Origin of the sequence: Streptomyces sp. NPDC005811 (assembly GCF_040630405.1) — a bacterium.
In the GTDB taxonomy this organism is placed as follows: Bacteria; Actinomycetota; Actinomycetes; order Streptomycetales; family Streptomycetaceae; genus Streptomyces.
The window spans coordinates 1-111,843 of record NZ_JBEXXK010000009.1; the positions used below are offsets into that span (position 1 = coordinate 1).

The following is a 111,843-nucleotide window of genomic DNA, read 5'->3' on the forward strand; positions in this document are numbered from 1 at the left end:
GCCGAGCCCCGGCACCGTGACCGGTGCGGGCCGGGTGCCGACCAGGTGGGGACCGGCGTGGACCCGGGTGGGGACGGGGTGGGGACCGGTGGGGACTGGGTGCGGACCGGTGCGGACCGGTGCGGGCCGGGTGCCGACCAGGTGGGGACCGGCGTGGACCCGGCTGGGGACGGGGTGGGGACCAGCGCGGACTGGGTGGGGACTGGGTGGGGACCAGTACGGGCCGGGTGCGGACCGGTGCGGGCCGGGTGCCGACCAGGTGGGGACCGGCGTGGACCCGGGCGGGGACGGGGTGGGGACCAGTGCGGACTGGGCGCGGACCGGGTGCGGACGGGGCACGGACCGGCCGCGGACCCGGCCGCGGACCCGGGTGCGGACCGGGCGTGGACTCGGGTGCGGGCCGGCCGCGGATCCGGGCGCGGACCGGGTGGGGATCCGGGTGCGGACCGGGTGGGCCCGCATAAGGTCGGGTGTGTCGGGTGTGACCGACTTGGTCGAGTGGGTTCGGAAGGATCCGAAGGAGTCGCCGGATGGCCGATCGTGATCAGCAGCCCGTCCCCGTGATCATCGACTGTGACACGGGGGTCGACGACGCCCTCGCCCTGCTGTTCGCCGTACGGCATCCGGGGCTGGATCTGCGGGCGGTGACCTGTGTCGCCGGGAACACGGACGTCGACGGCGTGGTCCGCAACACCCTGACGGTGCTGGACATGGCGGGCGCCGGGGACGTCCCGGTGGCGCGGGGCGCCGAGCGGCCGCTGATCGAGCCCGCCCGCTCGGCGACCGTGCACGGCAAGGACGGCATGGGCGACATCCCCGGCCTGCCCGCCCCGGCCCGCCGGCCCGTCGACGTGGACGCGGTGACCCTGCTGCGCCGCGAGATCCTCGCCTCGCCCCGCCCGGTCACGCTGATCCCCACCGCGCCCCTGACGAACATCGCGCTGCTGCTGCGCACCCACCCCGAGGTGACCCGCAACCTCGAACGGATCGTGTTCATGGGCGGCGCGGTCGCCGTCGGGAACGCCACCCCGGTCGCCGAGTTCAACGTGTGGCACGACCCGGAGGCGGCCGCGGTCCTGCTGACCGCCGGGGTCCCGATCACGATGTACGGGCTCGACGTGTTCCAGCGGGTGGTGGTCCCCGGGGAGGACGTACGGCGGCTGCGCGCGAGCGCGGAACCGGGCACGCGCCTCGCCGGTGACCTGCTCGCCCACCGCCCCTCCGCGCCGGAGGCGGGCGCCGACGAGTCCGCCGGGGGGCTCGGTGACGCGGGCGCGGTCTGCGCGGTGGTGGACCCGGCCGGACTCACCACCCGCCCGCTCCCCGTGGAGGTCTCCCTCGCCCCCGGCCCGACCCGCGGCCAGACGATCGTCGACCGCCGCCCCCGCCACGGCGAGTCCGAGACCCACCACGGGGTGAGGGAACAGGCCCTGGTGGACGTGGGGTTGGACGTGGACGTCGAGCGGTACGTGCGGCTCTATCTGGAGACCGTGGAGCGGGGCGCGGACAGGCCCTAGGGGTGGCCCTCGGGTGCCGACGAGGCGTGGGCGAGGGCGGTGAGGGCCGGGATCAGGGCGGCCAGTTCCTCCAGGAGCGCGTCCATGCTCGTCACGTCGGGCATCGGGTGGACGAAGCACACCCCGTCCGCCGAGACCGAGACCGCGGGTCCGGCGAGCCGGATCAGGCGCCGGGGCAGCCCGGAGGCGTGGAACCGCTCGGCCGTCCCCGCCGGGTCCGCGCTCACCGGGAGGTACGGGACGCCGTCGGGGGCGCGCAGGCCGAGCTTGGCCGCGCTCCAGGCGCGTTCGAGGCGCAGGGCGGGGCGGTCGCCGGGCGCCTCGAAGCACACGATCAGCCAGTGCCGTACGTCCCGGCGCCCGGAGGTCTCCCAGCGCCGGGCGACGGTGACCCGGTGCCCGTCGAGGGGGCCGGTCGCTCCGGTGCCGTGCCGGGTGCGCAGCAGCCAGGGGAAGTGGCCCGCGTAGCCGGCCCACTCCGCTCCGTCCGGGCCCCGTTCCAGTCGGCTCCAGCCGGGATCTCCCGCCAGGACGGTGATCGCCCGGTCCGCCTTGCGCGCCCGGCGCAGGGTGCGGGCCGCGAGCGTGCCGCCGACGACGAACGGCGCCAGCACGATGACCGACCACATGATCCAGGGAAGCATCGAGGCGATGTCCTTTCGCTCCGGCCGGGAATGCACGGGAACACGCATCCTCGCCCGGGCGGTCGCGTCACGGCATCGTGGCAACTACGTAGCGGACTACGGAAAACGCACGTCCGCCCCGGCACCACGAGGGTGCCGGGGCGGACGTACCGGAGAAGCCGGAGCGAGCCTGCGTCAGGCGCGGGTCGCCTTGCGGCGGCGGGTGGCCACCACGATCGCGGCGCCGCCGGCCAGGAGCGCGGCGGCTCCGCCCGCGACGAGCGGGGTGTTGCTGCTGGCGCCGGTCTCGGCGAGGTCGCCGCCACCGCCGGTGCTGCCGCCCGTGGCGGGGGTGCTGCTCGACTCGGAGCCGGACGGGGTCGGCGTGGCCGACTCGGTCGACGTGGACTCCGAGGCGGAGGGCGAGGGCGACGCGCTCTCGGACGACTCGTCCGAGGGGGTCGACTCGGACGGCGACGGCGACGGCGAGGAGTCGCCGCCCCCGGCCGGGGCCGACGGGGTGGGGGAGGACGGGGGCTGCTCGGTGGACGTGCAGTCCTTCGTGCCGCCGTTCCAGGCCGCGATCAGCTTGTCCTTGATGACCGGGCGGTCCGGACCCTTGGGCAGGTCGCCGTGGACGAAGCCGTCCTTGGCGTCGAGCTTGCCGTCGAACTTCACCGCGCCGCGGTAGAGGTCGATCTGGGCGTAGCAGCCCGCGTCGGGGACGGCGATGTCGAGGGTGTCGGTCTGGCCGGGCTTGACCGTCACGGTGTCGAAGTCGACGAAGACCTGCTCACCGGAGGTGCCGAAGGTGGCGCCGTGGGCGAGGTAGGAGGCCAGGGAGGCGGTGCAGGTGCTCGCGTCGCCCGCCGTGCGGACGGAGATGTGGACCTTGCCGTCCTGGGTCGGCTTGAGGTTCTGGTCGTCGACGCGCACCGAGTCGAAGAAGTTCTTGCCGTCGAGCGAGAACTGGCAGCGGTCGGTCCCCGTCTCGGTGCCCGCGCCGGTGCCGGGCTGGTAGTGCCCGCCCGACTTCCAGCCGTCGCCGCCGGGCCCGGAGTTGGCGAAGGCGCCGGAGGCGGCGGCCACGGAGGCGGCGCACAGGGTGAGCGTGGCGGCGCCCGTCCCCAGCAGGCGGCGCACGGTGACACGTCTCGCTATGGACATGCGTATCCATTTCTTGGCGATGCCGGTTCTTGGCGAATGCCAGGGCAATGCCAGGGCTGATTGGTCAGATCAGAGTGGGTCGGAAGACACAGGGGGCCCTCGGGTCACAGGCGCCACAGTGTGCGCCCATCGTCGTTCGCCTGCCAGATCGCTGTCAACCGGGGATAAACCCAAGGCAGTTCAAGTTTGCATCACGACTTCATCACGTGTGGAACGATCCCCTCCGGACCGTCCGAGGGTTCGCTTTCCCGGCAACCTGGACAGACTTCCGTGCGTGACCGACTTCTCCGCCCGCAATCCGGACTGGTGGCAGTCGTCTACCAGGTGTACCGCTCCTTAAAGACTGAGCGGTAGTGAGTCCTGTTGCCAGAACCCATGCTCAGCCGCGTGCCCCGAACGGTGTTGGGCACACTGGTCGGCCGCTTTCACTCCGCCCCCAGCGCCATCGGATCGGGTCCGTGGTCCGGGAATGCGGGGGCGGCGTTCCTCACGCCCCCGGGCGCCGTGTCCGGCCTGGGCGGTCCGATGCCCGCACCCATCGCTCTGGTGGGTGTGGGGCGGTGCCGTCCGTCGCCGGATACGGTGCCCGAGGGCGCGCCTTGCGATCGCCACGCTCGCGGCGTCGTGCCGCGTGGTGGCCCGCTTCGTGCTGGTGAGAGGCTTCTGCCAGTGCTGCGCGCCCCACTTGGAGGTGTAGGCGGGATCGACCGCGACGATGGTGATCCCCAGCTCAGCGGCCATGCTGACCAGTCGCGCCCGCAGCCTGGAGACGGGCATGCCGCTGATGAGCTTGCGGAACCGCTTCCGACCGCCGTGCTTCTCGCGGGTTTTCTCCGTGTCGAAGTCGAGGTCTTCGATCGCGATGTTCAGTCTGTGCCGGGCAGCCCAGTGCAGCAGGCGGATCAGGGCGTGCCGCACCTGGGCGTCGCGGTGGGCGGCGGTGCGGGACAGGTCGTAGAAGAACCTGCGGGGTTCGCCGCACGGGTTGCCGTGTGCGTCGAGGCGCCAGGCGGCCGTGGGGGCACCGCCCGCGCGAGCGAAGCCGAGCGTGGGGGAGGTCGGCGTTGGTGTCGACGCCGATCAGGCCACCGGCGCGGGCCGCCTCCAGCGGCACCGTCCGGACCGGGGGGAGCGTCCACGACGCGGTCAGGTACCAGCGGCCCCGGCCCACGTCTTCGTGGATACGGTAGGCGACAGCCCGGTTGGCTTCCACGCGGTCGGCCCGCTGCTCACCCCGGTACGCGAACGACACCTTCGCGGTGAGGACGTACCGGCCGTGCGGTGCGTTCGCCAGGTGTGCCAGCGGCGCAGGCAGTTTGAGGGAGATGTCGCCGTCGGGGGTGACGCGGATGGTCTCGTTGCCGAACCGTTTGCCGGACTCGCCGTCCGCGGCGAGGAAACGGCGCCCGGCGCGCCACCGCGTGCGCCACTGCTCCTCGGTGAGCTGCGCTTCCCGAAGGTGGTGGCGGGTGTTCAGCAGCCGTTTCCCGCCGCGCACCACACGCACGACCCCGGCCTCACGGTCGGCCCGCACCGCCTGAAGCCGGTCTTCGAGCACGTGCAGGCGGCGGGACTTGGCAAACCACTCCTGCCTGCTGCGGTAGCCGCCCGATGTCTGTTTGGTGCCCCTCTCGCCCACGGGCCGGGACAGCCGGCGGGTGATCGTCTCGATCCCGGTTTGAAGGCTCTGCAGGTGCGCGAGCTGGCCGCGCCGGGCCAGCGCCCACTGGTCGTGGGTGGCCTTCGTGATCGACCCGGCCCAGCGCGAGGACGACTCCTGGGTGAGCGTGCGCTTGCGCTCGGCCCACCGCTCGCTGTCGTGCTGCAGCCCGGCCGCGCACCGCGCCTTCAGGTCACGCGAGGCGAGCGTGCCGAGCAGGTCGCCGACCAGGCGGAGAACCTCCTCGTCCCCGGCGGTCAGGCCCTTGAGTCGGCTACGGATCGAAACCCCCGAAGGTCCGGGCACCACGAACGGCGCCGCCACCTCCCGCAGTCCGCCCACGCCTTTCACCCCCCAACCGGTGTCGCGGAAATCCGTCACCACACCCAACGACCACCACCGGCGAAGGTCACGCATTCGATGCGAGAACTCCCGTTCCCCATCCAGGGGCCCGTGCCTGCCACGCTCACGCAAAGGCTGCGGCCCTGCGGAGAAAGGCGGCGCAGGTGGTGGCCTTCTCGTCGCTGTGGGTCTCGCTGTAGGCGAGGCGGGTGTGGTCGTCGACAACGGAGTGGACGTAGTCGAAGCCCACGCCGCTGCGTGGGTCCGGCCGGCCTGGCGGCCCAGCACCGTCGGGGATCCGGCCGAGCTTCTTGACGTCGACGTGGACGAGCTCGCTGGGCCGGTCGCGTTCGTAGCGGCGGATGACCTGCCCGGTGGGCCGGTCCAGGAAGGCCAGACGGTTCAGGCCGTGCCGGGTGAGGATGCGGTGCACGGTGGAGGCGGGCAGGCCCAGGATCGGTCCGATACGTGCCGGGCCCAGCTTGCGGTCCCGCCGAAGCCTGCACACATGCGACCCGGTGGCTGCCGCGGTCCGATGCGGAGCCCTGTGCGGACGGCTGGAACGGTCGATGATTCCGCTCTCGCCCTCGGACCGCCAGCGCCGGATCCACTTGTGAGCTGTGGGACGTGAGATGCCCATCTCCGCTGCAACGTGGGCGACGGGACGGCCGGAGCGGACACGTTCGACTAGCAGCCGCCTGCCGTGAACGGTCAGCCGGGGCATTACGGCGGGACACGAAGGCCTCCGTGCGGTGAAGATTCGACACCTCCACCACACACGGGGGGCCTTCGCGACGATCAAGACGGGCCCGCGTCAACAACGCTCGTGATCAATACACCTAGCCGCCCGTGCCCGCGTTCGCGGCGGCGCCGGCGGTGGAGTTGGCCGCGCCGCCCGCGATGCCGTCGATGTCCACCGGGGTGGACGTGGCGTTCGGCGGCGGGGTCAGGACGACCTCCGGCGCTCCGGCGGCCGGGGCGGGCGGGGTCAGGTCCGTCTTGGGCAGCTTGGGCGCGGTGGTCTGCTGGAAGAGCGTCGAGTCGAAGTCGACCAGACCGGTCTTCTCCATCACCGTGATGTGGTCGAGGACGGTGTCGTTGGCCTGGTCGGCCAGGGCGCGCACCAGGGAGTTCTTCGTCGTCGACCGGATCTTCGCCACGGTGTTGAAGATGGAACCGTGCGTCATGCGCAGGATGTTGGCGAAGTCGGTGTCGAACTGCGCACCGGAATCGCCCTTGAGCTGGGTCACGAAGCCCTCCTGCTGGGGGCTCGCCACGTTGGGCAGCGTGATGTTCAGCATCGGCGCGATCTTGCGGCAGGTGATGTCGAGGGCGGCGTGACCGTCGATGAGGTGCTCGCTCGCGGTGAGGACGGCCTTGCTCGTCCCCTTCTGCAGACCGATCTGGCCCACCGGGTACTCCCACAGACCGGCGGCCCGCACCTTCACCACGAAGTCGCGGTCGCCCTCGGTCAGGGGGCCCCACTGGGTGTTCGCGATGACTCTGTCGGTGGATGTCGACACCGTGTCCAGCCCCAGCATCGAGGGGTAGGCCAGAGCGCCCAGAGTCAGCGCCAGGGCGCCACCCACGAAGAGAGTTCCCATCGCGTTCCGCGAGAGTTGCACCGTTCCTCCTGCCCGGTCGGGGGTCCGCCGACGGTAGGACTCCGGCGGGGGGTCGGACGCACTGGAGTACGCATCAAGAGCCGCCGCGACTCTATGCGCTTCGTAAAATCTTTGCTGCTGTATGAGTTCCCATCAAAAACTGACGTCTGAACTGGGTCCGAACCAGGTCTTCGCGAGGGGGAGCCGATGCGAGCGAACGTCGTCGGGATCACGTACTACCCGGTGAAAGGGTGCGCGGGGGTCGCGCTCACGGAGGCGGCGGTGACCCCGGAGGGGCTGCTCGGCGACCGTGCCTGGGCGGTCGCGGACGACCGGGGCGACCTGCGCTGGCAGGGCGCGGACCCGCGGCTCGCGGTGATCGCCCCGCAGGCGCGGGACGACGGCGGGCTGACGCTCCGGGCGCCGGACACCGAGCCGCTCACGGTGACCGGGCCAGGCCCCGACGCGGACGCCTGGCTGACCCGGTTCCTGGGCCGCCCGAGCCGTCTGGTCCGCACCTCCGCGGGCAGCGCCTCCCGCCTGCACCTCGTCTCCCGCGCCAGCCTCGACGCCCTCAACCGGCGCATCGCCGCCCGCGGCGCCGCCCCGCTGCCCATGACCCGTTTCCGCCCCAACCTCGTCGTCGACGGCTGGACCGCCCCCCACACCGAGGACGGCACCCCCCGGCTCACCGTCGCCGGCACCGAACTGGCCCTCACCGAGCTCACGGTCCGCTGCGCCGTCACCCTGGTCGACCAGTCCACCGGCCGCCGCGCGGGCCCCGAGCCGCTGCGCACCCTCGCCGACTACCGCCGGGCGGACGGCGGCGGGGTCGTCTTCGGCGCGTACTTCGCGGTACGGCGTCCGGGACGGGTGGCCCTGGGCGACGAGGTGATCCCGACCGGCTGATCCCGACCCGCTGATCCCGACCGGCCGACCACGCCTCCCTGCACCCATACGGCCCTCCCCATCCGCCCTCCCCGCCGCCCACCGGTTCGAATGGGAGACATGACCCCCGACGACCACGAGCCGCAGTACCGGGCCGGGCCGGAGAACCAGGCGCCCGCTCCCTTCGCCCCGGAGGTCTACGCCGGGCGGCTGCGGCGGGCCGCCGGGGAGGCCGCCGCCGCCCGGCTCACCGGGGTGCTCGTGACGCCCGGGCCCGATCTGGGCTGGTTGTGCGGGCATCGGCCGGGCACCGCCCCGGACCGGCTCACCCTGCTCGTGCTCGCCCCGGAGACCGAACCCCGCCTCCTGCTCCCCGCCCGGGACCTCGCGGACGCCTCGGCGGGCCCCGCCGCCGGTGCCGTCCGGCTCACCGCCTGGGCCGACGGCCAGGACCCCTACGCCGCCGCGGCCGGTCTGCTCCTCCCGCACGGCCACTACGGCATCGGCGACGCCACCTGGTCCGTCCACCTCCTCGGCCTGGAGGAGGCCCTGCCCCTCACCACCTACCGGCCGCTGTCCACCGCCCTCCCCCTGTTCCGCGCGGTCAAGGACGCGGAGGAGACGGCCCGGCTCGCGGCCGCGGCCGCCGCCGCGGACGCCGCGTACGAGGCCGTCCTCGCCGTACGGTTCAGCGGCCGCCGTGAGTCCGAGCTGGCCGCCGACCTCGCGGGCCTCCTGCGCGCCCACGGCCACGACCGCGTCGACCGGGCCCGGGTCGCCGCCGCGGCCCATGGCGCGGACCCGGACCACCGGCCCGGCGAGCACCGGATCGAACCCGGCGACACGGTCGTCCTGGACCTCGGCGGCCGCCGTGACGGCTACGCCTCGGCCCTCACCCGCACGGTCCACGTGGGACCACCGCCGGACCGGCTGCGCCGACTGCACGACCTCGTCCGTACGGCCCGGGAGGCGGCCCTGGCCGCGATGCTCCCCGGGGTGCCGTGCGCGGAGCCCGACCGGGCGGCCCGCGTGGTCCTCGCGGCCGCCGGACACGGCGGCGACGCCCTCCCGGCCACCGGTCACGGCCTCGGCGTCACCCCGTACGAGCCGCCGTATCTCGCCCCGGGCGGTACCCAGCTCCTCACGCCCGGCATGTGCGTCCGGGTCGCGGCGGGTGTCCTGCTGCCGGGCCGGCTCGGGGTGCGGCTCGGGGACACGGTGGTGTGCACGGCGGCGGGCGTCCGCCGGCTGGCCGGTGCCGACCCCGCCCTCGCGGAGGTCGCCTGACGCCCGCACGGGAATGGCCGGCTCACGCCATCCAGAAGAAGACCGCCGTCATCCGCTTCTCCTCCAGCGTCGTACCGCAGTAACCGGTCGCGCTGTGCACGAGGTTGGCGTGGTAGAGCAGCAGCCGACCCGCGCGGTGCGGGACCCGTACGTCCTCCTCGAAGGCGTCCGGGGCGACGAACCGGGTGCCGAGGGCCTCGACGAGGTTGTGGTGCGGGGCCTGGACGACATTGCCGCCGAGCCGCCCGCCCGGCAGCGACTGCCGGTAGAAGCTGGTCCCGCAGTCCTTGGGCACGCCCGGGTTGAGGTACAGCACGGCCGCGTACCGGCACAGCGCGCGCGAGTCGGAGTGCGGCCGGGGGGTGCTCTCGCCCTCGCCGACGACCTGCACGCAGTTGTGGTTGAGGGTGCCGCCCCCGGGCGCCTGCTGCACCCACAGCCGCCGCGCCCCGGTGGCCTTGCGCACCTGCCGCTCCACCCGGGCCAGTTCGTCGGGCTCCAGGCCGGGCATGGTCCGCAGTCCCGGCCAGCTCTCGGAGGTGTACGGGTATCCGCGGACCCAGTCGTCCTTGGCGAGGCACCGCTCGCGGATCGCGGCGATGCCGTCGGCGGGGAGGACGTCGTCCAGGACCCAGTAGTCACGGCCCTTGGTGGGCTTGCGGTAGGGCAGGACGGGGAGGGTGGCGGCCCTCCGCGGCTGTGGCATGGACATGAAACGAATCTAGGCCGGGGTCCCGTCAGGTCTCGCCCGCGATCTGCCCCGGACTGGGCAGAGAACTGGTCAACGGGTCGTCAATCCCGGTCAAGAGATCCTCTGGGAAGGGCAGTTGCTCCCTCTTCCTGATCACTGGCCCGGGGGGAGCGGGACGATCTTCCCGTTCTCGTCGACGGTGTGGGTGGTCCAGTACTCGTCCCACTGGTCGCCGACGTGCTCCGGGACCTTGCCCTCCGGGTAGCGGACCCAGCCCTCCGGCGGCTCCTGGCCGTCCTTCACGCACTGGCCGCCGCTGCTGTTGACGGCGAGGGCCGGGTACTCGCCGTCGCTGCACATCGCGTCCTGGAACGAGAGCGAGCACGCGGACAGCAGCCCGGCGGCGGTGGCGGCCACCAGGGCGAGACCCAGACCGCGGCGGACACGGCGACGGGCGGTGGACTTGCTGCTCACGGTGGACTCCCTCAGGTCGGCTTGTGGAACCAGCCTGCGGGAAGCCGGACGCCCGCTCCTGAGTACGCGTACTCAACAGCCGAGGGGTGCCCTACTCGACCCGTGTGCGATCCCCGCTCGATCCCTGCGCTGTCCCTTCTCGATGCGTCCTCCTCAGAACCCCTCGCCCAACACCCGCTCCACCAGCCGGAGTTGTGCCTCGGTCAGGCCGGGGTCGGTGAACTCCACCGGACTCTGGTCGTCCACGGTCAGCGTGTAGTGGCAGGCATCGGGCACACCGGGCCCGGACGGGGCCGGTGTGCCCGCCGCGGAGAGGACCTCGTACGCCAGCTCTTCGAGCGCGGCCCCGTCGGGCCGGGCGGCGGTGTCCGCCTCGGCCCGGCGGGGCACACCGAGCAGTCCCCCGCTCCTGATCAGCCGGATGTGCATGGCGCCGCCGGTTCAGTGGACGCTCAGACCGACGTCGGACCAGGCCTTGACCACGGACTCCAGTTCCAGCCGGGTGCCGAAGAGCCGCTCGGCCGTGTCCCGCGTCGCCTGCGCGAACTGCTGGAAGTCGCAGTTCTCGGAGAGCCCCCCGGAGGTGAGCGTCTCGTACCAGATGCGTCCGGCCCGCTCCCAGGCGTAGCCGCCGATGGCGACCGCGGTCAGATAGAAGGCGTGGTTCGGGATGCCGGAGTTGATGTGCACCCCGCCGTTGTCGGCGTCGCCCTCGACGTAGTGGGTCATATGGCTGGGCTGCGGGTCCTTGCCGCCCAGCCGCGGGTCGTCGAACCCGGTCCCCGGTTCCCTCATGGACCGCAGGGCCTGCCCCCGCACCTGCGGGGTGAACAGGCCCGCGCCGATCAGCCAGTCGGCCTGGTCGGCGGTCTGGTGCCGGTCGTACTGCTTGACCAGCGAGCCGAAGACGTCCGAGATCGACTCGTTGAGCGCGCCGGACTGGTCCTGGTAGACGAGACCGGCGGTGTACTGCGTGACGCCGTGGGTGAGTTCGTGGCCGATGATGTCGACCGAGATGGTGAAGTCGTTGAAGACGACGGCGTCACCGTCGCCGAAGACCATCCGCTCGCCGTCCCAGAAGGCGTTGTTGAAACGGCGACGGTAGTGGACCGTCGAGTCCAGCGGCAGATTGGCGTCGTCGATCGAGTGCCGGCTGTACGCCTCCTTGTAGAGCGTGAAGGTCAGACCGAGGCTCTGGTACGCGCGGTTGACCGTGCCGTCCAGGGACGGGTCGCCGCCCTCCCGGCGGACCAGGTCGCCGGGGAGCGCGAGGGTGTGGTGGGTGTCGTACAGCGTCCGGTCCAGGACGAACTCGGTGGGCGCGGCGGGGGAGACCAGACTGGGCGTCTCGATCCGGTTCTGCCGGAAGTCGGCCTCGACGGCCAGCGTGTTCTGCGCGGCCTCCCGAACGTGCGGATCGTCGGACTCGGCGAGCTTCTCGAGGACGAACGGCGGCAGGATGCCGCAGACGTGGCGCGTGGGGCGCATGGGGGATCCCTCCTTGGAAGAGGGCTTGAAAACGGGGGTGATGGGCCACGAGTCCCCAGCGCGGGGACCCGGAGCCGGGGCCGCGTGACTCACGCGGGCCGAACGAGTCCCATGCTTCTTATTCTGCGCCCGGGCGCGGCCTCCCGCACGCCGGGCGGATGACGGCGCCTCAGGTCCTCGGGCGGGGGTCCTCTCAGTACCGCACCGCCCGCGCCACCTGTGTCTTCACCGTGCCGGACAGGTCGCGGTTGCTGCGGGCCGTCGCTGTGCCGGTCTTGCCCGCGGCCACGTCGGAGACGGTGACCACGACCGTGTCGAGTCGGTTGCCGCTGCTGTCGGTGAAGTCGACCTGGACGGCGAAGGACTTCGTGGAGTCGGCGCTGTTGGTGACGGTGACCTCGACCGTGGCGCGGCCCTGGTCGGTGCCGGGCGTGCCGAGCCTCGCGTCGGACGTCACGTCGGTGCCGTTCTTGATCTCGTCCAGCTCCTTGTTCGCCTCGGCCGTGGCCGACGCGAACGCCGACGCCGCCACGGAGGCCAGGGAGGACGCGGCCGCCGTCGCCTCGCCGCCCAGCGACTCGGCCGCGGAGGCGGCGATGCTGGCGGCCTTGCTGGCGGCCGACGACACCGACGAGGGGGTGTTGTCGTCCGAGCAGCCGGTCAGGCCGGCGGCGCAGCAGACCGCCACGGCCGCCAGCAGCACGCCCTTGGTGCGCGGCATCTCGCCTCCTGGTGTCTCCCGAGGGGGGCTCCCGCGGGACTCCTTCCAGTGAACGGGTGGCCGCGCCGCCGCGCATGCCGGGTCACCCGGACGGATGGCGCGGAAGCACCGGGGACGCCGGCCGGGTCAGCGCCGCGCCTTCTTGTACCGGCGCATCAGCTCCACGATCCGCGCCTGCTCGGCGCCCGCGTTCAGCGCGGTCAGCAGGTCGTCCGGGCACAGCTCGTAGAAGTCGCCCCAGTAGCCCCGGCGCCGGTTGTCCCAGATGCGGTAGCCGCCCGGAACGCCCCGGGCGACATAGCGCCGTCTGCTCACTCCCGCTCCCCCTCCCCCGTGCGTGGCATCCGCAGTGTCCTGCACGGTCGTCATCCCTCGCGCGGATTTTCGAGGCCCGTCGCCCTCCCCGGTGACACCTACGCACCCTTCACGCTCGGCGATCATGTGCTTACGCTGTGATGGTTGATGGGTGGATCGGTGGAGAGCGTGTGCGGGAGTGGCATGGGATTCGGCTTCGGTCAGCGGCGCGGCGGGCAACTCCCCGTGGAGATCACCAGTTTCGTGGGCAGGGCCGAGGAACTCGCCCTGATCAAGGACGCGGTGGGGCGCTTCCGGCTCGTCACCCTGGTCGGCCCGGGGGGTGTCGGCAAGAGCCGTACGGCGCTCCGGGCGGCCGGCGCCTCGGCGGCGCGGTTCGCGGACGGCGTCTGGCTGGTGGAGCTGTCCGCGCTGCACGACCCGGAGCTGGTGCCGGCCACCCTCGCCGGGGTGCTGGAGCTGCCCGAGCAGCCGGGGATGACCCCGCTGGACGCGGTGGTGGAGCATCTGCGGGAGCGGCGGATGCTGCTGGTGCTGGACACCTGTGAGCATCTGGTCGACGCGTGCGCGATGCTCTGCGACATCCTGCTGCGGGAGGCGCCGGGGCTGACGGTGCTGGCCACCAGCCGCCAGCCGCTCGACGTGCCCGGCGAGCACTGCGTCCCGATCGCCCCGCTGAGCAGGGACGACGCGCTGGAGCTGTTTCTGCTGCGGGCCGCTGCCGTCACCACCCTGGGCGCGGACGACCGGCCTCGCACGCTCGCGCTCGTCGACCGTCTCGACGGTATGCCGCTCGCCCTGGAGCTGGCCGCCGTACGGCTGCGGGCGGTGCCGCTGGCCGAGCTGGTGGCGCGGCTGGGCCGGCGGTTCGAGGTGCTGACCGGGGGCCGCCGTACCGCGCTGACCCGGCACCAGACGCTGCGGACGGCCATCGACTGGTCCTACGACCTGTGCACCGCCGAGGAGCGGCTGCTGTGGGCGCGGCTGTCGGTGTTCGCGGGCTCCTTCGAGCTGTCGGCGGCCGAAGCGGTGTGCGGGGGCGGGGAGTTACCGCGGGCGGAGGTGGTGGGCGCGCTGATCGGGCTGGTCGACAAGTCCGTGGTGCAGCGGATCGGGGAGGACGGCGGGCGCTACCGGCTGCTGGACACCATCCGGGAGTACGGCGCCGGGCGCCCGGCCGGGGTGGAGGGCGCCGCCGACGCCGTACGGGAGCGGCACTTCGCGTACTACGAGCGGCTGGTGGCGCGGTTCTGGGACGAGTTCCTCAGTCCGGCGCAGGTCGCGCTGCACCGGGCGGTGCGGGAGGAGATCGCCGATGTGCGGGCCGCCCTGGAGTACGGGTGCGCGGAGCCGGGGCGGGCGGTGGAGGCGCTGTGGCTGGCGACGCGGCTCGGGCCGTACTGGCGGGCGGCGGGCACCCTGTCGGAGGGCCGGCACTGGATCGACAAGGCGCTGGAGCCGGTCGCGGAGGACTGTCCGGAGCGGGCCTGGGCGCTGCTGATGACCGGGATCTTCGGGGTGTGGACGGCGGATCTGGAGACGGCGCTGGACCGCTTCCCGCGGGCGCACGAGGTGGCGCGCCGGGTGGGGGAGTCGCGGGTGGAGCTGTCGGCGCAGGCGTACCTCGGGGCGATGACGGCCTTCGGCGGGGCGGTGGAGCAGGGGCTCGCCGAGGTGGAGTCGGCCCGGCTGCGGATCGTCGCCTCCGGTGACCGGCTGGGGATCGGGGTCGTGCACTACGAGGCGGCCCTGCTGCGGGCCGTGTTCGGGGACCCGGCGGGCGCGCTGGAGCTGTGCGCGACGGGGCTGTCGTATCTGGAGGAGTGGGGCGAGCGGCAGCTGTACGCGTCGACGGTGACGACGAAGGGCGTCATCCACATGCTGGCCGGTGAGGACGCCGAGGGGGAGGCGTGTCTGCGGCGGGGCCTGGAGGCGGTGAGCGAGATCGGGGAGGTGCTGGTGGCGGCGCTGGCCGCGCTGGGCCTGGCCTGGCACGCGGCCCGGGGCGGCCGGCCCGTCCGGGCCTGCTGGCTGCTCGGGTACGCGGAGAACGCGCGCCGGCTGAGCGGGGATCCGGTGGCGCTGCTGCCCCGGCTGGTCGAGGAGCAGGAGGAGGTGCAGCGGGCGGTGCGGGCGGCGCTCGGCCCGGAGGCGTTCGAGCGGTGGCGGGAGACGGGGGCGCGGATGTCGGGGCAGGAGGTGCTGGAGGCGGTCCGTGCGGACGCGGAGGTGCCGGAAGGCCCCGCGGCCCCCGTACGGCCCCCCGCTCCCCGCGGTCCCGTCCGCCCCGCCGACTCCCTCACCCGCCGCGAGCGGGAGGTCGCCGCGCTGGTCGCCCGCGGGCTGTCCAACCGGGAGATCGCCGAGCGCCTGGTCATCTCCAAGCGCACGGTGGACGCCCACGTCGAACACATCCTCGCCAAGCTGGGCATCACCTCCCGCACCGAGATCCCGGCGACGGTGACGGGGCCGTAGGCGTACGTAGGTAGAACGGCGGCGGTCTCCTGTGGGGTAGGTGTACCGATCTTCCGCGCACCGGAGTGCGCGCGGCACGGTCGGCGCGGCAGCCTGGTGGTGCCGCCCGGGGCCGGGACGGGCCGGGGGCCGACAGGCCGAACCCTCGGTCGGCGCTGTCATGGCAGGCGTCCGGCACCGGACCCGCCCCCGGCGGTACGCGGGGCTGCCCCTGGTCGGCGGGGCAGCCCCCACCACATGTGACCGCATCCCCGACCTCCTGCAAGGTCGACCCGGACGAGCTCAGCGGGCTGCGAGAGCCGCCAGGGGTTCCCCGGTGAGCCGGCAGATCCGCCACTCGTCGAGGAACTCCACCCCCAGCGAGGTGTAGAAGTCGACCGTCGGCTCGTTCCAGGCCAGCACCCACCACTCGAATCGCTCCCAGCCCTCGCGGACGCAGGTCGCCGCGAGGGCGGCGAGCAGGGCTATGCCATGACCGGCGCCCCGCGCGTCCGGGCGGACGTAGAGGTCCTCCAGGTGCATGGCCCGGGTGCCGGTCCAGGTCGAGAACCGGGGGAACCACAGGGCGAAGCCCACGGCCGCGCCGGAGGCGTCGTCCTCGGCGATCAGGACGTGCGCGGCGGGCCGCTCCCCGAACAGGGCCTCCCGGAGCTGTTCCTCGGTGGCGCGGGCCTCGTGCTCGGCCTTCTCGTAGGCGGCGAGTTCGCGGATCAGGGCGCGGATCTCGGGGACGTCGTCGGCGGTGGCGGCTCGGATCATGCGCGGAGCATGGGGCAGGGGCGCGGGCGCTGTCCACGGTGTTTCACCTGTCGGGCCGGATGTCCACGTCCTTCGTGCGCAGCCACGGCAGCGGCGGCACCGCCGAGCCCGGGTACGGCGTCATCCGCACCTCGAAGTGCAGATGGGGGCCGGTGACGTTGCCGGTGGCGCCGGAGAGGCCGAGCCGGGTGCCGGGGAAGACGCGGTCGCCGCGGCGGACGTCGATCCGGGAGAGGTGCGCGTACTGGGTGAAGAAGCCGCCGGGGTGCCGGACGACCACCTGGTTGCCGAAGCCGTCGCCGCAGGTGGTGGCCTCGACGGTGCCCGGTCCGACGGAGTGCACGGGGGTGTCGGCGGGGACCGCGAAGTCCTGTCCGGTGTGGCGGTGGGCCCAGCGTTCGCCCTTGGCCGCGTACCCGGCCGAGAGCCAGTAGCCGCGGGTCGGCGCGGTCCAGGGGCCGCCGGTGCGGTGGTGGGGCTCCCGGCCGCGCCGGGCGACGGGGCAGTGGCCGGTGCGGCCGGAGGGGTCCACCACGACCGGATCGCCGCCGCTTCTCCTGTGGTCTCTCTTGTCGTCGCCTCCGGCGCCCGACGGTACGGCGGTGAGCAGGACCAGGAGGACGGACAGCCCGGCGGTCGCCGTAGCGAGGGAGTGTTCTCGTCGCATTGCATGATCATCGGACCGGTGAGGGGCGGGGGCCGCGGCACGCCGCCGGACACCCGCCCGTTCTCCGCCGGATTTCAGTCGAACGGCTCCGCCATCAGCCTGCGGTACACCTGCGACGACCTCGGATTCGCCGGGCACTGCCACACACCGTGCGGGCAGTAGTCGCTGATCGTCTGGTACAGCGGCCGCTGCCGGGCGAACCAGGTGAGCATGCCGCGGACGTACGCCGGGTTGTCGCCGTTGCGGAACAGTCCCCACTCCGGGTACGAGAACGCCTTGTGGTGCGCCCGCGCGAACCGCACGTGCTCGGCGAGGCCGTACGGCTCGTGGACCTGCTCGTCGAAGGACATGCCGCGCGGCTGGTCGTAGGCGTCCATGCCGATCACGTCGACGTACCGGTCGCCCGGGTAGCAGGCCGGCCACGGAATCGCGTCCCGCCCCCGGTTCGGCGCGAACTCGAACCGGAACCGCTGCCCCGGCACCGACCGCATGGTCTCCACGATCCGCACCCAGAACGCCTTCCAGGCCTCGGGATCGGGCCCGCAGCGGTGGGTGTAGGTGATCCCGTTCATCTCCCAGCCCACCACCAGCACGGTGTCCGGGATGCCGAGCGAGACCAGCCGGCGGGCCAGCGTACGGAAGTGCCCGTCGTACGCGCCGTCCGCCCCGTAGCGCAGCAGCTTGCGCACCCTGCGGTCGGACAGATGCGCCTCCGCGCGGTCCAGCATCGGCACGTTCAGCACGAACAGCCGGTCGGCGCGGGCCCGGCGCCACTGCGCCCAGTGCTGGAGATCGCCGGGCTCCCCCTCGATATGGCCCCAGTGGTCCCCCGCCAGATAGGCGTGCCCGACCCGGGGCGTGGCCGGTCCCAGCCAGCCGTCCAGCTCGGAGACCCGCTGCACCCCCTCCGAGCCGTAGCCGACGTACGCCCCGAAGGGCGAGGGCGGGGGCCCGCCGGCCGCCTTCCCGTCGGGCACCCCCGCCGCCCACTCCCCGTCGCGGACGCACGCGGGCCCGGCGAGCAGGACGAGCGCGGCCAGAAGGAGCGTCAGGAAGGGACGACGGGGGCTCCGGGAGCCGAGGGGGCGATGATGAGGAAATCTGCTGATCGCTGACGGGGGCACCGGTTCAGGATGACCGCCCGCCCTCCCCCGGCAACCCGGAATCACCCGCGAACCACTCGTACCGGGGACGCGGTTCGCGCACCAGGAAGACATCCACGGCGTCCTCCCGCTCCCACACGAAACCGTGCCGCTCGTACAGCCGCCGGGCCGCGCTGCCCCTCAGGACGTCCAGCCGCACCCGCCGCCCGTCGCGGTCGGCGTCCTCCAGCAGCCGCTCCAGCAGAGCGGTCCCGATGCCCCGCCCCTGCACCCGCGGGTCGAGATAGAAGTGCTCCAGCCAGTCCGCGTCCCCGGCCGGCCGCAGCGCCACACACCCCACCACCGCGCCGTCCGCCCCCTCGACGACCAGCGTGTGCGCGGGCATCCAGGCGTCCCGCAGCCGCTGCCGCACCCGGTGCTCGTCGTACCGCCCGAGCCGCTCCAGATCCGCGCGCATCGCCACCGCCCGCACCTCGGCGACGGCCTCCAGATCCGCCGCGGTCGCCTGCCGCGTCCTCCACTCAGCCATCCCGTGATGCTACGAGCCCGGGGTCGGCAACCCGGAGGCCGGTCGGCGGCGACGGACCACTGAACGGCCCGTACGCGCATCCGTTCCCCCCACAAGGAGCCAACCATGCGCAGAAACCGCAGGCACCGCACGCGCCCCAGGCACCTGGCACGACTGTTCACCGTCCTCGCGGCCCTCGCCGCCCTCCTCCACGCGACCGGCGTCGCGGCGCCGCGCGCCGAGGCCGCCGAGGAGTGGAACCCGCCCGCCGCCCTCGTCCAGCCCCTGAACGAGGTCTGGAACCACGTCTCGTCCACCTACCCGGACCTCTACGGCTTCCGCAACTACGGCTGGGACCAGGTCATGGCCAACCGCGGCAGCATCAACTACTGCGTCCGCTGGGAGTCCGACGCCCCCGTCAGCACCGCCCTGCGCGACCGGATCCACACGGCCCTGAAGAAGCAGTTCGCGAAGTGGATGGCGGCCCAGACGGAGAACGGCCGGGCCTACGACAACTGGCCGTACACCACGGTCCCGGTGAACATCGTCGGCTGGGCGGTCAAGAACCGCTCCACCCTCCAGTGGACCGACACCTCCGTCGACGTCTACACCAACGTCCTCGACGCGGCAGGCGCCCCGCAGTGCGCCCCCGACTGCGGCCGCTTCTTCCACCAGGACGGCAACTACTCCCGCTGCCCCGGCGGCACCGCCCGCCACTACGACCAGTCCCTCTGGCTCACCAAGGGCTTCCAGGGCGGCGCCGGCGGCGACTGGGGCCAGCGCGTCGGCCAGGAGTACTTCACCTCCACCCTCGACCAGGAGAACATCCACATCTATCTGCACGAGGTCGGCCACACCTTCGGCCTCGACGACTTCTACGACTGGACCCCCACGGGCCAGTGCTGCTTCCTCATGAACGCCGGCACCGCCACCCAGATCACCGACTTCGACAAGTGGATGTTCCGGGACTTCTGGCGCCACCTGAAGAGCCGCTACGGCCTCTGAGCGACCACCGCCCCGGGCTCCCCACGGCGGCGGCCCTCCCGGCCGTCGCCGTACCCCGCGCCAGGCCCCGTCCCCGCCCCGACCCCGCCCCGTCCCCGTTTCCGGTGGATCGCCCCGGGATCGCCCCTCCTGGCACTAGAGTCGCACCGCGCGTGACATGTGTCGCGGGTCACATCGGTGGGGGCCGCAGGGGGGCTTGTGCACGAGATGGTCAAGGGCGCCAACGTGGGGTTGGCGGCGCTGAGCGAGAACGTCGACGCGGTGATGGTGAGCCTCGGGTGGACCAGTCCCACCGGCGAGGGCGACGCGGACGTGTCCGTCCTCCTGCTCGACGCGCACGGCAAGGTGCGCGACGACACCGACTTCTACTTCTACAACCACCCGGTCGCCACGGACGGCAGCGTGCAGCTCCTGGGCAAGACGCCCGCGGGGGAGGGCGACGAGGACCGGATCGGGTTCGATCTGACGGCGATCCCGGCCGACGTGGACCGGATCGTGGTCGCGGCCAGCCGCTACGAGGGAGCCCGCTTCGGCGAACTGGACGACCTCCGGCTCACGCTCGCCGACGGCAGCGGCGAGGAACTGCTGCGGTTCGCGATCGACGACGCGGGATCGGTGAGCGCGTTCATCTTCGGCGAGCTGTACCGGCGGGCGCGGGAATGGAAGTTCCGCGCCGTCGGCCAGGGATACGACACCGGACTGGCCGGCCTCGCCACCGACTTCGGCGTCGACATCGAGGACGACGCCGGCGAGGACGCGGGCCCGGACACCGAGCCGGACACCGAGCCGGACACCGAGCCGGACGAGAACGACGAGACCCACGCCGCGGACGCCGCCGTATCCGCCCTCGCACCCGCCGTCGAGCAGGCCCCGCCGCCCCCGGCCGCCGACGCCCTCCCGGCGGTGCCCGCGCCCCGCGCGGCCGGGGACGACGCCGGTCCGGCCCGGGCCGGCACCCGGCCCCGTACCGCGAAGAAGAAGGTCACCCTGCCGAGGACGGCGAAGAAGTCCCTCGCGGAGAACGACTCCTGGAGGGACGCGCGCCTCTTCCCGGTCTCCGCGCTCAAGAGCGACCGGGACCGCGAGACCCGGGCCACCTCGGTGCTGCTGTCGGTGATGGCGCAGGTCCCGGAGTTCGGCCGGCGGCTCACCGCGGCCTTCGGCGCACCGGCCGGCCGGATGGAGACCTTCACCGAGGTGTCGCTGCCGCACGGCGACACCCCTCGCCGCCCCGACGGCGTGATCCGCGTCGAACGGGCCGGGAAGCTGTGGACCGCGCTCGTCGAGACGAAGACGAACGGCAACCCGCTCCGGTCCGAGCAGGTACAGGCCTACATGGACATCGCCGCACGGCGCGGCTACGAGGCCGTCATCACCCTCTCCAACGACGTCGCCCTCGAAGGCAGTCCGCTGGTCGACGTGAAGATCGACGGGCGACGCAAGCACAAGGTGGCCATGCGGCACCTCTCCTGGGCCGAGGTGGCCCACCAGGCGCAGCTGCTGATCCGGCACGAGGGCGTCGGCAACAGCGCGCACGCCTGGCTGCTCCAGGAACTCCTGCACTACCTCCAGCACGAGAACTCCGGCTGCCACGGCTTCCAGAACATGGGCGCCGCCTGGGTCCCCGTGCGCAAGGGCATCGAGGACGAGACCCTCTGCCAGGGCGATCCACGGGCCCTGGAGGTCGTGGAGAGCTGGGAGCGGCTGGTCCGCCAGGTGTGTCTGGGGCTCGGCGGCGAACTCGGCGAGAAGGTGCTGCCCGTCCAGCGGGCCCGGCGCGGCACCGATCCCGGCGAGCGCCGGGCCCGGGCGGCCGACGAACTCTGCGCCGAGGGCCGGCTGTGGGCGGAGCTGCGCATCGAGGGGGCGCCCGGTGTCCTCGCGGTGGGCGCCGATCTGCGCACCGGCCGGCTGCGCACGTCCGTCGAGATCCCGGCACCCGAGCAGGGCTACCCGCTGAGCTGGGCCAAGCGGCTGGTGCGCCGGCTGGCGGAGGCACCGGCGGACCTGCATGTGGAGACCCTGGTCGAGGACGGCACGGGAGGACCGCGGGGCACCCTGGAGCGGCTCCGCCCGGAGCCGGCGGACCTGCTGCCGAGGAACGGGGCGCGGATCACCGGGTTCCGGCTCACCCTCTTCAAGGGCATGGGCAGCAGCCGGGGCAACGCGGAGTCGGGTTTCATCCGCAGCGTCGACGACGCCGTCCAGCGCTTCCACGGCACGGTCCTGGTCCACCTGGACCGGCTAGCCCCGCGCCGCGCCCCGTCCGCGGAGCCCGCGACGGCCGGCTGAACACGCGATTCCTCTTCAACTGATTCCTCTTCAACAAGCAACCCTGACCGGTCCTTTACCTCTCTCACAGGGTGCTCACAGTCCTCGGCCCGTGGGTGCGTGGGGTGTGCCCGTGAGTGTGTCCGGGCCGGGGACTGTGGGCTGGCCTGTCCGATGCCATCGACCGTGGCACTCGCAGACGAGGAACCGATGACCAGATCGCAACACCGCAAGGGCCTCAAGCGCGGCGCGTTCGCCGCCGGGGCCGCGCTCACCGTCGTCGCCGTCGCCGGGGCCGCCCCCGGTGCCGGTGCGGCGCCGCAGAGCACGGCAGGGAAGCCGAAGCTGAAGCTGATCGCCGCGTCGAACGCGGTGACGCTCGACCGGTACGAGTGGGACGGGGGTTTCCAGCTCGACTTCGACCTCGGCACCTATCTGACCGTCGACAACGCGCCGCTGGAGTTCAAGACCACGCGCAAGTCGTACAAGGACCCGGTGGTCGTGCAGCAGATCCTGCGCAACGGGTCGCACGTGACGACGAAGAAGCTGCCCGCCGGGCTCGTCAAGGACTTCAAGGGGCTGCCGGACTTCCTGGAGATCTCCGTCAAGAACAGCGCCGGGACGGAGGTGAAGAAGATGAAGAGCACGTTCTGTCCGAACAACGCCTCGGGCCGGCTGCGTCCCGACGCGCCCGCCACCTCGCACTATCCGGAGAGCTGCCCCACCAACCCGTTCACGCTGGGTTCGGTGTGGGGTGTGGAGAAGGGCTGGGCGGCCAACACCACCACCCAGGACTACGACCACCCGGTGGACCTGGCGCCCGGTGAGTACACGGCCAAGGTGTCGATCGCGAAGAAGTACCGGGATCTCTTCGGCATCCCCAACGACGCGCCGACCATCAAGGTGACCGTCCGGCAGAACAGCGACGGGGGCGGTGGCGGCGGGGCCGGGCTGACCCGCGGGTCCATGTCCCACGACATGGCGGGGATGGACCACAGCGGCATGGCCGGCATGGATCACGGCGCCATGGCCGGTGGCGGGCACCACTACGGGCCGCGCGGCGCCGACGCGCCCGTGCCCTCCGCGCTCTCGCACGCCCTGGAGGACCGCGGTCTCGCCCACCACCTCGGCGACGGCGCCGGTCACACCGACGGCTCGCGCATCGCGCCCGCGCTGAAGGCCAACAGCAAGCGGCCGAGCGGACGCGCGGCCGTCCCGGCCAACGCGCCCAAGCCGGACCTGCGGTCGCTGCCCGCCTGGGACATCGCGATCACCGACGGCGAGGACGGCGACGCCGCCGGCCGCGACTACCTCGCCTTCAGCGCCAACGTCTGGAACGCCGGCCCCGCGCCGCTCGTCGTGGACGGCTTCCGCAAGCCGGGCGCCGACCTGATGGACTCGTACCAGTACTTCTACGACGCCCGGGGCAAGCAGATCGGCTACACCCCCGCCGGCACCATGGAGTGGGACCCGCGGATCGGCCACGAGCACTGGCACTTCACCGACTTCGCCAGCTACCACCTGCTCTCCGCCGACAAGACCGACATCGTCAAGAGCGGCAAGGAGGCCTTCTGCCTCGCCAACACCGACGCGGTCGACTACACGGTGAAGAACGCCAACTGGCACCCGTACAACACCGATCTGTCCACGGCCTGCGGCCAGAAGAGCTCCATCTCCGTCCGCGAGGTCCTCGACGTCGGCTCCGGTGACACGTACACCCAGTACCGTCCGGGTCAGTCCTTCGACATCACCGACCTGGCGAACGGGACGTACTACATCCAGGTGGTCGCCAACCCGGCCAAGCGCCTGAAGGAGACCAACGTCAACAACAACGTCTCCTACCGCAAGGTCGTCCTGGGCGGTACGCCCGGGCACCGCACGGTGAAGGTCCCGCCGTACGACCTGATCAACGCGCCGTAGATCGCCCGGGGGCGGTGGCGGGCGGTCCGGACGGGCCCCCGCCACCGCCTCTGCCATGTGGTGACGCAGGTCACCTTCAGATCGGTCACACTCGTCCGGGCCGTTCCGTCAGAGAGGTGTAACCAGCCGAGAGCAAGCTCACGAGGAGACCACCATGGACGCGCGCCTCAACCTCTTCGCCAACCCGGTCGCCGGCAAGTTCACCCGGTACATCAACTCGGCCGGCAAGGTGATCGCCGACTCCACCCTGCCGGCGGCGACCCAGGAGCTGGTGAAGATCCGCGCCAGCCAGATCAACGGCTGCGGCTTCTGCACCGACATGCACAACAAGGACGCCGCCCACGCCGGCGAGACCGCCCAGCGCCTGTACCTGGTCGCGGCCTGGCGGGAGGCCAAGGTCTTCACCGAGGCCGAGCGGGCCGCCCTGGAGCTGACCGAGCAGGGCACCCGGATCGCCGACGCGGCGGGCGGCGTCACGGACGCGGCCTGGGAGAACGCGGCCAAGCACTACGACGAGGACCAGCTCGCCGCCCTCGTCTCCCTGATCGCCCTGATCAACGCCTACAACCGCCTCAACGTCGTCGTCCAGCAGCCGGCGGGCGACTACCGGCCGGGCATGTTCGGCTGAGGCCGGAACGGAACCGCCCCCGCCGAGCCGACGAACCGTCTGATCTGCGCAACAGGGCAACCGTTGGGCCGCTGTGTGAGTCTCCTGAGACGTCTGTGCTCGTCGGACGTATTCCTACCTGCGTGTAGTGTTCCGGCGTTCGGCGGTGACCACGCCGGCGGCCCGAGCACGGTGTACGGGGTGGAACAGCCGATGCGGAGGGACGGGCGCCGATGAGCGGATCGAGAAGGCGTGGACACGCTCCGACGGGATCGGCCGGCCGGGGGAGCAGAGGCGGCGGCGGTACGAGGCTGACCCGCCGTGGCCGGATCGTCGCCTGGGGCGGCGGGGTGACCGCGGTGGTCGTCCTCGCCGTCGGCGGCGTCGGCGCCTGGATCTACCAGGATCTCAACAACAACATCGGGCGGGCCGACGTCGACGACAAGCTCGGCGGGGACCGGCCCGAGAACCTCAGCCCGGGCTCGAAGAACATCCTGCTCGTGGGGTCCGACAGCCGGGACGGCGCCAACGCCAAGTACGGCAAGGACCTGACCACCATGCAGTCGGACACGCTGATGGTGCTGCACATCCCCGCCGACCGTAAGTGGGCGTCGGTGGTCTCCTTCCCGCGTGATTCCTGGGTGGAGATACCTTCCTGCGAGAAGGGCGACGGAGGCACGTCCTCCCCCCACCACTTCAAGATCAACGAGGCGTTCGCGATCGGCGGCAGCGGCGGCGAGGTCGCCGGGGCCGCCGCGTGCAGCATCAAGACCATCGAGGCCAACACCGGTCTGCGCATCGACCACTTCATGTCGATCGACTTCTCCGGCTTCAAGGGCATGGTCGACGCGCTGGAGGGCATCGAGGTCTGTCCCGAGGCGGCCATCCACGACGAGAAGGCCCATCTGGACCTGGAGGCGGGCTGCCAGACGATCAAGGGCGAGAAGGCCCTCGGTTACGTCCGCACCCGCTACAGCGTGGGCGACGGCTCCGACATCGGCCGTATCGGCCGCCAGCAGGAGTTCATGGACGCCATGGCGAAGAAGGCCAAGTCCAAGCTCACGGACGCCGACGCGATGTACGGCTTCCTCCAGTCCGTCACCAAGTCCCTCACCGCCGACACCGAACTGGCCGGCATCGAGCCGCTGTACGGGCTGGCGAACGAGCTGAAGGGCATCGACAGCGACCGGCTGGCCTTCGTCACCGTGCCCAACTACGGGCGGGAGGCCGACCAGCCCTCCGACAAGGCGAACGTCGTCTGGCAGTACCCGCAGGCCGCCGACCTGTTCACCTCCCTGGCCCAGGACAAGGAGGTCACCAAGGCGCAGGTGGAGGCCGCGAAGAAGGACGTGGTGTACGCGTCCTCGGTGAAGTTCCAGGTCCTCAACGGCACCGGCGTCGGCGGCCGGGCGGCGGCCGTGGCCGAGCGGCTCACCGAGGCCGGCTACAGCCTCGCCGGTACCGGCAACGCGCCCGCGACGGTCACGAAGACCACGGTCACCTACCCGGCGGGACTGGAACGCCAGGCCGCCGCGCTCGCCTCGCGGATCCCGGACGCCCGCGCGGTGCAGGACGCCTCGGCGACGGCGGGCGTGGTCACGGTGGTCGTGGGGCCGGACCTGAAGGTGGAGGACGTCGCCTGATCGGGCGTGATCACGAGCGGTCGCAGGCGCTCAGGAAATGCTGTAAGGTTGATCTTGAGCCGGTCACCGGGAAACAAAAACGGTGAACGACCTCTGCGTTGGTGGTCCAAGGAAAGACGCCCCGCTTCCTGCGGGGAAATGCAGGTGCAAGGCCTGCCCGGCGCTCCGATGACGAGTCCCATCCCGTGTCACACGGGGTGGGACTCGCTCGTTCTCCCTTCGTCCAGGGGCAGTTCGGCGACCACTTCGAAGCCGCCGCCGACCCGGTGTCCCGCTCGTACGCGTCCGCCCGCCGAACGGGCCCGCTCCCGCATCCCGATGAGCCCGTAGCCGTTGCCGCCCGCGGTCGGCCGGTTCCCTCCGCCGTCGGTCACCGTGACGACCACCCGGTCGTCGGCGTAGACGAGCCGGACGTCCGCCGTGCCGGTGGCCGCGTGCTTGGTGACGTTGGTCAGGGCCTCCTGCGCGATCCGGTACGCCGTGAGGTCGGCGCCGGCGGTGAGCGGGCGGGGCTCGCCCTCGGTGCGCACGGTGACCATGAGCCCGGCGCCCCGGAAGGAGGCCGCGAGCTGCGGGAGCTGGGCGAGACCCGGGGTGGGCGCGGCGGCCGGGAGGGGTCCGGGGTCCGCATCCGCCTCCCGCAACAGGCCGACCGTCGCCTTGAGTTCGCGCAGCGCGGAGGCGGTGGTGCCGGTCAGCTCGGCGGTGAGCCGGGCGGCCTCCCGCGGCCGCGCGGGCAGCTGCCGGGCCACGGCGCCCGCCTGGAGGTTGGCCAGGACGAGATGGTGGGCGACGACGTCGTGCAGATCGCGGGCGATCCGCATCCGCTCCTCCGTGACCCGGCGCCGCGCCTCCTCCTCCCGGGTCCGCTCGGCGTGCTCGGCCCGGGCCTGTACGGCGTCCAGACAGGCGGCGCGCAGCCGGTTCACGGTGCCGAGCGAGGTCGGCAGCAGCAGCCAGGCTGCGGGCCCGAGCAGCTTGAGGACCAGGGGTTCGCCGGGCGGCCCGGCGAGCAGTCCGGTGCCGATCAGCAGCGCTACGGCGGCGAGGGTGAAGGTGTTCGCGGTCCGGCGGTCGGTGGCGGCGGCCAGCGAGTACAGGGCGAGCATCAGGGGCGCCAGCAGCAGCACGGTCAGCAGATGGCCGAGCGCGGACGCGGCCACCGCGCAGCCGAGGGTGACGAGGACGGTGCGGCGCGGATGCGTACGGCGCATGACCAGCGCGGCGCAGGCGACGGCGGCGAGGAGGACACCGGGCCACCAGGGGACGGCGGGTTCCCGGCCGGGGAAGGTGATCACGCTGCCCGGGAAGGAGCAGGCGAAGAGCGCGGCGGCGAGCAGGGCGTCGGTGGGGCGGGGGCGGAGGACGACCGGTGCGGGGGTCCGGGACGGCGGGGAGCTCATGGGGGTGGGGTCCTGTCGCGGCGGTTCAGCCGCTGGGGGTGACGGTGACGTGGCGCACGGAGGCTCCTGGGGAGGGGACTGTTTATTGCTTGAGTCAGGCAATCATCTGAAGGTTACTTAAGTCAAGCAATAGATGGGATCTTGCTTGAGTTAGGCAAGTATCTGTACGGTGGGCTGATGCCGATACCACCGTCCCCCGCCCCGCCCCCGGTCTCCACCGACGTGATCGCGATCGAGCAGTCCCTGACCCGCATCACGTATCTGGCCGGACGCGCCCGCCAGCACGAGCGGCTGATGTCCCTCGCCGGATTCCCCCTCGACCGGGCCGCCGTGGCGATCCTGCGCCACCTCGCCGAGGACGAGATGCTGCGCCCCGGCGTCCTCGCCGTCCGCCTCTCCGTGGAGGCCTCCCATGTCACCCGGCAGCTCCGGCACCTGGAGCAGGCCGGCCATGTGACGCGGGTCCCCGACCCGGAGGACCGCCGGGCCCAGCTCATCCGCCTCACCGACTCCGGCCGTACCGCCGTCCGCCGCATCCGCGCGGCGGGCCTGCGCGGCATGGAGGCGGCCCTGGCCGACTGGGAGCCGGCGGACCTGCACCGGCTGGCCGCGCTCTTCGAACGCCTGGTGAGCGACTTCGTGACGCACGCGGAGGCGGCGGTGGAGGGGGCCTGAGGGCCGGTGCCGCCGTGAGCCAAGAGGGCCGGCGGCCGGTCAGAGGCCGGTCGCCACCCGGACCAGGTCGGCGGCCGCCCGCAGCCGGCTCTGCGGCGGCCAGGCGATCACCGTGGTCACGGGGGCCGCGTCCACCACGGGTACGGCGACGAGGTCCCGGCGCAGATCGGCGCCGGCGGACTCGGGCACGACCACCGTGGTCCGGCCGAGCGCGATCAGCTGGAAGAGCTGGGTCAGGTTCCGCACCTCCGCCCCCGGCCCCTCCGGGTAGCAGCCGTCGGGTCCGGGCCAGCGGGCCATCGGGAGGTCCGGCAGCGCGGCGACCTCGGCCGCCCGGATCCCGGAGCGGCCGGCCAGGGGGTGGGCGGCGGGCAGGATCGCCACCTGCCCCTCGGTGCACAGGACCTCGGTGTCGCATCCGGCCGCCGAGTCGAACGGCAGATGCAGCAGGGCCACATCGGCCCGCCCCTCCCGCAGCGCCTTCTGCGGCTGGTGCGCCTCGCAGAGCAGCAGATCCACCGTGGCCGCACCGGGTTCCGCGCGGTAGGCGTCGAGCAGTCCGGCCAGCAGCGCGCCGCCGGTGCCGGATTTCACGGCGAGGACCAGACGGGGGTGCGGACGCGCGGCCTGCCGGGTGCGCCGCTCGGCCGCCGCCACCGCGGCGAGGATCGCGCGCGCCTCGGCCAGCAGGACCGCTCCGGCCTCGGTGAGCGTGACCCTGCGGCTGGTGCGCTCCAACAGGGCCACCCCGAGCCGCCGTTCGAGCCGGGCGAGCGCGCGCGACAGCGGCGGCTGGGCCATCTCCAAACGCTCGGCGGCCCGGCCGAAGTGCAGTTCCTCGGCGAGGGCGACGAAGTACCGCAGCTCGCGTATCTCCATGCCCGCACGGTAGCCGCGCCACCGGCACGGCGAACGGGGCGCCCGCCCGACCGATGCCGTGCGGGCATCGCTGCCGTACCGGGACGGTGTTGGTGCCCGGCCGCCGCGCGGCCATGCTCGCTGTCATGAGCGAGAAGACGATCGCGCTGGTCACCGGCGCGAACAAGGGCATCGGGTACGAGATCGCCGCCGGGCTCGGCGGACGGGGCTGGAGCGTCGGGGTCGGTGCCCGGGACGCCCGCCGCGGGGCGGACGCCGTGGCGAAGCTGCGGGCGGCGGGCGCCGACGCGTTCGCCGTACCCCTGGACGTGACCGACGACGACAGCGTGACCGCCGCGGCACGGCTGATCGAGGAGCGGGCGGGACGGCTCGACGTGCTGGTCAACAACGCCGGGGTCGCGGGCGGTTGGCCGCAGGAGCCGTCGGCCCTCGACATGGGGACGGTACGGCGGCTGGTGGAGACCAACGTCCTCGGGGTCGTCCGGGTCACCAACGCGATGCTGCCGCTGCTGCGCCGCTCGGCGCACCCGCGGATCGTCAACCAGTCCAGCCACGTCGCCTCACTGACCCTCCAGAGCACGCCCGGCGTGGACCTCGGCGGGATCAGCGGGGCCTACGCGCCGACGAAGACCTTCCTCAACGCCGTCACCCTCCAGTACGCCAAGGAGCTGAGCGGCGCCGGCATCCTGGTCAACGCCGCCTGCCCCGGCTATGTGGCCACCGACCTCAACGGCTTCAGCGGCACGGCGACCCCCGAGCAGGGCGCGGCGATCGCCGTCCGGCTGGCGGCACTGCCCGACGACGGCCCCACCGGCCTGTCGCACGACGACGACGGGGTCGTGCCCTGGTGACGGCGGGGGGCCGGGACCGTCGTGCGGCCGGGTCGGGTCCCGGTGAGGGAGCGGGTCAGGCCCCGGTGAGGAAGGAGGCGAGTCCGTCGAGGAAGCGGTCCGTCTCCTCGGCGGTGTTGTAGGGCGCCAGGCCGATCCGCAGGGCCGGGTCCCGGAGCTTCAGCGCGGTGAAGGGCTCGTACGCGTAGAACGAGCCGGCGGGGGCGAGGACGCCCCGCTCCGCCAGGTGGACCTGGGCCTCGCGGGCGTCGCGGCCTTGGAGGGTCATCAGGAGGGTCGGGGTGCGGTCGGCCGCGACCGAGTGCACGGTGACGGCGTCGCCCAGGGCGCGCAGCCCGTCCTCCAGCCGGGTGCGCAGCACCCCCTCGTGCGCGTGCAGGGAGTCCAGCGCGTGCGTGAGCCGCTCCCGGCGCGTGGTGCCCGGGCCGGGGTCGAGCGCGGCGAGGAAGTCCACGGCGGCGGTGGCGCCCGCGAGGATCTCGTAGGGCAGGGTGCCGAACTCGAAGCGCTCCGGGACGGTGTCGGGGGAGGGCAGGAGCTTGTCCGGACGGAGGGTCTCCAGGAACTCGGGCGAACCCGCGAGCACCCCGCAGTGCGGTCCGAGGAACTTGTACGGCGAGCAGACGAACAGGTCGGCGCCGAGCGCGGGGACGTCCACCAGGTGGTGCGCGGCGTAGTGCACGCCGTCGACGTACACCAGGGCGCCGGCCTCGTGCGCGAGGTCGGCGATCCGGCGGACGGGGGGCTTGGTGCCCAGCACGTTCGAGGCCGCCGTGACCGCGACCAGCCGGGTCCGGGAGGACAGCGCCCGCTCCAGCGAGCCGAGGTCCAGCTCCGCCGTCCCGGCGTCGATCTCGATCCAGCGGACGGTGACCCCGGCGCGCTCGGCGGCCTGGACCCAGGGGCGGACGTTGCAGTCGTGGTCCAGCCGGCTGAGGACGATCTCGTCACCGGCCCGCCAGTCCTTGGCCAGGTGGCGGGAGAAGTCGTAGGTGAGCTGGGTGGCGCTGCGGCCGTGCACGATGCCGTTCGCGGGTACGGCGAGCAGGTCGGCGCAGGCGGCGCGGAACTCCGTGACGGCGCGCTCGGCGTTCAGCTCGGACGGGCTGACGGTGCCCCGGTTGGACAGGGGGCCGGTCAGGGTCGCGGCGATGGCGTCGGCGACGGGGCGGGGCGTCTGGGTGCCGCCCGGACCGTCGAAGAAGGCGAGACCCCCGTCGAGGGAGGGGAAGTGGGCCCGAAGGGCGGTCAGGTCGATGGCCATGGCCTCGGCTTTCGGCAGACGGCGGGCTTCCGGACGCGGACTTTCCGGACGTGGACTTCCTAGACTCTGACAGCCGGTCCTCGGACACGTAAAGCGACGGATCGCGAAGGGAGAGTTCACGGTTCATGAACCGCCAGCCGGATCTGAAGCTCCTGGCCACCTTCCTCGCCGTGGTGGACCGCGGCTCCATGGCGGAGGCCGCGGCGGCCCTCGGTTACGTCCCCTCCGCCGTGTCGCAGCACATCGCCGCGCTGGAGCGGGACCTGGGCGTGGAGCTGCTGGTCCGCCGTCCGGGCAGCCGGCTGATCCTGACGGCGGCCGGGCGCTCGCTCGCGCGGGCGGCGGGGACGCTGTTCGAGGCGACCGCGCGGTTCCAGGACGCCGCCGTCCGCATCGCGGACCGGGACGTCGCCGAACTCCGCGTCGGCGCCTACCCCAGCGCGATGAGCCATCTGCTCCCCGGGGTGCTGGCCGCGCTCCGCCCCCGCCGCCGGGGCGCCCGGATCCGTCTGGTGATCGTGGAGACGCACGAGGGGCTGCCGCGGGTCAGCTCGGGAGACCTCGACCTGCTCATCGCCTACCGCTATCTGCCCGAGGACCCGCCGGCCCGGTCCGCCGACTGGAACGTCACCTCCGTCGGCCACGAGCCCCTGGTCCTCGTCGCGGGCCCCCGCCCGGACGCCAGCCCGTGGGCACTGGCGGACTGCCTCACGATGGAATGGACCTCGGGCCACGCCCGCAGCCCCGACCGCCGTCTGCTCCACCGCTGGGCCGGTGAGCTGGGCATCTCGCCCGAGGTGACCCTGGAGACCGAGGACCTGCACAGCATGCTGGCCATGATCGGCGCGGGCCTGGCGGTGGGCCTGATCCCGGCGACCCTCCTCGGCGGCGAGGGCGACCGGCCCCGGGTGGAACGCGTCGCGCTCCCGCCCGAGGCCGCACCGCTCCACCGCGAGATCCTCGCCGTGAGCAGACCGGGCGTCCGCCACCCGGTGGTCGACGACCTGCTGTCCCTGCTGGCGGAGGCGTTGCGCGGCGCGCAGGCCTAGGGCCTGGCCGGCGAGCGCCGGGTGTCAGTCCTCGGCGGGCTCCTGGAGCATGGCCGACGTCAGCACGGTGCCGCCGATGCCCCAGCCGCCGTCGGCGACCTCCTCGACCAGGACCAGGGTGGTGGCCCGGGCGCGTTCGCCGTAGATCTCGACGTACAGCTCGGTGGTGCGGGTGACGAGGGTCTCCTTCTGCTTCTCGTCGAGGGTCCCGGCGGGGATCTTGAAGTTCGCGAACGGCATGGTGGTTCTCCTTGCGTTACGGGGGGCGGGAAGCGGGTGGGGCTCCAGCGTGGTGCGGTGCGGCCGCCCGAGCCAGGGCTGTGCGCACCCTGGGGTCACCGTCCCCTGGTTCGCGCCCGCCGGTGCCGGGACGATGGAGGCGTGAACCATTCCGGACTTGCCGCGTACCTCAGGTCCCGGCGCGAGCGGATCCGCCCGCCGGACGTCGGACTGCCCGTCGGCCCGCGGCGCCGGGTGCCCGGTCTGCGGCGCGAGGAGGTCGCCCAGCTGGCCGGGCTCTCGGCGGACTACTACACCGAGCTGGAACGCGGACGCGGCGCGCAGCCCTCGGCCCAGGTGCTGGCCGCGCTGGCCCGGGCGCTGCGGCTGAACGGCGACGAACGCGACCATCTGTTCCACCTCGCCGACCGGCCCGTTCCGCCGGGGGCGCACGGTCCCACCGCGCATGTCCAGCCCGGCCTGCTCGGCCTCCTCGACCAGCTCACCACCACACCCGCCCAGGTCATCACCGACCTGCACGAGACCCTCGTACAGAATCCGCTGGCCGCCGCACTCGTCGGCCGGGCCCCGGCCCCGCGCGGCCCCGAGGCGAGCCTCGTCCACCGCTGGTTCACCGACCCCGGGGCCCGGAGCCTGTATCCGCCCGAGGACCACCCCCACCACTCCCGGGTCTTCGTCGCCGACCTCCAGGCGGTCGCGGCCCGGCGCGGCGGCGACCCGGAGGTGCGCCGGATGGTGGCCGTACTGCGGCGGCGCAGCGAGGAGTTCAGCACGCTCTGGGACACCCACGACGTCGCCCTCCGCCGCACCGACCACAAACGCATCGTCCATCCCGCCCTGGGCGTCATCGAGCTGGACTGCCACAGCCTGTTCAGCGAGGACGGCCGCCAGCGCCTGCTGTGGTTCACCGCCCCACCCGGCACGGAGGGCGCGACCCAGCTGAGCCTGCTCTCGGTGATCGGCACGCAGGACCTGACCCCCCGGCCCGTCACCCCGTGACCGGGACCAGGGAGCCGTAGCGGCCCGGGGCCGGTGTGCGCGCGGGTTCGGGGGTGGTGAAGACCATCAGGCGGAGGATCAGGAAGCGGCCGATGCCCGCCAGGGCCGAGGCGGTCAGGTAGACGAGCTGTTCCGTGAGCAGGCCGGGGGACGGGACGAGGGCGTGGAGGGTGAGGACCGCGATACTCGTCGCCGCGTAGGCCGCCGCCGCCGAGCCCGCCGACTGCCAGTGGCTGCGCCAGCCCGCGCGGCGGCCGGTGCGGAAGGTGTAGCGGGCGTGGAGCTCGGTGCACAGGAGGGTCGAGGCGATCGTGATCAGCGCGTTCGCCAGGGTCCAGGGCATCGACTCCGCCAGCAGGGGGACCGCGAGGCTGCACAGGACTCCGGTGCCGCCGCCGAAGGCGACGAAGCGGATGAAGGAGGCGAACACGGGGGTCCTTCCGCAGCGGGCGAGTGGGCGTTCCTGCTTCCATTGCTTAACTCAGGCAACTATAAATCTATTGCTTGAGTTACGCAAGCAAGTCGCCCGAGGGGTGTCCCGCACATACGGGAGGGGCCGACCGCAGTCGGCCCCTCCCCACGCCCTCCTACGACCCGTTCGCGCTCGACGGGCCGAAGAACTCGATCTCCGCTATCGCCACCTGCTTGCTCGCCGACGCCCCGTACGCCGACTCGATCTCGAACCGGACCTTGGTGACCTCGCCGACCCGGAAGGCGCGGCGCTGGCCGCCCGCCTGCTGGTCGAGGACCAGCTCACGGATGGCCGTGGTGCCGTCCTTCAGGGTGATCGTCGCCTTCACGCGGTGCGGCAGGGCCGACTCGGTGAGCTGGTCGGCGCGGGTCGAGGTGCCCGGCGTGATGACCAGGTCGAGCAGCCGGGTCGGCTCGTTGAAGCGGGCCTCGATCCACTCGCCCTCGCCCGACTGCGAGACGCCCGGACCCCACCAGGTGTTGTTGATCTTGTCGAAGGCCAGGTCGGGCTTGTGACCCGGGTACGAACGGGACGCCGCGTACGTGTCCGGCGACACCGCCGCCCGCTTCGCGAAGTGGTCCTTGGTGGCCTGGATCGCGTCCGGCGCCTTCACCCCGGCGACGATCAGCAGCGTGAGCACGACCGCCGCCATCACCCAGGTGAGGATCCGGTCGAACGTCCGGCGCAGACGGGGGCGGTCCCCGGCCCACGGCGTCTCGCCGCCCCGCCCGAACAGCCGCCGCCACCACGGCAGCCGGACCGAGGAGCGGTCCTCCAGGGTCATGGGCATCGCGCAGCGCGAGCAGTAGTGCCGGTCGGGGCGGTTCGGTGTGGAGCACCAGGGGCACGCGATGCCGTTCAGGTCGCCCTGCACCGGGCCCGGCGCGCGGACCTGCGGCCGGTCCGCCACCGGGACGCCCGGCAGCACCGGCGCCACGGACGGGGGCGCGGGTGCGGGCTCCTCCGGATCGGCGACCGGGACCAGCAGGGAACGGGCCCGGGCCGCCATCGTGTCGCCCAGGGCGGGGGTGGCGGGCGCCGTTCCGTCGGAGGTGGAGGTGGAGGTGGAGGCGGAGGCGGAGGTGGAGGCCGAGGCGGAGGCGGACGTGGAGGCCGCGGTGGCCGCGGTGGTGTCGGTCGTCGGGGGGAGGGGCGGGAGAGGGGTCTCGGTCGTGTCCTCGTCGTCCTCGTCGGCCCCGTTGTCGGCCCGGTCGTCGTCCTCGTCGGGGGCCGGGGAACGGTCCCCGCCTCCGATGTTCTCGTCGTCCCGGTCGTCGTCCCGGTCGTCCTCGTCGCGGGTGCGGGTCGAGGACGACGGTGCCGCCGCCGTCGTACCGGAGGAGGACGCGGAGGCCGACGACGACGCGCCGCCCGCCGTTCCGGCTCTCGCCGGGGCCCGGTCGCGGTCCGTCCAGCTCAGTACGGCCCCGCAGGCGTCGCAGAAGGACTGGCCGGGTTCCGCCCGGGTGCCGCACTCGGGGCAGTTCTGGGTGGTCATCGTCTCTTCGGGGTCCTTTCGGCGACGGTCACCTTGACCGTGTAGGGCATGTGGGCGGGACGGGCGGCGGCCACGAGGGCGTCCAGGCGGTGTTCGTCCGCCGGGCCGGGGTCGGGCAGGCGGACCGTGACGTGGAGGTGGGGACGGGCGTCGCCGGGGAACGGGCCGAGGGGGCGGGCGCTCCAGGCCGAGCCGCCGCTCTCCTCGATCTCCGGCTCCACACCGAACGCCAGCCGTACGGCCTCGGCCAGCCCCCGGCGGGTGCCGCGCACCCGGTGCAGATACGCGGCCGCGGCGACGGCGGCCCGCAGCCTCGGCTCCGGTTCCGTGCCGTCGGTCTCCGCGCCGACCCAGCAGGCCAGCCAGCGGGTGAAGTCGACCGGGGCGAGCGCCGGGTCGAAGTAGGCGGGCAGGCAGTCGAGGACGTTGAGGATGGGCGCGAGGACGTCGTCCAGGCCGCCGACGAAACGTTGCGCGAGGTCGTCGTCCGCGAACACGGCGGGCAGCATCGCCCCGATCGGCGCGGACGACCCGAGCCCGTCGACGGAACCTCTCGCCGACCCACCCTTCTCCAGCGGGTCCCTCACGTCCCGTCCCCGATCACCCGCACGCGATGGTCGTACGAGAACACCAGCGCCGGCGCCGCCAGATCGATGCGGTCGGTCGCGTCGCCGCGCTTGCCGGTCAGCGGGTCCGCGGGGTGCAGGGTGACCTGGTCGACCAGCTCCACCCCCGGCACCCGCTGGAGCACCGCGAACACCTCACCGGACTGCACCGGACGCCCGAACGGCCAGCCCTTGCCGTCCGCGCCGCCGGTCAGCGGGTCGAGGTGCCGGTAGAGGGCGTCGTGGGCCTGGCGGCGCACCCGGTCGGTGTCGACGCCGCGGAAGGCGTGCACCGTGGCGACCACGGTGATGCCCTGGTAGTACGGCGGGCCGACCGCCAACCGGGTCCCGATCAGCCGGCGTTCGTCCAGGTGCCGCATGATGCGGTCCAGCATGGCGTCGCCGGGGACCAGTTGCTCGAAGCGGAGGCGCCCGCCGGGGTCCGGGACCGCCTGGGGGACGACCAGGACCCGTACCGCGTAGGAGCCGTGCTCGTCGGGCTCGCCCTCCAGGCAGGTGATGCGGGCGGTCTCGGGGGCGGCGCGGCGGGCCAGTTCCTCGTAGTCCCGCAGGGTCACGGCCCGTTCCTGGGCGCGCAGGGTGATCGGCGCGCGGAGCTTCGCCTCCTCGACCGTCTCGCCGTCGACACCGCCGCGCGCGGCCTCCCGGTTGACGACCTCGGAGACGTACGGCACGGAGGTGCGCAGCACCCGCACCGCGCCCCGGGCCACGTTGCCGGACCGGCCGCCGCCGGTGCGGTAGCGGCGGGCGCGCACGAAGGCGCCCTTGGGGGCCACCGCGCCGTACTGGCGCAGGGTGCCGTCGGGTTCGCGGACGGACGGGCCGAAGGCGATCTCGCCGGTGGCGGCGTCGAGGGTGATGTGCCGGTCGTCCGCGCCGGAGGCGGCGAAGTGGGGGACGACCTGCCAGTCGACCCAGCCCTCGTGCTCGGTGGTCTGGAGCAGCACCGGCGGGGTGTCGCCGACGACGGGCGCGTGGGCGAGGCGCAGCCGCTGGCCGGGCAGGCCCGTCGACTCGCCGAGGTTCTCGTCGAGGACGGTCTCGGCGTGGACGGCGGGGGCCGTGCCGCCGACCGTGAAGGCCTCGGCGGAGCGGACCGTCGGGGACGTGGTGTAGAAGGGCTGGCCGACCAGGGGCTCGGTGACGCGGCAGCGCAGCCAGCCCGCCTCCTGCCCGCCGGAGCGGGACAGGACATGGCCGCCGGGGATGTGCAGGACGACCTCGCCGGGGCGGTTGAGGCCGCCGGTGCCGTCGCGGTCGACCTCGCAGGGCTGCCAGCCGTCCTCCGTCCACGCCTCCCAGACCAGCGGGGGCTGACGGGGGTCGACGCCGACGCCGTCGACGCGGCTGTCGAGTTCCAGGGCGACCGCGCAGTGCGGGACGGCGGCGCTCAGACCGAGGAGCATGCAGTCGCCGGGGCGCGGGGCCTCGGCGAAGCACATCACGTCCTTGCCCTCGGCGAGGTCGGTGGTCACGTCGGTGACCGGCTGTCCCTGCCGCTGCACCACCAGGTGCGACAACTCGCTCGGTACGACGGTGAGTTCGCGTTCCGTCGCGAAGACGACCGCTTCCTCGCTCTCCGTGCGGACCGTCGCCACCTCGGTGCCGGTCGGCAGCAGCACCGGCTCCTCCTGCGGCGCCGACAGCCAGAAGGTGACGTCGGTGCGGGCCGCGGACGGCGGGAAGAGGTGAATGCCCACCAGGTCCAGGAAGGCGAGGTGGTTCTTGTCCGGCACCCGGTTGAGGCGGTAGACGATCTGGTCGGCCATGTGCGCGACCGTCTCGACGAGCGTGACGCCCGGGTCGGAGACGTTGTGGTCGGTCCACTCCGGCGCGCGCTGCTGGATGTAGCGCTTGGCGTCGTCGACGAACTGCTGGAAGCGGCGGTCGTCCAGGTTGGGGGAGGGCAGGGCCATCAGCGGTCGCTTTCGGAAGCCGTACCGGAGGGGCCGGGCAGACCCGGCTCTTCGTGGGACGGAATGACGTAGAAGGGGAAGACGAGACTGCGCGGGTTGTTCGTCCCGCGGATGGAGTAGCGGACGTCGATCCAGAGCACGCCCTGCTCGGCGCCGGCCGTCACCTCGACGTCGTTGACCTCGATGCGCGGCTCCCAGCGGTCCAGGCTGGTGTACACCTCGTGCTGGATACGGCCCGCGGTCGCCTCGTTGACCGGGGCGAACACCAGGTCGTGGATGGCGCAGCCGAACTCCGGGCGCATGGGGCGCTCGCCCGGCGCGGTGGCCAGGATCAGCCGGATCGCCTCCTCGATCTCGCGCTCGCCGCTGACCATGGCGATGCCTCCGGTGGGGCCGATCCGCAGCGGGAACGCCCAGCCCGACCCGACGAACTGTTCGGCCATCAGAGGGCCACCCTTCTCCTGCTTCTGCTCCTGCGGCCGGATCTCATGGGATCGGATACGGCTTGTTGTTGACCATCACGACGCCCTGGAGCAGCAGGGTCGCGGCCCGGATGCCCACGTTCGCGGTGGCGTTGACCTGCACGGTGCCGCCCGCGGTGACCGTGGCCGCGCCGCCCGCCTTCAGACTGAGCGCGCCCAGCGCGTCCACGGCGACGACGCTGGTCAGCGACTTGACGTTGACCGCCCCGGTGCCGCGGATGTCGAGCAGCCCGCCGCTCTTGATGGTGAGCTTGCGGCCCGCGCTCAGGGTGAGATCGGTGCCGGCCTCGACGGACACCGACCGGGTGCCCGTGATCTTGACGGTGCCCTTGCTGTCGACGGTGATCTCGGTCTGCGTACGGTCCAGGTTGATGACGAGCTTGTCGTCCCCGGACGTCACCCTGACCCCCTGCTTGCGGCCGCCGGTCTTCTGGCTGAGCAGGTCGACGCGGTTGCCGTCGCGGTCGGAGAGGGTGTGCCGGGCGGCGCGCCGCCGGGCCCCGTCGTGCAGCGGCACGTCCTTCACCGGCGTCGGCTTGTCCTTGCCGTTGTAGAGCCCGCCGAGGACGTACGGATGGTCGAGGGCGCCCCGGTCGAAGGCGACCAGCACCTCGTCGCCCACGTCGAGCGGGAAGATCGACCCGCCGTCCTTGCCGCCCCACTGCACGACCCGCGTCCAGTCGGAGATGTACACGTCGTCGAGCCAGGGGAACTGGAGCTTCACCCGCCCCTGCTTCAGCGGATCCTGTACGTCCGTCACCAGCGCGTTCGTCGTCCCGGGGAGGTGGAGGCCGTTGTGCGAGGCGGCGCCCCCGCCGCCGGAGGCGAGCCCGTACAGGGACCGCCACTGGCGCCCGCTGACCGTCACCCACGCCTCGTAGTGCTTGCCGTCGCCGAAGACGTGCCGGACCGAGGTGGCGGTGTACTTGCCCTCGAAGGGCGCGCCGACGTCGGCGAGGGTGACGGGCAGGCCCGGCCGCAGCTTCGGCGTGCCGCGCGCGATGACCTCCAGCTCGGCGAAGGACCCGGTGACGTCGTCGGCGAGGGCCTCGGCGGCGAACTTCACCTCCGACTGCCGGTCGTACGGCGTCTGCGCGTCGACCAGCTTCGCCGGCTTGAACTTGGCGGCCGCCTCCCCCGGTGTCGTCCCGATGCTGATGCCGGGGTTGGTGGTGGCGGGCGCGGTCGCGGTCAGCTTCTTCTTCGTCGTCACGTCCCAGCCGCGCGCCTCGACGGTGGCGACCTGCTCGGCGGTGGTGACGGCGGCCCGCAGCCGCAGGATGTCCGTACCGGCTTCGAGCACGTACGGGCTCTTCTCACCGGGCGTAGAGGTCGGCGGCGCCCCGGAGGCGGGGTCGGGCTTGACGAACTGGAACTTCCCCTTCGAGTCGACCGACATCACCATCTCGTTCTCGTCGGCGAGACGGGCGAGGAAGTCCCAGTCGGTGACGTTGGCCTGGCTGATGAACTCGTAGACCGTCTTCGTCGACTGGATCCTCCCGACGGACACCCCGGCCTGCGCGGCGAGCTTACGGGCGATGTCGGAGGCGCTCTGGTTGCGGTACGCGGCGATCCGGCGCTGGCGCATCAGGCGATGCCCGGCGTCGTACCCCCGGATGACGGTGAAGGACCCGGTGCCGTCGTAATCGGCCTCCAGCCCGCACACCTCACCCGTGAACAGCGGATCCCCGGCCCCCTGCCCGTCCGCGATCGGCGTCAGCACCACCGGCGTCCCGAACTTGACGCCCAGCTTGCCGAGGACGAGCCGGTACGGGTCGCGGAACGTCAGCCGGAAGGAGGCGGGCACCCCGAGCCCCTGGTCCACCCAGCCCTCCACCAGCAGCGGAGCGAAGTCGGGCGGCAGCGGACCGCCGCCCAGGGTGACCTTGATGATGTTGGAGAACGCGGTCGCGACCATCAGGAACGCACCTCCCCGGCGGACGGCAGGATCAGCTCGATCCCCGTGGGCAGCCGGGTCGGGTCGTCGATGCCGTTGGCCTCGGCGATGTCCCGCCACGCCGCCGTGTCGCCGTACTCCCGCCAGGCCAGCGACTGGAGCGAGTCACCGGCCACGGTCCGGTGCACCCGCTGCGCGGTCAGCGCGCCCGAGGTCGGGTTCTGCCCCTTGGTCTTGCTGGGGATCTCGTGCAGCCGCACCTGACAGGTGGCGCGGATCGGGACACCGGTCGTGCCGAACAGGGTGTAGGAGACGTCGACGCTGCTGACGTACGCCGTGAAGTGCACCGTCGAGAACGACCCCCACTGGAACACCACCCACGGCGGCGAGGGCTGGTTCGCGGCGATGCTGCCGGTGGTGACCTCGCAGCAGTCGAACAGCGACTCCACCTTCTGCATCACGGCGTTGCTGTCCGGCTGGTCGGAGGAGTCCAGGAAGATCTCCACGCTCATCTCGCGCGGCTCCGGCCCCATGAACTCCGGCTTCGAACCGTCCCGGACCGCCGCCGTCGGGGTCACCTTCCACAGCGCCCGCCGCGCCACCTGCAACTGCGCCGGATTGAACTCGAACTCGAACGACTTGCGCAGCCCGCCCGGGGTGGTGCTGGTGCCGACCGGCGGTTCGTGGATCGAGAGGGTCGCGCGGACCAGGCTCTTGCCCGCCCCGCTCCTGCTGCCCTTGGCCATGATCGTGTGTCCTCTTCCCGGCTTCTCGGCCTAGTCGGTGAAGCCGTGGTGCGTGATCTCCAGAACCTCCGTGGCGACACCCGGGCTCTCGGGGTTCAGGGAGGGGCCCTGCCAGCTGACCGGCAGCACATCGATGAGCCCCCACCGGGCCACCTCGGAACCGTCCGCCCGCAGCGCCGCGATCTGCGCGGTCGGGCGGGTCACCCCGGTCGTCACCGAGGAGATCCACTTGGCCACCTTGGCGGTGTCCGGGGTGAGGGGGCGGGTGAGGCGGATGTTGGAGAACGTGACGCGGGAGGGGAGCGCCCAGACGAAGCCGTTGTTCCCGCCCTCCTGGCGGTGCTCGATCTCCACCTGGGAGGACAGGCCCTCGCACCCGTTGAAGTAACCGAGGCTCTCGCCGTCGATGGTCAGGGTGAAGAAGATGGTGGAGCCCGGGTCGAGATCGCGGGACATCGGGGGTCAGGCCTTTCTTGGGGCGCGGGTCGGGTGCCGGTCGGTGCCGGTGCGTGCCGGTCAGTGGCGGGGGTCGCGGAGTCTGCCGATCCGTTCGCGGTCCAGGCGGAGTTCGGTGCGCAGGAGGCGGGTGATGCGGCCGGTGAGGCGGTGGGTCAACTCGTCGAGCTGGAAGTCGGTGAGGGAGCGCGGGTCGAAGGCGGGGGGTCGAGCGGCGGCACTGTCCCGGGTCTCGGCGGGCTCGGGCACGGGGGGTCGCTTCGGCGGGGTCCGGGGCGGGGCCGGGGGAGTGGGGGGTGCGAGGCGCTGGAGGGGGGAGGTGGTGGGGGGCGTAGGGGGCGTGGGGGCTGCCGGTGTGTGGGCGTGGGTGCGGGTGAGGGGAGCTGTGGGGGTGGAGTGCTGGGCGGTGGCGCGCTGGATGGCGGGGGTGGGGGTGGTGGGAGCGGTGGCGGTGGCGGGTGCCTGGAGGGGCGGGGTGGTGAAGGAGACAGCGCGCGGCTGGACCACGGGGACGGGGTCCGTGCCGGGGGTGGGACGGCGCAGGGGGACGGGGGCGGTGCGGGGGCGGCGTTGGACGGGGGGTGTGAGGGGGGCGGTCACGGGTGACCGAGTGGTGGCTGTGGTGGTCGGTCGCTGGGTGGGGGCGAAGGCGCGCTGGATCGCTTCCGGGACCGGGACCGGGACGGGGGTCGTGGGGGGTGTGGCCGGTGGCCGGGTGGTGGAGGCGGGGGCCAGGGCGCGCTGGATCGCCTCGGGGACCGGGGTGATCGGCGTGGGGGCCGTGGTGGGTGCCGGAGCGGGGGCGGCGGGGCGGGCGGGCAGGGGGGCGCCGAGCGCGGACGGCTTGGCGGTGGCGCGCTGTACGGCCGGGGGTGTGGGGGTGACGGGGGCGGTGTGCGGCTGCGAGGGGCGTGAACCGGCCGACGGGCGCAGGGAGTTGGTGGACGGCGGCAGGGGGGCGCCGAGGCCGGTGCGGGGGCGGGGGGTGGCGGCGGCCGACGGGGGCGTGCCGGGCCGGGCGGTGGCGCGCTGTACGGGGTGGCCGACGGGGTTCGCGGTGCCGGGCTCGTTCCGCGGGTGGCGTACGGGGGCCGTGGCCCGCTGGGCCGCGGGTGCCTCGGCCGGGGCGGCGGGGGGCGCGGGGTGCGGTGCCGGCGGCGGGGGGGCGGATGCCTGGGCGGGAGCCGGTGCGGTCACGGCTCGCTGGACGGGGTGCGGGGTGCCCTGTGCCGGGGTGGCGGCCGGTCGGCCGGTACGCCCGGTGGATGCCGGCGGGCCGGGTTCCGTCGCTGCGGGGGTACGGCCGTCCTGGCGCCGGAGGGCGGGCGCGGATACGTCGGTGACCGGGGCCGGGGCCACGGCCCGCTGGACGGAGGGCTCGGGGACCGACGTGGGTGCGGTGCCGGGGAGCTGCGGGGTGACGGCGGCCGTGGGCGCGCTCGGGGCCGTGCGGGAGGTTCCGGGCACAGCCGCACGCTGGACGGGGACGGCTGCTGCGGGCGTGGGGGAGAGGGGGGCCTGGCCAGCCTGGGGAGCCGGTGAAGGCGCGCGCTGGACCGAGGGGTTGGCCGGAGGCGTGGTTGTGAGGGGGGCCTGCGGTGCCGGTGCAGCTGCGTGCTGGACCGGGGGGTTGGCTGGGGGTGCGGTGGTGGGGGGTGTGGCCGTGAGGGGGGCCTGCGGTGCCGGTGAAGTTGCGTGCTGGACTGAGGGGTTGGCCGGAGGCGTGGCTGTGAGGGGGGCCTGCGGCGCCGGTGAGGGGGCGCGCTGGATCGGGGGGTTGGCCGGGGGTGCGGTGGTGGAGGGTGTGGCCGTGAGGGGGATCTGCGGCGCCGGTGCAGCTGCGTGCTGGATCGGGGGGTTGGCCGAGGGCCGCGTGGCAGGGGTTTCGGAAAGCCCCTGCGGGACCGCGGAGTTGGCCGAAGGCGGAGTGGAGGAGGACTTGGGCGCGGGTGCAACCGTCCGCTGGAGGGGGAGGTCGGCCGGGCGCGGTGTGGGCGGGGGTACGGCTGCCTGGACCTGCGGCGCGGGGGAGTCCTGGGGCGCGGGCGTGACGGCCCGCTGTACGGGGAGGTCGGCCGGGCGCGGTGCGTTCGGGGGTACTGCTGCCTGGGGCTCCGGCGCGGGGGCCTGGGGCGTGGGCGCGACGGCCCGCTGGAGGGGGAGGTCGGCCGGGCGGGGTGTGGGCGGGGGTACGGGTCCTTGGACCTGCGGCGCGGGGGAGTCCTGGGGCGCGGGCGTGACCGCCCGTTGGACGGGGAGGCCGGCCGGGCGGGGTGTGGGCGGGGGTACGGGTCCTTGGACCTGCGGCGCGGGGGAGTCCTGGGGCGCGGGCGCGACCGCCCGTTGGGCGGGGAGGCCGGCCGGAAGTGGGGCGGCGGGGCCGGGTATTGGACCTTGTACGGGGTGCCCGCCCGCGGAAACAGCAGGCGCCCCGTCGGCTGTCACCGGCAGGGGAAGGGGTGCGGCAGCCGTCGGCGGTGGCGACGACGGGCCCGGGCCCGGGGCGGGTTCCTTGCCGGCCGCCGGGCGGTCGCCGTCGGTGCCCTTGCTCCGGGGCGCGGCAGGGGCGGACGGGAGCCGGGCGGGCAGCGTACGCCGCTGTACCGGGGCGGGGGCTGACCTGGTCAGGGGGACGGCGGGCGCCGCCGGACGCGCCGCCGCCGGGGACACCCGGATGCCCCGCGCCGGGGTGGCCGACGGCGGGGTCGTGGGGTGTACGGGGTGGCGTTGCACTACCGGGACCGGGGTGGGGGAGACCGAGGGGGACGACGGCGGGACGCCGGGACGGTTCGGGGGCACGGTCGGGGACGGCGAGGATCCCGACGGGGCTGCCGAGGAACGCCGGAGGACGGGCACGGCGGGTGCGGGCGTGGGCGACGACTGGCTCGGGAGGACCGGTGCGGCACGCTGGATCACGGGTCCCGGAGCCGGGAGCATGCGTCCGGCCACTGGCCGTGCAGGTCCCGCGGTCGGCCGTATCGCCGGAGCCGGGAGCCCCGGGAGCGCGGAAGCGGCCCGACTCGGCGCACTTCCCGGCATGGCTCGCTGTACGACGGGAACGCCCCCCGGAAGCCCGGGAAGCCCGGGAAGCCCGGGAAGCCCGGGAAGCCCGGGAAGCCCGGACACGATCCCCGGCAGCGGTGCCGTCTGTACCGGAGCCGGAACCGACGGAGCGGCAGGCATAGGCACAGGCGCAGCCGCCCCCGCCCCGTTGCTCAGCAGTCCGCCCGCTCTCCCGTCCAGGACCGTCAGCGGGCGTACGCCGGTGAAGGCCGGGTTCTGCCAGGTGGCCAGCCGTCCGCCGAAGCCGGGGTCGGCGACTCCGGCCGCCGTACCGGACGCCACCGTCCGCTGGATCGGTGGCAGCCGGGTCCAGGACGCGGCCACCACCGGTCCGGCGCCGGTCCCGGCGCCCGAGGCCGTCGTACCGTCACTCACCGCTCCCGCATCCGAGGCCGCCGTCGGCTGCTCCGCCGCCCGGCGTCCCCCGCCCCGGAATCGATCCAGAAGACCCACCGGTCAGCCCTCCGTTCCGCCCCGGGTGACCAGGGTGCCGATGTGGTCCGTCCAGCGGCGGCGGTCGTGGTGTTCCAGGTCCAGGATGTCGTCCAGGGACCAGTGGAAGTGGTAGGCGACGTACGCGATCTCCTCGTGCAGCCGGTCGGTCGCGTACGTCACGATTCCCCCAGGCGGCTCCCGCCCAGTTCCACCTCGAAGGGCTCCGCACAGTGCGGGCACTCCACGGACGCGCGGGTGTGGCCCTCGGCGTTGATCTGGCGGTAGAAGTCCTGGAGGAAGGCGAGGTCGGAGGCGAACATGTTCTCCACCACGCCGTCGTGGACGAGGGGGAGCGTGCCGAGGCGGGTGATGACCCGGCCCAGGAGGACCACCGACAGGTACGCCGGGTTCTCCTGGACGCGGATGTCCCGGAGCGGGACGAGTTCGTCGCGCGCCGTCGACAGCCGCATGACGCCCTCGCGGTGGACCGTGCCCGCCTCGTCGACGTACCCGCGCGGCAGCTCGAACGCGAACTCCGTCTGGAGGGTCTGCCGTTGCACCGGGGCCGGCGCGGGCGCCGAGGGCGGGAGCGGAGCGGCCTCCTGAGAGGGCTGCTCCACCTCGGCCTGCGGCGCCCGCACCGCCGTACGCCGCATTACTCGATGACCAGTTCTTCGAACGTGATCGTCACGGTCTCGGTCAGCGCCGACGCCTCGCCCGCCTTCACGGAGCTGGTGTCGATCTTGCTGCACCAGGCGTTGCGCATGTTGTACCGCTTGACCGGGTTGTTCATGTAGTCCATGACCATGATCGTGGCGTTCTTGCGGGCGGAGCCCATCGAGCCGTTGATCGACTCGGTGATCCACTGGTTGAACGCCGCGGACTGGGTCATACCGCGGACGACGGTGCAGGTGCCCGCCTTCTTCACGCCCGGCAGCTTCTTGGTGACCGGCTTGCCCTGCGCGGAGACCTGCTGGTACTCGATGACGTCCTGTTCGAGGCTGAGGCCGCTGACCTCGGCGAGGTACTCGACCATCACGCCGTCGATCTGGAGGCCGAAATTGTGCGAAGTAAGGGCGTCACCCGGCTGGAGGCTCATCTGGGTTTCCTTCTAGGGGAGTTGACTGCGGTGCGGTGGACGGCGAGGGGTGTCTACTCCTCCAGCTCCCCGTTGCCGCTCGAGAACTGCGCCAGCCGGAAGATCACGAACTCGGCCGGCTTGACCGGCGCGATGCCGATCTCGCAGACGACCCGGCCGACGTCGACCGACTCCGGCGGGTTGGTCTCCTCGTCGCACTTGACGTAGTACGCGTCCTCGGGCTTGGCGCCGAACAGGGCGCCGCTGCGCCACTCGTTGACCAGGAACGCCGAGACGTTGCGCCGGATCCGGGCCCACAGGGCGTGGTCGTTCGGCTCGAACACCACCCACTGGGTGCCGATCAGGATCGACTCCTCCAGGTAGTTGAAGTACCGGCGGACGTTGAGGTAGCGCCAGGCCGGGTCGGAGGAGAGGGTGCGGGCGCCCCAGATGCGGATGCCCCGGCCGGGGAACGCGCGGATGCAGTTCACGCCGATGGGGTTGAGCAGGTCCTGCTCACCCCGGGTGATCTGGATCTCCAGGTCCACCGCGCCGCGCACGACCTCGTTGGCGGGGGCCTTGTGCACACCGCGCTCGGAGTCGTTGCGGGCCCACACGCCGGCGACGTGGCCGCTCGGCGGGATCAGCCGGGACTGGCCGGAGGCCGGGTCGAAGGACTTGATCCAGGGGTAGTACAGGGCGGCGTACTTGGAGTCGTAGCCGGCCGTCTCCTGACGCCAGACGCGGATCTGGCGGGCGTTGAGGCTCGGCGGCGGGTCGATGATCGCGACGCGGTCGCCCATCAGCTCGCAGTGCGCGATCAGGCCGAGCTGGACGGCCTTGACCTGCTCCAGGTCGATCGCGCCGCGCTGGTAGGCGGCCATCAGGTCGGGCACCGCGACCATGGAGATCTCGTCGACGGCCTCCAGACCGCCGAAGCCGGTGCGGTCGGCGCTGTCGCCGAGGTACTGGGCGGGGCCGACGGTGACGGTGTCGTCGGAGGCCGGGACGGCGGGCGCGGCGGCGGACGCCGACGGCAGCGCGACGGTCTGGTTGTCCGGGCGGGCGAGCTGCGCGGCGGGCGCGGCCTCGGCCACGGCGATGAACCGGGACCGCTCCTTGACCTGGGTGACGACGTAGGCGCGGTTGCCCTTCTTGGCGCTGACGTCGAAGGTCTCGACCGGCTGGTCGCCGTCCTTGACGATCAGCTTGAACCGCTCGGCGGGGCCCTCGCCCTCGGCGTCCGCGACCTCGACGCTCAGGTTGCCCGGCGCCGTCGCGGTCACCGAGAAGGTGCCGAGCTGCTTCGGCTCACCGGCGGGCAGCGCGGCGGGCGCGGCCGAACCGGTCACCGCGGACGGGGACTTGGCGTCGCCGGAGGCGCCCGCTGCGGAGCCGCCGACCCGGACGACATAGGCCGCCGAACCACCGTTGTTGAAGAAGCCGTAGACGGAGTGCGCCAGGTAGTACCCGTCGGTGAAGTCACCGAACGCCGCCACGTACTGGGTCCAGTTGGTCACCAGGGTCGGCTCGTTGAGCGGGCCGGTCGGGGCGAGCCCGACGAAGGCCGCCACCGAGGTGCCCACCCCCTCGATCGGGCGGGAGCCGCTGGCCACCTCCTCGACGTATACGCCGGGCGACAGGTAGGACGGCATGCTGTGCTCTCCTCGGGGTACGCGTCAGGACGTTCCCACCGTCACGCGCGAAGCGCGTCGCCCGAAACGGCCTTCGGTGCACGTCCCCGGGCACAGTCGGTGCCCGGTCGGGCAAGCGGGACCCGGGGGCCGGATCTCGCGCGGGCCGGGGGTGAGGGGGGCCGGCGGGACTCCCGCGGGGCCCCGGGGGCGGACCTGGGGGGCCGTCCGGCCGGGAGGGCAGCCGGTGCGGTCCTGCCGGGCAGCCGCTCTGCCCCAGGGCCTCTGACCCCGCTCACCGGCCACACCGTAGCGTCGGTACGTGAGCCTGTGGACCTCCCTCGAACCTGCCTCCGTGACCGTCGACCCCGGCAGCCGGGCGACCGTACGGCTGCGGGTGCGCAACACCGGTGATGTCGTCGACGAGTACCGCTTCGAGCCCGTCGGGGACGTCGCGCCCTGGACGACGGTGGAGCCGCAGACGCTGCGGCTGTACCCCGGGACGACCGGCACGGTGGAGCTGACCTTCGCCCCGCCCCGCACCTCGGACGCGACGGCGGGGCCCAACCCGTACGCCGTGCGGATCACGCCGACCGAGCACCCGGACGCGGTGACCGTGCCGGAGGGCAATCTGACGATCACCGCCTTCACGGAGGTGCGGGCCGAGCTGGTGCCGCCGACCGTGAAGGGGCGCTTCAAGGGCCGGCCCCGGCTCGCGATCGACAACCTCGGCAACACCAAGGTGACCGCCTCCCTCAGCGGCGGCGACAACGGCGACCGGCTCCAGTACGAACTCCAGCCCGCCAATGTGCAGATCGAGCCCGGCCGGGCCGTGTTCGTGGACACCACGCTGCGGCCCCGGCAGATCATCTGGTTCGGGTCGAAGGAGGAGCAGCCCTACCGGCTGGCCGTACGGCGGTCGGGGGCGCAGCCGCTGGAGGTCGACGGCACGTTCGTGCAGCGCGGGTTCCTGCCGCGCTGGCTGGCGACCGCGCTGAGCGTCACGATGGCGCTGGCGATCGCGTTCGTGATGATCTGGCTGGCATACAAGCCGCAGGTGCGGTCCCTCGCCGCGGAGAAGCTCGCGGAGGCCGGCGCCACCGCGCTGCCCAGCCCCTCGGCGCCCATCGTGAGCGCGCCGCCCGCCGCCGCGACCAGCGCGCCCGCGGCCCCGGAGGTCCCCGCGAACACCGGAGGCGACACGGCGGCCGCCGGAAGCGGAAGCGGCAGCGGGAGTGGCAGCGGCAGCGGCAGTGGGAGCGGCGGCGGGTCGTCGAACACGACGGTCAAGCCGAAGAAGCAGACCGCCGCGGACGCGGTGCAGGCACTGGCGGCGCGCAGCGACGGCCGGCACATCTGCTACCGCGCCTATGTCGCCGACCGCGGCTGGCAGGACCCGGTGTGCGACGGCGCTATCGCCGGTACGACCGGCAAGGGCCTGCCCATCAAGGAGCTGAACATCGCCACGGTGGGCACCAAGGGCGTCAACGGCAACGGCGCCCATGTGACCGAGGGCTGGCTGACCGGCGGCAAGTGGTCGAGCGCGGCGGACGGCGCCGACATGTACATCGGCAGCCTCAAGGAGGCGGTCTCGCCCCTCCAGGGCTTCACCATCGGGTTGGGCGACGGCAGCTCGGTCTGCCAGAACGCGCACATCAAGGACAAGGGCTGGCGCGGCGTGGGCTGCTCGGACCCCAACGCGACGGACAAGTGGATCTACGGCGGCAGCCCCATGGACTGGAAACTCCAGCTGGAGGCGGTCCGCTTCACCATCTGACGCCGGGGCCGCCGGGACGCGGCACGGAACGAGGCGGTCTGCCGGAAGCCACGCGCTTCCGGCAGACCGCCTCGGTGTGTCGGGAACCGCCGGATCAGACGAGCGCGCCGTCGGTGATCTGGGTGGCGATGCCGTCCTTGAGCTCGACCTGGGCCTCCACACCGTCCTTGGCGGCCTTCTCCAGGTCGGACTCCTCGCAGGGGGCGTCCACCTTCGGGTGGGCGACGCCGCAGATCTCGCCGCCGCCCAGGATCACGGTGTCCTCGGCGAGGAAGAAGACCTGCTGCTCGCCGCCGGAGCCCTGGGCCTTGGGGCCGTCGATCAGGTACTTGCCGGGGGCCACGTACCGCACGATGCCGTACCAGGTGCCGCTGACGCCCTCGCCCTTGTTGACCCCCTCCACTGCGGTCCCGCCGGAGCCGGACGTGCTGCCACCGGACGTGCTGCCGCCCGACGTGGAGCCGCCGGACGTGCTGCTGCCGCCGGAGGTGCTGCTCCCTCCGGAGGTGCTTCCGGAACCGGTGGCGGAGCCGGTGGCGGAACCGGAGCCGGTGGCGGACGCGGACGCGGAGGCGGAGGCGGTGGAGGAGGCGGACTCGCTCGCCGCGGCGGCCGTGCCGGAGGAACTCGCGTCGTCGTCTCCCTGGCTGCACGCCGTCATCAGCAGAGTGCCGCCGAGGAGCGCGGCGGAGACGAGGAAGGCCTTGCGACGGTTGCGCATCATTGGTCAAGTCCCTTGAGGAAAAGGCGGGTCGGCGCCGAGGTGGGTTCGGCCGCTCAGTGTGCGTGCGATGACTAGGAGGGGGGCGGGATCCGAACGGATGCGTCGGTGTTCGATCCAGGACGACGCCGTCACGGCCCGGTGACATGGACAACTCGCTGTCACAGAACGGAGTTGTTCCCCTCGAGCGTTCCGATTCTAGGTATCTCCCATGACCTGGACGACCAGGTCGCGGACCGCCGTCGGCGATGACGGGGCGGAGCCGGGGGACACGTCCGGCCGGGAGGGGCAGCCGGTGCCGCCCTGCCGGGCAGTCGCTCTGCCCCATGGCCTCTGATCCGGGTGGTCGTGTGCACCGTAGCGTCGGTGTGTGACTCTGTGGACTTCTCTTGAGCCGGCGGCCGCGACCGTCGACCCCGGCAGCAGTACGACCGTACGGCTGCGGGTGCGCAACACCGGTGATGTCGTCGACGAGTACCGCTTCGAGCCCGTCGGGGACATCGCGCCCTGGACGACGGTGGAGCCGCAGACGCTGCGGCTCTATCCCGGGACGACGGGCACGGTCGAGCTGACCTTCGCGCCGCCGCGCAGCCCGGACGCGGTGGCGGGGCCGAATCCGTACGCCGTGCGGATCACCCCGACCGAGCACCCGGACGCGACGACCGTGCCGGAGGGGAATCTGACGATCACCCCGTTCACGGAGGTGCGGGCCGAGCTGGTGCCGCCGACCGTGAAGGGGCGGTTCCGGGGCCGGCCCCGGCTGGCGATCGACAATCTCGGCAACAGCAGGGTCACCGCGTCCGTCGCGGGGGCGGACACCGGTGACAACCTGGCGTACGAGTTCCGGCCGTCGAACGTGCAGATCGAACCGGGCCGGGCCGTGTTCGTGGACACCACGCTGCGGCCCCGGCAGATCATCTGGTTCGGGTCCAAGGAGCAGCGGCCGTACGCGCTGAGCGTGCAGCGTTCGGGGGCGGTGCCGCTCTCGGTGGACGGGACGTTCGTGCAGCGCGGGTTCCTGCCGCGCTGGCTGGCGACGTCGCTGAGCATCGCGATGGCGCTGACGATCGCGTTCGTGATGATCTGGCTGGCGTACAAGCCGCAGGTGCGGTCCCTCGCCTCGGAGAAGATGGTGGAGGTCAACGGCTCCGCGCTGCCGAGCCCCTCGGTGGCGCCGCCGTCCGCGCCGAAGAGCGACTCCTCCGCGCAGGCGCCCGCGGATCAGCCGGCCGCGTCCGCCCCGGCGCAGAACAGCGACAGCGGCGGCTCGGGCTCGGGCTCCGGCTCCGGATCGGGATCCGGCGGCGGGTCGGGCGGCTCGTCGGGATCGAGCGGCGGCGGGGGCGGTTCCGACGACTCGGACGACCAGACCGAGGTGGCCGGGCAGCTGATCATCGGGAAGGGCTCCAACCGCTGCGTCGACGTCACCGACGCCCAGAACGGCAAGGGCAAGGACGGCACCCCGCTCCAGATCTGGGACTGCGCGGGCTCCGCCAACCAGAAGTGGGACTTCCGCAGCGACGGTACGGTCCGCGCGCTCGGTCTGTGCATGGACGTCGCCTGGGGGTCGAAGGACGACGGCGCGGTCATCCAGCTCGCGAACTGCAGCGGCAACCCCGCCCAGCAGTTCGTGCTGAGCGACGCCGGTGACCTGGTCAACCCGCAGTCGAACAAGTGCGTGGACGTCAAGGACAACGGGACCGGCAACGGCGCGAAGCTCCAGCAGTGGACCTGCTCGGGGACGCCCAACCAGAAGTGGCGCGTGGAGTAGGGGTCAGGCGGGGGGCGGGGACTACCAGTTGGCCTCGCCCGGCACCAGGCGGCCCGCCTTGCGGTACTCGCGGCGGGCCCCCTCCAGCAGGTCGCCGTCGTCCACCGGTCCGCCCCGTCCGGCGGCCAGGTAGGCGGCGGTGACGACCGCGCTGCGGATCGAGCCGCCCGCCAGCTCGAACTCCCCCGCCAGCGGGGCCGGGTCGACGCCCTCGGCGCACGGCACATGGACGAGTCCGTGCCGCCACAGGGCGAGCCGCTGCTCCCGGTCCGGGAACGGGAAGTCGATCACCAGGTCGAGCCGGCGGGTGAACGCCTCGTCGATGTTGGCGCGCAGGTTGGTGGTGAGCAGCGCGATCCCGTCGAAGGACTCCAGGCGCTGGAGCAGATAGGCGCTCTCCATGTTGGCGTACCGGTCGTGGGAGTCCTTCACCTCGGAGCGCTTGCCGAAGACGGCGTCGGCCTCGTCGAAGAGCAGGACGGCGTCGGTGCGGTCCGCCTCGGTGAAGATGCGCTCCAGGTTCTTCTCGGTCTCGCCGACGTACTTGTCGACGACCGAGGACAGCTGGACGACGTACAGGTCGAGGCCGAGCTCGGCGGCGACGACCTCGGCGGACAGGGTCTTGCCGGTCCCGGACTCGCCCGCGAACAGTCCGAGCACGCCCCTGCCCCGTCCGCCGCCCGCGCTGAGCCGCCAGTCGCCGAGGACGCGGTCGCGGTGGCGGGCGCGCAGGGCGAGTTCGTGGAGCTGGGTGAGGGGGCGGTCGGGCAGGACGAGATCGCTCCAGCCGACGTCGGGGCGGATACGGCGGGCGTGCTTCTCCAGTCCGGACGCGGACTGCTGGCGTGCGGCGACCCGGATGTGGTCGGGGGCGAGCGGGACGCCCTCGAACGTGGCGAGCGCCTGTGCGGCCCGCGCGGCCCGTGCGACCCGGTCGCCGCCGAGACGGTACGGGGCGACGGTGGCCGCGAGATCGAAGCCGGGCCGGTCGAAGCCGGCCCGGTCGGGGGCGGGTTCCCGGTGGGGTGCGGGTTCCCGGTGGGGTGCGCCGAGTTCCGTCTCCCAGAGGTCCGTGCCGCCCGCGCCGCGGCGGGGGGCGTCCAGGACCAGGGGGTCCGTGGGGGTCCAGTGGGGGTCGTAGGGGCGGGGGTCCGCGAGGAGGACGGTCACGTCCGGTGCGGTGGTCAACGCGGCGACCAGCGCGGCCGGTTGGTCGGGGAGCCCGGTCACCACGACGGCCCGTCCGGTGAGGCGGGCCTCGCGCAGGAGGGCGGGGATCCGGTCGGTGGGGCCGGTGAAGCGCAGGGCCTCGACACCGGCCGTGTGCAGGGCGGTGGCGAGCGCGGCCTGTCCGTCGCCCTCGCGGTGCTCACGGAGGTAGACGGTGAGGGGGCCGTGCCGGAGCCGGTCGGCCAGGCGGGCCGCGAAGGGGGCGACGGGGGCGAGAGGGGCGACGGGGCGGTCGGTCGCGGGGTGCGGCAGCGGGTGCAGGTGGCCGTTGAGGGACGCGTCCGGGGTCGGGTCGCCGAGGAGGTGCCCGAGGAGCCGGTCGGGGACGCGCAACGAGCGGGACAGGAAGGGGCGTTCGGGTTCCTCGGTCTCCAGCAGGCCCAGCGCGGACAGCGGTGCCGAGGCATGGAAGCGGGCCCGCGCCGACGCGAGGTGCACGGGCGCCCCGCACAGTTCCAGCGCGAGCCCGACGGTCGCCCGGCGCCTGCTGACGTCGTCGTTGAGATAGCCGTACAGCGGCTCGAACGTCCGGTCCAGATCGGGGGCGAGCGCCACGAGGAGCACGGCGAGATCGAGCGCGGTGAGGGGGAGGCGGTCGGCGAGGGCGGTGAGGCGGTCGCCGGGCGCGTCCGCAGGCGGATCCGCCGGGGAGACCGGCTCACGGCCCAGCAGGTGCCGTACCGCCTCCTCGGAGAGGTACAGCCCGCGCAACGGGTCGTCGGCCGTGGGATCCCCGACGGCCCGCCGGTCGACCAGCCCGGCCACCCGCTCGCGCAGGGCGCCGAGGCGGGCGAGCAGCGCGGCCGTCGGATCGGCCGGGGCCGTCTCGGCGGCGAGGCCGGTGGAGGGGTGGTCCGTGCTGTCCGTCGGATACCCGGCGGTGGTCGTCGTGGCGGTCATCGGCCGTTCTTCTTCGTGGCCCCGTCGGCCTTGCCGGTCCCGCCGGTCCCGCCGGTCTCCCGGGCCTCCCGGGCCGCCTCCAGGTGGTGGGCGCGGTGGGCGCGGCCCTCGTCCTGCGGGGGGTCGCCTTCGAGGCCGGCGACCCGGACGAGGGCGCCCTCGGTGACCGGCGGCCCCGCGTCGTACTCGGGGTAGGCCGGGAAGGGGGCCGTCACCACCAGGTCCAGGGAGGGCTTCAGCTCGCCGCCGAGGGCGGACCAGATCTCGGCGAGGGAACGGGTCTCCGTCTGGACGCCGGCCACGTTCACATGGACCGCCAGTCCCAAGGCAGCCAGGGCGGCGGGGAGTTCGTCGGCGCCGATGACCTCGCGCGGGATGAGGTTGGCCAACACGGCGGAAAGCAGCCTGTGTTCGTCCTGTGGAGTTTTCGTCCAGGCGGTCACGAGGTAGGAAAGTCTGAACCAGCGCGGTGGCTGACGCCGTTTCACCACGACGTCCCGCTCGTCACGCACCGCGACCTGTCCGCGCTGGCGGCGGGCCACGTCCTCCCGGATGTCGTACAAATAGGCATTGACGACAGGGGAGTTGCGCCGGGCCGCCCAGTCACGGGTGGGTGCCTCGAAGGAGACGTCGATGCCGGAGCCGGTCAGCGCGCCCCCGCCGAGCAGGCCCTTGAGGACCTCGTCGACCTCGTGGATCACCCTCGCGCTCCTCCATCGCCCTTACCGCGGAACCCCGTTGACCGATCGTGCCTCCGACCGGCCGGGTTCCGCAGGCGCGCCGGGGTCGGCGGCCGGGCACGACACGCTGCCCGCGTGTTCTGCTTCGAGTGCCCGTTCGGTCAGATGTAGCCTTCCCGGAGGGCATATGCCACCGCATGCGCCCGGTTCCGCAGATGCAGGCGCGTCGTGAGTCCGTGCATCACGTTCTTGACGGTTCGTTCGGAGTAGGACAGCTTGCTGGCGATCTCTCCGGTGTCGAGGCCCTCGGCGACCAGCCGCAGGACGTCCACCTCCCGTGGCGCGAGCCCCAGCGAGGGCGCGCCCGGGCGCCCTGCCGCGCCCCGGTGCAGCGTGCCGACCTGGCTGATCAGTCTGCCCAGCAGATCGGAGGGCAGGTCGCCGTCGCCGCGCGCGGCCGCGAGGACCGCCTGCACCAGCCGGTGCGCGGTGGCCTCCCGGCGCCAGACGATCGCCCCGACCCCGCACTCGATGACGTCGAGCAGTTCGGTCTCGCGGATCGCGCCCACCACGAGCACCACCCGGGTGCCCTCGGTCCGGGTGATCCGGCGCAACCGGGCCAGCGCGGTGTCGTCGAGGGTGTCCTCGACGAGCAGCGCGACCGTGCCGGGCGTGGGCGTGGGCTCCTCGCGGACCTCGATCTCCGGCCGGCCGCGCAGCTGGCTCGCGGCGCCCTCCCGGGAGATGGGGTCGGGGGCGAGGACGGCGACGGGCAGCCGTCGCCTGACGTTCGGCGTGCCGGTGTCCGGCGTCCGGGCGTCGGAAGTCCGGGTGTCGGAGGTCCGAGGGTCGGACGTCCGGGCGTCTGCTGTCCGGGGTGAGCTGAGCAACCTGTCCCCCATGGTGACGGGACCGCGGCCGGCGGGAACCGGTGGCGGCTGGGTCCTGTCAAGACTTCTGTGGTTCCGGGGGCGGGCGCAATCGTGGACCACCACGAGCCGCACCACGAGAGCAACGGGGAAGCAACCACAAGGTGCGAACATCACTGCAGGTCAACGGGGGTTCGATGGGCGTGCGGGAGGTGTGTCGTGAGCCTCGCCACACCGGACGTACGACGTCGTGCGGAACCGAGCCCGGCAGACGGACCGCGTCTGAGGGGCGTACCGACTGGCAGGAGACAGGGATGAGCGGACCCTTGCGGGAACGCGGCGACGCGCACGCGCTGCTCGTGGCCGAGGTCGAGCGGGCCCGGGCCGGCGCGGGCCGGCTCGTCCTGCTGCGCGGAGCCACCGGCACCGGGCGCTCCGCGCTGCTGGAGGCCGCGGTGGCGCACGCGGCCGGGCGGGGGCTGCGGGTGCTGCGGGCCCGCTGCTCGCCCGGGGACACCGCCGTCCCGTTCTCCTGCGTCCTCCACCTCCTGGGCCCCGTACCGGAGTTCGCGGACGAGGAGGTGGGGCCCGGGCAGGACGACCGGGGGAGCGCGGCGCGGCTGTGGCGGCTGCTGCGGTCGTACGCGGCCGAGGGCCCGGTGATGGTGGCCGTGGACGACGTCGACCTCGCCGACGACGCCTCGCGGCGCTGGCTGATGGAGGCGGCGCGGCGCGTCGACCGATTACCGCTGCTGCTCGTGGCCACCGAGCGCAGCCAGTACGACATCGATCCCCCGCCGACAGGTATCACGCACGCCCTCACCCCTTCCCTGGTCCGCACCCACACCCTCGCGCCGCTCTCCGACGACACGTCGGCGGAGCTGGTCCGTGCTGCCTTCCCGCAGGCCTCGCCGCGGTGGACGGCGGACTGCGCCGACGCCGCGGCGGGCAGCCCGCTGCTGCTGCACGCCCTCCTCGACGACCTCGCGGGCGCCCCGTCGTCCGCGCCCGTGCCGCACACCTGCGCCGCGCTGTACCCCGGGTCCTACCCGGCCGCCGTGTCCTGGTGGCTGGAGAGCGCCGGGGAGGCGACGGCGGAGGTGGCCCGCACCCTGGCGGCCCTGGAACAGACGGAGGACGACGCGACGCCCCACCACGAGCGGAGCGATGACCACGACCGGAGCGAGGCCCGCGTCCCCGCACAGGCCCGGTCCACCGAGTTCCTTCCGGCTGCCCACGCGATCCGGCCGGGGGGCGGGGGCCGGCCCGCCGAGCCCCGTCCGTCGGCCGAACCGCGGGGGCCGGCCGCCGGGTTCCACGGTCCGGCCGACGGGTTCCACGGTCCGGCCGCCGAACCGCAGGGGCTGGCCGACAGGTTCCACGGTCCGGCCGCCGAGCCGCACGGTCCGGCCGACGGGTTGCATCGTCCGGCCGCCGAGCCGCACGGTCCGGCCGACGGGTTCCATCGTCCGGCCGCCGAACCGCATGGTCCGGCCGACGGGTTCCACCGTCCGGCCGACGGGTTCCACGGTCCGGCCGACGGGTTCCGCGGTCCGGCCGACGGGTTCCGCGGTCCGGCCGACGGGTTCCGCGGTCCCGTCGGCGGGTTCCGCGGTCCGGGCGGCGGGTTCCCCGGCCCCGTCGGCGGGCCGCGCCCCGGCTCGCTTCCCCCGGAGACCGCCGTGGGCCTCGCCGCGCTGCTCGCCGACGTCTGTGCCGCCGATCCCGCACGGGTCTCCGGCTGGCTCACCGCGATGACCCGGCTGGGGCTGCTGCGGACGGGTGCCGACGGGCGCCCCCGGTACGCGCACCCCCTGTTGCGGGACGCCGTCCTCGCCGGCTGGCCCGCCGGGCGCCGCCAGGACGCGCACCGCGCCGTCGCCCAGGCCATGCTGCGCCGCGGCGACGGCGTGGAGAGCGTGGCCCGGCAGCTGCTGGACAGCGCGCGGGTCGGTGAGCCGTGGGCACTGCGCGTGCTGCGCGACGCGGTCACGGTCGCCCTCCGCGCCGGCCGCGCGGACGACGCCGTCGGCTATCTGCGCCGCGCCCTCGCCGAACCACTCCCCGACGACCTCCGGCAGCGGCTGCTGACCGAACTGGGCTCCCTGGAGTACGCCTCCGCGGACGCCCCGGTCGGCATCCCCCGGCTGGTCGAGGCCCTGGACCTGCCGGCCGAACCCCGCGACCGGGTCCGTACGGCGATCGCGCTGGGCACGGCGCTCGCGGGCCGCGGGGAGGTCCGTACGGCGGTGGAGGTACTGCGCCGCACCGAGACCCTGCTCCCCGGTCACCCCGAGCTGACCCGCACCCTCCAGACCGCGTCCGCGCTCCTGTCCGACCAGGACCAGACCGTCCGCCAGGACGCCTACCGCTGGCTCGCCGAGACCGCCGAACGCTCCCCGGAACTGGTCGGCGCCTCCGGCCAGGCCCTGCTGGTGCGGTACGCGGCGACCGCCGGGGACATCGGGGCGCGCGAGGCGATGCGCCGGGTGCGCACCCTCCTGGAGGAACCCGCCGACCCGCTCGCCGAGCCCTTCCTGCTGGGCACGGCGGCGGCGGTGGCCCAGTGGGCCGACGAACTCGACGAGGCGCAACGCCTGGTGGAACGCGGTCTGGCCTCCCAGCGGCCCTCCCTGCTCCACCCCATGGAGCAGGCGCTGCTGGACACCCGCTGCGACATCGCGGCGGCCCGGGGCGACTACCGCACCGTCCTCGCAGGTCACCCGCGGACGGCCCGCGGCCACCGCCGCGGCATCCCGGGCAACGCGGACGCGCACGCCCTGACGGCGCTGGTGGAGACCGGCCGTACGGCCGAGGCACGCGCGCTCGCGGACACCTTCGATCTGAGGGACGCACCGGACTCCTGGGAACTCAACCGCTTCCTCTACGCGCGGGGCGTCCTGCGCTTCACCGAAAACGATGTCGCGGGCGCCCTGCACGACTTCCTGGAGTGCGGCCGCCGCCAGTCCGCGCGCGCCGTCCTCAGCCCGGTCGTCACCCCGTGGCGTACGGCGGCCGCGGAGTGCCGGCTCGCCCTGGGCAACCCCCGGGAGGCGCTGGCCCTGGCGGAGGAGGAACTGCGGCTGGCCCGGGTGTGGAACACCCCGCGCACGGTGGGGCGGGCGCTGCGCGTCCTCGGCCGGGCCACCCGGGGCCGGCGCGGTCTGGAACTCGGCGACGAGGCGGTGGCCGTCCTGCGGGACTCCCCCGCCGAGGCCGAACTGGTCGCCTCCCTGCTCGCGCAGGGCTTCCAGCTCAACGCCTCCGGTGAACGCGTCCGGGGCCGCGACCATCTCCGCGAGGCCGCCGAACGCGCCGAACGCCTGGGCAGCGAGCGCCTCCTGGCCCACGCCAACCAGGCCCTGCGCACGGCGGGCGCCCGCCGCACCACCCCGGCGCACACCGGCTCCGGCTCCCTCACCGGCAGCGAGCGCCGGATCGCGGAACTCGCGGTGCAGGGCCGTACCAACATGGAGATAGCCGCGCTCCTGCACGTGGCCCGCCGTACCGTGGAGACCCATCTCACCAGCGCCTACCGCAAGTTGGGCATCCGCAGGAGAGGCGAACTGCGGGCGGCGCTGGAACGGTGACCGTACGAGCGGACACGGACCCTGGAGGGGACGACGTGGACACAGTGGTGGAGTGGGTGGACGCCCGTGAGCGGCTGCCGCGGTCCGGGACGCCGGTGGCGGCCGCGACGACGGGCCGCTACCCGGACGGGGAGGAGTTCTGGCTGGTGCTGCCCCTGTACTTCACCACCCTCCACCTCGCCGAGGACGGCACCGAGCACCACGACTGCTTCGTCGACTCCGACCGGGTGGTCCGCCTCCCCCGGGGCCGCCCCTGCGCCGAGCCGGTCACCCACTGGGCGGCGCTGCCGGACCTGCCGGGCCTGGCCGTGCGCCAGGTGCTGGGGGACGCCGTGGGACCAGCCCTCCGGCAGGCGGACGGCCGGGACTAGGAGGGAGTGTCGGCGACCGGGTCCAGGAGGACCGGGGCGCCGGCGAGGACTCCGCCGTCGAGGACGAACTCGCTGCCCGTGGCGAAGGTGGCCTCGGTGATGATGAACAGGACCGTGCGGGCGACCTCCTCGGGCGTGCCGAAGCGGGGGATGGGCTGGCCCGCGACGAACCGGTCGTCGAAGCCGGCCGTCATCGCCGTACGGATGGCGCCGGGGTGGACGGAGCAGACGCGGACGCCGTCCCCGGCGAGTTCCAGCGCGGCCGTCTTGGTCAGTCCGCGCACGCCCCATTTGCTCGCCACGTACGCGCCGACGCCGGCGTACCCGGTCAGCCCCGCCAGGGAGGACATGTTCACGATCACCCCGCCGCCGGCCCGGCGCAGCGAGGGCGCCGTCGTGCGCATCCCGAGCCAGGTGCCCTGGAGGTTGACGTCCAGGACCCGGCGGAACTGGAGCAGGCTCTCCTCCGCCAGGGTGCCCCACCCGGCGATCCCCGCGTTGTTCACCAGCACCGACACCGGTCCGGCGTGCTGCTCGGCCTTGGAGACCACCTTCCGCCAGCCGCCCTCGTCGCTGACGTCCAGGTGCAGGAAGCGGGCCGGGGCGCCGAGCTCCTGGGCCAGGGCGGCCCCCTCGGTCTCGAGGATGTCGGCGATCATCACCGTGGCGCCCTCGGCCGCGAGCAGGCGGACCACCGCGGCGCCGATCCCCCGCGCCCCACCGGTGACGATCGCCACCCGCTCGTCGAGACGACCCATCGTGACCTCCTGAGACGACGACCACCAGCCCCAGCATGGGCCGCGGGGGGCCGGGACCGCAGGTCGGGCTGGTCCGGACGGGGGACACGGCCCCGGGGGACACGGCCCCACGGCCCCCCGCCCGGGTCACCGCTCAGCGGACCCGGATGAACAGCACGTCGTACCCGCTGGTCGTGCTGCGGTTCTTGATGTAGACGCCCTCCGAGCCGCCGCCGCCGGGGTCGCTGGTGTTGCCCTCCACGGTGGTGAAGGAGGAGCCGCTGCCCACCGAGCGCACGATGCCGATGTGCTCGTGCCCGCCCTCGAAGTCCCAGCCGCCGTTCCAGTCGAACGCCACGATGTCGCCCGGCTGCGGATCCGTCGTCACCGACAGGTGGTAGTTCCCGGCCCGCGCCTGCCTGACCCAGCCCACCACGTACGTGTTGCGGTAGGAGCTGGCCCCGGTCTGCTTGGCCACCCAGCTCACGAAGGTCGCGCACCAGGCGTAGGTGCTGGTGGACCTCGACAGGCCCACGGCCGATCCATAGCTGTTCGCCCGGGCGCTGCCCTCGACCGTGCCGGCCTCGGCCTCGGCCACGGCGAGCATCTGGGCGTACCCGCCGCCGGGCGGCGTCGAGGACGGCGGGGTGACCGCGCCGTACAGGGCGGCCTTGGTGTTCGTCCCCACCTGGCCGTCGACCGACAGCCCCTTCTCGGCCTGGAAGTCCCGCACCGCGCTGTAGGTCAGCGGTCCGAAGTCGCCGTCGACGGCGAGATCGGCGCCGTGGTGGTTGAGCAGGCTCTGCAGTTCGGTGACACAGCCGCTGCGCTGGCCCTGCACGATGTTCGCCGGGCACGAGGAGGAGGTCAGGTTGACCGGCGCCGGTGCGCCGCTGCCGCCGCCCGTGCTGATGTTCGCGTACAGGGCGGCCTTGGTGTTCGTGCCGACCTGGCCGTCGACGGAGAGACCCGACGCGGACTGGAAGGCCTTCACCGCCGCCAGGGTCAGCGGACCGAACTGGCCGTCCACGTCGAGGTGGTAGCCCTTGCCGTTGAGCAGGGCCTGGAGGGTGGCGACACAGCCGCCGCTCTCCCCGTCCACGATGTTCGCCGGGCAGGACGCCGAGCGCAGGTCCAGGGCGGTGGACGCCGACTCGTCGGTGTCGTACAGCTCCCGCTTGGTATTGGTGCCGACCTGGCCGTCCACCGACAGGCCGTGCGAGGACTGGAAGTCGCGGACCGCGCTGTACGTGGCCGCGCCGAACTCGCCGTCCACGTCGATCGTGTAGCCGAAGTGCTGGAGCAGCCGCTGGAGTTCGCTGACACAGCCGCCCTTGTCGCCCTGGACGATGTTCGCCGGGCACGAGGCGGAGGTGAGCACGATCGGCGCCGGGGCCGAACCGCCCGTCGCGTACAGCTTGGCCTTGGTCTGCGGGCCGACCTGCCCGTCCACGGCGATCGCGGTGGAGGCCTGGTACTGGCGCACCGCGTAGAGCGTGTTCGCCCCGAAACTGCCGTCCACCACCAGACCGGCGCCGTGCGCGTTGAGCAGGTTCTGCAACTCCGTGACGCAGCCGCTCACCTGCCCCTGGACGATGTTCGCCGGGCACGAGGAGGAGGTCAGCCTGATCGCCGCGGGCGCCGCCGCCGACGCCGGACCGGCACCGGCGCCGATCAGGGTGCCGGCCGTGAGGAGTGCCGTGGCGGTGGCGAGCGCACCGGTTCTGAGGGTTCTGACACGAAGAGATCTCTGGCTCATGACTGCGGGACGTCTCCTTCGCCGGGACATGTCGGCACGTGGGTGTGCACGACCAACTGCCGGTGATGTCGGGGCAGTTGAGGCCTCGATTAAAGCGCCGTGGACCGTCGGTCCGATACGCTCCCGGCCCAGCCTTTGCCCTCGGTTGGCCGGCGGCCGAACGACCAGCTCAGCCGGGCCCCGGCACCGTACCCGCCGCGGATCCGCCCCCGCCTCGACCGTTCGGCCGATCCCGTGACCACCGCCCGCGCCTACCGTTTGCTGCATGAAATCCGGTGGGGTGAAGGGGTGGGCGCGGGGCGCCGCCGTCGGGGCGCTCTTCGCCGCCGCGCTGATCGACCTGGCGGCCACGCACGAGGTCGGCCACCCGCTGTGGCGTCCGGTGGTGGTGCTGACCGCGGGCCTGACCGCGATCCTCTGGCCCACGGCCCGCCGCCCGGCCTGGCTCACCCCGCAGCTGCGCACCACGGTCCCGGCCCTGCTCTCCCTCGCCTACACGGCGTCCGCGTACGTCCCCCACCACAGCGCCCCCTTCGGCCCCGGCGAGCTGACGGTGCTCCTCTGCCTCCTCTTCCTCGCCGTACGGCACTGTCCACCGCCCTGGTCGGTGGCGTGCGCGGTGCTGGACGCGGGCGCGCTGCTCGCCACGCCGTTGCGCTACTACGGGGCGCTGCCGCCGGGCGGCACGCCGGGCTTCACCCTCGTCGGCCTGATCCTGATCGGCGTGGTCGCGGGCCTCGCCGCCTACCTCCGCTCCCTCGACTACCGCCGCACGGTCGCCGTCGCCGACACCCGCCGCGAGGAGCGGCTCGCGATCGCGGCCGACCTGCACGACTTCGTGGCCCACCACGTCACCGGCATCCTGGTCCAGACGCAGGTGGCGCGCATGATGGCGACGACCCGGCCGGACGACCTCGACCCGGTCCTCGCGGGCATCGAACGCGCCGCGACGGAGGCCCTCGCCTCCATGCGGCGCACGGTGGGCGTCCTGCGGGACACCGACGCCGAGGCGGACCGCCGCCCGGTGGGCGACCTGGCCGCGATCACCGACCTGACGGAGGGCTTCGCGACCCCGACGCAGCGCATGCTCCTCGACCGGGACCCGACCCTCCCGGACGACCTCCCCCACGAGGTTCAGGCCGCCGCCTTCCGGGTCGTCCAGGAATCCCTGACGAACGTACGCCGTCACGCGGCCGACGCCACGACGATCACCGTCCGTCTCCGCCGGGCGGACGGCGGGCTGGAGGTCGTGATCCGCGACGACGGACGCGGCGGCACCCAGCTCCCCGCCGCAGCGCACGGGGGCGGCTTCGGCCTGGTGGGCCTGAGGGAGCGGGTCGGGGCGCTGGGCGGCGAACTGCGGGCGGGACCGGCCACCGGCAGCGGCCCGGGCTGGGAGGTCCGGGCACGGTTTCCGACGGCCCGCTGAAGGGCTTGATCAGAAGCTCAGGTAGGTGAGCTGGACGACGCATACGCGTTCGCTGCGTACGACGACCTGGTAACCGAACCAGCCGCCGGAGACGATGATTTCGCCTCCCTTCGGGTCGATCCCTTCATGGGCCCGGCCGTGAAGGTGGAGGGCTTCGGCTGCTCTGACCAGCTCGTCCGCCTTGCGTTCCACGGCGGTGAGGAAGTCCGTGGGGGCGGTACGAGCGGCGGCTTCGGCGCCGAAGGCGTATTCCCACTTCCAGCTCACTCGCGAACCGCTTTCAGTGCCTCTTCGAGGACTGCACTCAGCTCGCGGAGGGCTTCCCGCGCAACTTCCGGATCTTCATCTTCCAGATTGCTCTGCGCCTGGGCGTAGCGGAGGGAGAGGTCCGGGCGGCGGGCGATTTCGATCTCCTTGGCCCAGATCAGGACCCAGCTCTGCACCGGGCTGAGCGATTGCACAGAACGGTCTCAGGAGACGATGGCAACGGTAGTGCGGCAGTCACGGCAGAGTCCTGGGGTCGGGGCGCGGAAGGGGCGGTCGCAGCCGTCGCAGTTCTGGAAGGGGTGTCTGGGCTCCGGGGCGGCCGGGGCCGGGGGCCGGAACGGGGGCGGGGGTGGGAGCTGGGCGGTCAGGCGGTGGGCGAGGAGGGCTGCGGGGCGGCGTAGGGGTTCGTCGGGGAGGTCGGCGGTGAGGGCGTGGCGTACGGCTGTGGGGGCGAGGTCGCGTTCCAGCCAGGCGGCGACGCCGGGGGCGAGGTGTTCGGCGTCGGTGGCGGAGAGGAGGAGGCGGGGGTCGTGGCGGCGGAGGGTCGCGAGGAGGTCCACGGCCGTCTGGAGGAGGGCGGGGGAGGCGTACGAGGGCTTCGGCACGGCGGGGAGGAGCTTGCGGCGCGGCGGGGGCCTGTCCTGGGCGGGGCGGGGTGCGGGCTTGGTGGAGGTGTCCGCCGGGGCGGTCCGGTGGCCGGGCTTGTTGCAGGAGACCGTGCGGGTGACGATCCGGCCGCAAGGGGTGCGCTCGCGGGTGCGGCGCAGGTAGCCGTGGGCTTCGAGTTCGTTCAGGGCGGCTGCGATCCGGGTGGTGCCCTCGGGGAAGCGCTGGGCGAGGGACTTGATGTCGATGCGGGTGCCGGATTCCAGCGACTGGATGTGGACGCCGAGGCCGATCGCCAGGAGGGACAGTTCCTCGTGCTGGGCGAGGTGGTTGCCGATCACCGTGAAGTGGGTGGAGTGGCGGGAGTTCTCGTGGATCACGCCCGTGTGGGGGTGATTCCTGCCCGGCTTACGGGACTTGGCGGGGGTGTGCGCGCTAGGGTTTTCGGTATCCATCGGGAAGGTTTCGTCTTCCTAGTTGGTCAGGCCCTCGCACCGGGATTGCCCGTCCCTGCGGGGGCCGTCGCATGTCGGCGGCTGTCGCGCTGAGCGTAAGCCAGGCAAGGGGCTGCAAATCCAGCTGAGTTGGGCTATTTCACCCGCCCGGGTGAGTTTGATCCACGGGCGGGAGGGGTGGGGCTTGGTCGGGTTCTTTCACCCGTGTCTTTGGTCCTTGGGGAGACCGCCCCCGGCACCGAAGCGCACGGTCTCAGGTTCCGGTGGCAGCACCACCTCCGCCCAGACCGTCTTGCGCGGCGGCAGGCCCTCGTACACGCCCCAGCGGTCGGCGTACGCGTCCACGAGCAACAGGCCTCGGCCTGACTCTCCGTCACCAGGGGAGGGTTGGACGTGCGGCATCCGGTCCCCTCGTGTGTCCGTCACCTCGATACGGAGCGTGTCCGCGATGACGTAGAGGAGGAGCGAGAAGTCCCTTCCCTGGACGCGGCCGTGGGTGGCCGCGTTGGAGGCCAGTTCGGCGACGATCTGCGCGGCCGGGTCCAGGGAGAGGCCCCAGGAGCGGAGTTGTTCCGTGGCGAGGAGACGGGCGAGGCGGGCGCCTCTGGGGGTGGGGGAGAGGCGTACGTCGAAGTTGCGGATGGGGGAGTCGAGTTGGGGGTGTTTCCGATTCACGTCACCCAGCGTGTCCGTTCATGCCTACTCTGAATAGTGAGCGCGCGCTTACGTACAGTCACTGTCCACTCTTTGTCCGGTGCTGTCCGGGCATGTCGAGCACGGTCTGAGGAGGGCTTCGCGATGACGCAGGGGGATGAGCCGGGGTGGGAGGTCGACCCCACCGACGAGTGGGGGGTCGCGGTCGTCGCCACCGTCGCCCGGCAACTGAAGCTTCGGCGCGAGGCGGTCGGGATGCGGGCCGGCGACTTCGGTACGGCCGTCGGCTACGGCGAGGACATGATCTACAAGATCGAGAGCGGCAAGCGGATCCCCAGGCCGGAGTTCCTGGACAAGGCGGACGAGGTGCTGGCGGCGGGTGGCCTGCTGGCGGCGATGAAGGAGGACGTCAAGCAGGTCAGCTACCCGAAGAAGGTCCGGGAGATCGCCGAGCTGGAGGCCAAGGCGGTCGAGATCGGACTGTACGAGTGCAACATCATCCCCGGTTTGTTGCAGACGCCGGACCATGCACGGGCGGCGTTCGAGTCGCGCCAGCCGCCGTACTCGCAGCGCGAAGTGGAGCGCATGGTGGCCGCACGGGTGTCCCGGCAGTCGATCTTCGACCGGGAGCCCGCGCCCGCGCTCAGCTTCGTGGTGGAGGAGGGGCCGTTGCGCAGGCCGCTCGGAGGCACAATGGTGTGGCGTCAGCAGCTTGAACGTCTGCTGGAGGTGGGCCGCATGCGGAGCGTCACATTTCAGGTCATGCCAACTCACGTCGACGTGCATCCTGGGCTGGACGGCCGGATCGAGCTGCTGAAGTTCGCGGACGGGACGGCGTTGGGGCGTGCCGACGGTGTGTTCAATGGGCGGGCGACCGAGGAACTGAAGCAGCTCCGCATCTTGGAGCTGCGGTACGGCACCCTCCGGGCCCTGGCGCTTCCGCCCCGGGAGTCGCTGGCCCTCATCGAGAATCTGCGGGGAGACGAGTGATGCGGGATCTGGTGTGGTTCAAGAGCAGCTACAGCGGAGGGAACGAGGGGGACTCCTGCATCGAAGTCGCCCTGGCCCCCGCCCTCATTCACATCCGTGACTCCAAGAACCCCGGAGACGGGCCCACCTTCCACGTCGCCGCCGGTGCCTGGGTGGAGTTCGTCTCCTACGTCTCCGGCGTGTAGCGGAGGGCCTCCTCGATCAGGTCGGCTGCTGCTCCGGCCCCGCCTGCGGCGGCCAGTTCGGTGCGGAGGGAGGCGAGGCCTTCGCGGATCTCCGGGGAACGCGTCACCTGCTCCACCGCCTCCCGCAACGCCGACGGAGTCACCTGCTCGCGGGGGAGGTGGACGCCCAGGCGGAGGTGTTCGATCTGGGCCGCGTTGACGCGCTGCTCGGCCATCTGGGGGACCGCGACCATCGGGACGCCGTGGGCGACCGCCTCCATCGTGCCGCCCATGCCGGCGTGGGTGACGAAGGCCTCCGCCCGGGAGAGGACCGACACCTGGGGGACGTGGGCGTGGACCTCGACGTTCGAGGGGAGCGGGCCCAGGTCGGAGGGGGAGACCTCGAAGCCCACGGACATGACGACGTGGTGCTCGCCGTCCGCGAACGCCTCGACGCAGGCGCGGTAGAAGTCGGGTCGGCGGGTGAACTGGGAGCCGAGGGAGATCAGGAGGGTGCGTGCGTCGGGGTGCGGGGGGTGCCAGGTGCCCTGGTGGGAGCGGTCGCCCAGGATGGGGCCGGTGTAGGCGACCCGGCCGGCGGTGACCGTGTCCGGGCGGCGCTGGAAGGTGCGGGGGAGGGCGGCGATCGCGTAGGCCGGGGACTCGAACTCGTGGAGGCGGGAGGGGTCCAGGCCCCGGGCGGCGAGGGTGTCGGCGAGGTCCCGGTAGCCGGGGAGGTCGGGGACGGCGGGGGTGCCGTCGAAGAACTCCGGGATGAGGCCGTCGTAGGAGAGATGCGTGGGGGAGAAGAGGACCGTGGGGATCCGCCACTGGGCGCCCAGGATCAGGCCCGCGAAGCCGTACACGTCGTACAGGATCAGGTCGGGGCGGTCGGCGCCGTAGGCGCGGGTGAGGGCCGGGAGGGCGCCGAGGGAGGCGTGGACCGCGCGGGCGAAGCCCTCGGAGAGACGCTCGGGGGGTTCCGAGCCGTCCCCCGCGTCGACCGGGTAGAGGACGGGTTCCGCGCCGGCCGCCTTCACCTGGTGGAGGAAGTGCTCGCTGATCGCGTACGTCACCCGGTGGCCCCGGCGGACCAGCTCCTCGACGACTCCGAGCGTCGGGTTGACGTGCCCGAGCATCGGCAGGTTGACGACGGCGACATGAGCGGGGCGGGTACCGGGCACGGGCGTGGTCCTGTCCTGTGGGCGGGCTGCGGTGCGCAGTTCTGCACAACGAAGCCGCACCGCCGTCCGTGACCCCTCCCCCGTGCAGGATCACCCCATCGGGGAGGCGGGGGCGGGTGTGTGTTCGGCCCCGGGGAACACCGGTCCAGCTCCGGGCGTCAGGATCGCGCTCGCCATGACGTCGAAGAGGCGACCGGCGCGCGGGGCGAGCGCGGGCTGGTCGCTGAGCCACGCCAGCGACGCGCCCAGCGCGAACAGGTCGGTGCCGTCGATGTCGGTGCGTGCCCTGCCCTCGGCCTGGGCGCGGGTGAGGAGGCGGGTGCCGGCCGCGCGCATCGTGACGCACGAGGCGTGCAGCGCGGACTCCTCGTCCTCGATGGCCGTCGTCATCAGGGCCACCACGCCACGGTAGTTGTGCGCGCAGGCGACGAAGTCGCGCAGCCACGACAGCAGGGCGTCATCGGGTGCGTCCGAGGCGGCCAGGGCGGCCGCCGTCTCCGCCAGCTCGTCGAAGCGCGTGCGGAGCAGGGCTTCGAGCAGTGCCTCGCGGGTCGGGAAGTGACGGATCAGCGTGGCGAGCCCCACGCCGGCCCGGCGGGCGATGTCGCGCAGGGACGCGTCGACGCCCTGTTCGGTGACGACGGTGCCCGCGACGGTGAGCAGGTGGTCGTGGTTCTTCCTGGCGTCGGCACGCATGGCTCCCGCTCCCCTCCCCTTGCCTTTCCGGATCAGTGATCCGTATTATCTGGATCAGTGATCCGGATGATGTGGACCACTGATCCGTTCAGCGTATCCCCTGGTAGATACAGGAGTACAGCGATGCCGACCCCCACGATGAAGGCCATTCGGCTGCATGAGCACGGCGGCCCCGAGGTGCTGCGCCACGAGGACGTGCCGCTGCCCGAGCCGGGGCCCGGTGAGGTGCTCGTCCGCGTCCACGCGGTCGGGGTCAATCCCCCGGACTGGTACCTGCGCGACGGGCTGGCCGACCTGCCGCCGGAGACCCGGCCGGTGTTCAGCCTGCCCGTGATCCCCGGGACCGACGTGTCGGGTGTCGTCGAGGCGGTCGCCGCCGACGTGGACGGCTTTGCCGTCGGCGACGAGGTCTTCGGCCTCCTGCGCTTTCCCAGCTTCGACGGCGGCGCCTACGCCGAGTACGTGGCCGCACCCGCGTCCGACCTCGCCCTCAAGCCGCCCGGCATCGACCATGTGCACGCCGCGGGGGCGCCCATGGCCGGGCTGACGGCCTGGCAGTTCCTGATCGAGGTGGGACACGACCACCCCTCGCCCTTCCAGACGGCGCGGCACCGCCCGACGGCACTCGGCTCCGGCACGACGGTGCTCGTCAACGGGGCCGCGGGCGGCGTGGGGCACCTCGCGCTGCAACTGGCCAAGGGGAAGGGCGCACGGGTCGTCGCGGTCGCGTCGGGCGCGCATGAATCGTTCCTGCGCGAGCTGGGCGCGGACGAGTTCATCGACTACACCAAGGAACGCCCCGAGGATCTCGTGCACGACGTCGACCTCGTCCTCGACACCGTCGGAGGCCCCCACAGCCGTCGCTTCCTGCGCACCCTCAAGCGGGGCGGTGCCCTCTTCCCCGTGTTCTTCGGCGCGTTCGACGAGGAGGAGACGGCGCGGCTCGGCGTCACCGTCTCGGGCACCCAGGTCCGCTCGAACGGCACGCAACTCGCCCAGCTGGGCCGCCTCCTCGACACGGGCGCGGTACGGGTCGCGGTGGACAGCACGTTCCCCCTCGCGGACGCCCGCGCGGCCCACGAACGCGCCGCCCGGGGACACCTCCAGGGCAAGATCGTCCTCACGGTCGCCTAGGTTCCCCCGGCACAAGGCCGGTGACGGGCGCGTGACCGGGGGCCGGGCCGACCCGTTGGGCTACTACGGACCCCGCGACCACAGGAGCAGCCCGATGCCCGGATCGATGCCTCTGCCCTTCCTGGAGGAGGGGATGGCCCGCTGGCCGTTCGGGCCGCCCAACGCCGGGGTCTGCCTGGACTTCACCGGCACCCCGCCGACGGCCGCCGAGCTGCGCGCGCTCGTCGCCGAGCGGTGGGCCGGACTGCCCCGGCTGGGCCGGCGCCTGCTCCCCGGGGCGCGCCGGCACAGCTGGGCGACGGGAGAGGGCGGTGACCCCGCCGGGCGGGTGGCGCAGGACGACGTCACCCTGGCGGAGGCGGTGGCGGGATGGTTCCGCACGCCCTTCCCGGAAGGACGGCCGCCGTGGAACCTGCACCTGCTGCGCGGGGCGGCCGACGGGGAGTTCTCGCTGCTGTTCCGGATGCACCACAGCCTGCTCGACGGCCGCTCCCTCACCACCCTGCTGCGCGCCCTCCTCGACGGCGCCCCGCCCGTCGACTCCGCCGCCGCTCTCGCCGAGCCGGGCGCCCTGCGGCGTACGGCGGTCGGCGGGCCGGGGCTGCTCACGACGGGGCTGGCGGTGCCGCCGCCCGGCAAGGGGGAGCGGCGGCCCGCCTTCACGGTGGTGCGGCTGCCCGCCGACCTGCTGCGCGGGGCGCGCACCGCCGTACCGGGGCGGCCGGTCACCACCAACGAGGTGTTCCTCGCGGCCGCCTCGGGGGTGCTGCGCTCCTGTCTGCTGGCGTCGGCGGGGCCCCCGGACGCCTCCGCGCGGGTCTGGCTGTCCGTGCCGGTCGACCAACGGCCGCCCGGACACGGGGACTTCCTCGGCAACGCCTTCGCCAACGTCCGGGTGCCCGCGCCCGTCGGCCTGGCCGCCCCGGCCGCCCGGCTCGCCGCCTGCGCCGGGCTGCTGACCACGGAGGTCCGGCCGCGCCGCGCGGCGGAACGGCTCCTCGAAGGGGTCGCCGGGGCCTTCCCCGGCGCCGGGCAGGCACTGGCCCGCGGCCGTCTCTTCGCCCCCGACTACGCCCCCGCCGCCTGCTCCTACGTCCACCTCCGCGAGTGCGGCCGCACCCTCGCCGGCCGCCCCCTGCGCCGCGTCACCGCCGTCCCCATGGTCCCCCCGGCCGACACGGTCACCTTCACCCTCGGCGGCTGCGCCCGCGGCCACACCCTCGGCGTCGCCACCAACTCGGGCGCCGAGGACGCGGAACTCCTCGCCGAGTCCTTCCTCCACGAACTCCACGAACTGGGACTGCTGGGGCGGACCGCCCCCACCTCCTAGCGCCCTCACCTGCTAGCGCCCCCACCTGCTAGCTTCCGGCCCATGAGCGACAGCGTGTACGTCGGCAGCGCGGGCAAGGACGCGGCACTGGACCGGGGCTGGCTGCTCGGTCACTTCAAGGACGCCTCCGATCCCCGGCACAGCGAGGACGTGGAGATCAAATGGGGCGTCCACCCGAAGGGCGACGAGCGCGCCCAGTGGGTCACCGGGGAGGCGCGCACGGCGCTGTTGCTGCTGATCAGCGGGCGTTTCCGGGTCGAACTGCCCGGCCGCAGCGTCCTCCTGGCCGAGCAGGGCGACTACGTCGTGTGGGGGCGGGGCGTCGACCACTCCTGGCACGCGGAGGAGGACTCCGTGGTGCTGACCGTCCGCTGGCCGTCCGTCCCCGGGTACGCGGTGCCGTGAGCGACGACGTACCCGCCGGGCGGGATCAGCCGTCGGCCGCCTTCCGGGCCGCCTGCTCCAGCCGCTCCCGGTGGGCCTCCCACCCCGCCTGATCCACCGGCGGCAGGTTCTCGTTGCCCAGCACGAGCCCGGCGCTCCCGTCGATGAGCTCCCGCACGATGTCGGCGTGCCCGGCGTGCCGATGGAGGTCGGCGATCACGTGCACCAGGATCTGGTGCAGGGTCACCTCCTGCCGGCCCTCACCCCACCACGGGACCCGGCCGGTCGCGTCCAGGTCCAGCTCCGCGATCGTGGCGTCGGAGTGCTCCCACACCCGGCGGTAGAGCCCGACGATCTCCTCGCGCGACTCGTCCGCGGTCGCCCACATGTCCTCGTTGGGTTCCGCGTCCGCCCCGTACCACGAGGGCTGCGGATCCGGGGCGAAGAACGGCCGCCCGAACACGTCCCCGAAGTAGCCCAGTTCCACCCCGGCGGCATGCTTGACCAGCCCCAGCAGGTTCGTCCCGGTGGGGGTGAGCGGGCGCCGGACGTCGTACTCCGAGAGCCCTTCGAGTTTCCAGAGCAGGACGTCCCGCGCGCTCTGGAGGTACCGCTGGAGGTTCGCCTTCATGATCGGTTCGGTCATGGCAGGCAGTCTTCCACCACCGCCTGACAGAAGCCCTGTTGCACCTGTTCCCCTCCCGGACACGTAAGGGCAGACGCGACGGAAGGAAGTCATGCCCATCGAGAACGAGGACCGGTTCACCGAGGTGTACCGGGCCCACTACGAGGACGTGCTGAGGTTCGTACGGCGGCGCGCGCACCCCATGAACGTCGACGACATCGTCGGAGAGACGTTCCTGACGGCGTGGCGCCGCCGCCGGGAGGTACCCGACGATCCACGGCCCTGGCTGTTCGGCACGGCCCGCAAGGTGATGCTGAACGCGGGGCGGGGGATGCGCCGGCAGTCCGCGCTCGCGGTGCGGATCCAGCAGTCCGGGGACGCGTTCGGCGCGCACCCGCCCACGGTCGACCCGACGGCCCGAGCGGACGACCGCATGGACCTCGCCGCGGCCTGGCGCTCGCTCGCCGACGCCGACCAGGAGGTCCTCGCGCTGCACGTCTGGGAGCAGCTCTCCGCCAAGGACGCCGCGAAGGTCCTCGGCTGCACCCGTGCCGCCTACGCCATGCGTCTCACCCGGGCCCGGCGGCGGCTGGCCGGCCGCCTGAGCGCCACGGCCACCGCCTCGCCCGTCCTCGCCGCGCACCACTGACAGGAGTCCCGCACATGAACCGCAACGACCTGCTCACCCGCCTCGCCGAACTCGACGCCGCCCCGCGCACCGAGCCGACCGCCGCCGAGACCGACCGCGAGGAGACCCTGCTGCGCACGGTCCTCGCCGACACCGGGCGGCCCGCCGGAAACACGGCCGCCTTCCTGCGCCGCCCGCTCGTGCGCCGGACCGGCCTCACCCTCGCCGGGGCGCTCGTCGCCGGTACGGCCGTCGTCGCCGTGACGGGCGGGCTGCCGGGCCTCGGCGGCAGCGGGCCGCTGTCCTCGTCCGAACTGGCCAGCTGGACCGGCACGCCCAAGGGGCTGGACACCACCGCGGCCAAGAGCTCCCCGGCGGGGAAGCAGTGCCTGGACCTGACGGAGGACATGGGCACCGGCTCCCCCGCGGTCAGCAACGCGGACATCCGCGGCGACGTGGCCTCCATGGTCGTCACCCGGGGCGGTGAGGCGGCGTACTGCCTGGCCGGTTCGGACGGCTCGGGAGTCGCGATGGCCATCTCCTCGGTGCCGTCGCTGCCCGCCGACGGGATCGTCCTGGACACGTACGGCTCCCGGGGGAGCGACGACCAGGAGTTCAACTACATGGTCGGGGTGGTGGGTTCGGACGTCGAGGGGGTCGTCGTACACGACTACGGCAAGACCGCCCGCGCCACGGTCGACAACGGCCGGATGACCGCCTGGTGGCCCGACGGCCGCCCGGACGGCCTGCTCACCGGCACGTTCACGGTCACGTTCAAGGACGGTACGAGCCACACCTTCTCGGCGGAATCGCTGGTGGACCACGCCACCGCGACGCCCGCTCCGGTCAACTGAGGCAGACCAGCCCCAGCAGACAGACCTCCGACGGCGAGGTCGACGCCGACGACGAGCCCGTCTGGGAGGACGAGGACGTCGAGGAGGACGTGTCCGTGTCGTCCGTCGTGGTGGATGGCGTGGTGGATGTCGTGGACGTCGACGACTGCTCGTCGGTCGTGCCGGTCGTGCCGGTCGTGCCGGTCGTCCCGGCGGGGGTGGTGACCGTGCTGTCGGAGGACGAGGTGGTGCCCTGCCGCGGGACCGTCGCCGAAGGCGCCGCCGTGCCGGTCTCCGGCGACGCGGCGGCGTCCGGGCGGACGCCCGTGGGCACGTCCTGCCCTTGCGCGCGCCCGGTGGACCGCGACGGGGCGGTGGCGGTGACGGAGGACGAGGACCGGTGCGTGTCGGAGCCGGTCCTCGCCGGCCGGGTGTACTCCGACGTCGGTTCCTCCCGGCCCGACACGGTCGGGTTCTCCGGTGCCGACGCCGCCTGGGCCCGTTCGCCGCCCTGCCGGTCCAGCGCGACGGCGCTCAGCCCGCCGCCGACCAGGGCGACGGCCGTGGCGACGACGGCGCGACGCTGGTTCTTCTTCCAGCGGGCCAGCTGCCGCCGACGCGCCGCCCGCCCCAGCGGCGCGGACTGCACGGCCGCCACGGACGGCTCGTTCGCCACGGGCGCCACGGGCGCCACGGGCGCCACGGGCGCCACGGGCGGCATGGTCGGCACGCTGTCGGGGGCGGGTGACGGGGCGGGCCGGGCCGCCACGGTACGACCGCCCGAGGTGATCGGAGCTATGTCCGGGGCGTAGGCGCCGCATCCGGGGCACACCAGGGCGCCGTTGAGATGCCGGCGGCACGTGGAGCAGTAGTCCATGGTGGTCTTCCTGGCGCGGGGATCCGGTGGCGGGCCACGCTAACGACTCGGGTGACGGACTGTGTGCAGTCTGTGTGAGGCTCCTGCGTGAATCCCTTGAGGATCTTGCGGGCACCCACATTCGTCCATCTACCTGAACATCAATCATGTACGCGTCTGTGCGTGTGTCTTGACGTGTCCAGGCTAGCCCCTTAACTTCCGGGAGAAAGCGCTTTCCAGTTCGGCCGACCCGCACTCGTCCCGTTCCTGGAGATGAACCCATGCAGCTGAGATCCGTCATCGCGTGCACCGGTCTGCTGGCGGGCGCCCTCGTCGCGCTCGCCGGCACCTCCCCCGCCCAGGCCGCGACCGTCCGCTACGAGGCCGAGACCTCCCCGGCGGTCTGCACCGGCACCATCGACTCCGACTGGACCGGCTACTCGGGCAGCGGATTCTGCAACGGCACCAACTCCACCGGCGGCTACGCCCAGTTCACCGTGAACGCGGCCACCGCCGGCACGGCCACACTCAACGTCCGCTTCGCCAACGGCACCGCCGCCGCCCGCCCGGCCTCCCTCGTCGTGAACGGTACGACCGTGCAGACGCCGTCGTTCGAGGCCACCGGCGCCTGGTCCACCTGGGTCACCAAGACGCTCACCGTGACCCTCACCGCGGGCAGCAACACCATCCGCCTCAACCCCACCACCGCGGAGGGCCTGCCCAACGTCGACTACGCCGAGGCGACGACGACCGACAGCACCACGCCCCCCGCCACCGGCGCGATCTACGTCTCCCCCAGCGGCACCGACAGCGCGGCCGGCACCTCCTCCGCGCCGACCACCCTCACCTCGGCGATCAGCCGGGTCACCGCGGGCGGCACGATCTACCTGCGCGGAGGGACGTACGCCTACTCCTCCACGGTGACCATCCCGCAGACCAACAGCGGCACCGCGAGCGCCCGCACCACCCTGTCCGCCTACCCCGGCGAGACCCCGGTGCTCAACTTCTCGGCACAGAGCGAGAGTTCCTCCAACCGCGGGCTCCAGCTCTTCGGCTCGTACTGGAAGGTCTACGGCGTCGTCGTCGAACGCGCCGGGGACAACGGCATCTACGTCGGCGGAAGCCACAACGTCATCGAGCGCACGGTCACCCGCTACAACCGCGACACCGGGCTCCAGCTCGGCCGGATCGCCTCCTCGACCGCCGGCGCCGACTGGCCCTCGGACAACCTGATCCTGAGCGCCGAGTCCCACGACAACGCGGACTCCGACGGCGAGGACGCCGACGGCTTCGCCGCGAAGCTCACCACCGGCACCGGGAACGTCTTCCGGTACGCCGTCTCCCACAACAACATCGACGACGGCTGGGACCTCTACACGAAGACCGACACGGGCGCGATCGGCCCGGTGACCATCGAGGACTCCCTCTCCTACAACAACGGCACCCTCTCCGACGGGACCGTGAACGCCAACGGCGACCGCAACGGCTACAAGCTCGGCGGCGACGACATCGCCGTCAACCACGTCGTACGCCGCAGCATCGCCTACCACAACGGCAAGCACGGCTTCACGTACAACAGCAACCCGGGCTCCATGGCGGTGTCGAACAACCTCAGCATCGACAACGCCCAGCGCAACTACTCCTGGGACGCCGGTACGTCGGTCTTCCGCACCAACACCTCCTGCCGCTACAACGTCAGCGGCTCCAACGACAAGACCGTCGGCGACGCCGACAGCACCAACCAGTTCTGGACCGGCACGAACGGCTCCCGCTGCGCCTCCTCCTACGGCGGCGCCCTGGCCTGGTCCTTCGCCTCGGACGGCAAGCTGGTCGTGACCCTGGGCGGCACCCAGGTCACCCTGTAGCCGCCCCGGACGACGGGAGGGCCCGGACCGGGGATCCGGTCCGGGCCGCTGCCTGGCGCAACGGCGTCCGGCAGGGGCAGATCTCCGCGACCGGGTTCGAGCAGCTGCACGCGAGTTTCTCGCCGGGCAAGCAGAACGAGCTCAAGGGGCGGCAGTCGGCTCCGGTGCTGCGGGACGACGAGGAGGACGGGGCTCCGCCGCGTCGGACGACTTTCGATCTCGACGGGGGTGTGGTGGTCGTGCGGAGGCAGGGTCCCCGGACGGCTCGGTGACAGCCGGATAGAACTGGGCGTACCAGCGGCGCAGGTGCCGTATGCCCTGTTCGTGGGGGAGCAGGACCGGGCGGGGCTGGTGGATCTTGTGGTCCCAGATGTGGACCTCCTCGCGGACCTCGTCCAGCGCCTCCGCGCGGAAGACGAGCTTGAGGGCGGGGGTCAGGAAGCGGGTGGCGCGGCCCGGATGCCGGAGGTAGTACAGCATCCGCAGTTCGCTGGTGGTGTCGTCCACCGGGGTGGAGAGGGCGACGGCGGTCACCGACAGCGCGGGGCCGTGGGTGCGGACGACCATCACGCCGGGGCCGTACATGAACGCGTCGAAGGTGTTGTCGATGTCCCATCCGAGGACCCGCCGCCGGATCCGGCCGCGCACCTCGGCGAAGGGGCCGTCCATCCGCCAGTCCTGGACCGGGGGTTCGGCCTGTCCGTGGATGAAGTGGAAGTGCGACTCGTCGACGATGTTCTCGCGCATCTCCTGGATGTGGACGCGGGCCCGGCAGGTGTCGTCGACGGGGGAGGCGAAGTCGCGGGAGGTGGTCTCGGGGATCTCGGGGACCTCCCAGGCCGGGGCGTCGGGGCCGACGTACACGAACACGAGTCCGCTGTGCTCGCGCACCGGGAGGCCGCCGAGGGAGACCTTGGGGGTGCGGACCGCGAACGGCGCCTCGACGCACCGCCCGTCGGTTCCGAACCGCCAGCCGTGGAAGGGGCACTCGACCGTGCCGTCGACGACCTTCCCGCCGGCGCCCAGGTGCGCGCCGTAGTGGGGACAGTGGGCGTCCCGCACGGCCGCCCGCCCGTCGGCGCCCCGGAAGGCGATCAGCGCCCGGCCGAAGTAGTGCAGGCTGACGACCTTGCCGGGGCGCAGCTCGGCGGAGCGCAGCACGGCGTACCAGCCGTACGGCACGGTCGGCATCGGGTATGCGTCGGCCCGTGGATCGCGGGGGAGGGCGGCGAGGAGTGCTGCGGCCTTGTCATGACTCCGTCGTAAGCGCATGGGGTGATGCTAGATCCGCAAGGGGCCGGTGGGTCAGAGGAACCTGCGCAGGAGGCGGGATTTGGCGGGGGTGTACGGCGGGTAGACCGCGCGCAGGGGGTCCAGCAGCAGGGGCTTGTCCAGGACGGCCTTGGTGTGGCTGAAGGTGTCGATCGAGTGCGCCCCGTGGTAGCGGCCGAGGCCGCTCTCGCCCACGCCGCCGAAGGGCAGGCCGGGCACGGTGAGGTGGGCGTTCGGGATGCCGAAGGCGAGGGCGCCGGAGGACGTCTCGGCGGCGAGCCGCTGCTTGGCCTGCCGGGAGGCGGTGAAGCCGTACAGGGCGAGGGGCTTGTCCCGGGCGGTGATGAACGCGATCGCCGCGTCGAGGTCGGGGACGCGGACGATCGGCAGGAGGGGGCCGAAGATCTCCTCGCGCATCACGGGCGCGTCCGGGTCGACGTCGGCGAGGACGGTGGGGGCGAGGTAGCGGGTCGTACGGTCGTGCGCGCCGCCGGTGACCAGACGGGTGCCGCCCGTGCCCTGTTCGCCACCGTGTCCGGCGCCGTGTTCGGCGCCGTCCAGCAGGGTGAGGAGGCGGTCGAAGTGGCGGTCGTTCACGATCCGGCCGTAGTCGGCGCTCGCGGCCGGGTCGGGGCCGTACATCTCCTGGATCGCGGTGGTGAGGTGCCGCTCCAGGGCGGGGGCCGTGTCGCCGATCGCGAGGACGTAGTCGGGGGCGGTGCAGGACTGGCCGGCGTTCATGAACTTGCCCCAGACGATGCGGCGGGCGGCGGCCCTGAGGTCGGCGCCCGGCTCGACCACCACCGGGGACTTGCCGCCGAGTTCCAGGGTGACCGGGGTGAGGCGGCGGGCCGCGGCGGCCATGACGATCCGGCCGACGGTGCCGTTGCCGGTGTAGAAGATGTGGTCGAACGGCTGCTCCAGCAGGTCCGTCGTCTCCGGCACCCCGCCCTCGACGACCGCCACGGCCTCCGGGTCCAGGGCCCGGGGCAGCAGATCGGCGAGCAGCGCGGAGGTCGCGGGGGCGAGTTCGCTGGGCTTGATCACCGCGCAGTTGCCCGCCGCGAGGGCGCCGACGAGGGGCGCGAGCGCCAGCATCACGGGGTAGTTCCAGGGGCTGATGATCAGGACCGTGCCGAGCGGCTCCCGTACGGTCCGGGCGCGGGCCGGGGCGAGGGAGACGGGGACCGGGACCCGCCGGGGGCGCAGCCAGCGGCGCAGGTGGCGCAGGGTGTGGTCGATCTCGTTGACGACGAAGCCGGTCTCGGTGACATGGGCCTCGGTGGCGTTCTTGCCGAGGTCGGTGTGGAGGGCGGCGGCGAAGTCGGCCCGGTGGGTGGTCAGGAGGTCGCGCAGGGAGCGCAGTTGGGCCTTGCGCCAGGCGAGGGGGCGGGTGCGGCCGGTGGCGAAGGCGGTACGCAGGCGGGCGACGGCCGGGGTGGTCGTGGCGGTGGTGTCGGCGGCGGTGGTGGTGGCCGTGTGGGGCGTGGTGGCCGTGTGGGGCGTGGGCGTCATGGCGCGCACGATATACGAAACGAAAGCCTTTCGTTTCGTATTGCTTATACTGGGGGCATGCCCACCGCCCCCGCCCCCACTCCCGCCCCCCTCACCCGGCTCGCCGAGCAGCTCGGCGCGTCGCTCGACCGGCCCGAGAGCGACCTCCTCGCGCCGGGCGGCTCCTGGAACCTCTCCCAGACGCTCCAGCACTGCGCCCAGACCGTCGGCTACTCGGTGACCGGCTACCCCCGGCTGAAGCCGGCCCTCTTCCGGGCCACCGCCGGGACCCTCGCCAAGCACGTCTTCCTGCGCCGGGGTGCCACCCGGCACTCCCTCGACGCGGAACTCGACGGCGCCCCTCCCCTCGACCCCGCGCTCCCCGTCGCCGAGGCGGCGGCCCGGCTCACGGACGCGGTGGCACTCTTCACCGCCCACACCGGGCCGCACCGCCTCCACCCGGCGTACGGCCGCTGCACCCACGCCCAGTACGAGCGGCTGCACGCCATGCACCTGGCCGAGCACCTGCCGGGACTGGCCGATGCCTGAGGGCCCGCGTGCGGATCCGGGCGGCGGCCCGCCCCGGCGCGGCCGGCCCCGGGACGCCGGGCGGGACCGGGCCCTGCTGGAGGCCACGCTCGCCGTGCTGGCCGAGAGCGGGTACGGCGCGCTGACCACCGGCGCGGTGGCGGCCCGGGCCGGCGTCTCCACCGCGACGCTCTACCGCCGCTGGTCCTCCAAGGAGGAGCTGGTGATCGCGGCAGCCACCACCCGGGCCGAGGACCTGGTGAAACAGCCCGACACCGGCAGCCTCGAAGGGGACCTGCGGGCCCTGCTGCGGGACAAGGCCGCGAGCCTGACCGGGGAGAGCGGCCGGCTGATGCGCGCCCTGATCGGCGAGGCCGCCCACAACGACGCCCTCGCCGAGGCCCTGGCGACCAGCTTCCTGGTGCCCGTGCGGCGCCGGGTGGAGGAGGCGGTGGGCCGGGCGGCGGCCCGGGGGGAGATCCCGCCGGTCGACGACCTCGAGATGCTGGGCGACCTGGTCGTCGGGCCGATGCTCAGCCACTTCCTGATCACGCCGCGACCGCCGGAGAAGGTGGACGCGGAGGCCGCGCGAGCGGGCGCGGACCGCCTGCTGCCGTTCCTCCTGCGGGCCCTCGGCTCCGGGGCGGGGCGGTGTCCGTCAGCGGCTCCGCCGCGGGGCGCGACGAGCCCCCGCCGTCCCGCACCCGGCGCTGGGCGCCCCGGCCCGGCACCGGCCTAGACTCGAAGGAGACGGCGAGGGGCGGGACGGACGACCACCCCGGGAGGACGTCATGGTGCTGCGGCAGACCCGGCTGGCCGGGGAGAGCGAGGAGTACCTCGCCGCCCGCGAGGAACTGCGCCTGGCCGAGATCGGGCTGATGCGCCACCGCGAGGAGGTCGCGGCCCGCCGGCGGGCACTGCCGCCGGGGCCGCCCGTCGGGGAGTACGTCTTCCTGGAGGGCCCCGCCGACCTCGACGCCGGTGACACCCCGGTCCACGAGGTCACCCTCGGCGAGCTGTTCACCGCCCCGGACCGGCCGCTGATCGTCTATCACTTCATGTACGGCAAGCGGCAGACGGACGCCTGCCCGATGTGCACCCTCTGGATCGACGGCTTCAGCAACATCGCCCACCACGTCACCCGGAACGCCGACTTCGCCGTGGTCGCCGCCGCCGACCCGCCCACCCTGCGCGCCCACGCCCGGGCCCGCCGCTGGCCCCGGCTGCGCCTGCTGAGCTGCGGCGACAGCACCTTCAAGTACGACCTCGGCAGTGAGGACGAGGACGGCGGCCAGGACTCCACCGTCTCCGTCCTCACCCGCGACCCCGACGGCACGGTCCGCCACTTCTACTCCGCGCACCCCCGTATGGCCGACGACATCGCCGAACGCGGCATCGACCTGCTGGCCCCCGTCTGGCACCTCCTCGACCTGACCCCGGGCGGCCGGGGCGACTGGTATCCGAGCCTCGACTACAAGTGATCAGGCCGAACGCGCCGTGGGCTGCTCGGGGAGCAGGGCCAGCGCCTCCACCTCCAGGAGGAGTTCGGGGCGGAACAGGGCCGCCACCTGGACGGCGGTGCTGGCGGGCGGGCGCTCGACGTCGATGTGCCGGTCGCGTGCCTCGCGCACGGCGGGCAGATGGGCGACGTCGGTGACGTAGAACGTGAACTTCACGACGCTCTCGAAGCCGGTGCCCGCCGCGGCCAGGCAGCGGCGGAGGTTCTCGAAGACCTGGCGGGCCTGCGCGGCCGGGTCCCCCTCGCCGACCACCTTGCCGTCGGCGTCGACGGCGATCTGCCCGGAGACCGCCACCAGCCGCCCGGTCCCCAGGACCACGTGCGTGTAGCCGGTGCCCGGGGCGACCCCCTCCGGCGCGGCGATGTGCGTGAGGTGCGGTGCGCTGTGTGTGGGTGCCATGGCGCGCATTCTGCACGGCGGTCCGGGCGGACGCAGGTGGATTACGCGGTGGGCCCCAGGGTGGAGACGAACTTGCCCAGCCGGGCGAGGCCCTCGCGCAGTTCGCCGGCCGAGGCCGCGTACGACAGCCGGACATGGGTCTCGGCCGTGGCCACACCGAAGTCGCGGCCCGGGGTGAGCGCGACATGGGCCTCGCTCAGGGCGCGGGCGCAGAAGTCCCAGGAGGTCAGGCCGGTGGCGCTGACGTCGAAGTAGGCGTAGAACGCGCCGTCGGGCGGGACGGGCACGGGCAGGCCGATGCGCTCCAGGCCGTCCAGGACGAGCGCCCGGCGCTCGGCGAACTCCACCCGGCGGGCCTCGGCCACGGCCAGGGACTCGGGGGTGAAGCAGGCCAGGGCGGCGTGCTGGGCGGGGGCGGAGGCGCACAGGAAGTAGTTCTGGGCGAGGCGCTCCAGCGCGGGGACGAGGGCCTCGGGCACCACGCACCAGCCGAGCCGCCAGCCGGTCATGCCGAAGTACTTCGAGAAGCTGTTGATGACCACCGCGTCGGGGTCGTGCGCGAGGGCGGTGCCCGGCGGGCGGCCTTGGTCGTCGGGGTCGCCGAGGTCGAGGTAGATCTCGTCGACCAGCCGCCACGCCCCGCGCTCCCGGGCGAGGGCGCACAGCGCCCGCAGCTCGTCGGCCGGGACCGAGGTGCCGGTCGGGTTGGAGGGGGTGGCGATCATGACGCCGCGGGTGTCCGGCGACCAACGCGACCGTACCGACGCCGCGTCCAGCTGGAAGCGGGAGGCCGGGGTGGTCGGGACGAGGGTGACACGGGCGCCGAAGCTCTCCATGATCTGCCGGTTGCACGGGTAGGACGGGTCCGCGATCAGCACCTCGTCGCCGGGGTCGACGAGGGCGGCCGTGGCCAGTACCAGCGCGGCCGAGGCGCCCGCGGTCACCGCGACCCGGGCCGGATCGACCTCGACGCCGTGCCGGTCGGCGTAGAAGCGGGCGATGGCCCGGCGCAGGGCGGGCAGGCCGAGCGCCGCCGTGTAGGCCATGGGGCGGCCGTCCATGGCGGTGCGCATGGCCTCCAGGACGGCGGGCGGCGCGCCGAAGTCGGGCTCACCCAGGCTGAGTTTGACGACGTGGTGGCCCGCCGCCTCCAGTTCGGCGGCCTGCTTGCCGAACTCCATGGCGTAGAAGGGGGCGATGGCCCGGGCGCGCTGCGAGATCCTCATACGGTCGATTTTCCGGCACGCGGGCGGCCGGGGCGCGGGCGGCCAGCACGCGGGTCAGCCGAAGCGGCCCGCCACGTAGTCCGCCGTCCGCTGGTCCTGCGGGGAGCCGAAGATGTCCTCGGTGGGGCCCGCCTCGACGATCCCGCCGGGGGTGCCCTGCTCGGCGAGGAAGAAGGCGCACTGCTGGGAGACGCGGTTGGCCTGCTGCATGTTGTGGGTGACGATCACGACGGTGACCTGCCCGGCCAGCTCCTGGATGGTCTCCTCCACCCGGCGGGTGGAGGTGGGGTCGAGGGCGGAGCAGGGCTCGTCCATGAGCAGCACCCGGGGACGTACCGCCAGGGCCCGCGCGATGCACAGCCGCTGCTGCTGGCCGCCGGAGAGCGCGCCGCCGGGCTGCCGCAGCCGGTCGCGGACCTCCTTCCACAGGCCGGCCCGGGACAGGGACTCCTCGACCAGGACGTCCTTCTCACGGCGGTTCGCCCTGGTGCCCGTCAGGCGCAGGCCCGCGACCACGTTGTCGTAGATCGACATGGCCGGGAACGGGTTCGGCTTCTGGAAGACCATGCCGATCCTGCGGCGGGCGTCCGTCAGCCGCCAGGAGGGGTCGTAGATGTCCTCGCCCTCGAAGAGCACCTCGCCGCCGAAGCGGGCGGCCGGGATCATCTCGTGCATCCGGTTCAGGGTGCGCAGGAAGGTCGACTTGCCGCAGCCGGAGGGGCCGATGAGGGCGGTCACCCGGCCGGCGGGCATGGTCAGCGACACCCGGCTGAGCACCTGGTGGGTGCCGAACCAGGCCGAGACGGCACGGGCGTCGAGGGTGGCGGGCGCGGCGGTCGGTCCCACCCGGGGGATGACGACCGTGTCGGTCAGGGGCGCGACCACTTCGATCACTTCGGTCGCTTGGGTCGCTTGGGTCGCTTGGGTCGCTTGGGTCACTTCGGTCATGGCTGACACCTCACAGCAGATTGGGCAGGAGCTCGGTGGTGCGGGTGGCGACCTGGAGGCCGAGGACCGCGACGACCGGGGCGAACACGATCCAGGTCTGGTGACGGCCCCACCGGTGCCAGGCCCAGACCGCGGCCACCGCGGCGAGCAGCAGCGCCTGGAGCCACATCACCAGCGGCCACGGCACCCCGTCGGGACGGGCCAGCGGCTCCTCGGACTCGGGGAGCGTGCCGGAGCGGATCACCGCGGACGGGGTCGGGAAGGGCGTGGACGTCAGGTCGGCGTCCACGCGCAGCACCCCGGACGGGACGAACCGGGAGCCGGTGGCGGTGACCAGGACCAGCCGCCCCTTGCCGGAGGCGAGCGGTGCGGGCGCCGGGTCACCGGCCCGTCGTACGCCGCTGACCTGGTACGTCGCCTTGCCCTGGCCGGTGGTCACACTGAACGTGTCGCCCGCCGCGAGGGAGGAGAGCCCCTGGAAGGGGCCGCCGTACGCGGCGGCGCGGCCCATCAGGACGCTGGTGCCGGCCTGGCCGGGCAGCGGGGTGTCACGGCGGTGGCCGGGGCCGTCGGTGAGGACGGAGGAGTCGGTGCCCTCCAGGACGACCTGGGTCATCCCCAGGCGGGGGACGTCGATGAGCGCGACCGGGGTGCCGGGGGCGAGCAGCCGGCCGTCCTGGTCGGTCTGCGCGACCGGGGCGGTGCCGAGGGCGAGCTGATTGCGCAGCTCGTCGAAGGCCGTGTGCTGTGCGGAGTGTTCCTGTGCGCCGCTGATCACCAGCAGCTGTGCGGTGATGCCGAGCAGCAGGGCGGCCAGGCCGAGCAGGCCGCCGCGGGCGAGATGACGGACGGCGGTGACGCTGCGGGCGCCGGGGAGCGTCAAGGGTACGGCGACCGTCACGGCGGCCCGCCTCCTTCAGGACATGGGTACGGACAGGGGTACGGACAGGGGCCGGGGCCGGTCGGCCGGGGAGACACTCCCTCAGTGGTCTCCCCGGCCGCCGGGATCCGGTGGGATCGGGTGATCCGGTGGGATCAGGTGGACCTGACGACGAAGTTCGCGCCGTTCTTGGCGTTCACCGTCGAGGAGCCCAGGTAGCTCGCGTGCAGGGTGTGGCGGCCCTTGGCCAGCTTGGGCAGGGTCACGGTGACCTTGCCGCCGCTCAGGGTGCCGGTGGCGATCACCTTGGTGCCCTCGTAGATCCGGACGGTGCCGGTGGGCGTGGTGCCGGTCGCGGTGACCTTGACGGTGACCTTGGCGCGGGCGGTGTGGGACACGGAGGCCGGGGCGGTGGTCGCGACCGACGGCGTCGCCTTGGTGATCTTCAGGGAGACCTTGGCCGAGGACGCGTTCAGCTGGGTGCTGCCGGCGTAGGACACGGTCAGGCTGTGCGTGCCGACCTTGAGGTGGTTCGACAGGCCGAGGGTGACCTTGCCGCCGCTGAGGGTGCCGGTGCCGAGGGTGGTGGAGCCCTCCTTCACGGTCACCTTGCCGGTCGGGGCGACCGAGTGCGAGCCCGTGACGGTGACCGCGACCTTCGGGGTCCTGCCGTACGCGGTGGTCGCGGCGGTGGCCTTGACGGTGCTGGCGTACTTGACCGCGCCGGTCCAGCTCGCCTCCGTGCCGTTGCCGACGACGGTGGCGGCGGCGACGGTGGCGGTGTAGGTGCCGGTGGCCAGACCGGTGAAGGAGTACGAGGTGGTGCTCGCCGGCACGTCCTTCGTGGCGACGACGCCGCCGTCCGCGTCCTTCAGGGTGACGCGGTAGTCGGTGACGGGCTGCGCGGGGGCCGGGCTGGGCGCGGTCCAGGTGAGCTTGACGCTCGCGTCGCCCACGGTGGACGTCAGGACGGGCGCGCCGGGCGTGGTCAGGCCCGAGATCTCCAGACCGCCGACCTTGGCGTGCTTGGCCAGGTTGATCGAGCCGTTGTACGACTCGTTCAGGAAGCCGAAGGCCGCGATGACCTTCTCGGCGTTGTCGGAGGCGAGGGCCGCCTCGTGGTCGCCGCTGGTGACGAAGACGTCGTAGAGGTCCTTGTCGAAGAAGACGCTGCTCGTGTCGACCGCGCGGCTCGGGACGACGTTGTAGACGTCGCGGCCGAAGGTGGAGTTCTCGAAGTAGCCGGGGACCGGGGCCAGCTTGCCGTTGACGGTGCTGACCGGGGTGGTGGCGCCGGAGTCGCCCGGCAGCGTGATGCTGGCCAGGTGACCGCCCGCGGTGATCGCGGTGGAGCTGTAGTCGGGGGCGACGCCGTTGGCCTGGGCGATCCAGCTGGCCACGGAGAACGGGACGAGCGTGCCGTCCTGGGTGAGGGCCGCGTTGGCCTGGTTCTCCTGGACGGTCGGCAGGCTGGTGTCGACCGTGTTCTCGTTCAGGCCGATCGCGTTCAGGAAGAACTTGCGGGTGCCGGAGCCGGTCTGCGGCAGGACCGGGTGCAGGGTCTGGCCGTTCAGCGTGCGCACGCCGGCGGCCATGTAGATGTCGTGCAGCTGCGCGACCGTCAGCGAGTCCAGGCCGGTGCCGCGGACCGCGACGCCGACCGCGTCCCGGGCGAACGGGATGTAGGTGAGGGCGTTGCCGGAGAAGCTCGGGCCGCCGGAGGAGCGGGCGAAGTCGACCTGGCCGCCGACGGCGACACCGTCGTTGTTGGGGAACTTGTCGCCGGTGAGGGACATGCTGAGCGCCGCGCGGCCCGGGCCGGAGCCGTTCGGGCGGGTGAACGACGGGCCGCCGGAGCGGGTCTGGATCGTGGACGAGCCGATCGCGTCGTAGGAGGCGATGCCCGCGCCGGTCGCCGACTTCACGGCGGTGCCGGAGTAGTCCTTGCCGCCCACGGTGTCGCCGGCGAGGGCGTTGAGCACGTCCTGGGTGGTGTCGGAGCCCACGCCGACCAGCTGGCGGAAGGTCCCGGCGGGGGTGGGGTCGGCGTACGCCGGGCTCGCGAGAGCCACACCGCCGGCCACCACTGCGGCGGCGACGAGCGCGGCCGTGGAGCGCGTTCTGCGCATGGAGAGTCTCCGTGACTGTGCGAAAGGGTGCAGAAGGGTGGAGCAAGGGGTGGAGCAAGGGGTGGTGCAGGGGGGTGGTGCAGGGGGTGGAGCTGGAGGTGGAGCAAGGGGTGGTGCGATCTGGCAGGGTGGTGCGGGCCGTCCGCCCCGACTGTCCTTCGGGGCGGGCGGCCGTCCGTGGGGAGCGCCGCCCGAGGGGGCGCTCAGGGCCGCAGGAGTCTCCGCAGCCGTTCGGGCAGGGCGATCTCCGGTACGACCGTCACCGTGCGGCCGCCGGGGAGCGGCAGCCGCAGCGGAAGCCGCAGCCGGCCGCCGCCCGCGAAGGGCGCGCCCACCCCTGCCACGGCGCCGAGGGCGGCCCCGAGGGGGACGGCGTAGCGCAGCGGGTTCGCGGGGTCGGCGGGCGTGGCGCCGGCGGCGGTGGTCTGTACGGCCTTGCCGCCGTCGTAGGAGGCCGCGCTGCTCGGCGTGGCACTGGCGCTCGCGCCGGTGCCGCCGGTGGTGGCGCCGCCCGTCGTGCCGCCGGAGAGGTCACCGGTGGTGCCGCCCGTGCCGGTGGAGCCGCCGGAGCCGCCGCCCGCGGCCGACCCGTCGCCGCTCCCGGTGGAGGTGGCCTTGTAGTGCAGGATCGTGTCGGCGGCCTGGGTGGTGCGGGTGCGCAGCGTCCGCGTCAGCGGGGCGTATCCGGTGGGGAGCAGGCCCGGGTCGGCGCCCGTGGTCTGCCCGGTGCCGGCCGCGTACCGCAGCAGGGTCGCGTAGTCCTTGCGGGCGGCGGCGTCGAGCTTCGCGGGGCGTACGGCCGCGTAGACCAGCTGGGCGAGCGGGTAGGCGTCCTTGGCGGTGGCCTTGGCGGGGCTGATCCCGGGGGCGCCCTTGCCGGTGGCGCTCGCCGCGGCGGCGGTCAGGGAGACGCCGCTGGGGGCGACGTACCGGCCGGCGGCGTTGAGCAGTTTCGCCGTCGTCAGTCCGTAGCGGGCCGCGGAGGCGGCGTCCGTGATGGTGATCATGAAGCGGGAGCCGACGGTCTGCGGGCCGGGGTTCTTGTACGCGGGCGGGCTGGCCAGCGGGTCCCAGGTCGCCTTCCACAGGCTGTCGGTGCGCAGGGTGTGCAGGGCGCCGGCGTGCATGTCCGCCACGTACGGGTGGAAGTCGATCATGCACTGCTTCTCGGTGGCGCCCGTGCCCGTCGGGATCGTGCACCACGGGTCGCTCTTGGGGTAGGTGTCGGTGTTCGCCGGGTCGAAGGCGAAACCGGTGGGGTTGAGGTCCGTGTTGGTGCTGAAGTACGGGTTGACCCGCATGCCCCAGTCGTCGGACACCCCCGCGAGGAAGCCGCGGGCGTCCTTGTCGGCGACGATCCACTGCCACACGGCGCGGGCCGAGTCGGAGTGGCCGAGCGAGGTCAGCAGATCCGTGTCGGTGGCCGGGGTCTCGGCGACCGACAGCTCCGCGAACTCGGGGTTGAGCGCGATGAACTCGGGGTCGCCGGCCAGACCGGCCGGGTTGCCCTTCGCCCAGCCGTAGCCCTGGGCGGCGGTGGTGCCGACGACCGCGCCCCAGGGGGAGTTGCGGTAGGACTCGGTGAGCAGCTTGGCCACCAGCCGGGGGTTGAGCCGGATCGACTCGACCCTGGTCCCGGCGAGTCTCTGGGTGGCGTCGGGGGCGGTGGCCTTGGGTCTGCGTTCGACGGTGAAGCCGATGACGGTGCCGGAGAGCGCGGTCGGCGCGTAGACGGTGGTGTCGTCCGGGGCGCTGGTGCCCGCGTCGGCGCCCAGCGCGCGGGTGGTGAAGGCGAGTCCGGAGGAGCCGTCGTTGCCGAGGCGGGCGCGGGCGTCGGGCTCGCCGAGCTCGGTGTAGCCGTAGACCTTGCCGGTGGCGCACAGGGCGGTCTGCCAGCTCGTCATGGCGTCGGCGGCCAGCTCGCTGCCGGTGGTGGGCCGTTCGTCGGAGCCGAGGGAGCAGTTGGTGCCGACCGGGTTGAAGTGCAGCGGGATCGCGACGCGGTTCTTCCAGTTGGTGGAGGAGACCGGGGAGCCCGCGTTGACCTGGCTGTGGTCCGCGTACGGCTTGCCGTCGAGGTCGAGCCGGCCCTGCGGGACGATCACCAGCCAGCAGCTGCGCGGCCTGGACACGCCGTCGGTCTTCACGACGACGCCGCAGCCGAGGTGCGGGGCCTCGTTGGCGGTCTGGACCTCGAAGAACTCCTTGCCGGTGCCGTCGGCGCCGGTGCGGGCGAAGTCGATCTCGTTGGTGGTGTTGCGGTTGAAGTACGGGTTGTTCTGGGTGTTGGAGGTGACGGTCGCGCCGCTGACCGGCTTGAACGGAACCTCGCCCGGGGCGTTGGGGTTGGAGGCGCCGTAGCGGTCGTCCTGGCCGTAGTTGGTGGGGTCGGCGTTGTAGAAGACCCGGCGGGTGTCGTCGTAGTCGTTGCCGGGCCAGCTGCCCCGGTCGGTGGTGGGGGAGGCCCCGTACTGGCACTGGGTGCGCGAGGGGCCCGGGTTGGCGGGCACCGTGCCGTCGTCGTCGCCCCAGCACTGCATGATCTGCACGAAGTCCGTGTCGAACAGGGTGCCCGCGAAGGTGCTCGGGGTGCCCCCGGACCAGGAGACGGTGACGGCCTGGCTGGTGAGGTCGGCGGTCTGGGAGACCGTGAACCTCATGTCCTGGAACTCGCCGCGCCCGGAGACGGTGACGGCGGAGTCGGCGCCGTTGCCCGCGGCGGTCGCGGGCGGGGCGGCCTGGGCGACCGCGAGCCCGGCGAGGGCGCCCACGGCGGCCCCGGCGACGAGACGGACCAGGATGCGGCGTACGGCCTTCATCGCGTCCCCCCGTTCGAGGAGTCGCCGCCGCGGAGCAGCCGGGAGACCAGCGAGGGCAGCAGGATCAGCGCGAGGACCAGGAACGCGGCGAGCAGCATCAGCGTCTGGGTGGAGGTCCAGCCAGTGTGCCCGGCGATCGCGACGGGCTGGGCGAGGGCGACCGTGCCGTCCGCCGCGGTCCCCCCGGAGGTGCCGCCCGCCGAGGCCGTGCCGCCCGGGCTCAGGGTCTGGCCGGTGTCGGGGTCGACGGAGGGCTGCCCGGCGGAGCCGGACGCGCCGGTGCCGCCGCCGCTGCCCGTGCCGCCCGACGCGCCGGTCCCGCCGGTGGAGCCGCCGGAGGACCCGCCCGAACCGCCGTTGGCGCTGGTCGACTTGGCGCCGCCGCTGCCGGTGGTGCAGGGCGCGGCGCCCTTCTTGTCGCAGTCCTTGGGATAGGGCGCGGTCTCGGCCAGCTTGTTGCGGCCGTTGGTGGTGAAGGTCGGGTTGTTGCAGTTGCGGATGTTGATGCTCTGCGCCTGCACCCCGGGGATCCGGCGGATCTGGTCGAAGCCCGCCTTCACCAGGTTGATGGGCAGCGGCGAGTAGCCGAGGTCGGGCGCCTGCTGCTGGCCCTGGCACATGAAGTAGTAGGAGAACGCGCCGAGCGTCTTGCCCTTGGCCTTGGTGAAGGTGCCCTGCACCTTCAGCGGCAGGATCATGTACGAGTAGCTGGACAGCGGGTAGTTGCGCTTGTCGCTGTCGTTGTAGACGCCGTTCAGCTGCTGGGTGAGGTAGTCGGCGGAGTTCTTGTCGGTGTTGATCTGCGCCTTGAGCAGCGAGACCGCCACGTTCTGCGGGGTGGGCTCGGTGTAGTAGCCGGCGTGGTTGAGGACCTTGGCGACCGGATAGTGCGCGTTGAGGGCGTAGGAGTAGTTGACGTAACCGATCGCGCCCTCGCCGTAGTTCTGGGCGACGTACCCGGCGACACCGAGGTCACCGGACTGGGCGATCATCCCCGAGACCGTCGGGTAGTACGAGGTCTGCCCGCACGCCCCCGAGCGGCCGACCCGGGCGCAGTACGCCTGCCACAGCGCCTTGTGCTGGTTGGCCATCCACATCGTGAACTGGGCGGTCGAGCCGGAGCCGTCGGAGCGGACCACGGGCACGATCGGGCGGTGCGGGAGCTGGAGCCCCGGGTTGTCCGCCTTGATCACCGGGTCGTCCCAGGTCTTCACGGCCCCGGTGAAGATCTTCGTGACGACGTCGCCGGAGAGGCGGAGGTTGGTGACCCGCTTGCCGTTGACCGTCAGGTGGTACATGAAGACGGTGCCGCCGGCGACGATCGGCATATAGGCGTACGAGCCCTGCGCGGGGCGTTCGGCCGCGCTGCCGTCGGTGGGGTTGGTCTGGAACGGGATGTCGGAGACGGCGAAGTCGACGGTGCCGGACAGGAACTGGCGGCGGCCGTCCGAGGAACCGGTGCCGGCGTAGCTGATGCGCATGCCGTACTGGTTGACGGCCCTGCGCCATTCGTCGACGGCGTTCTCCGCCCAGGTGGAGCCGGCGCCCGCGATGGGGGTGTAGGTGTCGGCCGACGCGGGGGTCGCTGTGGCGAGGATGCCTATGAGTGCGGCCAGGATGCCGAGCCGTCTGAGGGCGGTGATCATCGGTCGCTGTCTCCGTTGTCGGGTGCGGGCTGTCTGTGGCTGGTCGCGCAGTTCCCCGCGCCCCCGGGGGAGTTGCCGTCGGCGTATCGTTCGGCGTCCCGTCGGGACGCTCGCGCCGTTCGTCGTGCCTGGCGTTTCGTCTGGTGGCCCGGGCCCCTGCCGCCGATCACCCGGGCGATCGCGAAGAGGATCAGGACGATGGCCATCAGGACCGCCGCCGAGCCGAAGCCGCGGGCGATCATCGTGGGCTCGGGGGACTTGACGAAGTTGAAGACGGCCAGCGGGAGGGAGACCATCGGGCCGCTCGTCGGGTCGGCGTTCAGGGCCGCGGTGAAGCCCGCCGTCAGCAGGACGGGGGAGGTCTCGCCGATACCGCGCGCGGTGCCGAGGATGACCGCCGTGGCGAGGCCGGAGCGGGCCGTCGGCAGGACGACGTGCCAGACCGTCCGCCAGCGGGGGGCGCCGAGGGCCTCCGCCGCCTCCGTGAGGGTGCCGGGCACCAGGCGCAGGACCACGTCCGAGGCGCGGATCACGATCGGCAGCATCATCACGCTGATCGCGAAGCCCGCCGCCAGACCCGACTTCTGCATGCCGAGGCCGAGGATCCAGACGGCGTACACCATGAGACCGGCGACGATCGAGGGCAGCGCGGTCATCGCCTCGACGATGGTGCGCACGAACCGGGAGAAGCGGCCGGGGATCTGGTTGAGGTACACCGCGCAGGCCAGGCCCAGCGGGACCGTGATGGTGAGCGCGATGGCGATCATGATCAGGGTGCCGAGCATCGCGTGGGCGATGCCGCCGTGGGACAGCGGGTCGAGCGGGCCGGCCGCCTGCATGTCCTGGGTGAAGAAGTTGCCGTGCGGGAGCGCCTCGCGGCCCCGCCAGGCGGTGAAGCCGACGACCAGGGCGAGCGCGCTGAACAGCAGCCCGGCCGCGGTCCACAGGACCACCGTCATCACCCGGTCGCGGACCGCCTGGCCGTCCTCCTCCAGGGCGGTGAGGACGGCGTAGACGGCGAGGAAGGCCGTGTACGCGGTGACGGTGAAGCCCAGGCTGCCGGAGAACGGGGCGATCTCGCCGAACAGCAGGACGGCGACGCACAGTCCGGAGGCCGCGGCGCCGGAGAGCGAGAGGACACCGGAGCGGGTCGGGCCGCCGATGCGGCGCGGTACGTCCGGGAGTTCGGGGGCCGGGGCGGTGGCCTCGGCGGTGGCCCCGGCAGGCTGGGCGGGGGCGTGGTCCACGACCGTCATCTCATGCCTCGCTCTGTGCGCCGGACCGGGAACGGGCCACGATGGACGAGGCGGTGAAGTTGACCGCCAGGGTGAGCAGGAACAGCGCGAGGCCCGCCGCCATCAGCGCCGACATGCCGAAGGTGGACGCGTCGCCGTAGTGCAGGGCGATCAGCGAGGAGACCGAGTTCGAGCCGGTCTGCAGGACGTGCGGCTGGATGGTGAAGACCGGCGAGATGATCAGGTAGACGGCGATGGTCTCGCCGAGCGCCCGGCCGAGGCCCAGCATGGTGCCGCCGATCATGCCGCCCTTGCCGTACGGCAGGACGACCGCGCGGATCATGCCCCAGCGGGTGGCGCCGAGCGCGTACGCGCCCTCCCGCTCGCCCGCCGGCGCCTGGGCGAACACCTCCCGCATCACCGAGCACTGGATCGGCGCGACCATCAGCGCGACGACGATCCCGGCGACGAACGTGGAGGCGGTGTAGACGCTGTCGGAGGCGAGCGGCTCACCGGGCCGGGTGCCGTCGACGGCGAACAGAGGGATCCAGCCGAACCAGGTCGACAGCCAGCGCGACAGGCCGATCACGTGCTGCTGGAGGAAGAACAGCCCCCACAGGCCGTAGACCACCGACGGGACGGCGGCCATCAGGTCGACCATGGTGACCAGGGTGCGGCGCAGCCCGCGCGGGGCCACGTCGGAGATGAACAGCGCGGTCCCGACGGCCAGCGGCACGGAGATCGTCACCGCGACGAGGGCGATCAGCAGGGTGCCGGTGAGGACGGCCGCGATCCCGAAGTTGTGGACGTCCGGCTGCCAGGCGGCGGTGGTGAGGAAGCCGAACCCGCGGGCGCGCAGCGCCTGACCGGCCCTCAGCAGCAGGAACAGTCCCACGGCCGCCATGATGGCGAGGACGGTGACCCCGGTGGCCGTCAGCTGGTACCGGAAGATCCGGTCACCGAGGCCCCGGGCCGTGTGCAGCCGTCGAGGAACGGGTCTGTCGGGTTCCGGCGCGCCGGAAACCTCCACTGCGGACGCCACTGCGGTCCCCCTAAAGGAAACGGTGTTCTCCCCATACGGCTTCGTGTTCGAGGCGCGCGGGGAGAGTCAATGGCCGGTTCCTTTCCCCTCAACCCGCCGGATGTGGACATGATGTGAACCGTTCATGTCGTTTTCGTGGGCGGGCTGTGGGGCCGCGTTGGTCCCTTGGGGTGCCGTCAGAGGGGCTGGGCGGGCCAGTCCAGGAGACGGGCGCCGATGACGGCGGTCTGCAGGGTGTAGCGGTGCGCGGGGTCGGCGGGGTCGACGCCGGTGAGCTGGTGGATGCGTTCCAGCCGGTACGTCAGGGCGCGCACGCTCAGCGACAGTCGGCGGGCGGCCTGGGCCGCGACACAGCCCGATTCGAAGTAGGCGGTGAGCGTGGCCAGTTGGGGTCCGACGCCGCCGCGGGCGGTGGTCAGCGGGCCGAGGACGGCCTGGACCAGGTCGGCCATCGCCTGCCGGTCGCGGGTCAGGACCGGGTAGACGAGCAGGTCGGCGGCGCGCAGCACGGCGTCGGCCAGGCCCAGCCGCCCGGCGAGTTCCAGGGAGTTGAGCGCCTCCTCGTAGGACTGGACGATCCCGCCGGGGCCCGGCTGCGGGCGGCCGATCGCCACCCGGCCGCCGCCGGTCGCGGCCCGCGCCTGCCGGGCGAAGACGGGCAGGATCTCGTCCCGGTGGCCCGGCGCCACGCACACCAGCAGACCGTCCTTGGTGGTCAGCAGCACGTCGCGGTCGCCGAACCGGGCGAGCAGCGCGCGCTCCACCGCGCGGGGCACCGGGTCGCCCTCGTCGTAGGCGGCGGGTCCCCGGGCGACGGCGACGGCGTGGGTGTGCGACAGGCGCAGGCCGAAGCGTTCGGCGCGCTGCGCGAGACGGCCCAGGTCGCTGCGGCCGTAGAGCAGGTCGTCGATGAACTCCCGGCGGGCCGCCTCCTCCCGCCGCACGGCCAGCCGCCCGGCCCGCTCGTACCCCTCCGCCAGCGCGTCTATCACCTGTTGTACGGCGGCCAGGGTGCCGTCGGCGGAGCCCGCGGTGCGGGGGGAGCCGGGCCGGACCGAGCGGGCGGCGGTCAGATGGGCGCTGACCAGGGCGCGCAGGCCGTGACCGGCGTCGGCGGCCCGTTCGCCGAGGGCGCGCCGTGACTCCAGCTCCGCCCGGGTCAGCCGGCGGCCGGTGGCCGTGACCTCCGTCAGCAGCCGGGTGTAGCCGTCCAGGTACTGCTCGGGTATCTCCCCCGTCACCACGCCCCCCGCGTTCGTGTTCCGGCAACGAACCGGCGGTCAAGACTGCCCGGTCCGCGCAGTGCGCGGCGCTGTTCGCATCTGGAGGATGGACCCGCCGGCACCGAGCCAATCAATCATGGGGGAACGACAATGAGAGCCAACCGAGCGGCGCTCGCCCTTGCCGTGGGCGCGCTGACCCCGGCCCTGCTGCTCGCCTCGCCGTCCTTCGCGGCGACCGCGACGACGGCCGCTTCCGCCACCGCCGCCTCCACCGCGGCCGGGGACGGGTCGCCGTACGACACGATGACGGAGGACGAGCTGCGGATCGCGGTCGCGCGCGTCCTCGCCGACGAGAGCGCGGGCAAGGCGGTACGCCGGGAGGCCCAGGAGGCGCTCGACGGGACCGTCGACGATCTGCGCGCCTTCCTGAAGACGGGCCTCGCGCTCGCGCAGGACGAGGACAACTCGGTGGCGATCGCCCGGCTCCTGGCCGACCCGGGCAGCGGCAAGGCCGTCCGGCGGGAGGCCGGGAAGGCCCTCGACGGCACCGCCGCGGACCGGGCGGCCTTCCTCGCCACCGGCTACCGGCTCGCCCGGGCCGAGGACGACCGGGTCGCCGTGGCGCGGATCCTCGCGCGGACCGACATCAGCGCCGCCCTGCGCGCGGCGGCCTCGGCCGCCCTGGACGGCACCCCCGAGGACCTGCGGTACTTCCTGGAGGTCGGCCAGTACGAGGTCTAGGGCCGCCCTAGCCCTGCGGCTGGCCGATGTTGATCAGCCAGGTGATGCCGAAGCGGTCCGTGCACATGCCGAAGACATCGCCCCACATCTGCTTCTCCAGCGGGACGGACACCTCGGCCCCGGCGGACAGCTTCTCCCAGTAGCCGCGCAGTTCGGCGTCGTCGTCGCCGCTCACGCTCACCGAGACGTTGCCGCTGGGGCTGTAGTCCATCCCGGGCGGGGTGTCGGCTCCCATGAGGGTGAAGCCGTTCGGCGCCTCCAGCATGCCGTGCATGATCTGGTCCGCCTGCGGGGTGCCCGCCTGGCCGAACTCGCCGAAGGTGCTCAGCGCGAGCGTGCCGCCGAAGACGTCCTTGTAGTGCTCCAGCGCCGCCCGGGCGTCGCCGTTGAAGCTGAGGTAGGGGTTGAGTCGCGAGGCCACCGCAACCTCCTGGGGAGGTGAGAGGAACAGAGGGGTGCAGAGGTGACCAAACGGGTCAAATGGTCACCGTGCGGAGCCTAGCGCTCCGCGAGCGTGTCGGCGACGAGGGTGGTGGCATGGGTCGTTGCCGTCATGGTGGGGACTCGGGGGCGCGTGCGAAGTCATCGGCCGGCGTGATGTGACCTGCGTCACATTCCTGGGTGCGGTGACCGGCCCCGATGCGGCAGTCTTGGGGCCGTGAGCAACTCCAGTGACCCCCTTTTCGTCAAGATCTGCGGTCTGAGCACCGAGCGGGACGTCGACACGGCCGTCGAGGCGGGCGCCGACGCCATCGGGTTCGTGTTCTCCGCCAGCCCCCGCCGGATCGACCCCGCCACGGCCGCACGGCTCGCCCGGCGGGTGCCCGCACACGTCCTGACCGTCGGCGTGTTCCGGGCCGAACCCCTCGACGACGTACGGTCCGTGGCCGCCGAGTCCGGCATCCGGGCCGTCCAGCTGCACGGCCCGGAGGACCGGGACTACTACGACGCACTCGCCCCGGGCGGCTGGACGCTGATCCGGGCGGCCGCCTTCGGCGACTCCGTGCCGCGCTGCGGTGAACTCGGCGAGGACATGCTGCTGCTCGACGCCCCGGTGCCGGGGTCCGGGGTCGCCTGGGACTGGTCCCGGTGGACCCCGGCCGGCTCCGGGGAGAAGTGGCTGCTCGCCGGCGGGCTCACCCCCGACAACGTCCGGGACGCCGTCGCCGCCACCCGGCCCTGGGGCGTCGACGTCTCCAGCGGGGTGGAGAGCAGCCGGGGCGTCAAGGACCCCGCCCTCATCACCGCGTTCGTGAAGGCGGCCCGCGGCGGCTGAGGGCGGGGGTTCCGGGCGTCCCTGCGGTGTTCAGCCGAGGGCCCGGGCGGCCACGTCCGGGAGGTCGCTCGTCATGCCGTCCGCTCCCCACGCGGCGACGGTCCGGGCCGCCGACGCGGTGTTGATCACCCAGGGGATGGTCTCCAGCGGCTTGCCGTGCGCGCCCTTGAGCGCGTGCACGGCGGCCACGAAGTCGCCGGAGACCTGCCGGTAGTCCGGGTTGACCTGGTCGGCGTAGGTCGCGTACCCGCGCAGGGCCGCGGCCGACGGGCGGGCGCTGACCAGCACGGACGTCTTCAGCTCCGGGCGTTTGAGGTGGATCGTGCGCACGGAGTTCGTACCGAAGCTCATGACGATCAGCCGGTGGTCGACATGGCCGCCGTCCAGCCAGCCCTTGCGGGCGAGCACCGCGAGGATGTCGCCCTCGATGCCCGGATGCAGGTCCGGCTGCTTGATCTCCAGCAGCAGGCTCTGGCCGTTGCGGTCCAGCCGGTCGAGGGTCCCGGCCAGGGTCGGGATGCGGGTGCCCGCGAACCGGGCCCCCATCCAACTGCCCGCGTCCAGACGGGCCAGTTCGGCCGCGGTGAAGTCGCTGACCGGGTGGTCCGCGCGGGACGGGAACACCGACTCGACGTTCGTCGTCCGCCGGAGGTCCCGGTCGTGCAGCAGGATCAGCTCACCGTCCCTGGTGCGCTGCACATCGGTCTCCACCCAGTCGATGCCGAGCGCGTCGGCCTTGTCGAAGGACGGCAGGGTGTTCTCGGGCGCGTACCCGGCGGCGCCGCGATGGCCGCTGATCCGCGGGCGGTTCCCGTCGGCGGCGGCCGTGGCGGCCGGGACGGCCGCGGGGACGAGCAGGAGGGCGGCGGTGCTCAGGGCGACGGTGGTCGCGGCTGCGGTGCGTGAGCGCATGGGGGTTCCTTTCACCGGTCCCGGTGGGGACGGCGGGCAGTGGGGGTGGGACCGACTCGGACGACCTCGACGACCTTCGGAAGCGGCCCCGGACGCGCGTCAGTGCGCCCGGGACCGTCCCGGACGCGCGTCGGCGCCCGGAGAAGGACAGGGAGAGGGAGAGAGGGAGAGGGAACGAAGGGGATTGAAAATGAGGGGAGTTGACGAAGTGGGGACGGTGAGCCCCCGCCCGATCACCGCGGACGGATGCCCGGCCCCGGGCCCCTTCGCGTCCGAGTCTGGTCGCGCCGCAAGCCCGACGCCGATTCTTGCTGGTCCGATCGAGGCGCCCGCCCACCCCGGACCCACCCACACCGACTCCGCCTCCCGCTCCCCCAACGGCTCCGACTCCGCCTCCCGCTCCCTCAACGGCTCCGATTCCGCCTCCCGCTCCCTCAACGGCTCCGATTCCGCCTCCCGCCCCCTCAACGGCTCCGACTCCGCCTCCCGCTCCCTCAACGGCTCCGGTTCCTGCTCCGGCTCCGGTGCTGGCTCCGGCTCCGGCCCCGTCTCCGCCTCCCGCTCCCGCTCCGGCCCCGACTCCCGCCCCTGCTCCGGGCATCGGCTCCGGCGCCGGCTCCGCCTCCCGCTCCCTGACCGGCTCCGGCCCCGGCTCCGGCCCCGGCCCCGGCACCGGCTCCGGCACCAGCTCCCGCTCCCGCTCCGGTGTCGGCTCCCTCAACGGCTCCGGCTCCGGCCCCGGCCCCCCCTCCGGCTCCGGCCCCCGCCCCGAGTCCCGGGCATCGGCTCCGGTTCCCGCTCCCGCTCCCGCTCCCGCTCCGGCACCAGCTCCGGCACCGGCTTCCGCTCCGGCACCAGCTCCCGCCCGGGCCCCGGCCCCGGCTCCCGCTCCGGGCATCGGCTCCCGCTCCGGCCCCGACTCCCGCCCCGGCTCCGGGGCATCGGCTCCGGTGTCGGCTCCCTCAACGGCTCCGGCTCCCGCTCCGGCACCGGTTCCTGCTCCCGCCCAGGCCCCGGCACCCGCTCCCGCTCCCGCCCAGGCGTCGGCTCCCGCTCCCGTACCGGTGCGCGGCGGTCGTAAGGTGGGGGCATGGCAGCAACGGAGGCGGCGCTCGGGGGACGGGTGGGGCTTGTCGGTGGGGACGCGATGTGCCCGCAGCGCGGGGCCCTGGAACACCTCACCAGCCGCTGGGGCACCCTCGTCCTGATCGCGCTGCTCGACCGCCCGTACCGGTTCAGCGAGCTGCGCCGGGGGATCGGCAGGGTCAGCGAGAAGATGCTGACCCAGACCCTCCAGACCCTGGAGCGCGACGGCATGGTCCACCGCGACGCCAAGCCCGTGATCCCGCCCCGCGTCGACTACTCCCTCACCGATCTCGGCCGCGAGGCGGCCGAACAGGTCCGCGCCCTCGCGCACTGGACGGACCTGCGGATGGCGGCCATCGAGAAGGCCCGCGAGGAGTACGACGCGGCGAAGGCCTGACCACGGTCCGGGCCGGCCGGCGGAGGCTACTTCGGGGTCTTCACCTGCCGGTCGGTCCACTTCGCCTCGACCGTGGCCGTGTAGTCCACCAGCGTGCCCGCCGTGAGCCCCGCCCGGGCCGCCTGCGCGGAGGCCGGTGAAGGTCTCGCTGGTGATGTCCTCACCGACCTGCCGGCCCACCAGACTGGAGGCATAGGCGAGCACCCGCGGCTGGCACTCCTCGTACAGGTCACGGAAGCGCTGGACTTCGGTCACGCACCGTCTCCTCATCTCGGCTCTTCACCAGGCAATGGCCGGTGGCCGGGATTTCCTACCGGGGCCGACCGGTCAGTTTCGGAGAAGCGCCCCGCACCGGGCCGGGGCTAGCGTGAAGGCCATGGACATCACCATTCACACGACCTTCCTCCCGCACGACGACCCGGACGCGTCCCTGGCGTTCTACCGTGACGTCCTCGGCTTCGAGGTCCGCACCGACGTGGGACAGGGCAAGATGCGCTGGATCACCGTCGGCCCCGCCGGGCAGCCCGGAACGTCCATCCTGCTGGCCCCGCCCGCCGCCGACCCCGGCGTCACCGAGGCCGAGCGCCGCACCATCGCCGAGATGATGGCCAAGGGCACCTACGGCTGGATCCTGCTCGCCACCCCGGACCTCGACGGCACCTTCGAGAAGGTCACCGCCGGGGGCGCCGAGGTCGTCCAGGAGCCCACCGAGCAGCCGTACGGCATCCGCGACTGCGCCTTCCGCGACCCCGCGGGCAATCTGGTCCGCATCCAGGAACTGCGCTGAGCCGTACACGGGGAAGGGGGGTTCCGTCATGTGTCACCCGGGATGGCGGCGCGCGCTGCTCGCGGCGCGGCGCCTGGACGACCTCGCGCGGCTGCGCCGGGTCAGGGACCGGATCGACCGGGAGTACGCGCGACCGCTGGACGTCCTCGCGCTCGCCGTCGCCGCGGACCTGGCGGCCGGGCTGCTCAGCCGCGAGTTCACGCTCGCCTACGGCGCGTCACCGTACGCCTACCTGCTGAAGCGCCGCGCCGAGCGCGCGCGGGCCGCCGTGCTCTTCCGCACGCAGGGGTGAACAGCCGGTGCCCGCGGACGGGGGGATCGTCCGCGGGCACCGGGGTCGGGGGGACGGTCAGGAGCGGGTGGCGGTGGGCTCCCCGGCCGGGTGGATCGTCGGACGCGCCGAGGCCGGCCCGTCCGACGCGAACGCGGAGCCCGGCAGGGCGAGGGAGCCGAGCAGCCGGGCGACGGCCGGGATCCTGGCCGCGCGGTACAGGACCACGCAACCGAGGTAGCCGCCGAGCGTGTTGACGAGCAGGTCGGTGGTGTCCGTCAGCCGGGCGTTGTTGACGACGACGTACATCAGGAGCTGGGACAGCTCGATCGCCAGGCTCACCGCGGCCGTGACGGCGGTGACCCGCCCCTTGGTGCCGATCCGGGCGGTCATCAGCGGCAGCAGCATCCCGAGCGGGACCGTCAGGAGCACATTGGCGGCGATGCTCGGGTCGGGGCTGGGCACCGGGATCCAGTTGATCTGGTTGGTCCAGGGCATCAGGTTGGCGTACTCGCCGTAGGTCACGACGACCGGGAAGAGCGTGAGGGCCAGCACCCCGGCGGCGTACGCGGCGGCCAGCAGCCGGGTCACGGCGTGCTGCCCGGTCCAGCCGGCCCGGCCCCGCCGTGCCCGCACGGCCACCAGCACACCGAACGCGGCCAGCAGCGGCCCCAGCACGGTCGCTGCACCGATCTCGAAGTGGACGTTGCCCATGGTGAACTCCTCGGCGGGGGCGGGTGGTTGCCGGTGACGACCGGCGGCGGTGCCCACTCTCGCCCGGTGTGCCCGGGCGGCGGCTCTGGCGAAAGACCGATCTTCGGCGCAGCGCTACGACTTTCGGCCGACCCCCCGGCTACGCTCCGGGCATGAAGTCCTGGCGATGGACCGGGGAAGGGGCCCGGCAGGTGGCGTGGCGGCAGGTGGCGTGGCGGCAGGTGGCGTGGCGGCGGGTGGCGCGGCTGCGGGCGGCGGTGTGGCCCGCGGTCGTGGTGCTGCTGCTCGCCCTCGGCGCCTTCGACTACGGGGTGGGCGCGTTCGGACGGCTCAGCAAGGCCTTCGACCAGGCGGACGCCGAGACGGTCGGCCCGCTGGTGCTGATCTCGGCGCTGTCGGCGTGCGCCGCCCTGCTGCTCTGGCCCCGCCTCGGCACCCGGAGCCTGCCGCTGGTGACCGCCGGCGCCGCGGCGCTGTCGCTCGCCACGACGGCCGCCGTCCAGGTCGTAGCGGGGCTCGCGCACCGGCTGGACTCCTACTCTCCCGTGGAGCCGGTGGTCGCCTTCACCGAACCGGCCGCGCTGCTGGGGCTGGTGACGCTGACCGCCTGGCGGGGAGCACCGAGGGCGGCGGCGGCTGCCGTACCGGCGGCCATGGCGGCGATCGTCCTGCGTCCGCTGGCCGTCGAGATCGATCTGGGCAGCGTGGTCCTGGCGTTCTTCTTCACCCTGGCCGCGACGGCGGCTCTGGCGATCGGCCTGACCGTACGGCTGGTCGTCGCGGACCGGCGGCGCCGGGAGAGTGCTGTACGGCTGGAGCAGCGCGCGGAGTTCGCCCGGGACCTGCACGACTTCGTCGCCCACCACGTCACCGGCATCGTCATCCAGGCCCAGGGCGCCCGTTCCGTCGCCGCCCGCCGTCCCGACCTGGTGCCGCCCGCGCTGGAACGGATTGAGCACGCGGGCGCGGAGGCGCTGAAGTCGATGCGGGCGATGGTGGGGATGCTGCGCGAGACGGATCCGGAGAAGCCACCACAGGAGCGGGACGTGGCCCTGGCGCCGCTGGCCGGGATGGCCGAAGTGCGCGCTCTCGTCGAGGAGTTCGCGCCGGTCGGCGGCGGCCGGGCGGTGCTGCGGACCGAGGGGGCGTGCGAGGAGCTGCCGGTGGAGGTGGTGACCACCGTGCACCGGGTGGTGATGGAGGCGCTGACCAACATCCGCAAGCACGCCCGCGACTTCACCGAGGTGGAGGTCCGGCTGGTCCGGTCCGGGCCGCGGGTCACCGTGACGGTGAGCGACGACGGCCGCCCGCGCGGCGGCCACCAGGCGCTTCAGACGCTTCAGACTCTTCAGTCGTTGGGCGGCGGCTTCGGGCTGAAGGGGCTGGCCGAGCGGGTGGGCATGGTCGGCGGCCGGGTGCAGGCCGGTCCCGCGCCCGGCGGGGGCTGGCGGATCGAGGCGACCCTGCCGGTGGGCGAGGGCGAACAGGAGGGCACGGACGGGGACAGGGCCGGGGACGGGGACGGGGACCGGGTCGTGGGGAGCGCCGCATGACGGGCCGTACGCCGATCCGGGTGCTGATCGCCGACGACCAGGCCATGGTCCGCACCGGCTTCGAGATGATCCTGGCGGCCGAGGACGACATCGAGGTCGTCGGCCAGGCGGCGGACGGCCTCCACGCGGTGGAACTCGCCGAACGGCTCCGCCCCGACGTGGTGCTGATGGACATCCGCATGCCCCGGCTGGACGGTCTCGAGGCCCTGCGCCGGCTCACCCGGCCCGGGGTGGTCGACCCGCCCAAGGTCGTGGTGGCCACGACCTTCGACGACGACGCGTACGTCCACCGCGCCCTCGGCGACGGCGCCTGCGGCTTCCTGCTCAAGGACTCCGGTCCCGCCCTGCTGGTCGAGGCGATCCGGGCCGCCGCCTCCGGGGAGGCCCTGGTCAGCCCGTCGATCACGCTGCGCCTGCTGCGCGGCGTCCCGGGCCCGGCCGCCGCCGGCCGCTCCCGCCCGGCCCCGGACCCCGGGCTGTCCGCCCGGGAGACGGATGTCGTACGGCTGGTCGCGACCGGTCTCACCAACGCGGAGATCGCCGCCGAACTGTGCATCTCCGTGGGCACGGTGAAGACCCATCTGGGCAACGTCCAGGGCAAGCTCTCCGCCCGCAACCGGGTGGAGATCGCCGCGTGGGCCTGGCGGTCGGGGGTCGTGGCGGAGTGACGGGCGGCCCGCGCCCTCAGCTCGTGGGCGGGGCCGGCGGCTGGTGCGGGGGCGGCGGGGGCTGCTGGGCCGGTGGGTAGGACTGGGCCGGTGGGTACGGCGGCTGCGGGGCCTGCGGGTATGCCTGCGGGTACGCCTGCGGGACCGGGCCGGTCGGCCAGGGCTGTGGGTACGGGGCGGGAGCGGCGGCGGAAGCGGTCGCGGGGCGCCGGGTGTTGAGTACGGTGAGGACGGTCGCGACGAGCCCCAGCACACAGGCGGCGATCAGCACGTAGAAGCCGGGGCCGAAGGTCGTGGACCGGGCGCCGGTGTCCCACTGGCTGTCACCGACCGTGGAGACCGCCACCGTCAGCGTCGTACCGAACAGCAGCACCGCGCCGGTGACGCCGAGCACCCGGGCCAGGGGCTGCCGGCCGCCGGAGCCGGTCAGCAGCAGGATGCCCGCGGCGACGGCGAGGAGGGCGCCGACGAGCAGCGGGACGCCGTCGAACTGCGTCACCGAATGGGACTTCTGGCCCGGGATCGTGGTGGTGTACGACCACGCCTTCGCGACGGTCCGGTAGACCGCCGCGCTGCTGCTGCCGCTGCCGATGGTCTCCTTCGACGTGTCCAGCGTGAGGAAGGAACCGGTGGCGGCGAGGGCCGCGCCGACGAGCAGCAGCCCGCCGGAGACCCGGTCGGCGGCCGCGCCCGGATCCGCCGGAGGGCCGGGCGGTCTGCCGTACGGGACGGGCGGGGGCACCTGGGGTGGTCCGGGTTGCGTCGGTTGCGTCATCCACCGATCGTAGGGAGCGGAGTTGCCGAAGATAAGACCAACAACACCTGTTTCCAAGGGAGTTCAGCGCTGGGCGGCCGGTGCCATCGGCCCCGCCGCGCGCAGGTGCCGGGCCAGCCGCGCCGGGTCGGCACCGTCGCGGGCCGCGAGCTCCCGGGCGAACGCGGCATGCCGGATCTGCCGGGAGGACGGGGTCTGGGTGCTCAGGACGACGTCGAGGGGCAGCTCGGGCAGCCGGTAGCGGCCGGAGCCGCCCGCGCCGGGCTCGCCGTCCCAGACCAGGACCCGGGCGGTGACGGCCGCGTCGATCAGCGGCAGCAGCTGGTCGGGGGCCAGCCCCTGGACGTCGGCGAGGAGACCGAGGTCCAGCCATTCGCCGTCGGCGGCGGCATAGGTGAGCATGGTCCGCGCCGGGTCGGGCAGGTCGACCAGGCGCGCGTGGAGGATGTTGCGGACGGCGGCCGGCACCTGCGCCTCGGGGCCGGTGCGCCGGCCGGGCGGCAGTTCCATCAGCGCGGCCAGTGCGAACGGGTGGCCCTCGCAGCGCCGGTGCAGCGCCGCCGCCTCCTCGGGACCGGCCTCCTCGCCGCGCGCCGCGAGCAGTTCGGCCACGTCGCTGGCGGTCAGCGGGTCCAGGGTCAGCCAGGTCGCGCCGATCAGGGCCAGGTCGGCGAGGAGCATGCTGGACACCGGGGCGTCGGGGTTGCGCAGGGTGCACACGAACACCACCGGTGCCTCGCGCAGCACCTTCGCCAGCCGCCGCAGCAGCCGGTGGAAGCCCTGCGGGGCCTCGTCGAGGTCGTCCACGACGACCAGCGTGGGTCCCTGGGTCAGCTCGTCGACGACCGTGGCGAGCGGGTCCTTCTGCGCCTCCTCGTCCTCGGCGGAGTCCTTGCCGTCCTGCCGCAGCGCGTCCAGGAGCTGGACGGTGGGGCAGGTCTGGGAGATCCCGCGGTTCCCGCTCAGGGCCTGGCCGGCCCGGGTGCGGGCCACGGTGAACCCGGTCGAGGCGGCCCAGGCGGACAGCTCGTCCGTCAGCCGGGTCTTGCCGGAGCCCTGCTCCCCGGTGATCACGGCCCAGCGGGGGCGGCCCGCGGTCGCGGCCGACAGCAGCGAGGCCAGCTGCTTCTGCTCCTCCTGCCGGCCCACGAACGGGGTGACCTCGGCGACGGCGGGCTCCGGTGGGACGCACGCGGAGGTGAATTCGCGGCCGGGGGAGAGCGGGGCGACGGAGGGGGCCGTGACCGGGTCGGCCGGCGGCTGGGCGCCGAGGACGACGATGTCGTGCCGCAGGATCGCGGTGTGCAGGTCCCTGAGCTGGGGGCTGGGATCCAGGCCGAGTTCCGTGGCGAGCATGTCGCGGAACCGCTCGTACTGGCGCAGCGCCTCCACCGGCCGGCCGGCCGCGTACAGGGCGCGCATCAGCAGCGCCCAGGACGTCTCCCGCAGCGGGGCCTTGAGGACGAGGCCCTGGGCGACGCCGATCGCCGGTTCCGTCTCGCCCTGCTGGACGAGGATCGCCGCTTGGAGTTCCTTGGCGTCGTGCAGGGCGCCGTCGAGCCGGGTGCGCTCACGTATCGCGAAGGCGTGCTCGGTGGCCTCGGCCAGCGCCTCGCCGCGCCACAGCCCGAGCGCGGCGTCGATCTCCTGCCGGGCGGTGGACAGCCGGCGGCTCCTCAGGGCCTCGCGGGCCCGGCTCACGGACTCCTCGAAGACGGCGGTGTCCCGGGCCCCGGCCGGGGTCTTCAGCGCGTACCCGGCGGGGCCGCTGACCAGCACGGTGGAGCGGCCCTGGCGGACCGGGTCGAGGACCGCGCGCAGCCTGCTGATGTGCGCGCGGACGGAGGAGGCGGCGCCCGTCGGCCGGTCCGTCGGCCACAGATCGCGGCAGAGGGTGTCCTGCGAGACGGGCCGGCCGTCCTCCAGAAGGAGACGGACGAGCAGCAGCCGGCGCTGCCGGGGGCCCAGATCGAGGGAAACGTTGCCTTTGAGCACCTCGACGGGACCGAGCACGCCGAACCGCAGCTCCTGTCGTGAGTTCACCGGGTGGGCCCTCCTGGGCGGCGCTGGAAGTGAAGGGGCCTCGCCGAACACGGCATCGGGGCATGCAGGGTACGCGATGGAGTCAACCAACGGTTCGTTGCTCGGCTGTTGTCCGTCTGTTGTCACGGGTGGCACCGGACGGCTCTCTCCTGCTAGTGAATGGCCCTGTTGTTCTGCTGCACAGGAGAAATTGTCGGATGCCGGGAGCGCCCGGACATCGACTCGGAATCGGATCTCTGCGCGGGCGGTCTGCAACCGGAGATAGAGGGCGTGACTAGTACTCCGGTCCGTCGCGGCGCGCTTCCGAAAGGGAGTCAATTGGCGACAGTCGAGCGACAATCCGCAGACAACAGTGGGGAGTTGAGGACTTCGCCGACGCCTGTACGATCCTCATTCCCGATCGCGCTCCCTTATCCAGAAGGAACCCATGCGTAAATTGACGTCCGCCGTCGCCGTCGCTGTGATGGCCTTCGCCGGAATGGCCGGGATGACGAGCACGCCGGCCCAGGCGGCGACGGGCCTGGAATACGTGGCCCTGGGTGATTCGTACGCCTCCGGGGTCGGCGCGGACTATTACGACAGCGCCAGCGGCGACTGCAGGCGCAGCACCCTGAACTACCCGGCCCTGTGGGCCGCCGCGCACGGCGACTACACGCTGAAGGACGTCTCCTGCAGCGGTGCGAAGATCGCGGACGTGCGGGACAAGCAGCTCTCCGCGCTGAGTGCCGACACCGATCTCGTCACGCTCACGGTGGGCGGCAACGACGCCCAGTTCTCCACCGTGGCCCAGGGCTGCCTCACCCAGGCCGACAGCTGGTGCGACTCGGCCACGCTGTACATGTCGTCGTACGCCAAGGGCCAGTTGGTGACATCGCTCGCCGGGCTGTACAAGGACATCAAGACCAAGGCGCCGAACGCCCGGGTCATCGTGCTGGGCTATCCGCAGGCGGTCTCCCCGACCGGCACCTGCCCCCTGATCGACCTCAGCTCCGCCAAGCGCACCGCCATGAACGGCCTGGCCGACGCGCTGGCCGAGGGCACCAAGGCCGCGGCGGCCAAGGAGCCGGTCGAGTTCATCGACATGCGCGACACGTTCAAGGGCCACGGCGCGTGCGGCTCCGACCCGTGGATCAACAACCTGAACGCCGGGACCGCGGTGTTCCACCCCACCCTGATGGGCTACCTCGCGGGCTACGACGCACGGCTGGGCGAGGCCACCGGCTGACCCGGGGCCGGACGAGGAACGGACGAACCCCCGGGAAGCGGCCCGGGGGTTCGTCGTTCTCCTGGAGTGGGGTCGGCGTGCCGGCTCAGGAGAACAGCAGGCGCCAGGTCAGCGGGCCGGGGGTGCCGTCGGCGTCGCCGCGCAGCTCCTTGCGGGACTTCTGGAAGTCCCGGACGTTCAGCCGGTCCGCCTCGCTCCAGCTCTTGCCCGGGCCGACCTTGTAGTGGTCGCCGAAGCCGCGCTTGACGAGCTGCTTGCCGAGCTGGAGGACGTACGCGTTCGTCGCCCCGGCGGCGAAGTACTTGCGCCCCGGGAACGCGGGCACCTTCGGCTTGGCGGGGGTGGTGGTCTGCGGGGTGTCGTCGTCGCCCACGTCCAGATCGGCCTTCGCGTACTTCAGGATCCTCGCGAAGTCGATCGCGCCGGGGTCGCCGTGGACGTTCTCCGGCACGTGCATGTGCCCGCAGACCCCCTTGAAGGCCGACCACTGGGCGCCCGTCATCCGCTGGCCGCCGCCGTCGCCGTACGACGTCGGGTACGCGGGCCAGGTCTTCGGGCCGGACAGGGGGACCCCGTGCTCCTCGTGCATCCAGGAGAGGAAGCGTGCGACGCCCTGGAGCGCCCAGTCGGGCGCGTCCGGCCAGTAGACGTGCGCGTGGCCCGCGGCCTGCCACTTGGCGTGCGTCTTCGGGTCGCAGGTCCCGGTCAGCTCGACCTGGCAGACGTTCAGGGTGTTCGTCTCGACGCCGCCGCGCAGGTTCACCAGGGCCCGGGAGGAGGTCTCGATGTCGAAGTGCTGGTACCACTTCAGCTTCTTGGCGGCGAGGTCCGGGACCGCCGTCAGGTTCGGCGCGACGGAGCCCCCGTCGTAGCCGGGCAGGGTGTAGCCCTCCGTGGTGTGCAGGACGACCACGTCGACCTGCATGGCGTCGCCGCCGAAGTCGTCCTGGTACCAGTTCGCCCGGCTCGCGCCGGGGTAACGCTGAGGGCCCGTCTTGGTGCTCATCACAGACTCCTGGGTGAGTGCGTCCTCGCTCGGCGCCGGACGGCGGGTCGAGTCGGGGCAAGCAGTCAACCAACGGGCCGTTGCACAGCTGTTGTCGTGTGTTGCCGCCCGGTTGTCGTCAGCCGGCCGCGGTCCGGCGTTCGTTGCGCCAGGACGCCGCCAGGGCGACCAGCGCCCCGCCCGCCGCGTAGGCGCCGAGCACCCACAGGGCCGCGGTGGTGGCGTGCCCCGAGAAGTACACCGTGTTGCGGACCAGGGTGGTGCCGGCGCCCGGCGGCAGGGCCTGCCCGATCGCGCTCCAGAACGCCGGCAGCAGCGGCGCCGGATAGACACCGCCGGAGCTCGGGTTGCCGAGGACCACGAAGAGCAGGATGACCACGCCGGTGCCGAGGAGCCCCAGCAGGGTCTGGAGGGCGAGCGCGGTCGCCGCGGAGGCGAGGACCACCAGGGTGCCGATGGCGCTCAGCGCCCAGAAGTGCCCGCCGAGCGCGTCGAACACCGGACCCACGATCACCGCTCCGGCGACCCCGGACACGGCCGCGTACAGCACGAGGACCGCGAGGCGGATCAGGGTGCGGTGCCGGTTGGCGGGCCGGGAGCCGGCCGACATGCCCATGATCGTCGCGGTGAGATAGCCGCCGATCACCCAGCCCAGGACGAGATAGAACGAGGTCATGCCGCGCCCGTCGCCGGAGTGCGGGGCCCGGATGTCCGTGACGGTGATCTGCCGCTTCTGGGCCGCCTCTATCTTCTGGGCGATCTGGGTGGCGGTCTGCGACACCGAGGGCCCGCCCGCCGAGGCGACCAGCAGGGTGTCCTTCGTGCCGGTCGCGTCGAAGAGGAACGCGGCGTCCGCCCTGCGGGTCAGCACCCAGTTCCGGGCGGTCGCGGCGTCCGCCACGGCGGTGGCCTCGACCGGCTCGCCGTCCAGCGCGTCGAGCCGCGCGACGATCTGCGCGGACGCCTGCTGCGGGGCGGCGACCGCGACGGGTATGCGGTGGGGGGCGGGGGAGTGGAAGGCCCCGACGTACGACACGACGAAGGCGAGCTGGACGAGCAGTCCGCCGAGCACGAGCCCGAAGGCCCGCAGGGTGACGGCGTCCTTGAACTCGGCTGCGAGACCAGGGGACTTGGCGGGGGAGGGGGTGGCTGAGGGCTCATTCACGGCCGCATGATCCCACAATCGGGTGAACCTGCCATTCCGGTTGACGGGCGGCTACTGTCCTGTCCGGCGGACGCGATCACCGGCTACGAGGAGCGAGCTCACGTGGAGACGGAAGTGGACCTGGACCGTGCCCTGGAGGTCGCGACCGGGCTGGCGGCCTGGGCCTCGGAGACGATCCGGGGCGCCCGCACCACCGCCGTACGGCAGAAGGCGAGCCCGGCGGACATCGTCACCGACACCGACGAGGCCGTGGAGCGGCACGTCCGCGAGGTGCTCGGGGAGGCCTTTCCCACCCATGGCATCGTCGGCGAGGAGTACGGCACCACGGAAGGCGCCCGCTCCGCCCCGACCTGGGTGGTCGACCCGGTCGACGGTACGTCCAACTTCGCGCACGGCATCGGCTGGTGCTCCTTCTCCCTGGGCCTGGCCGCCCCCGACGGCACCCCGCTGCTCGGCGTGGTCGCGGACCCCTGGCGCGGCGAGACCTTCACCGCGATCCGCGGCGGCGGCGCGCACCTCAACGGCGTCCCGGTCCACGCGGCCGACCACACCACCCTCACCGGCCACCTCTTCCTCACCGAGTGGGCGGCCCACGCCCACTGGCCCGGCATGGACACCCTCCTCGCCGCACTCTCCGCCCGCCACTGCACGGTCCGTGTGATGGGCTCCACGGCCCTGTCCCTGGTCCAGGTCGCGGCGGGCCGCGCGACGGCGGCGGCGATCGGCGAGTTCCACCACGTCGACGGCCTCCCGGCCCTCCTGATCGCCCAGGAGTCCGGCGCCATCGCCCACCCCACCCTCCCGACCTACGACGAACCCCTCCTCCTCACAGCCCCGGGCACATCGAAGGAGGCGGCGACGCTGTGGCAGACGGCGGGGGTAAACCCACACCACCCGGGCTGACCGGCCCAGGAGGGGGGCGCGGTGCACACCGACCGGGCTGACCGCACCGGGAGGGGGGCCGACCGGGCGGGAGAATTCCCGGACGGGCAGGCGGCCGGATTCCGTGTCGGGCTGCGGCCCGCGGGACGGACTCCGGGCCTCGGGCTGCTGGGGGCGAGCCCCGGTGCCCGGCCGTCGACTGTGCCCCGTCGGCTTCCGCCTCCAGCCTTCGGTCTGCGATCCAAGAGCCCCGTGTCCGGTCCCCGGGCCTGGCCGCTATGCCGCCGGTGCCCGGCCGTCGCCTGCGACCCCGCGAGCCTTCGTCCTCAGCCTTTGGTCTGTGGCCCAGGGGCCCCGTGTCCGGCCCCCGGGCCTGGCCGCTACGCCCCCGGGGCCCGGAAGGCGACCTGGCGGCGGGTGGCCTCGTCGATTTCTTCCGTGGTGAGGAGGGGGGTGGCGCGGGTCTGGAGGCCGCCGCTGGCCTTGACGGCGAGGGCGGCTGCGGCCATGTCGACCCGGTCGGGGAGTTCCACGATCAGGACGATGTCGGTCTCCCCGAAGGCGTAGTAGACGGCCTCGACCGAGCCGCCGAGGCCGCCCACGACCTGCTCGACGGCGGCGCGCCGCCCGCTCGCCCCCTCCCTGAGCAGCCCCTTGGCGCCCTCCTGTGTGTAGGTCGCCTGGATGAGGAACTTCGGCATCGGGACGCTCCCTGACCCTCGCTTGTCCGGTACGGGTACGCACAGTGCCCTTCCCCCGGGCACCCGGCCCGTCCTCCCGCCGGTGCCGGATTCACCCGGTAGCAGCCGCACCCGTGTCATCCTTCCTTCGTCCATGTGTCGGAACCCCGGCAGCCTGTTCGACATCAAGCAGGTGGACGAGGCACGACGCACGGATGACACAGGGGCAACGCGGTGAACAGGTGGATCAGGGGAGCGGCACTGGTCTGCGCTCTTCTCGCGACGGGTGTGACGACGGGGTGCGGGACCGAGTCCCGCGCGGACGCCCGAGAGGACGCCCGAGGGGTCGCGCCCTCTCCCTCCGGCGCCTCCTCCGGCTCTTCCGCCGCACCGCACGACCGCCGCGACGCCCGGGCCGCCGTCGAGGCCGCCTACCGCAAGTGGGGTCTCAAGCCGCTCGCCGCCCCGCCGGCCCCGCCCGCGGTGAAGCCGGTGCGGCTCCGCGCCGACGACGGCCTGGTGCCGGTGATCAGCGAGATACCCACCCGGGAGAAGATCGTCTTCCTCACCTTCGACGACGGGGCGGAGAAGGACCCGGAGTTCGTGACGATGATGCGGGAGCTGAAGGTCCCCTTCACGATGTTCCTGACGGACGCCGCCATCCGCTCCGACTACGGCTACTTCAAGAAGCTCCAGGCCCTCGGCAACGGCGTCCAGAACCACACGCTGACCCATCCCGACCTCCGCACCCTCGGCGCGTCCGCCCAGAAGCAGGAGATCTGCGGCCAGCAGACCAGGCTGAAGGACGAGTACGGCACCGCACCGCGGCTGCTGCGCCCGCCGTACGGCAACTGGAACGAGGACACCCGGGCCGCCGCCGCCTCCTGCGGGCTGGAGGCGATCGTCCTGTGGCGCGAGTCCATGCAGATCAAGAACATGCAGTACCAGTCGCCCAGCGGGAAGCTGCACCCCGGCGACATCATCCTGGCCCACTTCCGCGGCCCCTCCGAGCTCAAGGGCACGACGATCACCGAGATGACGGCGAACCTCCTCCGCCACATCCAGGAACAGGGCTTCACGGTCGCGGCGCTGGAGGACTACCTCTAGCGGTCGCCGAGCTGCACTCCCCCGGCCGTGAGTCTCGGTGTCGACGCCGGGCGCACGCCCCGGCGCGGACGCGCAGAGGAGGCAACGGTGACGATCAAGCCTCCGACGGGGAGCGAGTGGACGGGACTGCCGGCGTTCGCGCTGGCCCCGATGGTGGTGATCGCCGCCCCGGCTCCGCCCCGGCTCCGCCCCGGCTCCGCCTCGGCCGCCGGCACGGTGTGCCTCAGAACGCGGACGGCTCCCAGAGCGACATCGCCGGGAACTGGTCGACCCCTGACAGGACGCGGTCGG

General features: G+C 73.2%; 102 protein-coding genes and 5 pseudogenes (1 of these 107 only partly in view). 40 read left to right on the top strand and 67 right to left on the bottom strand.

Annotated elements, in window-relative coordinates:
* The first annotated feature begins 530 nt into the window (after window positions 1–530).
* On the top strand, window positions 531–1,517 hold the full coding sequence (locus tag ABZ490_RS11735; RefSeq protein WP_358988060.1) for a nucleoside hydrolase: 987 nt from the start codon (window positions 531–533) through the stop codon (window positions 1,515–1,517).
* Here the strand turns inward: ABZ490_RS11735 and ABZ490_RS11740 are convergent.
* The 5 genes and pseudogenes from ABZ490_RS11740 to ABZ490_RS11760 all read right to left on the bottom strand — a co-directional run bounded on the left by ABZ490_RS11740 (window position 1,514) and on the right by ABZ490_RS11760 (window position 6,913).
* Window positions 1,514–2,161: a hypothetical protein gene (locus ABZ490_RS11740; protein ID WP_358988063.1), complete on the bottom strand. Its 648-nt coding sequence runs from the start codon at window positions 2,159–2,161 to the stop codon at window positions 1,514–1,516. The genes ABZ490_RS11735 and ABZ490_RS11740 overlap by 4 nt on opposite strands.
* Window positions 2,162–2,335: 174 nt before the next feature.
* Window positions 2,336–3,307: an LAETG motif-containing sortase-dependent surface protein gene (locus ABZ490_RS11745; protein ID WP_358988066.1), complete on the bottom strand. Its 972-nt coding sequence runs from the start codon at window positions 3,305–3,307 to the stop codon at window positions 2,336–2,338.
* Between the two features lie 336 nt (window positions 3,308–3,643).
* Window positions 3,644–5,309 (bottom strand): annotated as a pseudogene (locus ABZ490_RS11750) (IS200/IS605 family accessory protein TnpB-related protein).
* A gap of 139 nt (window positions 5,310–5,448) precedes the next feature.
* Window positions 5,449–6,033: pseudogene (locus ABZ490_RS11755) on the bottom strand (leucine zipper domain-containing protein); the annotation flags it as partial.
* Window positions 6,034–6,148: 115 nt separating this feature from the next.
* Window positions 6,149–6,913: a DUF4142 domain-containing protein gene (locus ABZ490_RS11760; protein WP_358988517.1), complete on the bottom strand. Its 765-nt coding sequence runs from the start codon at window positions 6,911–6,913 to the stop codon at window positions 6,149–6,151.
* Between the two features lie 207 nt (window positions 6,914–7,120).
* On the opposite strand from ABZ490_RS11760, the gene ABZ490_RS11765 reads away from it, so the two are divergent.
* On the top strand, window positions 7,121–7,822 hold the full coding sequence (locus ABZ490_RS11765; protein WP_358988069.1) for an MOSC N-terminal beta barrel domain-containing protein: 702 nt from the start codon (window positions 7,121–7,123) through the stop codon (window positions 7,820–7,822).
* A gap of 99 nt (window positions 7,823–7,921) precedes the next feature.
* Complete coding sequence (locus ABZ490_RS11770) at window positions 7,922–9,088, top strand: Xaa-Pro peptidase family protein (RefSeq protein WP_358988072.1); 1,167 nt, start codon at window positions 7,922–7,924, stop codon at window positions 9,086–9,088.
* Window positions 9,089–9,110: 22 nt separating this feature from the next.
* On the opposite strand, the gene ABZ490_RS11775 is transcribed toward ABZ490_RS11770, so the two are convergent.
* The 6 genes from ABZ490_RS11775 to ABZ490_RS11800 all read right to left on the bottom strand — a co-directional run bounded on the left by ABZ490_RS11775 (window position 9,111) and on the right by ABZ490_RS11800 (window position 12,777).
* Window positions 9,111–9,800: a DUF6445 family protein gene (locus ABZ490_RS11775; protein WP_358988075.1), complete on the bottom strand. Its 690-nt coding sequence runs from the start codon at window positions 9,798–9,800 to the stop codon at window positions 9,111–9,113.
* A 132-nt stretch (window positions 9,801–9,932) separates the two neighbouring features.
* Entirely contained in the window at window positions 9,933–10,253 is a 321-nt protein-coding gene (locus tag ABZ490_RS11780; protein ID WP_358988078.1) for a hypothetical protein, read from the bottom strand.
* Window positions 10,254–10,406: 153 nt separating this feature from the next.
* On the bottom strand, window positions 10,407–10,682 hold the full coding sequence (locus ABZ490_RS11785) for a protealysin inhibitor emfourin (RefSeq protein WP_358988081.1): 276 nt from the start codon (window positions 10,680–10,682) through the stop codon (window positions 10,407–10,409).
* Window positions 10,683–10,694: 12 nt separating this feature from the next.
* Window positions 10,695–11,741: a M4 family metallopeptidase gene (locus ABZ490_RS11790; protein WP_358988085.1), complete on the bottom strand. Its 1,047-nt coding sequence runs from the start codon at window positions 11,739–11,741 to the stop codon at window positions 10,695–10,697.
* 193 nt (window positions 11,742–11,934) lie between these two features.
* Entirely contained in the window at window positions 11,935–12,462 is a 528-nt protein-coding gene (locus tag ABZ490_RS11795; protein ID WP_358988088.1) for an FxLYD domain-containing protein, read from the bottom strand.
* A gap of 126 nt (window positions 12,463–12,588) precedes the next feature.
* On the bottom strand, window positions 12,589–12,777 hold the full coding sequence (locus ABZ490_RS11800) for a hypothetical protein (protein ID WP_358988091.1): 189 nt from the start codon (window positions 12,775–12,777) through the stop codon (window positions 12,589–12,591).
* A gap of 183 nt (window positions 12,778–12,960) precedes the next feature.
* Here ABZ490_RS11800 and ABZ490_RS11805 point away from each other — a divergent pair, with 183 nt between their 5' ends.
* On the top strand, window positions 12,961–15,252 hold the full coding sequence (locus ABZ490_RS11805; protein WP_358988094.1) for a LuxR C-terminal-related transcriptional regulator: 2,292 nt from the start codon (window positions 12,961–12,963) through the stop codon (window positions 15,250–15,252).
* Window positions 15,253–15,534: 282 nt separating this feature from the next.
* Here the strand turns inward: ABZ490_RS11805 and ABZ490_RS11810 are convergent, their stop codons facing one another.
* The 4 genes from ABZ490_RS11810 to ABZ490_RS11825 all read right to left on the bottom strand — a co-directional run bounded on the left by ABZ490_RS11810 (window position 15,535) and on the right by ABZ490_RS11825 (window position 18,310).
* Window positions 15,535–16,011 carry a GNAT family N-acetyltransferase gene (locus ABZ490_RS11810; protein ID WP_358988097.1) on the bottom strand — a complete coding sequence of 159 codons (477 nt, stop codon included), beginning with the start codon at window positions 16,009–16,011 and terminating at the stop codon, window positions 15,535–15,537.
* 43 nt (window positions 16,012–16,054) lie between these two features.
* Entirely contained in the window at window positions 16,055–16,678 is a 624-nt protein-coding gene (locus ABZ490_RS11815) for a M23 family metallopeptidase (protein ID WP_358988100.1), read from the bottom strand.
* A gap of 74 nt (window positions 16,679–16,752) precedes the next feature.
* Window positions 16,753–17,655, bottom strand: a complete 903-nt coding sequence (locus ABZ490_RS11820) for a glycosyl hydrolase (RefSeq protein ID WP_358988519.1) — start codon at window positions 17,653–17,655, stop codon at window positions 16,753–16,755.
* 151 nt (window positions 17,656–17,806) lie between these two features.
* Window positions 17,807–18,310, bottom strand: coding sequence for a GNAT family N-acetyltransferase (locus tag ABZ490_RS11825; protein WP_358988103.1), 504 nt, complete (start codon window positions 18,308–18,310; stop codon window positions 17,807–17,809).
* A gap of 105 nt (window positions 18,311–18,415) precedes the next feature.
* Between ABZ490_RS11825 and ABZ490_RS11830 the strand changes: the two genes are divergently transcribed.
* The 5 genes from ABZ490_RS11830 (at window position 18,416) to ABZ490_RS11850 (ending at window position 25,735) form a co-directional block, all read left to right on the top strand.
* Window positions 18,416–19,294 carry a hypothetical protein gene (locus tag ABZ490_RS11830; RefSeq protein ID WP_358988106.1) on the top strand — a complete coding sequence of 293 codons (879 nt, stop codon included), beginning with the start codon at window positions 18,416–18,418 and terminating at the stop codon, window positions 19,292–19,294.
* 198 nt (window positions 19,295–19,492) lie between these two features.
* Window positions 19,493–21,586, top strand: a complete 2,094-nt coding sequence (locus ABZ490_RS11835; RefSeq protein ID WP_358988109.1) for a TerD family protein — start codon at window positions 19,493–19,495, stop codon at window positions 21,584–21,586.
* A 189-nt stretch (window positions 21,587–21,775) separates the two neighbouring features.
* Window positions 21,776–23,485, top strand: coding sequence for a lysyl oxidase family protein (locus ABZ490_RS11840; protein WP_358988113.1), 1,710 nt, complete (start codon window positions 21,776–21,778; stop codon window positions 23,483–23,485).
* 154 nt (window positions 23,486–23,639) lie between these two features.
* Window positions 23,640–24,113 carry a carboxymuconolactone decarboxylase family protein gene (locus ABZ490_RS11845; protein WP_358988116.1) on the top strand — a complete coding sequence of 158 codons (474 nt, stop codon included), beginning with the start codon at window positions 23,640–23,642 and terminating at the stop codon, window positions 24,111–24,113.
* Between the two features lie 212 nt (window positions 24,114–24,325).
* Window positions 24,326–25,735: an LCP family protein gene (locus tag ABZ490_RS11850; protein WP_358988119.1), complete on the top strand. Its 1,410-nt coding sequence runs from the start codon at window positions 24,326–24,328 to the stop codon at window positions 25,733–25,735.
* A 188-nt stretch (window positions 25,736–25,923) separates the two neighbouring features.
* On the opposite strand, the gene ABZ490_RS11855 is transcribed toward ABZ490_RS11850, so the two are convergent.
* Window positions 25,924–27,138 carry a sensor histidine kinase gene (locus ABZ490_RS11855; protein WP_358988123.1) on the bottom strand — a complete coding sequence of 405 codons (1,215 nt, stop codon included), beginning with the start codon at window positions 27,136–27,138 and terminating at the stop codon, window positions 25,924–25,926.
* A 177-nt stretch (window positions 27,139–27,315) separates the two neighbouring features.
* On the opposite strand from ABZ490_RS11855, the gene ABZ490_RS11860 reads away from it, so the two are divergent.
* On the top strand, window positions 27,316–27,813 hold the full coding sequence (locus ABZ490_RS11860) for a MarR family transcriptional regulator (RefSeq protein WP_358988126.1): 498 nt from the start codon (window positions 27,316–27,318) through the stop codon (window positions 27,811–27,813).
* A gap of 39 nt (window positions 27,814–27,852) precedes the next feature.
* On the opposite strand, the gene ABZ490_RS11865 is transcribed toward ABZ490_RS11860, so the two are convergent.
* Complete coding sequence (locus tag ABZ490_RS11865; RefSeq protein ID WP_358988129.1) at window positions 27,853–28,692, bottom strand: LysR family transcriptional regulator; 840 nt, start codon at window positions 28,690–28,692, stop codon at window positions 27,853–27,855.
* Between the two features lie 113 nt (window positions 28,693–28,805).
* On the opposite strand from ABZ490_RS11865, the gene ABZ490_RS11870 reads away from it, so the two are divergent.
* Entirely contained in the window at window positions 28,806–29,543 is a 738-nt protein-coding gene (locus ABZ490_RS11870; RefSeq protein ID WP_358988521.1) for an SDR family NAD(P)-dependent oxidoreductase, read from the top strand.
* Between the two features lie 55 nt (window positions 29,544–29,598).
* Here ABZ490_RS11870 and ABZ490_RS11875 read toward each other — a convergent pair whose 3' ends face one another.
* Complete coding sequence (locus tag ABZ490_RS11875; RefSeq protein WP_358988132.1) at window positions 29,599–30,807, bottom strand: cysteine desulfurase-like protein; 1,209 nt, start codon at window positions 30,805–30,807, stop codon at window positions 29,599–29,601.
* Between the two features lie 125 nt (window positions 30,808–30,932).
* Between ABZ490_RS11875 and ABZ490_RS11880 the strand changes: the two genes are divergently transcribed.
* Entirely contained in the window at window positions 30,933–31,856 is a 924-nt protein-coding gene (locus tag ABZ490_RS11880) for a LysR family transcriptional regulator (RefSeq protein WP_358988135.1), read from the top strand.
* Window positions 31,857–31,880: 24 nt separating this feature from the next.
* On the opposite strand, the gene ABZ490_RS11885 is transcribed toward ABZ490_RS11880, so the two are convergent.
* Window positions 31,881–32,096, bottom strand: coding sequence for a 4-oxalocrotonate tautomerase family protein (locus ABZ490_RS11885; RefSeq protein ID WP_358988137.1), 216 nt, complete (start codon window positions 32,094–32,096; stop codon window positions 31,881–31,883).
* Window positions 32,097–32,237: 141 nt separating this feature from the next.
* Between ABZ490_RS11885 and ABZ490_RS11890 the strand changes: the two genes are divergently transcribed.
* Complete coding sequence (locus ABZ490_RS11890) at window positions 32,238–33,095, top strand: helix-turn-helix transcriptional regulator (RefSeq protein WP_358988140.1); 858 nt, start codon at window positions 32,238–32,240, stop codon at window positions 33,093–33,095.
* Here ABZ490_RS11890 and ABZ490_RS11895 read toward each other — a convergent pair.
* The 13 genes from ABZ490_RS11895 to ABZ490_RS11955 form a co-directional block, all read right to left on the bottom strand.
* Window positions 33,085–33,525: a GtrA family protein gene (locus ABZ490_RS11895; RefSeq protein WP_358988142.1), complete on the bottom strand. Its 441-nt coding sequence runs from the start codon at window positions 33,523–33,525 to the stop codon at window positions 33,085–33,087. The two genes, ABZ490_RS11890 and ABZ490_RS11895, sit on opposite strands and share 11 nt — an antisense overlap.
* A gap of 157 nt (window positions 33,526–33,682) precedes the next feature.
* A complete protein-coding gene (locus ABZ490_RS11900; RefSeq protein ID WP_358988145.1) occupies window positions 33,683–35,065 on the bottom strand; it encodes a zinc ribbon domain-containing protein in 1,383 nt (460 codons plus the stop codon).
* Window positions 35,062–35,574, bottom strand: coding sequence for a phage tail protein (locus ABZ490_RS11905; protein ID WP_358988523.1), 513 nt, complete (start codon window positions 35,572–35,574; stop codon window positions 35,062–35,064). Before ABZ490_RS11905 ends, ABZ490_RS11900 begins: the two co-directional genes overlap by 4 nt.
* Window positions 35,575–35,648: 74 nt before the next feature.
* Window positions 35,649–37,607 carry a putative baseplate assembly protein gene (locus tag ABZ490_RS11910; RefSeq protein WP_358988148.1) on the bottom strand — a complete coding sequence of 653 codons (1,959 nt, stop codon included), beginning with the start codon at window positions 37,605–37,607 and terminating at the stop codon, window positions 35,649–35,651.
* Window positions 37,607–38,050 carry a GPW/gp25 family protein gene (locus tag ABZ490_RS11915; RefSeq protein ID WP_358988151.1) on the bottom strand — a complete coding sequence of 148 codons (444 nt, stop codon included), beginning with the start codon at window positions 38,048–38,050 and terminating at the stop codon, window positions 37,607–37,609. The genes ABZ490_RS11910 and ABZ490_RS11915 overlap by 1 nt, the downstream gene beginning before the upstream one ends.
* A gap of 43 nt (window positions 38,051–38,093) precedes the next feature.
* Window positions 38,094–40,007, bottom strand: coding sequence for a VgrG-related protein (locus ABZ490_RS11920; RefSeq protein ID WP_358988154.1), 1,914 nt, complete (start codon window positions 40,005–40,007; stop codon window positions 38,094–38,096).
* Window positions 40,007–40,732, bottom strand: a complete 726-nt coding sequence (locus tag ABZ490_RS11925) for a tail protein X (RefSeq protein ID WP_358988157.1) — start codon at window positions 40,730–40,732, stop codon at window positions 40,007–40,009. The genes ABZ490_RS11920 and ABZ490_RS11925 overlap by 1 nt, the downstream gene beginning before the upstream one ends.
* Before the next feature lie 30 nt (window positions 40,733–40,762).
* Entirely contained in the window at window positions 40,763–41,188 is a 426-nt protein-coding gene (locus ABZ490_RS11930) for a phage tail protein (protein WP_055638848.1), read from the bottom strand.
* A gap of 60 nt (window positions 41,189–41,248) precedes the next feature.
* On the bottom strand, window positions 41,249–42,655 hold the full coding sequence (locus ABZ490_RS11935; protein ID WP_358988162.1) for a hypothetical protein: 1,407 nt from the start codon (window positions 42,653–42,655) through the stop codon (window positions 41,249–41,251).
* 2,052 nt (window positions 42,656–44,707) lie between these two features.
* Window positions 44,708–44,866, bottom strand: a complete 159-nt coding sequence (locus ABZ490_RS11940; protein ID WP_099054051.1) for a DUF6760 family protein — start codon at window positions 44,864–44,866, stop codon at window positions 44,708–44,710.
* On the bottom strand, window positions 44,863–45,342 hold the full coding sequence (locus tag ABZ490_RS11945; protein ID WP_358988166.1) for a hypothetical protein: 480 nt from the start codon (window positions 45,340–45,342) through the stop codon (window positions 44,863–44,865). The genes ABZ490_RS11940 and ABZ490_RS11945 overlap by 4 nt, the downstream gene beginning before the upstream one ends.
* Window positions 45,342–45,785 (bottom strand): phage tail protein, encoded by a 444-nt coding sequence (locus ABZ490_RS11950; RefSeq protein ID WP_358988169.1) that lies wholly within the window; start codon window positions 45,783–45,785, stop codon window positions 45,342–45,344. The genes ABZ490_RS11945 and ABZ490_RS11950 overlap by 1 nt, the downstream gene beginning before the upstream one ends.
* Before the next feature lie 53 nt (window positions 45,786–45,838).
* Window positions 45,839–47,419, bottom strand: coding sequence for a phage tail sheath subtilisin-like domain-containing protein (locus ABZ490_RS11955; RefSeq protein WP_358988172.1), 1,581 nt, complete (start codon window positions 47,417–47,419; stop codon window positions 45,839–45,841).
* Between the two features lie 301 nt (window positions 47,420–47,720).
* Here ABZ490_RS11955 and ABZ490_RS11960 point away from each other — a divergent pair, with 301 nt between their 5' ends.
* On the top strand, window positions 47,721–49,175 hold the full coding sequence (locus ABZ490_RS11960) for a hydrolase (protein ID WP_358988174.1): 1,455 nt from the start codon (window positions 47,721–47,723) through the stop codon (window positions 49,173–49,175).
* A gap of 94 nt (window positions 49,176–49,269) precedes the next feature.
* Here the strand turns inward: ABZ490_RS11960 and ABZ490_RS11965 are convergent, their stop codons facing one another.
* Window positions 49,270–49,899: a hypothetical protein gene (locus tag ABZ490_RS11965; RefSeq protein ID WP_358988177.1), complete on the bottom strand. Its 630-nt coding sequence runs from the start codon at window positions 49,897–49,899 to the stop codon at window positions 49,270–49,272.
* Window positions 49,900–50,266: 367 nt separating this feature from the next.
* Between ABZ490_RS11965 and ABZ490_RS11970 the strand changes: the two genes are divergently transcribed.
* Window positions 50,267–51,667 (top strand): RICIN domain-containing protein, encoded by a 1,401-nt coding sequence (locus ABZ490_RS11970; protein ID WP_358988180.1) that lies wholly within the window; start codon window positions 50,267–50,269, stop codon window positions 51,665–51,667.
* Window positions 51,668–51,688: 21 nt separating this feature from the next.
* On the opposite strand, the gene ABZ490_RS11975 is transcribed toward ABZ490_RS11970, so the two are convergent.
* The 3 genes from ABZ490_RS11975 to ABZ490_RS11985 all read right to left on the bottom strand — a co-directional run bounded on the left by ABZ490_RS11975 (window position 51,689) and on the right by ABZ490_RS11985 (window position 55,253).
* On the bottom strand, window positions 51,689–53,797 hold the full coding sequence (locus ABZ490_RS11975; protein ID WP_358988184.1) for an ATP-binding protein: 2,109 nt from the start codon (window positions 53,795–53,797) through the stop codon (window positions 51,689–51,691).
* Entirely contained in the window at window positions 53,794–54,498 is a 705-nt protein-coding gene (locus tag ABZ490_RS11980; RefSeq protein WP_358988187.1) for a DUF4255 domain-containing protein, read from the bottom strand. The genes ABZ490_RS11975 and ABZ490_RS11980 overlap by 4 nt, the downstream gene beginning before the upstream one ends.
* 140 nt (window positions 54,499–54,638) lie before the next feature.
* Window positions 54,639–55,253, bottom strand: a complete 615-nt coding sequence (locus ABZ490_RS11985; RefSeq protein WP_055632411.1) for a response regulator transcription factor — start codon at window positions 55,251–55,253, stop codon at window positions 54,639–54,641.
* Window positions 55,254–55,660: 407 nt separating this feature from the next.
* Between ABZ490_RS11985 and ABZ490_RS11990 the strand changes: the two genes are divergently transcribed.
* Both ABZ490_RS11990 and ABZ490_RS11995 read left to right on the top strand, forming a co-directional pair.
* Window positions 55,661–58,936 (top strand): AAA family ATPase, encoded by a 3,276-nt coding sequence (locus tag ABZ490_RS11990; RefSeq protein ID WP_358988190.1) that lies wholly within the window; start codon window positions 55,661–55,663, stop codon window positions 58,934–58,936.
* Window positions 58,937–58,971: 35 nt separating this feature from the next.
* The gene (locus tag ABZ490_RS11995) at window positions 58,972–59,307 is read left to right on the top strand and encodes an AQJ64_40280 family protein (protein ID WP_358988193.1); all 336 of its coding nucleotides are present in this window, start codon (window positions 58,972–58,974) and stop codon (window positions 59,305–59,307) included.
* On the opposite strand, the gene ABZ490_RS12000 is transcribed toward ABZ490_RS11995, so the two are convergent.
* On the bottom strand, window positions 59,304–60,065 hold the full coding sequence (locus tag ABZ490_RS12000; protein WP_358988196.1) for an SDR family NAD(P)-dependent oxidoreductase: 762 nt from the start codon (window positions 60,063–60,065) through the stop codon (window positions 59,304–59,306). The genes ABZ490_RS11995 and ABZ490_RS12000 overlap by 4 nt on opposite strands.
* Window positions 60,066–60,198: 133 nt before the next feature.
* Entirely contained in the window at window positions 60,199–61,803 is a 1,605-nt protein-coding gene (locus ABZ490_RS12005) for a peptidoglycan-binding protein (RefSeq protein WP_358988199.1), read from the bottom strand.
* A 265-nt stretch (window positions 61,804–62,068) separates the two neighbouring features.
* Between ABZ490_RS12005 and ABZ490_RS12010 the strand changes: the two genes are divergently transcribed.
* Window positions 62,069–63,232, top strand: coding sequence for a sensor histidine kinase (locus tag ABZ490_RS12010; protein ID WP_358988202.1), 1,164 nt, complete (start codon window positions 62,069–62,071; stop codon window positions 63,230–63,232).
* A 9-nt stretch (window positions 63,233–63,241) separates the two neighbouring features.
* Here ABZ490_RS12010 and ABZ490_RS12015 read toward each other — a convergent pair whose 3' ends face one another.
* The 4 genes and pseudogenes from ABZ490_RS12015 to ABZ490_RS12030 form a co-directional block, all read right to left on the bottom strand.
* Window positions 63,242–63,499, bottom strand: a complete 258-nt coding sequence (locus tag ABZ490_RS12015; RefSeq protein ID WP_358988205.1) for a hypothetical protein — start codon at window positions 63,497–63,499, stop codon at window positions 63,242–63,244.
* A pseudogene (locus ABZ490_RS12020) lies at window positions 63,496–63,690 on the bottom strand (hypothetical protein); the annotation flags it as partial. The pseudogene ABZ490_RS12020 and the gene ABZ490_RS12015, both read right to left, overlap by 4 nt.
* 12 nt (window positions 63,691–63,702) lie before the next feature.
* Entirely contained in the window at window positions 63,703–64,560 is an 858-nt protein-coding gene (locus ABZ490_RS12025) for a helix-turn-helix domain-containing protein (RefSeq protein ID WP_358988207.1), read from the bottom strand.
* A gap of 198 nt (window positions 64,561–64,758) precedes the next feature.
* Window positions 64,759–65,235: an ATP-binding protein gene (locus ABZ490_RS12030; protein WP_358988209.1), complete on the bottom strand. Its 477-nt coding sequence runs from the start codon at window positions 65,233–65,235 to the stop codon at window positions 64,759–64,761.
* Window positions 65,236–65,358: 123 nt separating this feature from the next.
* Here ABZ490_RS12030 and ABZ490_RS12035 point away from each other — a divergent pair, with 123 nt between their 5' ends.
* Together ABZ490_RS12035 and ABZ490_RS12040 are read left to right on the top strand one after the other, a co-directional pair.
* Window positions 65,359–66,204 carry a helix-turn-helix transcriptional regulator gene (locus tag ABZ490_RS12035; RefSeq protein WP_358988211.1) on the top strand — a complete coding sequence of 282 codons (846 nt, stop codon included), beginning with the start codon at window positions 65,359–65,361 and terminating at the stop codon, window positions 66,202–66,204.
* The gene (locus tag ABZ490_RS12040; protein ID WP_358988213.1) at window positions 66,204–66,389 is read left to right on the top strand and encodes a DUF397 domain-containing protein; all 186 of its coding nucleotides are present in this window, start codon (window positions 66,204–66,206) and stop codon (window positions 66,387–66,389) included. Before ABZ490_RS12035 ends, ABZ490_RS12040 begins: the two co-directional genes overlap by 1 nt.
* Here the strand turns inward: ABZ490_RS12040 and ABZ490_RS12045 are convergent.
* Complete coding sequence (locus tag ABZ490_RS12045) at window positions 66,371–67,552, bottom strand: macrolide family glycosyltransferase (RefSeq protein ID WP_358988215.1); 1,182 nt, start codon at window positions 67,550–67,552, stop codon at window positions 66,371–66,373. The two genes, ABZ490_RS12040 and ABZ490_RS12045, sit on opposite strands and share 19 nt — an antisense overlap.
* Before the next feature lie 90 nt (window positions 67,553–67,642).
* Entirely contained in the window at window positions 67,643–68,248 is a 606-nt protein-coding gene (locus ABZ490_RS12050; RefSeq protein WP_358988217.1) for a helix-turn-helix domain-containing protein, read from the bottom strand.
* Window positions 68,249–68,371: 123 nt separating this feature from the next.
* On the opposite strand from ABZ490_RS12050, the gene ABZ490_RS12055 reads away from it, so the two are divergent.
* The 3 genes from ABZ490_RS12055 to ABZ490_RS12065 all read left to right on the top strand — a co-directional run bounded on the left by ABZ490_RS12055 (window position 68,372) and on the right by ABZ490_RS12065 (window position 71,117).
* Window positions 68,372–69,382 carry an NADP-dependent oxidoreductase gene (locus ABZ490_RS12055; protein WP_358988219.1) on the top strand — a complete coding sequence of 337 codons (1,011 nt, stop codon included), beginning with the start codon at window positions 68,372–68,374 and terminating at the stop codon, window positions 69,380–69,382.
* Between the two features lie 94 nt (window positions 69,383–69,476).
* Window positions 69,477–70,712: a wax ester/triacylglycerol synthase domain-containing protein gene (locus ABZ490_RS12060; RefSeq protein ID WP_358988221.1), complete on the top strand. Its 1,236-nt coding sequence runs from the start codon at window positions 69,477–69,479 to the stop codon at window positions 70,710–70,712.
* Between the two features lie 42 nt (window positions 70,713–70,754).
* On the top strand, window positions 70,755–71,117 hold the full coding sequence (locus tag ABZ490_RS12065; RefSeq protein ID WP_358988223.1) for a signal peptidase I: 363 nt from the start codon (window positions 70,755–70,757) through the stop codon (window positions 71,115–71,117).
* A 25-nt stretch (window positions 71,118–71,142) separates the two neighbouring features.
* Here the strand turns inward: ABZ490_RS12065 and ABZ490_RS12070 are convergent, their stop codons facing one another.
* Entirely contained in the window at window positions 71,143–71,742 is a 600-nt protein-coding gene (locus ABZ490_RS12070; protein ID WP_358988224.1) for a DinB family protein, read from the bottom strand.
* Between the two features lie 91 nt (window positions 71,743–71,833).
* Between ABZ490_RS12070 and ABZ490_RS12075 the strand changes: the two genes are divergently transcribed.
* Both ABZ490_RS12075 and ABZ490_RS12080 read left to right on the top strand, forming a co-directional pair.
* Window positions 71,834–72,370 (top strand): sigma-70 family RNA polymerase sigma factor, encoded by a 537-nt coding sequence (locus tag ABZ490_RS12075; RefSeq protein WP_358988225.1) that lies wholly within the window; start codon window positions 71,834–71,836, stop codon window positions 72,368–72,370.
* A gap of 14 nt (window positions 72,371–72,384) precedes the next feature.
* The gene (locus tag ABZ490_RS12080; RefSeq protein WP_358988226.1) at window positions 72,385–73,203 is read left to right on the top strand and encodes a hypothetical protein; all 819 of its coding nucleotides are present in this window, start codon (window positions 72,385–72,387) and stop codon (window positions 73,201–73,203) included.
* Here the strand turns inward: ABZ490_RS12080 and ABZ490_RS12085 are convergent.
* The gene (locus tag ABZ490_RS12085) at window positions 73,196–74,059 is read right to left on the bottom strand and encodes a hypothetical protein (RefSeq protein WP_358988228.1); all 864 of its coding nucleotides are present in this window, start codon (window positions 74,057–74,059) and stop codon (window positions 73,196–73,198) included. The genes ABZ490_RS12080 and ABZ490_RS12085 overlap by 8 nt on opposite strands.
* 260 nt (window positions 74,060–74,319) lie before the next feature.
* On the opposite strand from ABZ490_RS12085, the gene ABZ490_RS12090 reads away from it, so the two are divergent.
* Both ABZ490_RS12090 and ABZ490_RS12095 read left to right on the top strand, forming a co-directional pair.
* Entirely contained in the window at window positions 74,320–75,903 is a 1,584-nt protein-coding gene (locus tag ABZ490_RS12090) for a CBM35 domain-containing protein (RefSeq protein ID WP_358988230.1), read from the top strand.
* Between the two features lie 53 nt (window positions 75,904–75,956).
* Window positions 75,957–76,175 (top strand): annotated as a pseudogene (locus ABZ490_RS12095) (DUF6191 domain-containing protein); the annotation flags it as partial.
* A 67-nt stretch (window positions 76,176–76,242) separates the two neighbouring features.
* On the opposite strand, the pseudogene ABZ490_RS12100 reads toward ABZ490_RS12095, so the two are convergent.
* Window positions 76,243–77,175, bottom strand: a pseudogene (locus ABZ490_RS12100) (Rieske 2Fe-2S domain-containing protein); the annotation flags it as partial.
* Between the two features lie 33 nt (window positions 77,176–77,208).
* Window positions 77,209–78,690 (bottom strand): aldehyde dehydrogenase family protein, encoded by a 1,482-nt coding sequence (locus ABZ490_RS12105; protein WP_358988231.1) that lies wholly within the window; start codon window positions 78,688–78,690, stop codon window positions 77,209–77,211.
* A gap of 57 nt (window positions 78,691–78,747) precedes the next feature.
* Here ABZ490_RS12105 and ABZ490_RS12110 point away from each other — a divergent pair, with 57 nt between their 5' ends.
* Genes ABZ490_RS12110 through ABZ490_RS12120 form a run of 3 tightly spaced genes read left to right on the top strand, consistent with a single transcriptional unit; the run spans window position 78,748 to window position 80,678 of the window.
* Complete coding sequence (locus tag ABZ490_RS12110; protein ID WP_358988232.1) at window positions 78,748–79,218, top strand: DUF1569 domain-containing protein; 471 nt, start codon at window positions 78,748–78,750, stop codon at window positions 79,216–79,218.
* The gene (locus tag ABZ490_RS12115; RefSeq protein WP_358988233.1) at window positions 79,211–79,936 is read left to right on the top strand and encodes a TetR/AcrR family transcriptional regulator; all 726 of its coding nucleotides are present in this window, start codon (window positions 79,211–79,213) and stop codon (window positions 79,934–79,936) included. The genes ABZ490_RS12110 and ABZ490_RS12115 overlap by 8 nt, the downstream gene beginning before the upstream one ends.
* Before the next feature lie 52 nt (window positions 79,937–79,988).
* Window positions 79,989–80,678 (top strand): DUF899 family protein, encoded by a 690-nt coding sequence (locus tag ABZ490_RS12120; RefSeq protein WP_358988235.1) that lies wholly within the window; start codon window positions 79,989–79,991, stop codon window positions 80,676–80,678.
* Here ABZ490_RS12120 and ABZ490_RS12125 read toward each other — a convergent pair whose 3' ends face one another.
* The 10 genes from ABZ490_RS12125 to ABZ490_RS12170 form a co-directional block, all read right to left on the bottom strand.
* On the bottom strand, window positions 80,679–81,116 hold the full coding sequence (locus ABZ490_RS12125) for a RidA family protein (protein WP_358988237.1): 438 nt from the start codon (window positions 81,114–81,116) through the stop codon (window positions 80,679–80,681).
* A 41-nt stretch (window positions 81,117–81,157) separates the two neighbouring features.
* Window positions 81,158–82,342: a pyridoxal phosphate-dependent aminotransferase gene (locus ABZ490_RS12130; protein WP_358988239.1), complete on the bottom strand. Its 1,185-nt coding sequence runs from the start codon at window positions 82,340–82,342 to the stop codon at window positions 81,158–81,160.
* 54 nt (window positions 82,343–82,396) lie between these two features.
* A complete protein-coding gene (pstB, locus tag ABZ490_RS12135) occupies window positions 82,397–83,290 on the bottom strand; it encodes a phosphate ABC transporter ATP-binding protein PstB (RefSeq protein ID WP_358988240.1) in 894 nt (297 codons plus the stop codon).
* A 10-nt stretch (window positions 83,291–83,300) separates the two neighbouring features.
* Window positions 83,301–84,191: a sortase gene (locus ABZ490_RS12140; protein WP_358988241.1), complete on the bottom strand. Its 891-nt coding sequence runs from the start codon at window positions 84,189–84,191 to the stop codon at window positions 83,301–83,303.
* A 134-nt stretch (window positions 84,192–84,325) separates the two neighbouring features.
* Complete coding sequence (locus ABZ490_RS12145) at window positions 84,326–86,299, bottom strand: Ig-like domain repeat protein (RefSeq protein WP_358988243.1); 1,974 nt, start codon at window positions 86,297–86,299, stop codon at window positions 84,326–84,328.
* Window positions 86,300–86,502: 203 nt separating this feature from the next.
* Complete coding sequence (locus tag ABZ490_RS12150; protein WP_358988245.1) at window positions 86,503–89,118, bottom strand: hypothetical protein; 2,616 nt, start codon at window positions 89,116–89,118, stop codon at window positions 86,503–86,505.
* Entirely contained in the window at window positions 89,115–90,764 is a 1,650-nt protein-coding gene (locus ABZ490_RS12155) for a phosphate ABC transporter substrate-binding protein PstS (protein WP_358988247.1), read from the bottom strand. Before ABZ490_RS12155 ends, ABZ490_RS12150 begins: the two co-directional genes overlap by 4 nt.
* Window positions 90,761–92,020 carry a phosphate ABC transporter permease PstA gene (pstA, locus tag ABZ490_RS12160; RefSeq protein ID WP_358988249.1) on the bottom strand — a complete coding sequence of 420 codons (1,260 nt, stop codon included), beginning with the start codon at window positions 92,018–92,020 and terminating at the stop codon, window positions 90,761–90,763. Before pstA ends, ABZ490_RS12155 begins: the two co-directional genes overlap by 4 nt.
* A gap of 1 nt (window position 92,021) precedes the next feature.
* Window positions 92,022–93,041 (bottom strand): phosphate ABC transporter permease subunit PstC, encoded by a 1,020-nt coding sequence (pstC, locus tag ABZ490_RS12165; protein ID WP_358988251.1) that lies wholly within the window; start codon window positions 93,039–93,041, stop codon window positions 92,022–92,024.
* A gap of 176 nt (window positions 93,042–93,217) precedes the next feature.
* Window positions 93,218–94,285: a helix-turn-helix domain-containing protein gene (locus tag ABZ490_RS12170; protein ID WP_358988253.1), complete on the bottom strand. Its 1,068-nt coding sequence runs from the start codon at window positions 94,283–94,285 to the stop codon at window positions 93,218–93,220.
* A 129-nt stretch (window positions 94,286–94,414) separates the two neighbouring features.
* On the opposite strand from ABZ490_RS12170, the gene ABZ490_RS12175 reads away from it, so the two are divergent.
* Window positions 94,415–95,005 (top strand): ALF repeat-containing protein, encoded by a 591-nt coding sequence (locus tag ABZ490_RS12175; RefSeq protein ID WP_358988254.1) that lies wholly within the window; start codon window positions 94,415–94,417, stop codon window positions 95,003–95,005.
* 7 nt (window positions 95,006–95,012) lie between these two features.
* Here ABZ490_RS12175 and ABZ490_RS12180 read toward each other — a convergent pair whose 3' ends face one another.
* Complete coding sequence (locus tag ABZ490_RS12180) at window positions 95,013–95,426, bottom strand: VOC family protein (protein WP_358988256.1); 414 nt, start codon at window positions 95,424–95,426, stop codon at window positions 95,013–95,015.
* Window positions 95,427–95,663: 237 nt separating this feature from the next.
* On the opposite strand from ABZ490_RS12180, the gene ABZ490_RS12185 reads away from it, so the two are divergent.
* On the top strand, window positions 95,664–96,281 hold the full coding sequence (locus ABZ490_RS12185) for a phosphoribosylanthranilate isomerase (RefSeq protein WP_358988258.1): 618 nt from the start codon (window positions 95,664–95,666) through the stop codon (window positions 96,279–96,281).
* A 30-nt stretch (window positions 96,282–96,311) separates the two neighbouring features.
* On the opposite strand, the gene ABZ490_RS12190 is transcribed toward ABZ490_RS12185, so the two are convergent.
* A complete protein-coding gene (locus ABZ490_RS12190; protein WP_358988260.1) occupies window positions 96,312–97,193 on the bottom strand; it encodes a glycerophosphodiester phosphodiesterase family protein in 882 nt (293 codons plus the stop codon).
* A gap of 1,090 nt (window positions 97,194–98,283) precedes the next feature.
* Here ABZ490_RS12190 and ABZ490_RS12195 point away from each other — a divergent pair.
* The 3 genes from ABZ490_RS12195 (at window position 98,284) to ABZ490_RS12205 (ending at window position 99,755) form a co-directional block, all read left to right on the top strand.
* A complete protein-coding gene (locus tag ABZ490_RS12195) occupies window positions 98,284–98,676 on the top strand; it encodes a helix-turn-helix domain-containing protein (protein ID WP_358988262.1) in 393 nt (130 codons plus the stop codon).
* 376 nt (window positions 98,677–99,052) lie between these two features.
* Window positions 99,053–99,463 (top strand): VOC family protein, encoded by a 411-nt coding sequence (locus ABZ490_RS12200; protein WP_358988264.1) that lies wholly within the window; start codon window positions 99,053–99,055, stop codon window positions 99,461–99,463.
* Window positions 99,464–99,491: 28 nt separating this feature from the next.
* Window positions 99,492–99,755, top strand: a complete 264-nt coding sequence (locus ABZ490_RS12205; protein ID WP_358988266.1) for a hypothetical protein — start codon at window positions 99,492–99,494, stop codon at window positions 99,753–99,755.
* A 57-nt stretch (window positions 99,756–99,812) separates the two neighbouring features.
* Here the strand turns inward: ABZ490_RS12205 and ABZ490_RS12210 are convergent, their stop codons facing one another.
* Complete coding sequence (locus ABZ490_RS12210) at window positions 99,813–100,448, bottom strand: VanZ family protein (protein WP_358988268.1); 636 nt, start codon at window positions 100,446–100,448, stop codon at window positions 99,813–99,815.
* A 152-nt stretch (window positions 100,449–100,600) separates the two neighbouring features.
* Here ABZ490_RS12210 and ABZ490_RS12215 point away from each other — a divergent pair, with 152 nt between their 5' ends.
* On the top strand, window positions 100,601–102,001 hold the full coding sequence (locus ABZ490_RS12215) for a histidine kinase (RefSeq protein ID WP_358988269.1): 1,401 nt from the start codon (window positions 100,601–100,603) through the stop codon (window positions 101,999–102,001).
* On the top strand, window positions 101,998–102,669 hold the full coding sequence (locus ABZ490_RS12220) for a response regulator transcription factor (protein WP_358988271.1): 672 nt from the start codon (window positions 101,998–102,000) through the stop codon (window positions 102,667–102,669). Before ABZ490_RS12215 ends, ABZ490_RS12220 begins: the two co-directional genes overlap by 4 nt.
* A gap of 16 nt (window positions 102,670–102,685) precedes the next feature.
* Here the strand turns inward: ABZ490_RS12220 and ABZ490_RS12225 are convergent, their stop codons facing one another.
* Together ABZ490_RS12225 and ABZ490_RS12230 are read right to left on the bottom strand one after the other, a co-directional pair.
* Entirely contained in the window at window positions 102,686–103,444 is a 759-nt protein-coding gene (locus tag ABZ490_RS12225) for a hypothetical protein (RefSeq protein ID WP_358988274.1), read from the bottom strand.
* Between the two features lie 63 nt (window positions 103,445–103,507).
* Window positions 103,508–105,487, bottom strand: a complete 1,980-nt coding sequence (locus tag ABZ490_RS12230) for a BTAD domain-containing putative transcriptional regulator (RefSeq protein ID WP_358988276.1) — start codon at window positions 105,485–105,487, stop codon at window positions 103,508–103,510.
* Window positions 105,488–105,914: 427 nt separating this feature from the next.
* On the opposite strand from ABZ490_RS12230, the gene ABZ490_RS12235 reads away from it, so the two are divergent.
* Window positions 105,915–106,712, top strand: coding sequence for an SGNH/GDSL hydrolase family protein (locus ABZ490_RS12235; protein WP_358988278.1), 798 nt, complete (start codon window positions 105,915–105,917; stop codon window positions 106,710–106,712).
* A gap of 85 nt (window positions 106,713–106,797) precedes the next feature.
* On the opposite strand, the gene ABZ490_RS12240 is transcribed toward ABZ490_RS12235, so the two are convergent.
* Together ABZ490_RS12240 and ABZ490_RS12245 are read right to left on the bottom strand one after the other, a co-directional pair.
* Window positions 106,798–107,718: a peptidoglycan-binding protein gene (locus ABZ490_RS12240; RefSeq protein WP_358988280.1), complete on the bottom strand. Its 921-nt coding sequence runs from the start codon at window positions 107,716–107,718 to the stop codon at window positions 106,798–106,800.
* Window positions 107,719–107,836: 118 nt separating this feature from the next.
* A complete protein-coding gene (locus ABZ490_RS12245; protein ID WP_358988282.1) occupies window positions 107,837–108,883 on the bottom strand; it encodes a DUF3533 domain-containing protein in 1,047 nt (348 codons plus the stop codon).
* Between the two features lie 102 nt (window positions 108,884–108,985).
* Here ABZ490_RS12245 and ABZ490_RS12250 point away from each other — a divergent pair, with 102 nt between their 5' ends.
* Complete coding sequence (locus ABZ490_RS12250) at window positions 108,986–109,786, top strand: inositol monophosphatase family protein (protein WP_358988284.1); 801 nt, start codon at window positions 108,986–108,988, stop codon at window positions 109,784–109,786.
* Between the two features lie 359 nt (window positions 109,787–110,145).
* Here the strand turns inward: ABZ490_RS12250 and ABZ490_RS12255 are convergent, their stop codons facing one another.
* Window positions 110,146–110,466: a GYD domain-containing protein gene (locus ABZ490_RS12255; protein WP_358988286.1), complete on the bottom strand. Its 321-nt coding sequence runs from the start codon at window positions 110,464–110,466 to the stop codon at window positions 110,146–110,148.
* A 213-nt stretch (window positions 110,467–110,679) separates the two neighbouring features.
* Between ABZ490_RS12255 and ABZ490_RS12260 the strand changes: the two genes are divergently transcribed.
* Window positions 110,680–111,552: a polysaccharide deacetylase family protein gene (locus ABZ490_RS12260; RefSeq protein WP_358988288.1), complete on the top strand. Its 873-nt coding sequence runs from the start codon at window positions 110,680–110,682 to the stop codon at window positions 111,550–111,552.
* A 223-nt stretch (window positions 111,553–111,775) separates the two neighbouring features.
* On the opposite strand, the gene ABZ490_RS12265 is transcribed toward ABZ490_RS12260, so the two are convergent.
* A protein-coding gene (locus ABZ490_RS12265) for a hypothetical protein (RefSeq protein ID WP_358988290.1) crosses the window boundary here: on the bottom strand, window positions 111,776–111,843 show its final stretch. It continues 79 nt past the right edge of the window; 68 of the gene's 147 nt are visible here — the last part of the coding sequence; the start codon falls outside the window, past its right edge; it ends in the stop codon at window positions 111,776–111,778.

Coding starts and splice junctions, on each gene's coding strand:
- ABZ490_RS11735 (WP_358988060.1), top strand. CDS start 531: ATGGCCGATCGTGATCAGCAGCCCGTCCCCGTGATCATCGACTGTGAC.
- ABZ490_RS11740 (WP_358988063.1), bottom strand. CDS start 2,161: ATGCTTCCCTGGATCATGTGGTCGGTCATCGTGCTGGCGCCGTTCGTC.
- ABZ490_RS11745 (WP_358988066.1), bottom strand. CDS start 3,307: ATGTCCATAGCGAGACGTGTCACCGTGCGCCGCCTGCTGGGGACGGGC.
- ABZ490_RS11760 (WP_358988517.1), bottom strand. CDS start 6,913: ATGGGAACTCTCTTCGTGGGTGGCGCCCTGGCGCTGACTCTGGGCGCT.
- ABZ490_RS11765 (WP_358988069.1), top strand. CDS start 7,121: ATGCGAGCGAACGTCGTCGGGATCACGTACTACCCGGTGAAAGGGTGC.
- ABZ490_RS11770 (WP_358988072.1), top strand. CDS start 7,922: ATGACCCCCGACGACCACGAGCCGCAGTACCGGGCCGGGCCGGAGAAC.
- ABZ490_RS11775 (WP_358988075.1), bottom strand. CDS start 9,800: ATGTCCATGCCACAGCCGCGGAGGGCCGCCACCCTCCCCGTCCTGCCC.
- ABZ490_RS11785 (WP_358988081.1), bottom strand. CDS start 10,682: ATGCACATCCGGCTGATCAGGAGCGGGGGACTGCTCGGTGTGCCCCGC.
- ABZ490_RS11790 (WP_358988085.1), bottom strand. CDS start 11,741: ATGCGCCCCACGCGCCACGTCTGCGGCATCCTGCCGCCGTTCGTCCTC.
- ABZ490_RS11795 (WP_358988088.1), bottom strand. CDS start 12,462: ATGCCGCGCACCAAGGGCGTGCTGCTGGCGGCCGTGGCGGTCTGCTGC.
- ABZ490_RS11805 (WP_358988094.1), top strand. CDS start 12,961: ATGGGATTCGGCTTCGGTCAGCGGCGCGGCGGGCAACTCCCCGTGGAG.
- ABZ490_RS11810 (WP_358988097.1), bottom strand. CDS start 16,011: ATGATCCGAGCCGCCACCGCCGACGACGTCCCCGAGATCCGCGCCCTG.
- ABZ490_RS11815 (WP_358988100.1), bottom strand. CDS start 16,678: ATGCGACGAGAACACTCCCTCGCTACGGCGACCGCCGGGCTGTCCGTC.
- ABZ490_RS11825 (WP_358988103.1), bottom strand. CDS start 18,310: ATGGCTGAGTGGAGGACGCGGCAGGCGACCGCGGCGGATCTGGAGGCC.
- ABZ490_RS11830 (WP_358988106.1), top strand. CDS start 18,416: ATGCGCAGAAACCGCAGGCACCGCACGCGCCCCAGGCACCTGGCACGA.
- ABZ490_RS11840 (WP_358988113.1), top strand. CDS start 21,776: ATGACCAGATCGCAACACCGCAAGGGCCTCAAGCGCGGCGCGTTCGCC.
- ABZ490_RS11845 (WP_358988116.1), top strand. CDS start 23,640: ATGGACGCGCGCCTCAACCTCTTCGCCAACCCGGTCGCCGGCAAGTTC.
- ABZ490_RS11850 (WP_358988119.1), top strand. CDS start 24,326: ATGAGCGGATCGAGAAGGCGTGGACACGCTCCGACGGGATCGGCCGGC.
- ABZ490_RS11855 (WP_358988123.1), bottom strand. CDS start 27,138: ATGAGCTCCCCGCCGTCCCGGACCCCCGCACCGGTCGTCCTCCGCCCC.
- ABZ490_RS11860 (WP_358988126.1), top strand. CDS start 27,316: ATGCCGATACCACCGTCCCCCGCCCCGCCCCCGGTCTCCACCGACGTG.
- ABZ490_RS11865 (WP_358988129.1), bottom strand. CDS start 28,692: ATGGAGATACGCGAGCTGCGGTACTTCGTCGCCCTCGCCGAGGAACTG.
- ABZ490_RS11870 (WP_358988521.1), top strand. CDS start 28,806: ATGCTCGCTGTCATGAGCGAGAAGACGATCGCGCTGGTCACCGGCGCG.
- ABZ490_RS11875 (WP_358988132.1), bottom strand. CDS start 30,807: ATGGCCATCGACCTGACCGCCCTTCGGGCCCACTTCCCCTCCCTCGAC.
- ABZ490_RS11880 (WP_358988135.1), top strand. CDS start 30,933: ATGAACCGCCAGCCGGATCTGAAGCTCCTGGCCACCTTCCTCGCCGTG.
- ABZ490_RS11885 (WP_358988137.1), bottom strand. CDS start 32,096: ATGCCGTTCGCGAACTTCAAGATCCCCGCCGGGACCCTCGACGAGAAG.
- ABZ490_RS11900 (WP_358988145.1), bottom strand. CDS start 35,065: ATGACCACCCAGAACTGCCCCGAGTGCGGCACCCGGGCGGAACCCGGC.
- ABZ490_RS11905 (WP_358988523.1), bottom strand. CDS start 35,574: ATGCTGCCCGCCGTGTTCGCGGACGACGACCTCGCGCAACGTTTCGTC.
- ABZ490_RS11910 (WP_358988148.1), bottom strand. CDS start 37,607: ATGGCCCTGCCCTCCCCCAACCTGGACGACCGCCGCTTCCAGCAGTTC.
- ABZ490_RS11915 (WP_358988151.1), bottom strand. CDS start 38,050: ATGGCCGAACAGTTCGTCGGGTCGGGCTGGGCGTTCCCGCTGCGGATC.
- ABZ490_RS11920 (WP_358988154.1), bottom strand. CDS start 40,007: ATGGTCGCGACCGCGTTCTCCAACATCATCAAGGTCACCCTGGGCGGC.
- ABZ490_RS11925 (WP_358988157.1), bottom strand. CDS start 40,732: ATGGCCAAGGGCAGCAGGAGCGGGGCGGGCAAGAGCCTGGTCCGCGCG.
- ABZ490_RS11930 (WP_055638848.1), bottom strand. CDS start 41,188: ATGTCCCGCGATCTCGACCCGGGCTCCACCATCTTCTTCACCCTGACC.
- ABZ490_RS11945 (WP_358988166.1), bottom strand. CDS start 45,342: ATGCGGCGTACGGCGGTGCGGGCGCCGCAGGCCGAGGTGGAGCAGCCC.
- ABZ490_RS11950 (WP_358988169.1), bottom strand. CDS start 45,785: ATGAGCCTCCAGCCGGGTGACGCCCTTACTTCGCACAATTTCGGCCTC.
- ABZ490_RS11955 (WP_358988172.1), bottom strand. CDS start 47,419: ATGCCGTCCTACCTGTCGCCCGGCGTATACGTCGAGGAGGTGGCCAGC.
- ABZ490_RS11965 (WP_358988177.1), bottom strand. CDS start 49,899: ATGATGCGCAACCGTCGCAAGGCCTTCCTCGTCTCCGCCGCGCTCCTC.
- ABZ490_RS11975 (WP_358988184.1), bottom strand. CDS start 53,797: ATGACCGCCACGACGACCACCGCCGGGTATCCGACGGACAGCACGGAC.
- ABZ490_RS11990 (WP_358988190.1), top strand. CDS start 55,661: ATGAGCGGACCCTTGCGGGAACGCGGCGACGCGCACGCGCTGCTCGTG.
- ABZ490_RS12000 (WP_358988196.1), bottom strand. CDS start 60,065: ATGGGTCGTCTCGACGAGCGGGTGGCGATCGTCACCGGTGGGGCGCGG.
- ABZ490_RS12005 (WP_358988199.1), bottom strand. CDS start 61,803: ATGAGCCAGAGATCTCTTCGTGTCAGAACCCTCAGAACCGGTGCGCTC.
- ABZ490_RS12010 (WP_358988202.1), top strand. CDS start 62,069: ATGAAATCCGGTGGGGTGAAGGGGTGGGCGCGGGGCGCCGCCGTCGGG.
- ABZ490_RS12025 (WP_358988207.1), bottom strand. CDS start 64,560: ATGGATACCGAAAACCCTAGCGCGCACACCCCCGCCAAGTCCCGTAAG.
- ABZ490_RS12035 (WP_358988211.1), top strand. CDS start 65,359: ATGACGCAGGGGGATGAGCCGGGGTGGGAGGTCGACCCCACCGACGAG.
- ABZ490_RS12040 (WP_358988213.1), top strand. CDS start 66,204: ATGCGGGATCTGGTGTGGTTCAAGAGCAGCTACAGCGGAGGGAACGAG.
- ABZ490_RS12050 (WP_358988217.1), bottom strand. CDS start 68,248: ATGCGTGCCGACGCCAGGAAGAACCACGACCACCTGCTCACCGTCGCG.
- ABZ490_RS12055 (WP_358988219.1), top strand. CDS start 68,372: ATGCCGACCCCCACGATGAAGGCCATTCGGCTGCATGAGCACGGCGGC.
- ABZ490_RS12060 (WP_358988221.1), top strand. CDS start 69,477: ATGCCCGGATCGATGCCTCTGCCCTTCCTGGAGGAGGGGATGGCCCGC.
- ABZ490_RS12065 (WP_358988223.1), top strand. CDS start 70,755: ATGAGCGACAGCGTGTACGTCGGCAGCGCGGGCAAGGACGCGGCACTG.
- ABZ490_RS12070 (WP_358988224.1), bottom strand. CDS start 71,742: ATGACCGAACCGATCATGAAGGCGAACCTCCAGCGGTACCTCCAGAGC.
- ABZ490_RS12075 (WP_358988225.1), top strand. CDS start 71,834: ATGCCCATCGAGAACGAGGACCGGTTCACCGAGGTGTACCGGGCCCAC.
- ABZ490_RS12080 (WP_358988226.1), top strand. CDS start 72,385: ATGAACCGCAACGACCTGCTCACCCGCCTCGCCGAACTCGACGCCGCC.
- ABZ490_RS12085 (WP_358988228.1), bottom strand. CDS start 74,059: ATGGACTACTGCTCCACGTGCCGCCGGCATCTCAACGGCGCCCTGGTG.
- ABZ490_RS12090 (WP_358988230.1), top strand. CDS start 74,320: ATGCAGCTGAGATCCGTCATCGCGTGCACCGGTCTGCTGGCGGGCGCC.
- ABZ490_RS12105 (WP_358988231.1), bottom strand. CDS start 78,690: ATGACGCCCACGCCCCACACGGCCACCACGCCCCACACGGCCACCACC.
- ABZ490_RS12110 (WP_358988232.1), top strand. CDS start 78,748: ATGCCCACCGCCCCCGCCCCCACTCCCGCCCCCCTCACCCGGCTCGCC.
- ABZ490_RS12115 (WP_358988233.1), top strand. CDS start 79,211: ATGCCTGAGGGCCCGCGTGCGGATCCGGGCGGCGGCCCGCCCCGGCGC.
- ABZ490_RS12120 (WP_358988235.1), top strand. CDS start 79,989: ATGGTGCTGCGGCAGACCCGGCTGGCCGGGGAGAGCGAGGAGTACCTC.
- ABZ490_RS12125 (WP_358988237.1), bottom strand. CDS start 81,116: ATGGCACCCACACACAGCGCACCGCACCTCACGCACATCGCCGCGCCG.
- ABZ490_RS12130 (WP_358988239.1), bottom strand. CDS start 82,342: ATGAGGATCTCGCAGCGCGCCCGGGCCATCGCCCCCTTCTACGCCATG.
- pstB (WP_358988240.1), bottom strand. CDS start 83,290: ATGACCGAAGTGACCCAAGCGACCCAAGCGACCCAAGCGACCCAAGCG.
- ABZ490_RS12145 (WP_358988243.1), bottom strand. CDS start 86,299: ATGCGCAGAACGCGCTCCACGGCCGCGCTCGTCGCCGCCGCAGTGGTG.
- ABZ490_RS12150 (WP_358988245.1), bottom strand. CDS start 89,118: ATGAAGGCCGTACGCCGCATCCTGGTCCGTCTCGTCGCCGGGGCCGCC.
- ABZ490_RS12155 (WP_358988247.1), bottom strand. CDS start 90,764: ATGATCACCGCCCTCAGACGGCTCGGCATCCTGGCCGCACTCATAGGC.
- pstA (WP_358988249.1), bottom strand. CDS start 92,020: ATGACGGTCGTGGACCACGCCCCCGCCCAGCCTGCCGGGGCCACCGCC.
- ABZ490_RS12175 (WP_358988254.1), top strand. CDS start 94,415: ATGAGAGCCAACCGAGCGGCGCTCGCCCTTGCCGTGGGCGCGCTGACC.
- ABZ490_RS12190 (WP_358988260.1), bottom strand. CDS start 97,193: ATGCGCTCACGCACCGCAGCCGCGACCACCGTCGCCCTGAGCACCGCC.
- ABZ490_RS12195 (WP_358988262.1), top strand. CDS start 98,284: ATGGCAGCAACGGAGGCGGCGCTCGGGGGACGGGTGGGGCTTGTCGGT.
- ABZ490_RS12200 (WP_358988264.1), top strand. CDS start 99,053: ATGGACATCACCATTCACACGACCTTCCTCCCGCACGACGACCCGGAC.
- ABZ490_RS12205 (WP_358988266.1), top strand. CDS start 99,492: ATGTGTCACCCGGGATGGCGGCGCGCGCTGCTCGCGGCGCGGCGCCTG.
- ABZ490_RS12210 (WP_358988268.1), bottom strand. CDS start 100,448: ATGGGCAACGTCCACTTCGAGATCGGTGCAGCGACCGTGCTGGGGCCG.
- ABZ490_RS12215 (WP_358988269.1), top strand. CDS start 100,601: ATGAAGTCCTGGCGATGGACCGGGGAAGGGGCCCGGCAGGTGGCGTGG.
- ABZ490_RS12220 (WP_358988271.1), top strand. CDS start 101,998: ATGACGGGCCGTACGCCGATCCGGGTGCTGATCGCCGACGACCAGGCC.
- ABZ490_RS12225 (WP_358988274.1), bottom strand. CDS start 103,444: ATGACGCAACCGACGCAACCCGGACCACCCCAGGTGCCCCCGCCCGTC.
- ABZ490_RS12235 (WP_358988278.1), top strand. CDS start 105,915: ATGCGTAAATTGACGTCCGCCGTCGCCGTCGCTGTGATGGCCTTCGCC.
- ABZ490_RS12240 (WP_358988280.1), bottom strand. CDS start 107,718: ATGAGCACCAAGACGGGCCCTCAGCGTTACCCCGGCGCGAGCCGGGCG.
- ABZ490_RS12255 (WP_358988286.1), bottom strand. CDS start 110,466: ATGCCGAAGTTCCTCATCCAGGCGACCTACACACAGGAGGGCGCCAAG.